108 protein-coding genes, 2 tRNA genes and 1 riboswitch (2 of these 111 running past the window's edge) are annotated in these 112,149 nt (G+C 67.6%); of the genes, 48 read left to right on the top strand and 62 right to left on the bottom strand.

The genetic code is table 11. The features are described from left to right. The 12 genes from BM013_RS16375 to BM013_RS16320 all read right to left on the bottom strand — a co-directional run. Window positions 1-80: the 5' end (the start) of an alpha/beta fold hydrolase gene (locus tag BM013_RS16375; RefSeq protein ID WP_093128667.1), read on the bottom strand. Its footprint begins 718 nt before the window's first position; the window shows 80 of its 798 coding nt (coding positions 1-80); it begins with the start codon at window positions 78-80; its stop codon lies beyond the left edge, outside the window. Between the two features lie 394 nt (window positions 81-474). Then, window positions 475-732 carry a hypothetical protein gene (locus BM013_RS16370; RefSeq protein ID WP_093128666.1) on the bottom strand — a complete coding sequence of 86 codons (258 nt, stop codon included), beginning with the start codon at window positions 730-732 and terminating at the stop codon, window positions 475-477. Window positions 733-1,345: 613 nt separating this feature from the next. Continuing rightward, a tRNA-Pro gene (locus BM013_RS16365) sits at window positions 1,346-1,422 on the bottom strand. A 26-nt stretch (window positions 1,423-1,448) separates the two neighbouring features. Beyond that, window positions 1,449-1,925 (bottom strand): MerR family transcriptional regulator, encoded by a 477-nt coding sequence (locus BM013_RS16360; protein WP_093128665.1) that lies wholly within the window; start codon window positions 1,923-1,925, stop codon window positions 1,449-1,451. A 64-nt stretch (window positions 1,926-1,989) separates the two neighbouring features. Further along, window positions 1,990-2,361 (bottom strand): integration host factor subunit alpha, encoded by a 372-nt coding sequence (locus tag BM013_RS16355; protein ID WP_093128664.1) that lies wholly within the window; start codon window positions 2,359-2,361, stop codon window positions 1,990-1,992. A gap of 5 nt (window positions 2,362-2,366) precedes the next feature. Then, window positions 2,367-4,808 (bottom strand): phenylalanine--tRNA ligase subunit beta, encoded by a 2,442-nt coding sequence (gene pheT / locus BM013_RS16350; protein WP_093128663.1) that lies wholly within the window; start codon window positions 4,806-4,808, stop codon window positions 2,367-2,369. A gap of 38 nt (window positions 4,809-4,846) precedes the next feature. After that, window positions 4,847-5,923, bottom strand: coding sequence for a phenylalanine--tRNA ligase subunit alpha (gene pheS, locus BM013_RS16345; RefSeq protein WP_093128662.1), 1,077 nt, complete (start codon window positions 5,921-5,923; stop codon window positions 4,847-4,849). 112 nt (window positions 5,924-6,035) lie between these two features. Next, window positions 6,036-6,395 (bottom strand): 50S ribosomal protein L20, encoded by a 360-nt coding sequence (gene rplT / locus BM013_RS16340; protein ID WP_007832499.1) that lies wholly within the window; start codon window positions 6,393-6,395, stop codon window positions 6,036-6,038. 24 nt (window positions 6,396-6,419) lie between these two features. After that, window positions 6,420-6,623: a 50S ribosomal protein L35 gene (rpmI, locus tag BM013_RS16335; RefSeq protein WP_007832497.1), complete on the bottom strand. Its 204-nt coding sequence runs from the start codon at window positions 6,621-6,623 to the stop codon at window positions 6,420-6,422. Window positions 6,624-6,786: 163 nt separating this feature from the next. Continuing rightward, window positions 6,787-7,407 carry a translation initiation factor IF-3 gene (gene infC / locus BM013_RS16330; protein WP_093128661.1) on the bottom strand — a complete coding sequence of 207 codons (621 nt, stop codon included), beginning with the start codon at window positions 7,405-7,407 and terminating at the stop codon, window positions 6,787-6,789. 101 nt (window positions 7,408-7,508) lie between these two features. Continuing rightward, window positions 7,509-9,416: a threonine--tRNA ligase gene (gene thrS, locus BM013_RS16325; protein ID WP_093128660.1), complete on the bottom strand. Its 1,908-nt coding sequence runs from the start codon at window positions 9,414-9,416 to the stop codon at window positions 7,509-7,511. Between the two features lie 216 nt (window positions 9,417-9,632). Then, window positions 9,633-9,944 carry a putative quinol monooxygenase gene (locus tag BM013_RS16320; protein ID WP_093128739.1) on the bottom strand — a complete coding sequence of 104 codons (312 nt, stop codon included), beginning with the start codon at window positions 9,942-9,944 and terminating at the stop codon, window positions 9,633-9,635. Window positions 9,945-10,058: 114 nt separating this feature from the next. Here BM013_RS16320 and BM013_RS16315 point away from each other — a divergent pair, with 114 nt between their 5' ends. Continuing rightward, a complete protein-coding gene (locus tag BM013_RS16315) occupies window positions 10,059-11,021 on the top strand; it encodes a GlxA family transcriptional regulator (protein ID WP_093128738.1) in 963 nt (320 codons plus the stop codon). A 98-nt stretch (window positions 11,022-11,119) separates the two neighbouring features. On the opposite strand, the gene aceA is transcribed toward BM013_RS16315, so the two are convergent. Together aceA and BM013_RS16305 are read right to left on the bottom strand one after the other, a co-directional pair. Further along, a complete protein-coding gene (gene aceA, locus BM013_RS16310) occupies window positions 11,120-12,451 on the bottom strand; it encodes an isocitrate lyase (RefSeq protein WP_093128659.1) in 1,332 nt (443 codons plus the stop codon). Window positions 12,452-12,657: 206 nt separating this feature from the next. Continuing rightward, on the bottom strand, window positions 12,658-13,077 hold the full coding sequence (locus BM013_RS16305; protein ID WP_093128658.1) for a gamma-glutamylcyclotransferase family protein: 420 nt from the start codon (window positions 13,075-13,077) through the stop codon (window positions 12,658-12,660). A 40-nt stretch (window positions 13,078-13,117) separates the two neighbouring features. Here BM013_RS16305 and BM013_RS16300 point away from each other — a divergent pair, with 40 nt between their 5' ends. Then, on the top strand, window positions 13,118-14,053 hold the full coding sequence (locus BM013_RS16300; protein ID WP_093128657.1) for a DMT family transporter: 936 nt from the start codon (window positions 13,118-13,120) through the stop codon (window positions 14,051-14,053). 155 nt (window positions 14,054-14,208) lie between these two features. Next, window positions 14,209-14,673, top strand: a complete 465-nt coding sequence (locus BM013_RS16295; protein ID WP_093128656.1) for an SWIB/MDM2 domain-containing protein — start codon at window positions 14,209-14,211, stop codon at window positions 14,671-14,673. Between the two features lie 40 nt (window positions 14,674-14,713). On the opposite strand, the gene BM013_RS16290 is transcribed toward BM013_RS16295, so the two are convergent. Continuing rightward, window positions 14,714-15,505 carry an AraC family transcriptional regulator gene (locus tag BM013_RS16290; RefSeq protein ID WP_093128655.1) on the bottom strand — a complete coding sequence of 264 codons (792 nt, stop codon included), beginning with the start codon at window positions 15,503-15,505 and terminating at the stop codon, window positions 14,714-14,716. 103 nt (window positions 15,506-15,608) lie between these two features. Between BM013_RS16290 and BM013_RS16285 the strand changes: the two genes are divergently transcribed. Continuing rightward, on the top strand, window positions 15,609-15,935 hold the full coding sequence (locus BM013_RS16285) for a hypothetical protein (protein WP_093128654.1): 327 nt from the start codon (window positions 15,609-15,611) through the stop codon (window positions 15,933-15,935). Here BM013_RS16285 and BM013_RS16280 read toward each other — a convergent pair. Then, on the bottom strand, window positions 15,883-17,625 hold the full coding sequence (locus tag BM013_RS16280; protein ID WP_093128653.1) for a thiamine pyrophosphate-binding protein: 1,743 nt from the start codon (window positions 17,623-17,625) through the stop codon (window positions 15,883-15,885). The two genes, BM013_RS16285 and BM013_RS16280, sit on opposite strands and share 53 nt — an antisense overlap. 94 nt (window positions 17,626-17,719) lie before the next feature. On the opposite strand from BM013_RS16280, the gene BM013_RS16275 reads away from it, so the two are divergent. From BM013_RS16275 to arsC, 13 genes are all read left to right on the top strand, one after another. Next, on the top strand, window positions 17,720-18,382 hold the full coding sequence (locus BM013_RS16275) for a TetR/AcrR family transcriptional regulator (protein WP_093128652.1): 663 nt from the start codon (window positions 17,720-17,722) through the stop codon (window positions 18,380-18,382). A gap of 228 nt (window positions 18,383-18,610) precedes the next feature. Further along, window positions 18,611-19,567, top strand: coding sequence for a tripartite tricarboxylate transporter substrate binding protein (locus tag BM013_RS16270; protein ID WP_256221533.1), 957 nt, complete (start codon window positions 18,611-18,613; stop codon window positions 19,565-19,567). Window positions 19,568-19,603: 36 nt separating this feature from the next. After that, window positions 19,604-20,377: an ABC transporter permease gene (locus BM013_RS16265; RefSeq protein WP_093128650.1), complete on the top strand. Its 774-nt coding sequence runs from the start codon at window positions 19,604-19,606 to the stop codon at window positions 20,375-20,377. A gap of 54 nt (window positions 20,378-20,431) precedes the next feature. Further along, window positions 20,432-21,442 (top strand): ABC transporter substrate-binding protein, encoded by a 1,011-nt coding sequence (locus tag BM013_RS16260; RefSeq protein ID WP_093128649.1) that lies wholly within the window; start codon window positions 20,432-20,434, stop codon window positions 21,440-21,442. Window positions 21,443-21,499: 57 nt separating this feature from the next. Further along, complete coding sequence (locus tag BM013_RS16255; RefSeq protein WP_093128648.1) at window positions 21,500-22,279, top strand: ABC transporter ATP-binding protein; 780 nt, start codon at window positions 21,500-21,502, stop codon at window positions 22,277-22,279. Window positions 22,280-22,290: 11 nt separating this feature from the next. Further along, window positions 22,291-23,721, top strand: coding sequence for an enolase C-terminal domain-like protein (locus BM013_RS16250; protein WP_093128647.1), 1,431 nt, complete (start codon window positions 22,291-22,293; stop codon window positions 23,719-23,721). A 50-nt stretch (window positions 23,722-23,771) separates the two neighbouring features. Next, window positions 23,772-24,935, top strand: coding sequence for a Gfo/Idh/MocA family protein (locus BM013_RS16245; RefSeq protein ID WP_093128646.1), 1,164 nt, complete (start codon window positions 23,772-23,774; stop codon window positions 24,933-24,935). Window positions 24,936-24,945: 10 nt separating this feature from the next. Continuing rightward, window positions 24,946-26,133 carry a dihydrodipicolinate synthase family protein gene (locus BM013_RS16240; protein ID WP_093128645.1) on the top strand — a complete coding sequence of 396 codons (1,188 nt, stop codon included), beginning with the start codon at window positions 24,946-24,948 and terminating at the stop codon, window positions 26,131-26,133. Between the two features lie 8 nt (window positions 26,134-26,141). Continuing rightward, window positions 26,142-27,020: a sugar phosphate isomerase/epimerase family protein gene (locus BM013_RS16235; RefSeq protein ID WP_093128644.1), complete on the top strand. Its 879-nt coding sequence runs from the start codon at window positions 26,142-26,144 to the stop codon at window positions 27,018-27,020. Between the two features lie 111 nt (window positions 27,021-27,131). Beyond that, window positions 27,132-28,223, top strand: a complete 1,092-nt coding sequence (locus BM013_RS16230; RefSeq protein WP_093128643.1) for a DNA glycosylase AlkZ-like family protein — start codon at window positions 27,132-27,134, stop codon at window positions 28,221-28,223. A gap of 130 nt (window positions 28,224-28,353) precedes the next feature. Then, a riboswitch (FMN riboswitch) is annotated at window positions 28,354-28,512 on the top strand. A gap of 103 nt (window positions 28,513-28,615) precedes the next feature. Next, window positions 28,616-29,140, top strand: a complete 525-nt coding sequence (locus tag BM013_RS16225; protein ID WP_093128642.1) for a 6,7-dimethyl-8-ribityllumazine synthase — start codon at window positions 28,616-28,618, stop codon at window positions 29,138-29,140. 32 nt (window positions 29,141-29,172) lie between these two features. Further along, window positions 29,173-29,874 (top strand): glutathione S-transferase family protein, encoded by a 702-nt coding sequence (locus tag BM013_RS16220; protein ID WP_093128641.1) that lies wholly within the window; start codon window positions 29,173-29,175, stop codon window positions 29,872-29,874. Between the two features lie 30 nt (window positions 29,875-29,904). Further along, window positions 29,905-30,285, top strand: coding sequence for an arsenate reductase (glutaredoxin) (arsC, locus tag BM013_RS16215; protein WP_093128640.1), 381 nt, complete (start codon window positions 29,905-29,907; stop codon window positions 30,283-30,285). 15 nt (window positions 30,286-30,300) lie between these two features. Here arsC and queG read toward each other — a convergent pair whose 3' ends face one another. After that, complete coding sequence (gene queG, locus BM013_RS16210) at window positions 30,301-31,374, bottom strand: tRNA epoxyqueuosine(34) reductase QueG (RefSeq protein ID WP_177225483.1); 1,074 nt, start codon at window positions 31,372-31,374, stop codon at window positions 30,301-30,303. On the opposite strand from queG, the gene tsaE reads away from it, so the two are divergent. The 3 genes from tsaE (at window position 31,360) to BM013_RS16195 (ending at window position 33,805) form a co-directional block, all read left to right on the top strand. Further along, entirely contained in the window at window positions 31,360-31,866 is a 507-nt protein-coding gene (tsaE, locus tag BM013_RS16205) for a tRNA (adenosine(37)-N6)-threonylcarbamoyltransferase complex ATPase subunit type 1 TsaE (RefSeq protein WP_093128639.1), read from the top strand. The genes queG and tsaE overlap by 15 nt on opposite strands. Next, complete coding sequence (locus tag BM013_RS16200) at window positions 31,863-33,344, top strand: N-acetylmuramoyl-L-alanine amidase (RefSeq protein ID WP_093128638.1); 1,482 nt, start codon at window positions 31,863-31,865, stop codon at window positions 33,342-33,344. Before tsaE ends, BM013_RS16200 begins: the two co-directional genes overlap by 4 nt. 176 nt (window positions 33,345-33,520) lie before the next feature. Then, window positions 33,521-33,805: a glycine zipper domain-containing protein gene (locus tag BM013_RS16195; RefSeq protein WP_093128736.1), complete on the top strand. Its 285-nt coding sequence runs from the start codon at window positions 33,521-33,523 to the stop codon at window positions 33,803-33,805. A gap of 85 nt (window positions 33,806-33,890) precedes the next feature. On the opposite strand, the gene BM013_RS16190 is transcribed toward BM013_RS16195, so the two are convergent. Next, on the bottom strand, window positions 33,891-34,550 hold the full coding sequence (locus tag BM013_RS16190) for a DedA family protein (RefSeq protein ID WP_093128637.1): 660 nt from the start codon (window positions 34,548-34,550) through the stop codon (window positions 33,891-33,893). A 47-nt stretch (window positions 34,551-34,597) separates the two neighbouring features. Between BM013_RS16190 and BM013_RS16185 the strand changes: the two genes are divergently transcribed. The 3 genes from BM013_RS16185 to BM013_RS16175 all read left to right on the top strand — a co-directional run bounded on the left by BM013_RS16185 (window position 34,598) and on the right by BM013_RS16175 (window position 38,265). Further along, window positions 34,598-35,092, top strand: a complete 495-nt coding sequence (locus BM013_RS16185) for a GNAT family N-acetyltransferase (RefSeq protein WP_093128636.1) — start codon at window positions 34,598-34,600, stop codon at window positions 35,090-35,092. Between the two features lie 61 nt (window positions 35,093-35,153). After that, window positions 35,154-37,055, top strand: a complete 1,902-nt coding sequence (gene mutL / locus BM013_RS16180; RefSeq protein WP_093128635.1) for a DNA mismatch repair endonuclease MutL — start codon at window positions 35,154-35,156, stop codon at window positions 37,053-37,055. A gap of 232 nt (window positions 37,056-37,287) precedes the next feature. After that, window positions 37,288-38,265 carry an alpha/beta hydrolase gene (locus tag BM013_RS16175; RefSeq protein ID WP_093128634.1) on the top strand — a complete coding sequence of 326 codons (978 nt, stop codon included), beginning with the start codon at window positions 37,288-37,290 and terminating at the stop codon, window positions 38,263-38,265. A gap of 37 nt (window positions 38,266-38,302) precedes the next feature. On the opposite strand, the gene BM013_RS16170 is transcribed toward BM013_RS16175, so the two are convergent. From BM013_RS16170 to BM013_RS16160, 3 genes are read right to left on the bottom strand one after another with little or no spacing between them, the layout of a single operon-like run. After that, window positions 38,303-39,529: an MFS transporter gene (locus tag BM013_RS16170; RefSeq protein ID WP_093128633.1), complete on the bottom strand. Its 1,227-nt coding sequence runs from the start codon at window positions 39,527-39,529 to the stop codon at window positions 38,303-38,305. After that, window positions 39,526-40,629: a class I SAM-dependent methyltransferase gene (locus tag BM013_RS16165; RefSeq protein WP_093128735.1), complete on the bottom strand. Its 1,104-nt coding sequence runs from the start codon at window positions 40,627-40,629 to the stop codon at window positions 39,526-39,528. Before BM013_RS16165 ends, BM013_RS16170 begins: the two co-directional genes overlap by 4 nt. Window positions 40,630-40,679: 50 nt before the next feature. Further along, a complete protein-coding gene (locus BM013_RS16160) occupies window positions 40,680-42,725 on the bottom strand; it encodes a TonB-dependent receptor (protein WP_093128632.1) in 2,046 nt (681 codons plus the stop codon). 237 nt (window positions 42,726-42,962) lie between these two features. On the opposite strand from BM013_RS16160, the gene BM013_RS16155 reads away from it, so the two are divergent. From BM013_RS16155 to BM013_RS16145, 3 genes are read left to right on the top strand one after another with little or no spacing between them, the layout of a single operon-like run. Then, complete coding sequence (locus BM013_RS16155; RefSeq protein ID WP_256221525.1) at window positions 42,963-43,853, top strand: AraC family transcriptional regulator; 891 nt, start codon at window positions 42,963-42,965, stop codon at window positions 43,851-43,853. Between the two features lie 41 nt (window positions 43,854-43,894). Then, on the top strand, window positions 43,895-44,941 hold the full coding sequence (gene miaA, locus BM013_RS16150; protein WP_093128630.1) for a tRNA (adenosine(37)-N6)-dimethylallyltransferase MiaA: 1,047 nt from the start codon (window positions 43,895-43,897) through the stop codon (window positions 44,939-44,941). Beyond that, entirely contained in the window at window positions 44,938-45,588 is a 651-nt protein-coding gene (locus BM013_RS16145; RefSeq protein WP_093128629.1) for an ABC transporter ATP-binding protein, read from the top strand. Before miaA ends, BM013_RS16145 begins: the two co-directional genes overlap by 4 nt. A 27-nt stretch (window positions 45,589-45,615) precedes the next feature. Here BM013_RS16145 and BM013_RS16140 read toward each other — a convergent pair whose 3' ends face one another. Beyond that, window positions 45,616-46,578, bottom strand: a complete 963-nt coding sequence (locus BM013_RS16140; RefSeq protein ID WP_093128628.1) for a threo-3-hydroxy-L-aspartate ammonia-lyase — start codon at window positions 46,576-46,578, stop codon at window positions 45,616-45,618. Between the two features lie 115 nt (window positions 46,579-46,693). Here BM013_RS16140 and BM013_RS16135 point away from each other — a divergent pair, with 115 nt between their 5' ends. The 5 genes from BM013_RS16135 to BM013_RS16115 all read left to right on the top strand — a co-directional run bounded on the left by BM013_RS16135 (window position 46,694) and on the right by BM013_RS16115 (window position 51,497). Then, window positions 46,694-47,422 carry a GntR family transcriptional regulator gene (locus BM013_RS16135; RefSeq protein WP_093128627.1) on the top strand — a complete coding sequence of 243 codons (729 nt, stop codon included), beginning with the start codon at window positions 46,694-46,696 and terminating at the stop codon, window positions 47,420-47,422. Further along, complete coding sequence (locus tag BM013_RS16130; RefSeq protein ID WP_093128626.1) at window positions 47,419-48,294, top strand: phytanoyl-CoA dioxygenase family protein; 876 nt, start codon at window positions 47,419-47,421, stop codon at window positions 48,292-48,294. The genes BM013_RS16135 and BM013_RS16130 overlap by 4 nt, the downstream gene beginning before the upstream one ends. 5 nt (window positions 48,295-48,299) lie before the next feature. Beyond that, complete coding sequence (locus tag BM013_RS16125; RefSeq protein ID WP_093128625.1) at window positions 48,300-49,661, top strand: NAD(P)H-dependent oxidoreductase; 1,362 nt, start codon at window positions 48,300-48,302, stop codon at window positions 49,659-49,661. A gap of 169 nt (window positions 49,662-49,830) precedes the next feature. Next, window positions 49,831-50,199: a YciI family protein gene (locus BM013_RS16120; RefSeq protein WP_093128624.1), complete on the top strand. Its 369-nt coding sequence runs from the start codon at window positions 49,831-49,833 to the stop codon at window positions 50,197-50,199. Between the two features lie 125 nt (window positions 50,200-50,324). Then, window positions 50,325-51,497 carry an RNA polymerase sigma factor gene (locus tag BM013_RS16115; protein ID WP_093128734.1) on the top strand — a complete coding sequence of 391 codons (1,173 nt, stop codon included), beginning with the start codon at window positions 50,325-50,327 and terminating at the stop codon, window positions 51,495-51,497. 35 nt (window positions 51,498-51,532) lie between these two features. Here the strand turns inward: BM013_RS16115 and BM013_RS16110 are convergent, their stop codons facing one another. Further along, a complete protein-coding gene (locus tag BM013_RS16110; protein ID WP_093128623.1) occupies window positions 51,533-52,255 on the bottom strand; it encodes an NUDIX hydrolase in 723 nt (240 codons plus the stop codon). 108 nt (window positions 52,256-52,363) lie between these two features. Between BM013_RS16110 and BM013_RS16105 the strand changes: the two genes are divergently transcribed. From BM013_RS16105 to BM013_RS16095, 3 genes are read left to right on the top strand one after another with little or no spacing between them, the layout of a single operon-like run. Then, window positions 52,364-52,990 (top strand): DUF4291 domain-containing protein, encoded by a 627-nt coding sequence (locus BM013_RS16105; RefSeq protein WP_093128622.1) that lies wholly within the window; start codon window positions 52,364-52,366, stop codon window positions 52,988-52,990. A 26-nt stretch (window positions 52,991-53,016) separates the two neighbouring features. Next, entirely contained in the window at window positions 53,017-53,598 is a 582-nt protein-coding gene (locus BM013_RS16100) for an NADAR family protein (RefSeq protein ID WP_093128621.1), read from the top strand. Beyond that, window positions 53,595-54,494, top strand: coding sequence for an ADP-ribosylglycohydrolase family protein (locus tag BM013_RS16095; protein WP_093128620.1), 900 nt, complete (start codon window positions 53,595-53,597; stop codon window positions 54,492-54,494). Before BM013_RS16100 ends, BM013_RS16095 begins: the two co-directional genes overlap by 4 nt. A 10-nt stretch (window positions 54,495-54,504) precedes the next feature. On the opposite strand, the gene BM013_RS16090 is transcribed toward BM013_RS16095, so the two are convergent. Next, on the bottom strand, window positions 54,505-55,965 hold the full coding sequence (locus BM013_RS16090; RefSeq protein ID WP_093128619.1) for a serine hydrolase domain-containing protein: 1,461 nt from the start codon (window positions 55,963-55,965) through the stop codon (window positions 54,505-54,507). Between the two features lie 96 nt (window positions 55,966-56,061). On the opposite strand from BM013_RS16090, the gene BM013_RS16085 reads away from it, so the two are divergent. From BM013_RS16085 to BM013_RS16070, 4 genes are all read left to right on the top strand, one after another. Beyond that, complete coding sequence (locus BM013_RS16085) at window positions 56,062-58,665, top strand: FtsX-like permease family protein (RefSeq protein ID WP_093128618.1); 2,604 nt, start codon at window positions 56,062-56,064, stop codon at window positions 58,663-58,665. 353 nt (window positions 58,666-59,018) lie between these two features. Then, entirely contained in the window at window positions 59,019-60,104 is a 1,086-nt protein-coding gene (locus BM013_RS16080) for a PLP-dependent cysteine synthase family protein (RefSeq protein WP_093128616.1), read from the top strand. Further along, the gene (locus tag BM013_RS16075) at window positions 60,104-61,171 is read left to right on the top strand and encodes a lipocalin-like domain-containing protein (RefSeq protein WP_093128615.1); all 1,068 of its coding nucleotides are present in this window, start codon (window positions 60,104-60,106) and stop codon (window positions 61,169-61,171) included. The genes BM013_RS16080 and BM013_RS16075 overlap by 1 nt, the downstream gene beginning before the upstream one ends. 124 nt (window positions 61,172-61,295) lie before the next feature. Next, complete coding sequence (locus tag BM013_RS16070) at window positions 61,296-61,799, top strand: YXWGXW repeat-containing protein (RefSeq protein WP_093128613.1); 504 nt, start codon at window positions 61,296-61,298, stop codon at window positions 61,797-61,799. Between the two features lie 84 nt (window positions 61,800-61,883). Here the strand turns inward: BM013_RS16070 and BM013_RS16065 are convergent, their stop codons facing one another. The 6 genes from BM013_RS16065 to BM013_RS16040 form a co-directional block, all read right to left on the bottom strand. Beyond that, window positions 61,884-62,870: a branched-chain amino acid ABC transporter permease gene (locus tag BM013_RS16065; protein ID WP_093128612.1), complete on the bottom strand. Its 987-nt coding sequence runs from the start codon at window positions 62,868-62,870 to the stop codon at window positions 61,884-61,886. Between the two features lie 10 nt (window positions 62,871-62,880). Then, entirely contained in the window at window positions 62,881-63,756 is an 876-nt protein-coding gene (locus tag BM013_RS16060) for a branched-chain amino acid ABC transporter permease (RefSeq protein ID WP_093128610.1), read from the bottom strand. 45 nt (window positions 63,757-63,801) lie between these two features. After that, window positions 63,802-65,007, bottom strand: a complete 1,206-nt coding sequence (locus BM013_RS16055) for an ABC transporter substrate-binding protein (protein WP_093128609.1) — start codon at window positions 65,005-65,007, stop codon at window positions 63,802-63,804. 54 nt (window positions 65,008-65,061) lie between these two features. Then, the gene (locus BM013_RS16050) at window positions 65,062-66,258 is read right to left on the bottom strand and encodes an ABC transporter substrate-binding protein (protein ID WP_093128607.1); all 1,197 of its coding nucleotides are present in this window, start codon (window positions 66,256-66,258) and stop codon (window positions 65,062-65,064) included. A gap of 64 nt (window positions 66,259-66,322) precedes the next feature. Continuing rightward, window positions 66,323-67,030 (bottom strand): ABC transporter ATP-binding protein, encoded by a 708-nt coding sequence (locus BM013_RS16045; RefSeq protein ID WP_093128605.1) that lies wholly within the window; start codon window positions 67,028-67,030, stop codon window positions 66,323-66,325. A gap of 87 nt (window positions 67,031-67,117) precedes the next feature. Then, window positions 67,118-67,888: an ABC transporter ATP-binding protein gene (locus BM013_RS16040; protein WP_093128604.1), complete on the bottom strand. Its 771-nt coding sequence runs from the start codon at window positions 67,886-67,888 to the stop codon at window positions 67,118-67,120. Between the two features lie 257 nt (window positions 67,889-68,145). Here BM013_RS16040 and BM013_RS16035 point away from each other — a divergent pair, with 257 nt between their 5' ends. After that, the gene (locus BM013_RS16035) at window positions 68,146-69,135 is read left to right on the top strand and encodes a LacI family DNA-binding transcriptional regulator (RefSeq protein WP_093128603.1); all 990 of its coding nucleotides are present in this window, start codon (window positions 68,146-68,148) and stop codon (window positions 69,133-69,135) included. A gap of 141 nt (window positions 69,136-69,276) precedes the next feature. Next, entirely contained in the window at window positions 69,277-70,476 is a 1,200-nt protein-coding gene (locus tag BM013_RS16030; RefSeq protein ID WP_093128601.1) for an AGE family epimerase/isomerase, read from the top strand. A 77-nt stretch (window positions 70,477-70,553) separates the two neighbouring features. On the opposite strand, the gene BM013_RS16025 is transcribed toward BM013_RS16030, so the two are convergent. The 4 genes from BM013_RS16025 to BM013_RS16010 are packed head-to-tail and all read right to left on the bottom strand — an operon-like array spanning window position 70,554 to window position 75,546. Continuing rightward, entirely contained in the window at window positions 70,554-72,116 is a 1,563-nt protein-coding gene (locus BM013_RS16025) for a DHA2 family efflux MFS transporter permease subunit (RefSeq protein WP_093128600.1), read from the bottom strand. Window positions 72,117-72,157: 41 nt separating this feature from the next. Next, on the bottom strand, window positions 72,158-73,480 hold the full coding sequence (locus BM013_RS16020) for an HlyD/EmrA/EmrK family protein (RefSeq protein ID WP_093128598.1): 1,323 nt from the start codon (window positions 73,478-73,480) through the stop codon (window positions 72,158-72,160). Between the two features lie 43 nt (window positions 73,481-73,523). Continuing rightward, entirely contained in the window at window positions 73,524-75,014 is a 1,491-nt protein-coding gene (locus tag BM013_RS16015; protein WP_093128597.1) for an efflux transporter outer membrane subunit, read from the bottom strand. Further along, entirely contained in the window at window positions 75,007-75,546 is a 540-nt protein-coding gene (locus BM013_RS16010) for a MarR family winged helix-turn-helix transcriptional regulator (protein ID WP_093128595.1), read from the bottom strand. The genes BM013_RS16015 and BM013_RS16010 overlap by 8 nt, the downstream gene beginning before the upstream one ends. Before the next feature lie 76 nt (window positions 75,547-75,622). Between BM013_RS16010 and BM013_RS16005 the strand changes: the two genes are divergently transcribed. Further along, the gene (locus BM013_RS16005) at window positions 75,623-77,407 is read left to right on the top strand and encodes an ABC transporter transmembrane domain-containing protein (protein WP_093128594.1); all 1,785 of its coding nucleotides are present in this window, start codon (window positions 75,623-75,625) and stop codon (window positions 77,405-77,407) included. Window positions 77,408-77,459: 52 nt separating this feature from the next. Here the strand turns inward: BM013_RS16005 and BM013_RS16000 are convergent, their stop codons facing one another. From BM013_RS16000 to BM013_RS15875, 26 genes are all read right to left on the bottom strand, one after another. Beyond that, the gene (locus BM013_RS16000) at window positions 77,460-77,933 is read right to left on the bottom strand and encodes a DUF1178 family protein (protein ID WP_093128593.1); all 474 of its coding nucleotides are present in this window, start codon (window positions 77,931-77,933) and stop codon (window positions 77,460-77,462) included. Window positions 77,934-77,940: 7 nt separating this feature from the next. Then, complete coding sequence (locus tag BM013_RS15995; protein WP_093128592.1) at window positions 77,941-78,546, bottom strand: NUDIX domain-containing protein; 606 nt, start codon at window positions 78,544-78,546, stop codon at window positions 77,941-77,943. 4 nt (window positions 78,547-78,550) lie between these two features. Continuing rightward, the gene (locus BM013_RS15990; protein WP_093128591.1) at window positions 78,551-78,856 is read right to left on the bottom strand and encodes a DUF2818 family protein; all 306 of its coding nucleotides are present in this window, start codon (window positions 78,854-78,856) and stop codon (window positions 78,551-78,553) included. Window positions 78,857-78,890: 34 nt separating this feature from the next. Further along, window positions 78,891-80,378, bottom strand: coding sequence for an NADH-quinone oxidoreductase subunit NuoN (nuoN, locus tag BM013_RS15985; protein WP_093128589.1), 1,488 nt, complete (start codon window positions 80,376-80,378; stop codon window positions 78,891-78,893). A 24-nt stretch (window positions 80,379-80,402) separates the two neighbouring features. After that, entirely contained in the window at window positions 80,403-81,881 is a 1,479-nt protein-coding gene (locus tag BM013_RS15980; RefSeq protein WP_093128588.1) for an NADH-quinone oxidoreductase subunit M, read from the bottom strand. Window positions 81,882-81,906: 25 nt separating this feature from the next. Beyond that, window positions 81,907-83,952: an NADH-quinone oxidoreductase subunit L gene (nuoL, locus tag BM013_RS15975; protein WP_093128586.1), complete on the bottom strand. Its 2,046-nt coding sequence runs from the start codon at window positions 83,950-83,952 to the stop codon at window positions 81,907-81,909. Window positions 83,953-83,959: 7 nt separating this feature from the next. Beyond that, window positions 83,960-84,268, bottom strand: coding sequence for an NADH-quinone oxidoreductase subunit NuoK (gene nuoK / locus BM013_RS15970; RefSeq protein ID WP_019653383.1), 309 nt, complete (start codon window positions 84,266-84,268; stop codon window positions 83,960-83,962). Then, entirely contained in the window at window positions 84,265-84,924 is a 660-nt protein-coding gene (locus BM013_RS15965) for an NADH-quinone oxidoreductase subunit J (protein ID WP_093128585.1), read from the bottom strand. The genes nuoK and BM013_RS15965 overlap by 4 nt, the downstream gene beginning before the upstream one ends. Window positions 84,925-84,962: 38 nt before the next feature. Beyond that, a complete protein-coding gene (gene nuoI / locus BM013_RS15960) occupies window positions 84,963-85,484 on the bottom strand; it encodes an NADH-quinone oxidoreductase subunit NuoI (protein WP_093128583.1) in 522 nt (173 codons plus the stop codon). A 17-nt stretch (window positions 85,485-85,501) separates the two neighbouring features. Next, the gene (nuoH, locus tag BM013_RS15955; RefSeq protein ID WP_093128582.1) at window positions 85,502-86,578 is read right to left on the bottom strand and encodes an NADH-quinone oxidoreductase subunit NuoH; all 1,077 of its coding nucleotides are present in this window, start codon (window positions 86,576-86,578) and stop codon (window positions 85,502-85,504) included. After that, window positions 86,575-88,746: an NADH-quinone oxidoreductase subunit NuoG gene (gene nuoG / locus BM013_RS15950; protein WP_093128581.1), complete on the bottom strand. Its 2,172-nt coding sequence runs from the start codon at window positions 88,744-88,746 to the stop codon at window positions 86,575-86,577. Before nuoG ends, nuoH begins: the two co-directional genes overlap by 4 nt. 17 nt (window positions 88,747-88,763) lie before the next feature. After that, window positions 88,764-90,104, bottom strand: coding sequence for an NADH-quinone oxidoreductase subunit NuoF (gene nuoF, locus BM013_RS15945; RefSeq protein ID WP_093128580.1), 1,341 nt, complete (start codon window positions 90,102-90,104; stop codon window positions 88,764-88,766). Continuing rightward, the gene (nuoE, locus tag BM013_RS15940) at window positions 90,104-90,658 is read right to left on the bottom strand and encodes an NADH-quinone oxidoreductase subunit NuoE family protein (protein ID WP_256221523.1); all 555 of its coding nucleotides are present in this window, start codon (window positions 90,656-90,658) and stop codon (window positions 90,104-90,106) included. Before nuoE ends, nuoF begins: the two co-directional genes overlap by 1 nt. Window positions 90,659-90,668: 10 nt before the next feature. Next, window positions 90,669-91,922: an NADH-quinone oxidoreductase subunit D gene (locus BM013_RS15935; RefSeq protein ID WP_093128578.1), complete on the bottom strand. Its 1,254-nt coding sequence runs from the start codon at window positions 91,920-91,922 to the stop codon at window positions 90,669-90,671. A gap of 1 nt (window position 91,923) precedes the next feature. Continuing rightward, on the bottom strand, window positions 91,924-92,535 hold the full coding sequence (locus BM013_RS15930; RefSeq protein ID WP_093128577.1) for an NADH-quinone oxidoreductase subunit C: 612 nt from the start codon (window positions 92,533-92,535) through the stop codon (window positions 91,924-91,926). Between the two features lie 13 nt (window positions 92,536-92,548). Next, complete coding sequence (locus BM013_RS15925) at window positions 92,549-93,028, bottom strand: NuoB/complex I 20 kDa subunit family protein (protein WP_007837763.1); 480 nt, start codon at window positions 93,026-93,028, stop codon at window positions 92,549-92,551. 15 nt (window positions 93,029-93,043) lie between these two features. Beyond that, window positions 93,044-93,403, bottom strand: coding sequence for an NADH-quinone oxidoreductase subunit A (locus BM013_RS15920; protein ID WP_012748607.1), 360 nt, complete (start codon window positions 93,401-93,403; stop codon window positions 93,044-93,046). Window positions 93,404-93,470: 67 nt separating this feature from the next. Beyond that, window positions 93,471-93,555, bottom strand: a tRNA-Leu gene (locus BM013_RS15915). 120 nt (window positions 93,556-93,675) lie between these two features. Further along, entirely contained in the window at window positions 93,676-94,080 is a 405-nt protein-coding gene (gene secG / locus BM013_RS15910; RefSeq protein WP_093128575.1) for a preprotein translocase subunit SecG, read from the bottom strand. 36 nt (window positions 94,081-94,116) lie between these two features. Further along, window positions 94,117-94,881 carry a triose-phosphate isomerase gene (gene tpiA, locus BM013_RS15905; RefSeq protein ID WP_093128574.1) on the bottom strand — a complete coding sequence of 255 codons (765 nt, stop codon included), beginning with the start codon at window positions 94,879-94,881 and terminating at the stop codon, window positions 94,117-94,119. A gap of 10 nt (window positions 94,882-94,891) precedes the next feature. Next, a complete protein-coding gene (locus tag BM013_RS15900) occupies window positions 94,892-95,902 on the bottom strand; it encodes an NAD(P)H-quinone oxidoreductase (RefSeq protein ID WP_093128572.1) in 1,011 nt (336 codons plus the stop codon). A gap of 89 nt (window positions 95,903-95,991) precedes the next feature. Beyond that, window positions 95,992-98,295, bottom strand: a complete 2,304-nt coding sequence (gene pnp, locus BM013_RS15895) for a polyribonucleotide nucleotidyltransferase (RefSeq protein WP_093128571.1) — start codon at window positions 98,293-98,295, stop codon at window positions 95,992-95,994. A gap of 205 nt (window positions 98,296-98,500) precedes the next feature. Next, on the bottom strand, window positions 98,501-98,767 hold the full coding sequence (gene rpsO / locus BM013_RS15890; protein ID WP_093128570.1) for a 30S ribosomal protein S15: 267 nt from the start codon (window positions 98,765-98,767) through the stop codon (window positions 98,501-98,503). Between the two features lie 105 nt (window positions 98,768-98,872). Next, the gene (locus tag BM013_RS15885) at window positions 98,873-99,790 is read right to left on the bottom strand and encodes a DMT family transporter (protein WP_093128569.1); all 918 of its coding nucleotides are present in this window, start codon (window positions 99,788-99,790) and stop codon (window positions 98,873-98,875) included. A 114-nt stretch (window positions 99,791-99,904) separates the two neighbouring features. Continuing rightward, window positions 99,905-101,077, bottom strand: coding sequence for a pyridoxal phosphate-dependent aminotransferase (locus BM013_RS15880; protein WP_093128568.1), 1,173 nt, complete (start codon window positions 101,075-101,077; stop codon window positions 99,905-99,907). A 24-nt stretch (window positions 101,078-101,101) separates the two neighbouring features. Continuing rightward, entirely contained in the window at window positions 101,102-102,412 is a 1,311-nt protein-coding gene (locus BM013_RS15875) for a branched-chain amino acid ABC transporter substrate-binding protein (RefSeq protein ID WP_093128566.1), read from the bottom strand. 124 nt (window positions 102,413-102,536) lie between these two features. Between BM013_RS15875 and BM013_RS15870 the strand changes: the two genes are divergently transcribed. Further along, window positions 102,537-102,908: an Hsp20/alpha crystallin family protein gene (locus BM013_RS15870; protein WP_093128565.1), complete on the top strand. Its 372-nt coding sequence runs from the start codon at window positions 102,537-102,539 to the stop codon at window positions 102,906-102,908. A 189-nt stretch (window positions 102,909-103,097) separates the two neighbouring features. Further along, on the top strand, window positions 103,098-103,835 hold the full coding sequence (locus BM013_RS15865) for an alpha/beta hydrolase-fold protein (RefSeq protein WP_093128563.1): 738 nt from the start codon (window positions 103,098-103,100) through the stop codon (window positions 103,833-103,835). On the opposite strand, the gene tsaD is transcribed toward BM013_RS15865, so the two are convergent. Beyond that, window positions 103,789-104,832 (bottom strand): tRNA (adenosine(37)-N6)-threonylcarbamoyltransferase complex transferase subunit TsaD, encoded by a 1,044-nt coding sequence (gene tsaD / locus BM013_RS15860; RefSeq protein ID WP_093128562.1) that lies wholly within the window; start codon window positions 104,830-104,832, stop codon window positions 103,789-103,791. The genes BM013_RS15865 and tsaD overlap by 47 nt on opposite strands. A 96-nt stretch (window positions 104,833-104,928) precedes the next feature. On the opposite strand from tsaD, the gene BM013_RS15855 reads away from it, so the two are divergent. The 4 genes from BM013_RS15855 to BM013_RS15840 all read left to right on the top strand — a co-directional run bounded on the left by BM013_RS15855 (window position 104,929) and on the right by BM013_RS15840 (window position 109,622). Continuing rightward, window positions 104,929-106,191, top strand: a complete 1,263-nt coding sequence (locus tag BM013_RS15855) for a nitrate regulatory protein (RefSeq protein WP_093128560.1) — start codon at window positions 104,929-104,931, stop codon at window positions 106,189-106,191. A gap of 372 nt (window positions 106,192-106,563) precedes the next feature. Further along, on the top strand, window positions 106,564-107,808 hold the full coding sequence (locus tag BM013_RS15850; protein WP_093128559.1) for a CmpA/NrtA family ABC transporter substrate-binding protein: 1,245 nt from the start codon (window positions 106,564-106,566) through the stop codon (window positions 107,806-107,808). Window positions 107,809-107,818: 10 nt separating this feature from the next. Then, window positions 107,819-108,757, top strand: a complete 939-nt coding sequence (gene ntrB / locus BM013_RS15845; protein WP_093128557.1) for a nitrate ABC transporter permease — start codon at window positions 107,819-107,821, stop codon at window positions 108,755-108,757. Window positions 108,758-108,812: 55 nt separating this feature from the next. Beyond that, on the top strand, window positions 108,813-109,622 hold the full coding sequence (locus BM013_RS15840) for an ABC transporter ATP-binding protein (protein ID WP_093128556.1): 810 nt from the start codon (window positions 108,813-108,815) through the stop codon (window positions 109,620-109,622). A gap of 62 nt (window positions 109,623-109,684) precedes the next feature. Here the strand turns inward: BM013_RS15840 and BM013_RS15835 are convergent, their stop codons facing one another. Next, window positions 109,685-110,983 carry an ANTAR domain-containing protein gene (locus BM013_RS15835; protein ID WP_256221522.1) on the bottom strand — a complete coding sequence of 433 codons (1,299 nt, stop codon included), beginning with the start codon at window positions 110,981-110,983 and terminating at the stop codon, window positions 109,685-109,687. A gap of 263 nt (window positions 110,984-111,246) precedes the next feature. Here BM013_RS15835 and BM013_RS15830 point away from each other — a divergent pair, with 263 nt between their 5' ends. Then, on the top strand, window positions 111,247-112,149 hold the 5' portion of the coding sequence (locus BM013_RS15830; protein ID WP_143098278.1) for an MFS transporter. Its footprint extends 378 nt past the window's final position; 903 of the gene's 1,281 nt are visible here — the first part of the coding sequence; the start codon lies at window positions 111,247-111,249; its stop codon lies beyond the right edge, outside the window.

Genomic DNA, 112,149 nt, shown 5'->3' with positions numbered 1-112,149 from the left:
GCCGTTGCGTTGAGGGCGGAGAACGACAGGCCGATGACGGCGGCAGCGGCTGCGAGCTTGAAGCGGTGGGTGGTTTTCATGAGGGCTTTCCTTGCGAAGTGACAGAGGTGGAGGGAGAACCCGTACTGTCCGCTTCGCGGGGGGAAGCCGCTATTGGATGAATGTCCGATGGGGGGGGTTGGGGCGGGCCGCTGCGCCTGTGAGGGATGCCTTGCGCCGCAACCGAGCCGTCGGCTCAGGTCCCTGCTTGTTGGCTGCGCTGGCTAGAAGTGCTGGACCACCAGCACCGCTGCGCCTGCAAGGGAAATGGCGCCGCCGATGATCTGCCTGACTGTCTTCATGATGTTCTCCGTGCTGCCCAGTGGATGAACATCGATGGTGCCGGAAGCCCCACTGTCCGGGGTTTGGCAATCTTCATGCGCGGGATAGGCAAATCGGAAAACGACCGCCCTCGCCGCTCCTCGCTCCTGCTTCTCAGCACTGCCGCATCAGCAATTGCGCCTCCTTGAGCGAGAGCCGCTCCCTTGCGAACTGGCTGGCCCGCAGCCGCACACGCGCCAGCGCCGCTTCGAGCGACGGCTGCTGCATGAACACCAGCGTGCCCCACTTCAGCCCGCGGAGACTCAGCTCCGCCACGCCCGCATAGCAGCCGTTGGTGGTCTGCTTGATATCGACACGGCTGGACCAGCCATCGGGCAGGTCGACGAGGAGTTGTTGTTGTGGTGTGCTCATGGTGCGATCGAGGATAGGCGTGGGTCGCTTGTCGCCCCAAGGAACTAATTCCTTGGTGTTAACGTTTATTTGCGATGGTTGGCTTTGTTGCCGACGCCGCCTTCTGCTGAGTCGGACAGTGGTGATGACGTAGCCGTGGGCCAAGCAGCCCGACGCGTTCGTCGACCTGGCTTGACGGCCGATCGCCCAGGTCATCCCTCGAACGGCAGCACAAGCCACTGCGGACCCAAGCGGCGCAGGCAGCGGTGGCGACCTTGGCGCCCGGCTCGCAAGCGTCGACGCGACGATGGCGAAGTCACTCAGCCTGGGCAGGCCATGCGGAGCGATGGTGATCCGGTTCGCCCCGCCGGAAGTGTCTGGTGGCCATGGACTGAGACCACCGGACGTGGCGCTCGAGGCCGCATCGCAGCCCGTGCCCTAAGCCGCGGCACGTCGGAACCTCGTAGCAGATCAACTGCCTGGCGCAGGCAGCAGTTGCACGGGGATCAAGTGGGCACCGCGCCCTCGTGGATTGCCGCCACGCAAGACAGGCCCGATGGGAAGGCAATTGTCAGGGCCAAAGAAAAACGGCCTACGCCTTGTGAGCGTAAGCCGTTGATCTAACTACTGTCTCTGGTCGGTGTGAAAGGATTCGAACCTTCGACCCCTTGCACCCCATGCAAGTGCGCTACCAGGCTGCGCCACACACCGAAGCTCTCGATTATAGCCGTTGAAATTCAGCGTCCGACGGTCAACAGCTCACGAATTTCAAAGAGTTCGCGGCGAAGGTGCAACAACTGCGACAAGTCGGGCGCCTGGGCGCCCTTTTCAGCACCCGCATGCGCCGGTTCCTGCGTGTCCTGCACGATGGCCGCGTCGAATTCTTCCTGGTCGATCTCGATGGCTTCCATGCCTTCGAGCGGCACCTCGCCAGCCTTGCGGCGGTCGCGCTCGCCCTGCACGAGTTCCTGCAGCTTGTTGCGCGCTCCGCTGATGGTGAAGCCCTGGTCGTAGAGCAGGTCGCGGATGCGGCGGATCATCAGCACCTCGTGGTGCTGGTAGTAGCGGCGGTTGCCGCGTCGCTTCATGGGGCGCAGCTGCGTGAACTCCTGCTCCCAATAGCGAAGCACGTGCGGCTTGACGCCACAGAGTTCGCCGACCTCACCGATGGTGAAGTAGCGTTTGACAGGAATCGGAGGGAGCGTTTTCTCCATTGAAATCAAGACTGTGCGCGGGAAACCTTAGAGATTACTCCACGCAGGCGCACAGCACCAAGCACTATTCGGCGCCCAGGCTCCACTCGACTTCCGTCGAAGCACCCTGCTCGGCGCTGCCCTGGATCTGTTCCTTGAGCTTGGCGCTCGCGTGGAAGGTGGCCACCCGGCGCTCGCCGATCGGAATGGCCTCGCCGGTGCGCGGGTTGCGGCCCGGGCGCGGCGCCTTCACGCGGATCTGGAAGTTGCCGAAGCCGGAGATCTTCACGTCGGTGCCTTCGATGAGGCTGCCGGCCACGAGCTCGAAGAACGCTTCGACCATGTCCTTGGACTCACGCTTGTTCAGGCCGATCTGCTCGAACAGCAGGTCGGCCAGATGCGCCTTGGTGAGCGCAGGCGTTTCGAGGGCCTCGAGCGTGAATTCGGCAGCGTTCATTCTCATCATCCCCTCAATCGGCCGCCGACCTTGGCGCCCAGTTGTTCGACAATCGCGCGCACGGCAGGTTCGACCTGCTCGTCCGTCAGGGTGGCGCTGTCGCTCTGGAAGCTCAGGCGCACCGCCATGCTCTTCTCGCCCTGTGCCAAGGCACCGGGCGCGGCCACGGCACCGTCGCGCAGCGGTTGCGGACGGTAGATGTCGAACAGCGTTGCATCACGCAGCAGGCCCTGCGCGGCGGTCGTGGCGCGAATGGCCTGCATGAGCGCGTCGTGCGTCACGGCCTCGGCCACGACGACGGCAATGTCGCGCTCCACGGCCTGGTGCTTGGGCACCGGCTGTGCCACCGGCACAGGCCGCGCGATGACGGCGTCGAGGTCGAGCTCGAACAGCACGGGCGCCTGGGCGAAGTCCCACTTCTGGCGCCAGCGTGGATGCAATTCGCCGACGAAACCGATGGCCTTGCCGTCGACCATCACGCGTGCCGAACGGCCCGGGTGCAGCGCGGGATGCTCGGCCGCCTCGAAGGTCGGCACCAGCGGCGCCAGCAGCGCCTCGACGTCGCCCTTGACGTCATAGAAGTCGATGCGCTGCGGCTTGCCGTCCCAGCGCGCTTCGTCGGCGTCGCCCCATGCCAGGCCCGCCACGCGCATCGGCTGGTTGACGCCGCGCACGGTGCTGTCGGTGGTGACGACGCTGTCGTCGCGCATGAACACGCGGCCCAGTTCGAACACGCGCACGCGCGGCGCCTTGCGGTCGAGATTGAACTTGAGCACCTGCAGCAGCGAGCCGAGCAGCGACGAACGCATCACGCCCATCTGGCTGGCAATGGGGTTCAGCAGCTTGACCGGGTTGGCGTTGCCCGCCAGGTCCTGCTCCCAATGCGCTTCGACGAAGCTGAAGTTGATCGTCTCCTGGTAGCCCAGTGCGGCAATGCCGCGGCGCACCGCGAAGCGGCTGCGTTGTGCCTCGGGCCGCACGCGGGCGGTGATGGGCGCGAGCGGCGCGGTGGTCGGCAGGTTGTTGAAGCCGATCAGGCGAGCGACTTCTTCGATCAGGTCTTCTTCGATCAGCAGGTCGAAGCGGTGCGGCGGCGGCGTGATGGTGAGCGTGCCTTCGCCTTCGATGATGGCGAAGCCGAGACGGCCGAGCGCGTCGGCGCATTGCGCCTGCGTGAGCGGCATGCCGATGACGCGCGAGGCGCGCGCCACGCGCAGCGTGACGGGCACGGCGGCGGGCACGTGCAGCGTCTGGTCGTCGATGGCGCCGGCCTGGCCGCCGCAGATCTCGACGATGAGCTGCGTGATGCGCTCGATGATCTGCACCGTGCGGCTCGGATCGACGCCGCGCTCGTAGCGGTGGCCTGCGTCGGTGGAGAAGTTGAAGCGGCGCGAACGGCCCTGCACGGCCTCGGGCCACCAGAACGCGGCTTCGACGTAGATGTTGCGCGTGTCGTCGGACACCGACGTGGCGTCGCCGCCCATGATGCCGGCGAGCGACTCGACCTCGCGGTCGTCGGCGATCACGCCGACCTTGTCGTCGACCGTGATGGTGGTGCCGTTGAGCAGCTTGAGCTGTTCGCCCGCCTTGCCCCAGCGCACCGTGAGGCCGCCATGGATCTTGTCGAGGTCGAAGATGTGGGTCGGCTGACCGTACTCGAACATCACGTAGTTCGAGATGTCGACCAGCGGCGTGACGCTGCGCTGGCCGCAGCGCGCGAGGCGCTCGACCATCCACGCCGGCGTGGCCACCTTGGTGTTCACGCCGCGCATGATGCGGCCCGAGAAGCGGCCGCAGAGCTCGGGCGCCTCGACCTTGACGGGCAGCACATCGGTGAAGGCAGTGGCCACCGGCGTGATGGCCGGCGTCTTCAGCGGCGTACCGGTGAGCGCCGAGAGTTCACGCGCCACGCCGTACACGCTCAGGCCGTGCGCCAGGTTGGGCGTGAGCTTGAGCGTGAGCAGCGCATCGTCGAGCTTGAGCACATCGCGCACGTCGGCACCGATGGGCGCGTCGGCGGCGAGCTCGAGCAGGCCGCCGTGGTCTTCGCTCAGGTGCAGTTCGCGTGCCGAGCAAAGCATGCCCTGGCTCTCGACGCCGCGCAGCTTGCCGAGCTTGATGAGGAAAGGCTTGCCGTCTTCACCCGGCGGCAGTTCGGCGCCGACGAGTGCGCACGGCACCTTGATGCCGACGCGCGCGTTGGGCGCGCCGCACACGATGTTGAGCAAGGCGCCCTGCCCCGCATCGACCTGGCACACGCGCAGGCGATCGGCGTTGGGGTGCTGCACGGCTTCCTTGATTTCGCCGACCACGATGCGCGTGAAAGGCGGCGCCACCGGTCGGCGCTCTTCGACCTCGAAGCCGCCCATGGTGAGCGTTTCGGCCAGTGCGGCGCTGTCGAGGGGCGGGTTGCAGAACTCGCGCAGCCAGGATTCCGGGAATTGCATCTCTTCGATCTCGATCTGGTTTTTCTATGGATGGGGACTTACTGGAACTGCGAGAGAAAACGCAGGTCGCCGTCGAAGAAGAGGCGCAGGTCGTTCACGCCATAGCGCAGCATGGTGAGCCGGTCGGGGCCCATGCCGAAGGCGAAGCCGATGTAGCGCTCGGGGTCGAGACCCATGTTGCGCACGACGTTCGGATGCACCTGGCCGGCGCCCGACACTTCGAGCCAGCGGCCGGCCAGCGGGCCGCTCTGGAACTGGATGTCGATCTCGGCGCTCGGCTCGGTGAACGGGAAGAAGCTCGGGCGGAAGCGCAGCACGAGGTCGTCGCGCTCGAAGAAGGTGCGGCAGAAGTCGGTGAAGATGACCTTCAGGTCCTTGAAGCTCACGTTCTCGCCGAGCCACAGGCCTTCGCACTGGTGGAACATGGGCGAGTGGGTGGCGTCGCTGTCGACACGGTAGGTGCGGCCCGGCGCGATCACACGGATCTCGGGCGCCTTCACGGTGCCGGTCTTGTCGTCGGCAGCCGCAGCGAACTCGGGGGCGTACTTCTTGATGTGCTGATGCGCATAGCGCACCTGCATCGGGCTGGTGTGCGGACGCAGGTTGTAGGGGATGCCGTCGTCGCCGTTCAGGTCGACGTAGAAGGTGTCCTGCATCGAACGCGCCGGGTGGTTCGGCGGGTTGTTGAGCGAGGTGAAGCTGTGCCAGTCGCTCTCGACTTCGGGGCCGTCGGCCACATCGAAGCCCATGCTCGAGAAGATCTCCTCGATGCGTTCCAGGGTGCGGCTCACGGGGTGCAGGCCGCCGGGGATGCGGCGGCGCCCGGGCAGGCTCACGTCGAGCGCTTCGGCGCGCAGCTGCAGGGAGAGCTCTTCGTCGGCCAGTTGCTGGCGGCGCTCGGTCAGCGCGGCCTCGATGGCCTGCTTGCCGACGTTGATCGCGGCGCCGCGGGACTTCTTCTCTTCGACACTCAGCGCGGCCATGCCCTTCATCAGCTCGGTGATGCGGCCCGACTTGCCGAGGAACTGCGCCTTGGCGTTTTCGAGCTCGGCGGGCGTCTTCGCTTCGGCGAAAGCGGCGCGTGCGGTGTCGACCAGGGAGTCCAACTCGTTCATAGCAACAAAAATCTTCGAGGGGAAATAAAAAAGAGCTGGAGCCTTTTCAAGCGCCAGCCCTTGAGCCGTGGGCGCAGGAGACTGCCCGAAGGCAGCAGCCTGCTGTGCAGAATCAAGCAGCCAGCTTGGCCTTGACCTGCTCCACGATGCCGGCAAAAGCGGCCTTGTCGTGCACGGCGATGTCCGCAAGCATCTTGCGGTCGATCTCGATACCGGCCTTGCGGATGCCGTTGGCGAACTGGCTGTAGGTCAGGCCCAGTTCACGCGAGGCGGCGTTGATACGCGCGATCCACAGCTGACGGAACACGCGCTTCTTGGTACGGCGGTCACGGTAGGCGTATTGGCCTGCCTTCATCACCGCCTGTTTGGCGACGCGGAAGACATTGCCGCGGCGACCGCGGAAACCCTTGGCGAGTGCGAGAACTTTCTTGTGGCGGGCGCGAGCCGTTACACCACGTTTGACGCGAGGCATGTGTTTTCTCCTTGTTCGTCTGAATTAAATGCCACGGCCGGGCAGCATGGCGGCGACAGAAACCATGTTGGTTTCATGCACTGCGACTGCACCACGGAGGTGACGCTTGTTCTTGGTGGTCTTCTTCGTCAAGATGTGACGCTTGAAGGCTTGACCGCGCTTGACGGTGCCACCGGGACGAACGCGGAAACGTTTTTTCGCGCTGCTCTTGGTCTTCATTTTGGGCATAAAAATGCTCCTTTAGTTTGTGCTCGTGAGGCGCCATGGATGCTCCACGGACTTGTTGGCCCCGAGACACTTCTTTATCTCGCCCTTGCCCGCGTTTCTTGCGAAACGCCGGCAAGGGCGAAATCCCTTCAAAACCTCTCTACTGCTACCGCGACCCTGGCTCTCAAGCCGCTGCGGGCGACGCGGCCGGAGCCGCAGCGTCTGCTGCCGGCTTCGGTGCACCGCCGGCCTTCTTGCGGCCCGGCGCGATCATCATGATCATCTGCCGGCCTTCGAGCTTCGGGAACTGCTCGACCATGATCAGGTCGCCCAGTTCATCGCGAATGCGCTGCAACAGCGCCAGACCCAGCTCCTGGTGCGTGATCTCGCGGCCGCGAAAGCGCAGCGTGATCTTGCATTTGTCGCCGTCCTCAAGGAAGCGCTTGATGTTGCGCATCTTGATGTTGTAGTCGCCGTCGTCGGTACCGGGCCGGAACTTGATTTCCTTGACCTCGATGACCTTCTGCTTCGACTTCGCCTCGGCTGCCTTCTTCTGCTCGTGGTACTTGAACTTGCCGTACTCGATCAGGCGGCACACCGGCGGGTTGGCCGCCGCAACGACCTCCACCAGATCCACGTCGGCCTCGCCCGCAAGGCGCAGGGCCTCGGAAAGGCTCATGACACCCAATGGCTCGTTTTCCGGGCCGACCAGGCGGACTTCCGGGGCCATGATTTCCCGGTTCAGGCGGTGTTGGCGTTCCTCGCGGTGGCGGCGGTCGCGAAATGCAGTAGCGATGGTCAGAATCCTTCAAAAATTGCTACAAAATCTGTAGCGAACGCCGGTCAGTCCTCGCGAACAAGCGGCACGATTTGGCAGGGAAACATATGAGGTGTTTCAGAGACAAATCAACGCTTGTCAGCAACATCCTGGACGAGCCGTTGCACGAACGATTCGAGGGACATTGCACCGAGGTCTTGATTGCCCCGGGCGCGCACTGCGACGGCACCTGCTTCCTTTTCCTTGTCGCCCACGACGAGGATGTAAGGGAGCTTTTGCAACGAATGCTTCCGTATTTTATACGTAATCTTTTCGTTGTGCAGGTCAAGCTGAACCCTAAGCCCTTGATTTTGCAGCGCTTTCGCCACGTCCCGAGCGTAATCGGCCTGTCCTTCACTGATATTGAGCACCGCCACCTGCACCGGAGCGAGCCACGCGGGCAGTGCGCCCGAGTGGTGTTCGATCAGCATGCCGATGAAGCGCTCCAGGCTGCCGACGATCGCGCGGTGCAGCATCACGGGGTGCGCGCGGCCGCTCGATTCCGTCACGTACTCGCCGCCCAGGCGCTCTGCCGTGTTGAAGTCGACCTGCATCGTGCCGCACTGCCACTGGCGGCCGATGGCGTCGCGCAGCGTGTATTCGATCTTCGGGCCGTAGAAGGCACCGTCGCCGGGGGCAATCACGAAATCGACGCCCGAGCGGCGCAGCGACTCCATCACCGCATGCTCTGCCTTGTCCCACAGCTCGTCGGACCCCACGCGGTTCTCGGGCCGCGTGGCGACCTTGTAGAGGATGTCCGTGAAGCCGAAGTCGGCGTAGACCTTCTGCAGTTGGTCCGTGTACGCAATGCACTCGTCGAGGATCTGGTCTTCCGTGCAGAAGATGTGCCCGTCGTCCTGCGTGAAGCCGCGCACGCGCATGATGCCGTGCAGTGCGCCGCTGGGCTCGTTGCGGTGGCATTGGCCGAACTCGCCGTAGCGCAGCGGCAGGTCGCGGTAGCTGCGCAGGTCGCTCTTGAAAATCAGCACGTGACCCGGACAGTTCATCGGCTTCAGCGCGTATTCGCGCTTCTCCGACTCCGTCGTGAACATGTTGTCGCGGTAGTTCTGCCAGTGGCCCGTTTTCTCCCACAGGCTCTTGTCAAGAATCTGCGGACCCTTCACTTCCCAGTAGCCCGTGTCGCGGTAGATGCCGCGCATGTACTGCTCGACCTGCTGCCAGACCGCCCAGCCCTTCGGGTGCCAGAACACCAGGCCCGGCGCCGCTTCGTCGATGTGGAACAGGTCGAGTTCCTTGCCGAGGCGGCGGTGGTCGCGCTTCTCGGCTTCCTCGATGCGCTGAATGTACTGGTCGAGCTGCTTCTTGTCCGCCCATGCCGTGCCGTAGACGCGCTGCAGCTGCTCGTTCTTGGCGTCGCCGCGCCAGTAGGCGCCGGCCAGCTTCGTGAGCTTGAAGACCTTCAGGAAGCGCGTGTTCGGCACGTGCGGGCCGCGGCACATGTCGACGTATTCCTGGTGGTAGTACAGGCCCATGGCCTGCTCGTCGGGCATGTCCTCGACCAGGCGCAGCTTGTACTCCTCGCCGCGCGACTTGAAGACCTCGATGACTTCGGCGCGCGGCGTCACCTTCTTCACGACGTCGTAGTCCTGCGCGATCAGCTCGCGCATGCGGGCTTCGATCGCGGCCATGTCCTCGGGCGTGAACGGGCGCTCGTAGGAAATGTCGTAATAGAAGCCCTCGTCGATCACGGGCCCGATCACCATCTTGGCCGTCGGGTAGAGCTGCTTCACCGCGTGGCCGACCAGGTGGGCCGTCGAGTGGCGAATGATCTCCAGGCCCTCGTCGTCCTTGGGCGTGATGATCTGGAGCTTGGCGTCGTGGTCGATGATGTCGCTGGCATCGACGAGCTTGCCGTCGACCTTGCCGGCCACCGTCATCTTGGCGAGGCCGGGGCCGATGGACTGGGCCACCTGAGCCACCGAAACCGGGCCTGGGAACTCGCGGCGCGAGTTGTCGGGAAGCGTGATCTGGATCATGTGAAAACCTCGGGGAGAAAAACAAAAAAGCGCGGTGGATGCCGCGCTTTGCTTGGTTGTGAAGCTGGCAGAAACCAGCGAGCGCGGGGTTACCGGCCCTTTCCTTCGAAGAAGAAAAAGCCGCTGAGTCCTTGCGGAGTAGTTCGCGGTGTCATAACCAGGATGCCTTTCTCGCTCTTGTTGAGTGCGGAGTCCGCGATTCTAGCCGCTGCCCGCTCAGGCCGTGGGCGCGGTGTTCTTGAGCCCCAACACCTCGATGGGCTCGATCGACGGCGGCTTGGCGAACAGCTCGGGCGCCTTGGCCATCAGCGCCTGGGCAATCGGGCCGGCGAGGTGGGCCTGGCGCCCTGCCTCGTCCTCGAACGCGTCGAACACGCCGAAGGTGGTCGGCGACAGGCGCAACGCGAACCAGATCGGCGTGGTCTTCTCGTCGCGCGCCATCGCGAGACCCGCTTCCAGGAACTTCTCGACGTCGCCTTCCTTGCCCGGCTTGGCTTCGAGGCGTGCGAACAGTGCGTACTTGATCATGCTCATCTCCTGAGTTGAACGGCGCGCGACATTGCGCGGCGTTGCCATGGACTCTAGGCACGCCGCCCCTCTGGAGCTATTGGCATTTTTGACATCTTTGATATCGTTATGGCCATGAAGATCGACGTACTCGCGCTCGACGGCGTGTTCGACACCGGCCTGTCCACGGTGCTCGACGTGTTCACCACCGCCAACGAACTGGCGGCCATGCTGCAGCTCGACGTGGCGCCGTTCGACGTCTCGGTGACCGGCGTTCGCAAGCGCGTGCGCACCTCGCAGGGTTTCACCGTGCCCGTGGCGCGCTCGCTTGGCACCGGCGCCGCCGATTGGCTGATCGTTCCCGCGCTCGGCTGCAAGATGCCCGACACGCTGGAGCCCGCCCTGCAGCGCGCCGACGTGCGCGATGCCTGCGCCGCACTGAAGACGCGCTCGAACGAGCGAGCCAGCGTGGCGGCGGCATGCATCGGCACCTTCGTGCTCGCCGAAGCCGGCGTGCTCGACCACCACAAGGCAACCACGACCTGGTGGCTGGCCACGCTGTTCCGCCAGCGCTACCCGGCCGTGCAGCTGGAAGACTCGCGCATGCTCGTCAGCTCCGGCCACCTGGTCACGGCAGGCGCGGCGCTGAGCCATGTCGACATGGCGCTGTGGATCGTGCGCCAAGCCAGCCCCGAGCTCGCCACGCTGGTCGCGCGCTACCTCATCGTCGATTCGCGGCCATCGCAGTCGGCCTATGTCATCTCCGACCACCTGTCGCACTCCGACCCGCTCGTGGAGCGCTTCGAGCGCTGGGCCCGCGGGCGCCTGGCCGACGGCTTCTCGCTCGACGAAGCCGCGCAGGCCGCGGGCACCAGCAAGCGCACGCTGGCCCGGCGCATGCAGCAGGTGCTGGGCAAGAGCCCTCTCTCGTACGTGCAGGATCTGCGGGTCGAACGCGCGGTGCACCTGTTGAAGACCAGCGACAAGAGCCTCGAGCAGATCGCCGGCATGGTCGGCTACGCCGACGGCGTGACGCTGCGCACCCTGCTGCGCCAGCGCCTGGGCCGCGGCGTGCGCGAAGTGCGCCTCGAGGCCTGACCCGAACAACAGAACAGGCGCCCGCACAAAAAAGCCCGGCACATGGCCGGGCTTGAAAGCGGCAGCGAAGCCGCTACCGTGGAACCGATCCGCGAGGATCAGTGGAACTGTTCTTCTTCGGTCGAGCCCGACAGCGCCTTCACGCTGGACGAGCCGCCCTGGATCACGGTGGTCACGTCGTCGAAGTAACCCGCGCCGACTTCCTGCTGGTGCGACACGAAGGTGTAGCCCTTTTCGCGCGCGGCGAACTCGGGTTCCTGCACCATGTTCACGTAGTGCTTCATGCCTTCGCCGCGAGCGTAGGCGTGGGCGAACTGGAAGGTGTTGAACCAGTTGATGTGGATGCCGGCCAGCGTGATGAACTGGTACTTATAGCCGAGTGCGGCCAGGTCTTCCTGGAACGAGGCGATCTGCTTGTCGTCGAGGTTCTTCTTCCAGTTGAACGAAGGCGAGCAGTTGTACGAGAGCAGCTTGCCGGGGCAGGCAGCGTGCACGGCTTGCGCGAATTCACGGGCGAAGCCGATGTCCGGCACGCCGGTTTCGCACCACACCAGGTCGGCATAGGGTGCGTAAGCCACGCCGCGGCTGATGGCTTGCTCCAGGCCGTTCTTCACGCGATAGAAGCCTTCCTGCGTGCGCTCGCCCGTCAGGAAGGGCTTGTCGTTGGCGTCGTGGTCGGACGTGATCAGGTTCGCGGCTTCAGCGTCGGTGCGGGCCAGGACGATGGTCGACACGCCCAGCACGTCGGCGGCGAAGCGCGCGGCAATCAGCTTCTCGCAGGCTTCGTGCGTCGGCACGAGCACCTTGCCGCCCATGTGGCCGCACTTCTTCACCGCAGCCAGTTGGTCTTCGAAGTGCACGCCGGCGGCGCCCGAGGTGATCATGTTCTTCATGAGTTCGAAGGCGTTCAGCACGCCGCCGAAACCGGCTTCGGCGTCGGCCACGATCGGCAGGAAGTAGTCGATGAACTCCTTGTCGCCCGGGTTCACGCCACGGCCCCACTGGATTTCATCGGCGCGGCGGAAGGTGTTGTTGATGCGGCGAACCATTGTCGGCACCGAGTCGTACGCATACAGCGACTGGTCGGGGTACATGCTTTCCGAGGTGTTGCCGTCGGCGGCGACTTGCCAGCCCGACAGGTACACGGCTTCCAGGCCGGCCTTGGCCTGTTGCATGGCCTGGCCGGCGGAGATGGCGCCGAACGCGTTCACGTAGCCCTTCTTGGAGCCGCCGTTGATCTTGTCCCACAGCTTCTCGGCGCCGCGCTTGGCCAGCGTGTGCTCGATCGGGAAAGAGCCGCGCAGACGCACGACGTCGGCAGCGCTGTAGCCACGCTTGACGCCCTTCCAACGGGGGTCGGTGGCCCACTCTTTTTCGAGTGCGGCAATTTGCTGTTCGCGGCTCAGTTGTTCTGTGAGGGTCTGGGGCATGGTCACTCCGTGAGGTTGGTTGAAGGTTTGGCGTTGCGGCCGTGGAGTTACTTTAATCCGCACTCAGACTCTTATGTCTTATAGAAGACATATTTTTCACCAAACAAAATCAATAAGTTACGGAGATATTTCTCAATGCAAAATTATTTTTCTCATATTGAGAAAAAATATTGCGGCGCAGCAGCCGCAGATTTCGCAATGCGCAATCAACCTTTCGGTTGTGAAAACATCCCCTCGCCAGGACCACGCGCCGCATGCGCAATCCAATCGCCGCTACCGATCACGCGCCGCCCAGCAATGCGCGACGGATGGATCTCATAGACCAGGCAATCGAGCGGCTGCCCGTCGACCTCCACGCGCACACGCCGCTTGATGTATTCACCGGAATCGTCGTCCGCGACTTCCTCGAGCACATCGAGCGCAGCCTCGACCGAGGGCTCGACCGCATACACCTCGCCCGTCACCCGCCCTGCGCCGCCCAGCACGACACCCGGATACGCACCCAGGTCGTACAGCGTGCCGGCAACGCTCGCCTGGCCGACCCACACGGGCAGCGGCCTGTAGCGCGCGATGTCGTTGCGCCCGCCGCGGCGCAGCGTGCCGTAAACAAAAACGTGGGGCATCATCGAACCGCCTTCTCCGCAACAACAACAGAACTTCAGTCTATTGAACTCCGCCGCCCCCGCATCAGGCCGTCTCGTGGCCTACGGCTGCCTGGCCTTGAGCATGTCGCTCGTCGGCGCCTACGTCGCCCTCTCCAAGCCCCTCGTCGTTGCGTTTCCGGTGCTGCTGCTCGCGTGGCTGCGCTTCGGCATCGCCGCGCTGGCCATGCCGCACTGGCTCAAGCGCACGCCCGACGAGCCGCCGATGACACGGCGCACGCGCGGCCTCGTGTTCCTCGAATCGTTCCTCGGCAACTTCCTGTTCTCGATCTGCATGCTCTACGGCGTGAGCCTGACGAGCGCGGTGTCGGCCGGCGTGATCATGGCGTCGATCCCGGCCTGCGTGGCTGTTGCGAGCTGGCTCTTCCTGCGCGAACGCATCACCGCGCGCATCGCCATGGCCATTGCGTGCGCGGCGTTCGGCATCGGCCTGCTGGCGCTTTCACCGGCGCACGCGAGCGCGCATGCCACGGCATCGCCCTCCGCCATGCAGTCGTCGCTTCCCTGGCTCGGCAACCTGCTGGTGTTCTGCGCGGTGCTCTGCGAGACGGCCTACGCGGTGATCGGCAAGTCGCTCACGGGACGCCTGGGGCCCAAGCGCATCGCCTCGCTCATCAACCTGTGGGGCTTCGTGCTGTCGATGCCCTTCGGCATCTGGTTCGCGCTGCAGTTCGATTTCACCGCCGTGCGCCTGGGCACCTGGGCATTGCTGGTGGCCTATGCGTTGGCCGCGAGCATCTGGACGGTGTGGCTCTGGATGAACGGACTTCGCCACGTACCAGCGGCACAAGCGAGTGTCTTCACCGTGCTGCTGCCCGTCAGCGCGGCGCTCGTGGGCGTGCTCGTGCTGGGTGAAAACCTCTCCTCGCCACAGCTGCTTGCGTTCCTCATCGCACTCGTGGGCGTGGTGCTTGCGACCTGGCCCGCGCGCAGAACGTGAAAAAGGGAGCTTCTCTCCTCTGAAAAAACAACAGCCCCCAATGAAAAAAGCGCTTTTCCCCTTGGAAACGCGTTTTTTCTCCTTTAGCATCCGCAATGCCACTGGAGACGCAAGTTTTTCATTGGTGAACGTTCAACCAAAAAAGGAAATCAACCATGGCAACTGCAAAGAAAGCTCCGGCAAAGAAAGCCGCCGCTCCCGCGAAGAAGGCTGCTGCTCCGGCAAAGAAGGCCGCTGCTCCTGCGAAGAAGGCTGCGGCTCCGGCAAAGAAGGCCGCTGCTCCCGCGAAGAAGGCTGCGGCTCCGGCAAAGAAGGCTGCTGCTCCTGCGAAGAAGGCCGCTCCCGCAAAGAAGGCTGCTCCCGCCAAGAAGCGCACGCCCAACGCCGCGTTCATGAAGGCCCTGACCCCCAGCCCGGCACTCGCCGCTGTGGTCGGCTCGACGCCGCTGCCGCGTACCGCCGTCGTGAGCAAGCTGTGGGACTACATCAAGAAGAACAACCTTCAAGACAAGGCCAACAAGCGCAACATCAACGCCGACGCCAAGCTGAAGGAAATCTTCGGCAAGGCCCAAGTGTCGATGTTCGAACTGGCCGCGCTGATTGGCAAGCACGTCAAGTAAGCGTTCGGGAGCCTCGCGCTCCTGAATCAGGAAGCCCGCTTCATGCGGGCTTTTTTTTCGCCTGCAAGACGCTCTGCGGCGCCTCTCTTCCCTCTTCGAAGAAGCGTGCCGGCGTGCAGCCGAAGTGCTTGCGGAAGGCCTCGATGAAGGCGCTCACCGAGCTGTAGCCCACCGTCAATGCCACCGCGGTCACGCTCTCGCGCAGGCTCAGCAACTCCACCGCCTTGAGCAGGCGCGCCTGCTGGCGCCACTGCGCGAAGCTCAGGCCCGTCTCGGCCGCGAAGCGGCGCGTGAGCGTGCGGCGCGCCATGCCGATGCGATCGGCCCAGTCGTCGATGCCGTCCGCAAGCGCCGGTTCGTTCGCCAGCGCGGCAGCCATCGCGGCCAGGCGCTTGTCCTGCGGCATGGGCAAGTGCAGCGACTGCGGCCCGCTCGCCGCCAGCTCGTCGATCAGCACGCCCACCAGGCGCGCACGGCGGGGCTCCAGCAGGGCATCGGATGGGTCCAGCGAGATCAGCCGCTCCAGCAGCCCGCCGAGCAGCGGCGTGACGGCGAACACATGCGGCCCGTCAGGCAACACCCGCGCCGCCTGCGCGTCGATGTGCAGGCTCCAGCCCGCCGTGGCGCCGAAGCTCTGCGCCGCATGCGCGCAACGCGGCGCGATCCAGCCGATCCATCCCGGCGGCTGCACCCAGCGGCCCGACGGCGTCTCGATGACCTGCAGGCCCTCTCGCAACGCGAACAGCTGCCCGGTCTCGTGCGCGTGGTAGCCGGTAACGCGCGGCGCCTCGCACGTGGTGAGCCAGAGCTTCACGGGTGCCTCAGCCGCCATGGCTGGCCCGCCGGCGGCATCGATTGGCCCCGCGCCGCAAGCCGCCGAGTGCCCCGCTGCCTAGCATCGAGTCCATCTTCAACACGCCACTCAAGGAGCATCCATGAAAGCCCAGGACATCATTCCCGACGGACAGGACTTCACCATCATCGGCGGCCGCACCGTGCGCAAGGGCTCGGTCGGCGCCTTCCTCGCCAATGCGCGAATCCTCGACGACGCGAGCGCCTCGGCCGAAGACAAGCAGTCGGCCCGGCAGGACCTGCACGCGCTCGTGCCCACGCTCGACGCGCTCGGCCTGTTCGACGTGTTCGAGTTGCGCTCCACCACGCTGCGCGAGGAGCTGGAAGAGGCTCGGGCCCGCCACCATGGCGCCGCGCTCAGCCCTTCGCCTGCTGCTGCTGTTGTTGCTGCAGCTTCGCCGAGCGCGTGATCGTGCCCAGCGTGCCGCGCGTGCTGATCACCTCGGGGTCGAGCGGAATCTCGATCAGCGTGCCGGTGTCGGCCGCCAGCGCGCGCAGCAGCGCGGCTTCGAACTGCGCGGTTTCCGTCACGCGCTCGGCCGCATAGCCGTAGGCGCGCGCAAGGCCGCAGAAGTCGGGGTTGCGCAGCGCGGTGCCGCTCGTGCGTTCGGGGTATTCGCGCTCCTGGTGCATGCGGATGGTGCCGAACATGCCGTTGTTCAGCAGCACGACGATGCTCTTGCCGCCGTGCTGCGAGGCCGTCGCCAGTTCCTGCCCCGTCATCAGGAAATCGCCGTCGCCGGCAATCGTGAAGGCCACGCGCCCCGTCGCGAGGTTGGCCGCGATGCCCGCCGGCACGCCGTAGCCCATCGCGCCGCTGGTCGGCGCCAGCTGCGTCTTCGCGCCCTTGGTGAGGCCGTGGTATCGAAAGTAGCGGTGCACCCAGCTCGCGAAGTTGCCCGCGCCGTTGGTGATGGCCGCATCGGCTGGCAGGTGCTTCTGCAGCAGCGCAACCACCTCCGCCATGTCGACCGGCCCGCGCGGCGTCTCGGCCGGCATGCCGGCCAGCGCCTGCGGCACGAGGTTGGCCTCGTAGTCGGCATGCGCCTGCAGCGTCCACTCTTCCCACGGCAGCGTCGGCGGCGCGCTCAGCACCTCCAGGCTGCGCGCGGCGGCGCTCATGCCGGCGTTGATGGCCAGGTCGGCCTGGTAGACGCGGTTGAGTTCTTCCGCGCTCGCATGGATGTGCACCAGCGTCTGCTTCGCCTTGGGCGCTTCCAGCAGCGTGTAGCCGCCCGTCGTCATCTCGCCCAGGCGCGGGCCGATCGCCAGGATCAGGTCGGCGTCCTTCACGCGCTGCGCGAGCTTCGGGTTGATGGCGATGCCGACGTCGCCCGCGTACAGCGGGTGGTGGTTGTCGAAGGTGTCCTGGAAGCGGAAGGCGTTGGTCACCGGCAGGCGCCAGTTCTCGGCGAAGCGCTGCAGCGCCTGCGCGGCCTGCGTCGTCCAGCCGCCGCCGCCGGCAATCACCAGCGGGCGCTGCGACTTCAGCAGCAGCTCGCGCAAGGTGCGCAGCGCGCCGGGGTCGCTCCACGGCTCGACGGCCTCGACGCGCTTCAGGGGCCGCGCGGCCGTCTCGCTGCGCAGCATGTCTTCCGGCAGCACCAGCACCACCGGGCCGGGCCGGCCGTTCATCGCGGTGGCGAAGGCGCGCGCGATGTATTCGGGAATGCGGTTCGCGTCGTCGATGCGCTCCACGCGCTTGGCGAAACCCTTGGTGCTCGGCCCGAAGAAGCTGGCGTAGTCGACCTCCTGGAAGGCCTCGCGGTCGCGGAAGTCGCTGCCGACGTCGCCCACGAAGAGCACCATCGGCGTCGAGTCCTGGAAGGCGTTGTGCACGCCGATCGACGCATTGGTCGCGCCCGGCCCGCGCGTCACGAAGCACACGCCCGGCCTGCCGGTGAGCTTGCCGTGGGCCTCGGCCATGAAGGCCGCGCCGCCCTCCTGGCGGTTGACGATGAAGCGCGCGCGCTCGCGGTAGGCGTGGAAGCCGTCGAGCACCGCCAGGAAGCTTTCGCCTGGCACGCCGAACGCCATCTCCATGCCTTGTTCGATCAGGCACTCGACGATCAGGTGGCCCGCGGGTTGTGATGTACTCATGAGAAGTAGAACCTCAGCTGCAAATGTCTTCGGCAATTATGTGCGCCCCCTCTTCATGTCTTGCGTTAATTCACCAATTGGTTAAATTCGCGCCATGAAGGCCCCCAAGGACCCCACACCCCCCGCCGAAAGTCTCGAACCCCGCTCGCGAGACGCCGACCGTTCGCAGCTCGCCATCCTCGCGTCGGCGCGCGACGAGTTCTCCGCGCGCGGCCTCGCCGGCGCGCGCATGGACAGCATCGCCGAGCGCGCGGGCCTCAACAAGCGCCTCATCTACTACTACTTCGGCAGCAAGGACGACCTGTTCCTTGCCGTGCTGGAGCGCGTGTACGCCGACATCCGCGCGGCCGAGCAGCGCCTGCACCTCGACGAGATCGAGCCCGTCGAGGCCATCCGCCAGCTGGTGTCGTTCACCTGGCACTACTACCTGGAGCACCCCGAGTTCATCACGCTGCTCAACAGCGAGAACCTGCACGGCGCGGCGCACCTGAAGCGCTCCGAGCGCATCCAGGAGATGAACTCGCCGCTGGTGCAGCTGCTGGACACCGTGCTGGAGCGCGGCAAGAGAGACAACCTCTTTCGCGCCGGCGTCGACCCGGTGCAGCTGTACATCTCCATCGCGTCGCTCTGCTACTTCTACCTCTCGAACAACCACACGCTGTCGGCCATCTTCGGGCGCGACCTGCGGGCGCCCAAGGCGATGGCGCAACGCCTCTCGCACATGACCGACCTCGTGCTGGGCTACGTCCTGCACTGACCGGCACGCGCCCCGCTCAGGGGCGCGCTCTCACTTCCCTTCTCTCGTTCGCTCTCCGGGTATTCACTAGGCAGCCGCCGTTGACGCTGCGGCGCAGCCGTTCCTAAAATCGGTAATTCACTCATTGGTGAATTGATCGATCAAGAAAGCGGCCCGACCGCGCGGAGACAAGACTTGAAGCCCTTTGCAAAAACCGCCAGCACAGGACGCACCGCCGTCCTTGCCTCGCTGACCTGCATCGCCGCCGTGCTCTCGGCCCTGCCGGGCCTCGCCGCCGCGCAGTCCGGCTACCCGACCAAGCCGATCCGCGTGATCGTTCCGTTCGCTGCCGGCAGCACCACCGACATCATTGCCCGCGCCATCACCGACAAGATGAGCGTCAGCATGGGGCAGACGCTGGTCATCGACAACCGCGGCGGCGCCAGCGGCACCATCGGCCAGCAGGCGGTGGCCACCGCCGCGGCCGACGGCTACACGGTGATGATCCATTCGTCGTCGCACACGGTGAGCCCTTCCACCTTCGCCAAGCTGCCCTTCGACACGGTGCACGACTTCGCGGGCGTCACGCCCATCTCGTCGCTGCCCAACGCGCTGGTGATCTCGCCCGGCAAGAACATCAAGACCCTGCCACAGCTGCTGGCCGCCGCGCGCGCCAAGCCCGGCAGCATGAACTTCGCCTCCGCCGGCCAGGGCAGCGCCACGCACCTGAACGCCGAGAAGTTCAAGATGGCGGCGAAGATCGATGCGACCAACATTCCCTTCAAGGGATCGGGCGAGGCCGTCACCGAGGTGCTCTCGGGCCGCGTCGACTACTACTTCTCGCCCATTGCGCCGGTCATCGGCCAGATCAAGGAAGGCCAGCTGCTGGCGCTGGCGGTGGGTTCGCCCAAGCGCGCCGCCGCCCTGCCCGACGTGCCCACCACCACCGAGGCCGGCGTGCCCGGCTCGGAGTTCAACTTCTGGATCGGGATGATGGCGCCCGCCAAGACGCCGCGCGACATCGTCGACCGCCTGAACGCCGAAGTGGCGAAGGCGCTGGCCACGCCCGAGGTCAAGGAGCGCTTCGCCAAGCTCGGCGCCGACCCCTGGACGCTCAAGCCCGCGCAGTTCGACGCCTACATCAAGGAAGAGATCGCGAGCAACGCCGAACTCGTGAAGGCCGCCGGCCTCTCCGTCCCGCAGTAAGCACGCAGCCCCAAGAAGAAAGCCCCGGTCCCCGCCATGCTCCGCAAGCTCCTGCTCTCCCCGGCCCTGCGCCCGTTCATCCTCATCTTGCTGCTGCTGGTGCTGTGGGACCTGGCGATCCGCCTCTTCAGGATCCCGGCCTACCTCGTTCCCCCGCCGTGGGAGGTGGTCAAGCAGCTCGTGGCCGAATGGCCGCGCCTGCTCTCCGAAAGCTGGAAGACCACACTCGCCACGCTGGGCGGCTTCGGCCTGACGATCCTGATCGGCATTCCGATGGCGATGGTCATCGCCTACTCGCGCGTGGTCGAGTCGTACGTGTACCCGTTGCTGGTGTTCTCGCAGAGCATTCCCAAGGTGGCGATCGCGCCGCTGTTCGTGGTGTGGTTCGGCTTCGGCATCTTCCCGAAGGTCATCAGCGCCTTCCTGCTGGGCTTCTTCCCGGTGGTGGTGTCCACGGTGATGGGCTTCAAGTCGGTCGAGCCCGACATGCTCGACCTCTCGCGCTCCATGGGCGCGAGCCGGCTGCAGACCTTCTTCAAGATCAGCCTGCCGCAGGCCCTGCCGCAGATCTTCAGCGGCCTGAAGGTGTCGGTCACGCTGGCCGTGGTGGGCGCGGTGGTCGGTGAATTCGTCGGCTCCAACTCGGGCATCGGCTACGTGCTGCAGGTGGCCAACGGCAACTTCGACCTGCCCCTGATGTTCGCCGCGCTGGTCGTGCTGTCGAGCATCGGCGTGATCCTGTTCGTGGCCGTCGACCTGGTCGAGCGCGTGATGATTCCCTGGCACGCCTCGCAGCGCCACGCCCACTGAGTTCCTCCCCGTTTCAAGTTCCTTCGCAAAGCCAACAACTCCTGGAGACAAACCATGAAGAAACTGCTTCCGTCGCTGCTCGCCGTCGCGGCCCTGGCCACACTCGCCACCTTCGCCGTCGCACCTGCCCACGCCCAGGCTGAAAAGCCCAAGGACAAGGTCACGCTGATGCTCAACTGGTACCTGTACAGCGAGCACGCGCCCTTCTTCCTGGGCAAGGAAAAGGGCTTCTACGCAGAGGAAGGCATCGACCTCGACATCCAGGAAGGCCGCGGCTCCGCCGTCACCGCGCAGGCGGTGGCCGCCAAGTCGGCGACCTTCGGCTACATCGACGTCACCACCATGATCAAGGCCGCCGCCAAGGGCGCGCCGCTGAAGTCGACCGGCGTGCTGTTCCAGGTGAGCCCGATGTCGGTCATGGGTTTCTCCGAGAAGAACATCAAGACGCCCAAGGACATCGTCGGCAAGACCGTGGCCGTGACACCGGGCGACTCCATGTCGCAGATGTGGCCGCTGTTCCTGAAGGTCAACAACATCACCGCCGACCAGGTGAAGATCGTCTCGGGCGACGGCCAGACCAAGCTCAATGCCGTGACCAACGGCCAGGCCGACCTGCTGCTGGGCTACGTGATGGACCAGGCCATCAAGCTGCAGGACGCCACGGGCAAGCCGGTGACGCCCATCCGCTTCGCCGACTCGGGCGTGAACCAGATCAGCTCCGGGATCATCACCAACAAGAACCTGCTGACCGAGAACCCCGACCTGGTGAAGCGCTTCATGCGCGCGTCCACCAAGGCCGCCGAAGCCGCCGAGAAAAGCCCCGAAGCCGCGGTCGACGCCATGCTGAAGGCCAACGCCAAGGCCGGTGTGCGCGACACGCTGATCGTGGGCATGAAGCAGAGCGTGGCGCTCTATCACACGAAGGAAACGGCCAACCAGCGCCCGTACCGCGTGAGCATGAAGAACGTGAGCGACTCGCTCGACCTGCTGGTGCAGTACGGCGGCATGGACGCATCGACGCGCGGCAAGCCCGAAGACTACGTGACGCTCGACTTTCTTCCCTGATCGCCTGCCGCCATCCTGAACCCGCGCGCTCCCTGCCTGTCACCTCTCACGCATTCCATGTCCCAAGTCAACCTGATCGAAGCGCGCGGCGTCTCGAAGATCTACCCCAGCAAGGACGGCCCGGTCGAGTCGCTCAAGCCGCTCGACTTCGCCATCGCGCAAGGCGAGTTCGTCTCCGTCGTCGGCCCTTCGGGCTGCGGCAAGAGCACGCTGCTGAAGATGGTGGCGGGGCTGCTGCCCATCAGCGGCGGCAGCCTCACGCTGGCGAGCAAGCCGATCGTCGGTCCGCAGAAGGACGTGGGCATCGTGTTCCAGAGCGCGGTGCTGCTGCCCTGGCGCAGCGTGGAAGACAACATCCTGCTGCAGGCCGAAATGCGCCACCTGCCCAAGGAAGCGTCGCGCAACCGCGCGCGCGAGCTGATGGCCATGGCCGGCCTGAAGGGCTTCGAGGGCAAGTACCCCTGGCAGCTGTCGGGCGGCATGCAGCAACGCGCGTCGATCTGCCGCGCGCTGCTGCACGACCCGTCGGTGCTGCTGATGGACGAGCCCTTCGGCGCGCTCGACGCCATGACGCGCGAGAAGATGAACCTGGAGCTGCAGCGCATCTGGATGGCGTCGAAGAAGACGGTGATGCTCATCACCCACAGCATTCCGGAAGCCATCTTCCTGTCGGACCGCGTGATCGTGATGAGCGAGCGGCCCGGCTCCATCGCGGCGGTGTACGACATCGACCTGCCGCGCGCCCGCACGCTCGACATGATGGCCTCGCCGGAGTTCGGCGCGTACACGAAGCTGGTGCGCGCGCATTTCTTCTCCCAAGGCATCCTGGACCACTGAGGGCACCGGCCATGGACGCGACCCGCTTTCACGTCGAGGAGATCCGCTTTGCCGAGCGCAACGTGGCGCTGCGGCTGCCGTTTCGCTTCGGCGCCGCTACCGTCACGGCCTGCCCGCAGGTCTTTGTGAAGGCGCGCATCCGCCTGGCCGACGGCCGCACGGCCGAGGGCTGCGCCGCCGAGATGATGATTCCCAAGTGGTTCGACAAGAACCCCGAGCTCACCAACGAACAGAACTTCGAGCAACTGCGCTTCGCCCTGCGCGATGCGCGCGAGGCCTACACCGCCGAGCCCGACGCGCAGACCGCGTGGACGCACTTCGCCTCCAACTACGCCGCGCTGCAGTCGCGCGCCAAGGCCAAGGGGCTGCAACCGCTGGTGGCCAGCTACGGCCCCGCGCTGATCGACCGCGCCCTGCTCGACGCGCTGTGCCTGCACAAGGGCGTGGGCTTTGCGGCGGCGATGAGCAGCAACCTGAGCGGCATCGACATCGCGGGCAGCGGCCTGGCCGACGACCTCGCCGGCTTCGACATGCCCGCCTTCCTGGCGAAGCAGTCGCCGCGCACGCGCATTGCCGCGCGCCACACGGTGGGGCTGGCCGATGCCATCGACGACGGCGATGCGCTGCCGGACGCGCCCATGGACGGACTGCCCACCACGCTCGCCGCCGCCGTGCGCCGCTACGGCCTCACGCATTTCAAGCTCAAGCTGTGCGGCAACACCGCGCAGGACATCGACCGGCTGCAGCGCATTGCCCGCGTCATCGACGGCCATGCCCAACTCGTGACGCTCGACGGCAACGAGCAGTACGCCGACGCCGATGACTTCGCCACCTTCCTCGACCGCATGCTGTCCACGCCCGTGCTCTGGAAGCTCGCGCAGAAGACGGTGTTCGTCGAGCAGCCCATCCGCCGCGATGCGGCGCTGCAGCGCGACGTGTCCGCGCTGGGCAAGCGCATTCCGCTGCTCATCGACGAGTCCGACGCCACGCTCGACGCCTTCGTGCAGGCCCGCGCACTGGGCTACACAGGCGTGTCGAGCAAGAGCTGCAAGGGCTTCTACAAGTCGGTGATCAATGCCGCGCGTTGCGCGCAGTGGAACGCAGGCAGCGAAGCGCCGCGCTACTTCCTCTCCGGCGAAGACCTCACCATGCAGGCCGGCATCGGCGTGCAGCAAGACCTGGCGCTGGTCGCCTGGCTCGGGCTGTCGCACGTGGAGCGCAACGGCCACCATTACGTCAACGGCATGGCCGCGGCGCCAGAGGCCGAGCAGCAGGCCCTGCTGAAGGCCCACCCGGGCCTGTACGAACCGAGCGACGGCGCCGTGCGCCTCGCCATCCGCGAAGGGCAGCTCGACCTGTCCTCGCTCGCCGATGCACCTGGCTTCGCCACCGGCAAGCCGGGCGCCGGCATCTCGTGGGACGCCATGCGTTCCGTCTACTGAAGCACAGCTTCTCCCCGCCTTATCTCTCTCGCATCTCAAGGAAGAAAACGATGGCCACCCAACGTCTCGGAATCATCATGCACGGCGTCACCGGCCGCATGGGCATGAACCAGCACCTGATCCGCTCCATCTGCGCCATTCGCGCGCAAGGCGGCGTGACGCTGTCGAACGGCGACAAGGTCATGCCCGACCCGATCCTCATCGGCCGCAACGCCGAGAAGATGGAGGCGCTGGCCAAGGCGCACAACATCGCGCGCTGGGGCACCGACCTCGACAACGCGCTGGAGAACAAGGACGACACCATCTTCTTCGACGCCGGCACCACGCAGATGCGCCCCACCCTGCTGGCCAAGGCCATCCGCGCCGGCAAGCACGTGTACTGCGAGAAGCCGATTGCCACCAACCTGAACGAAGCCGTGGAAATCGCGCGCCTGGCCGAAGGCTCGGGCCTGAAGCACGGCGCCGTGCAGGACAAGCTCTTCCTGCCCGGCCTGCGCAAGCTCGACATGCTGCGCCGCGCCGGCTTCTTCGGCCGCATGCTCAGCGTGCGCCTGGAGTTCGGCTACTGGGTGTTCGAGGGCGACCTGCAGCCCATCCAGCGCCCGAGCTGGAACTACCGCAAGGAAGACGGCGGCGGCATGATCCTGGACATGATGTGCCACTGGCGCTACGTGCTGGACAACCTGTTCGGCGAGGTGAAGTCGGTGTCGTGCATCGGCGCCACGCACATTCCCAAGCGCTGGGATGAAGAAGGCAAGCCCTATGAGGCGACGGCCGACGACGCTGCCTACTCCACCTGCGAACTCACGGGCCACAACGGCGAGCCGGTCATCGCGCAGATCAACATGAGCTGGGCCACGCGCGTGCGCCGCGACGACCTCGTGACCTTCCACGTCGACGGCACCGACGGCTCGGCCGTGGCGGGCCTGTCGAGCTGCCGCGCCCAGTCGCGCGTGGCCACGCCGCGCCCGGTGTGGAACCCCGACGAGAAGCAGACCATGAACTTCCTCGACCAGTGGCAGGAAATTCCGGACTCGCAGGTCTACGACAACGGCTTCAAGATCCAGTGGGAGCACTTCATTCGCCACGTGGTCGAGAACGCCCCCTACCGCTGGACGCTGCCCGAAGGCGCCAAGGGCGTGCAGCTGGTCGAGGCCGCGCTCGAGTCGTGGCAGGACCGCCGCTGGGTCGACGTGCCCGCGCTGAAGGTCTGAGGCACACGCCATGGCTCTTTCGCTGACCCTCCCCACCGCCGCCGGCACGCTCGCGCCGTACACGCTGCGCGGCACCACGCCCGCCAAGCCCGATGCGGGCGTGACCTTCAACCGCATCGTCTACTCGGCCGCCCACGTCGTGGCCGACCCGCTCGCGGCCATCGACCCGTGGCTGCAGTGCGCGGTCGACTGGGACACCACCATCGCCTACCGCCGCCACCTGTTCTCGCTGGGCCTGGGCGTGGCCGAGGCCATGGACACCGCGCAGCGCGGCATGGGGCTGGACTGGCCCACCTCGCTCGAGCTGATCCGCCGTTCGCTCGACGCGGCGAAAGACGTGCCCGGCGCGCTGGTCGCTTCGGGCTGCGGCACCGACCACCTGAACATCGACGACGTGAAGAGCGTCGACGACGTGATTCGCGGCTACGAGGAGCAGATGGCCGCCATCGAGGCACTCGGCGGCAAGCTGATCGTCATGGCCAGCCGCGCGCTGGCCCGCGTGGCGAAGAGCCCGGCCGACTACGAACGCGTGTACGACCGCATCCTGAGCCAGGCGAAGCAGCCGGTGGTGCTGCACTGGCTGGGCGACATGTTCGACCCGGCGCTGGCGGGCTACTGGGGCACGAAGGATGTCGACGCGGCCATGGACACCGCGCTGGGCATCATCGCGGCGCATCCCGACAAGGTCGACGGCATCAAGATCTCGCTGCTCGACAAGGACAAGGAAATCGCGATGCGCCGACGCCTGCCCAAGAGCGTACGGATGTACACGGGCGACGATTTCAACTACGCAGAACTGATTGCGGGCGACGGCTTCGGCGACGAGCCGACGCACGGCAAGAGCGATGCGCTGCTGGGCATCTTCGACGCCATCGCTCCCGCGGCCAGCGTTGCATTGGGCGCACTGGCCCAGGGCAACACCGAGAAGTTCCACGCGATCCTCGGCCCCACGGTGCCGCTGTCGCGCCACATCTTCGCGGCGCCCACGCGCTTCTACAAGACCGGCGTGGTGTTCATGGCCTGGCTCAACGGCCACCAGAAGCACTTCACCATGGTCGGCGGCCAGCAGAGCACACGCTCGCTGCCCCACTTCGCCGAACTGTTCCGGCTGGCCGACGCGGCCAACCTGCTGGAGCAGCCCGAGCTGGCGGTGCAGCGCATGAAGACGCTGCTGGCTTTGCACGGCGTCGAAGGCTGAGGCAGGCCATGCGCGATTTCTCGCAGAACCACGACTGGCTGTCGATCAACACCGCCACGGTGCGCAAGCAGTCGGGCACCGAGTTGCCGCTCGACCGCATCATCGACCAGTGCGCCGAGCGCGGCATCCGCGCGATCAGCCCATGGCGCGACCAGGTGGCGGCCGTCGGCCTCGACAAGGTCGCGAAGCAGCTGAAGGCGCACGGCATGGGCCTCTCGGGCTACTGCCGCGGCGGCTTCTTCCCCGCGCCGGACGCCGCGGGCCTGAAGGCCGCGCTGGACGACAACCGCCGCGCCATCGACGAGGCGAAGACGCTCGATGCGCCCTGCCTCGTGCTGGTGGTCGGCGCACTGCCCGGTGCGCTCGAAGGCAAGGCCGCGTACACCGACATCGGCCGTGCGCGCTCAGAGGTGCGCGACGGCATCGCCGCCTCGCTCGAATACGCCCGCGAAGTCGGCATGCCGCTGGCCATCGAGCCCCTGCACCCGATGCAGGCGGCCGACCGCGCGTGCATCAACACGCTCGAACACGCGCTCGACATCTGCGACGAACTCGACGCGGGCAAGAGCGGCATGCTCGGCGTGGCGCTCGACATCTACCACGTGTGGTGGGACCCGAAGCTGCAACAGCAGATCGCGCGCGCCGGTCGTGAGCGGCTGTTGGCGTACCACGTGTGCGACTGGCTCACGCCCACGCGCGACCTGTTGAGCGACCGCGGGATGATGGGTGACGGCGTGGTCGAGCTGAAGAAGATCCGCGGCTGGGTGGAAGACGCAGGCTTCGCGGGGTTCAGCGAAGTCGAGATTTTTTCGAACCTCGATTGGTGGCAGCGGCCGGGGGCTGAAACGCTCGGCGTTTGTATCGAGCGGCACAAGAAAACCGTGTAGGCGGCTTGCTGTTCTTGTTGGGGCACGTTCGTTCGGGGGCATGCCCTGAACAATGCCGAGCACCGCCAAGCGCCAAAGCAAAGAACAATCAGCTGTGCTGCAATCCGCCCCATGGCTGACCCGACCCTCGACGACCTGCGCCGCTACGCCGTGGCGCGCACCCTCTTCAAGCCGACCACGCTGCCCGCCGCGATCCGCCAGCTCGGCTTCGTGCAGGCCGACCCGATCCGCGCCCCCGCTCGCGCACAAGACCTGACCTTGCGCCACCGCGTGAAGGACTACCGCGCGGGCGATCTCGAAAACCGCTACACGCGCCTCGCGGTGGAAGAAGACTGCCTGGTCAACTACGGCTTTCTGCCGCGCGAGCATCTCGCGCTGATGCACCCGCGCGAAGCCAGGCAGGCATGGGACGCCGACACGCGCCGCAAGGCCGCCGAGGTGCTGGCCTATGTGCAGGCGCACGGCCCGGTGCATCCGCGCCAGGTGGAACTGCACTTTGCGCACGGCCGCATCCAGAACTACTGGGGCGGCTCCATCAACGCGAGCACGCACCTGCTCGACGGCATGCACTACCGCGGCATGCTGCGCGTGGTGCGGCGCGACAGCGGCACGCGCGTGTACGAGGCGGTGACGCACGCGCCCGCCGACGACAGCCCTGCCGGCCGCGCCCAGCGCGCCGCGGCCCTGATCGCCCTGGTGGTGCGCAAGTACGCGCCGCTGCCGGCCGCGAGCCTCACGTACCTGGTGCGGCTGCTGGGCTATGGCGCGCCGCACCTGTCGCCGCAGACGCAGGCGGCGTTGCGCCTCGCGCGCGAAGAGCTTGCGAGCTGCCGCATCGACGGCACCACCTGGTATTGGCCCGCCGACGAGAACCCGGCCTCGCGCCGCCATGCGCCCGACGACGCGGTGCGCCTGCTGGCGCCTTTCGACCCGGTCGTGTGGGACCGCCGCCGCTTCGAGCTGCTCTGGGGCTGGACGTACAAGTTCGAGGCCTACACGCCCGCGCCGAAGCGGCAGTTCGGCTACTACGCGCTGCCGATGCTCGCGCACGACCGCGTGATCGGCTGGGCCAACGTGACCGCGCCGGCGGGCGGGCTGCAGCCGAGCTTCGGCTACGCGGGCAAGAAGCCGCGCGACGCGGCCTTTCGCGCGGCGCTCGACGACGAGCTGCACCTGATGACGCAATTCCTGGCCGGGCGCTGAGCACGGCCGCGGCCGCCACGTACCGCTTCTGAAGAAAATCCCCGCGCCGCCGAAGGTCTGGCGCGCGGGCGACAACCCTGTGCGCCGGCGGGCTTCTAGAATCGCGCGGTTGTCCGCATCGTCGGACGGCAAGCGTTCTCAGGGCGGGGTGAAACTCCCCACCGGCGGTGATGGCGGCGAAAGCTGCACAAGCCCGCGAGCGCCTGGAGCCCGCCATGGGTTCCGGGGTCAGCAGATTTCGGTGCGATTCCGAAGCCGACGGTCACAGTCCGGATGAAAGAGAGCGCGAAATGCGGGCTGGCCCGCGCGCTTTGCCTTTGTCGGCAAGCGCGCGAGCGGGCCTGTGGTTTCGTGCGCCCTGATTCAGGAAACCTGCTTTCTAGAGGCACACCATGAGTCAGATCAACGACCTTCCCCTTTCCGCCATTCCCGGCTCGGGCTCCGCGTCCGGTTCGCCGCGCGGCACGCGCATCGCATTCGTCGAGGCGCAATGGCATTCCGACATCGTCCACCAGGCCCGCGACGCCTTTCTCGAGGAGATGGCGCGCCAGGGCGTGGCGCGCGAGCTCATCGACATCTTCGACGTGCCCGGCGCCTTCGAGATTCCGCTGCACGCCAAGCGTCTCGCCAACTCGGGCAAGTACGCGGCCATCGTCGGCTGCGCGCTGGTGGTCGACGGTGGCATCTACCGCCACGAGTTCGTCGCGAACACGGTGGTCAACACGCTGATGTCGCTGCAGCTGGAAACCGACGTGCCGATCTTCTCGGCCGTGCTCACGCCGCACCACTTCCACGAGCATGTGGAGCACCGCAAGTACTTCCACCGCCACTTCGCGGTGAAGGGCACCGAAGTGGCCGAGGCGTGCGTGAAGACGCTCGAAGGACTGAGGCAGGTCGACGCGCTGCTGGCCGCGTGACAAGGGCCGCACGGCTGCAGTAATCTGGGCGGATGCCTGCCGCATCCGAATCCGAGTCCGCGTCTGCCGCTGAAGACCGCTACGTTCTGTACGGTGCGCCCGGTTCGGGCGCCACGCCGGTCCACGCCGCGCTGACGCTGATCGGCGCGCAGGTCGAGACCGTCGACATCGCCACCTGGGAAAGCGAGGCAGAGCGCGAACGCGTGTCGGGCGTGAACCCGATGCGCCAGGTGCCCGCGCTGTTGCTGCCTTCGGGCGAGCTCATGACCGAGAGCGCGGCCATCCTGTTGTGGCTCGGCGACCGCTATCCGCAAGCCGGCCTCGGCCCCGCGCCCGACAGCCCGCTGCGTGCGCGCTACCTGCGCTGGATGGTCTATCTGCCAGCCGCGATCTACTCGCTCTTCTGGGTGCGCGACGAGCCTTCGCGCCTCGTGCCCGATGCCGCGGCGCAAGCGACGATGCTCGAGCGCAGCGCCGAGCGCATCGCGCACTGCTGGCACCTGATGGACACGCAGATCGGCGAGCCGGCACCCTACCTGCTCGGCGAGCACTTGAGCATGCTCGACCTGTACGTGACCGTGATGTCGCGCTGGACGCCGACCCGCGCGCGCTTCGACCGCGAGGCGCCGCGCATGGCCCGGGCGGTGAAGCGCGTCGATGCCGATCCGCGGCTCGCCGCGTTCTGGGCGGCGCGCTTTCCGTTCGTGCCGGGGTGGGAACAGGGCAACGGCTGAGGTGGCCACTTCTTTTCGATAATCCACGCCATGACCGCACGCACCCCCACCACCGCCTACCCGATGACGATCTACCACAAGCCCAACTGCAGCACGTCGCGCAACGTGCTGTCGCTGATCCGCGAAAGTGGCGTGGAGCCCGAGATCGTGCTGTACCTGGAAACGCCGCCGTCGCAGAAGAAGCTGCGCGAACTGGCCAAGGCCATGGGCCTGGGCGCGCGCGACCTGCTGCGCGCCAAGGAAGCGCCCTACGAGGAACTGAAGCTGGCCGACGAGAAATTGACGGACGACCAGCTGTTCGACGCCATCGCCGCGCACCCGATCCTGCTGCAGCGCCCGATCGTGGTGTCGCCGCGCGGCACGCTGATGTGCCGGCCATGGGAACGCGTGCGCGAGATCCTGCCGGCCTGACACCGGCTCCGAGGTTCAGCCTGCGGGCTGCTGCGCCAGGCCCCACGCCACGTGTTCGCGCACGAGCTCGCTCGAATGCGCGGCGCGCGTGGTCAGCGCCTCGTGCGCACCGCCCTCGCCCGCCCGCGCCGCATTGCCCAGCGCCACCGCGATGTTGCGCAGCCAGCGCTCGTGGCCGATGCGGCGAATGGGGCTGCCTTCGGTGCGGCGCAGGAAATCTTCTTCGGTCCACGCGAACAGCTCGGCCAGCGTGCGCCCGGTGAGGCCTTCGCGCGCGTCGAAGTCGGGCAGCGTGCTCTTCTTCGCGAACTTGTTCCAGGGGCAGATCAGCTGGCAGTCGTCGCAGCCGTAGATGCGGTTGGCCATCAGCGGGCGCAGCTCGTCGGGAATCGGCCCGCTGTGCTCGATGGTGAGGTACGAGATGCAGCGCCGCGCGTCCAGCCGCCGCGGCGCCACGATGGCCTGCGTCGGGCAGATGTCGATGCAGGCGCTGCAATTGCCGCAGTGCGCGCTGACGGGGTCGCTGGGCGGCAGCGCCATGTCGACGTAGATCTCGCCCAGGAAGAACATCGAGCCCGCGTTGCGGTCGAGCACCAGCGTGTGCTTGCCGCGCCAGCCCTGCCCGCTGCGCGAGGCCAGCTCGGCCTCGAGCACGGGGGCCGAGTCGGTGAAGGCGCGGTGGCCGAACGGGCCGACCTCTTCGGCGATGCGCTCGGCCAGCCTCGCGAGCCGGTTGCGCAGCACCTTGTGATAGTCGCGGCCCCGCGCATAGACCGACACGATGGCCTCGCCGGGCCGCGCGAGGCGATCGAATTCCACGGCCTGCCACTCGGGCGAGGTGTCGCGCGGCAGGTAGTCCATGCGCGCGGTGATCACGCTCACCGTGCCCGGCACCAGCTCGGCCGGACGGGCGCGGCGGGTGCCGTGTGTTGCCATGTATTGCATCTCGCCATGGAACCCATGGGCCAGCCATTGCATCAGACCGTCCTCGGCGCTCGATAAATCGACGCCCGCGATTCCGATTTGGGAGAATCCGAGTTCCCGGGCCAAGGCCTGAATACGCACAACGAGTGGATGGCTGACGATCACTTGCCGATTGTAGAAACGACAAAGACCGCCCGTACGCTGTGCTGGCGCAGCGAGGACGACACCGACGCCTTCGCGCGCGCGCTCGCGGCCTCGCCCGCGGTGCGCGACGCATTCATCGCGCTGCATGGCGACCTTGGCGCGGGCAAGACGACTTTCGTTCGCCACCTGCTGCGCGCGCTCGGCATCGCCGGACGTATCAAGAGCCCCACCTACGCGGTGGTCGAACCCCACGAGGCACCCGACGGCCTGCAGATCTTCCATTTCGACTTCTATCGCTTCAGCGATCCGCGCGAATGGGACGACGCCGGTTTCCGCGACATCTTCGCGGGCCCCGGGCTCAAGCTGGCCGAGTGGCCGGACAACGCCGCGGGCCGTACACCACCGGCTGACCTCGCTATTAAAATAGAAGCAATGACCGACGACACACGCAGCGTGAGCCTTCTCGCGAACACCCCTCGCGGCAGCGATCTGCTGGCGCGCATCACCGCATGAAGGCGGGCGGCCTGAAACGGCGCGTGCTGCTGCAGGGCGGCAGCATCGCGCTGATGCTCGGCGTGCACCAGATCGCGCGCGGCGCCAGCATCCTCGCCGTGCGCGTGTGGCCCGCCGCCGACTACACGCGCGTGACCATCGAGTCCGACACGCGCCTGAGCTCGCAGCAGCTCGTGGTGGGCAGCCCGCCGCGGCTGGCGGTGGACATCGAAGGCATCGACCTCAACCCCGAGCTGCGCGAGCTGGTCGGCAAGATCAAGCCGGGCGACCCGTACATCAACGGCCTGCGCGTCGGGCAGAACGCACCGAAGGTGGTGCGCATCGTGTTCGACCTGAAGCAGGCCGTGGTGCCGCAGGTGTTCTCGCTCGCGCCGGTGGCCGCATACAAGCACCGGCTGGTGCTCGACCTGTACCCGGAGCAGGCCATCGACCCGATGGAGGCGCTGATTGCCGAGCGCCTGCGCGATGCGCCGCGCGCCGGCAGCAGCAGCGGCTCCGCCGTGGCCGGCATCGCCCCTTCGCCCGCGCCCTCATCCGCCCCCGCGGTCGACCCGCTGGGCGAGCTGATGGCGCAGCAATCGATGCGCCCCGGCCCGCCCGCGCCACCGCCGCCCGTGACATCCGGCCCCGACCGGCCGCCCGTGCTCGTGGTGCCCGCGCCCCCGCCGCCGGTGGTGGGCACCGCGCCCGTCAGGCCCGTGCCGCCACCGCCCCCCGCCGCACGCGGCGGCACCGCCACCGCGAGCCGCACCGACCGCATCATCATCGTGGCGCTCGACCCCGGCCACGGCGGCGAAGACCCCGGCGCCACCGGCCCGAGCGGCACGCGCGAGAAAGACATCGTGCTGCAGGTGGCGTTTCGCCTGCGCGACCGCATCAACGCGGGCAGCGTCAGCGGCAACCCGATGCGCGCCTTCCTCACGCGCGACGCCGACTTCTTCGTGCCGCTGGGCGTGCGCGTGCAGAAGGCCCGCCGCGTGCAGGCCGACCTGTTCGTGAGCATCCATGCCGACGCCTTCACCACGCCCGCCGCGCGCGGCGCCAGCGTGTTCGCGCTGAGCCAAAGCGGCGCCTCGAGCAGCGCGGCGCGCTGGATGGCCAACAAGGAAAACGACGCCGACAAGGTGGGCGGCGTGAACGTCGGCGGCCACGAGGCGCAGGTGCAGCGCGCGCTGCTCGACATGAGCACCACCGCGCAGATCAACGACAGCCTGAAGCTCGGCGGCGCGATGCTCGGCGAGATCAAGGGCATCGGAGCCCGGCTGCACAAGGGCCAGGTCGAGCAGGCCGGCTTCGCGGTGCTGAAGGCGCCCGACATTCCCAGCGTGCTGGTGGAGACGGCCTTCATCAGCAACCCCGAAGAAGAAGCGAACCTGCGCCGCGCCGATTACCAGGAGAACCTGGCCGATGCGCTGATGCGCGGCATCCAGCGCTACTTCGCGCAGAACCCGCCGCTGGCGCGCAGCCGGCAACTCTGACGGCACTGGCACTGTCGGGCACTGTTGTCGGGGCACGCTTTGCAAAGCCGAAGCGTGCCCTGCTGTCCCACGAAGGGCCGCCCGTGAGACCGCACAGGCAGGCGCGGCAGGCTCCTACAAGGCGTGCGCGGGCCTTCTGGACATGATGACCCATCACTCTTCGAAAGGTGGACATCATGAACACACGTCTCTGGATCGCTGCAGCCGCAGCCACTTCGGTCATGACGATTGCAGGCTGCGCAAGCGGCCCCAACCAGAACCTCGGTACTGGTGTCGGTGCAGTAGGCGGTGCGCTGGTGGGCAATGCCATCGGCGGCAACACCGCAGCCACCGTGGGTGGCGCGGCCATCGGCGGCATCATCGGCAACCAGGTCGGCCGCAATGCAGACGAGCGCAACTACAACCGCCAGCGCTACCCGCAAGGCAGCGGCTACTACCCGGGCAACGGGCCCAACTATTGAGCCTGACGAGTCAACTGAGTCATCAAGCCCCCAACGAAAAAGCGCGCCCTCCGGCGCGCTTTTTTCATGGGTGAATGAGCGACGTTCAGGCCTGCGCTTCGCGCGCCTTCTCCGCCTTCGAGGCGCGCCATGCGCCGAAGATGGCCAAGAGGCCCGGCACGAAGATCAGCGCCCAGATGATCTTGTCCAGGTGCTGGCGCACGAACGGCAGGTTGCCGAAGAAGTAGCCGGCGGTGGCAATGCCCAGCACCCAGATCAGCCCGCCCACCACATTGAACATGGTGAACTTCGCGCGGCTCATTTCGGCCACGCCGGCCACGAAGGGCGCGAAGGTGCGAATGAATGGCATGAAGCGCGCCAGGATGATCGTGATGCCGCCGTAGCGCTCGTAGAAACCGTGGGCCTGGTCGAAGGCCTTGCGGTTGAACAAGCGCGAGTTCTCCCACTGGAACACCTTCGGCCCGAAGTAGCGCCCGATCGAGTAGTTGCACTGGTCGCCCAGGATGGCCGCGGCAATCAGGATGCCGCAGGCCAGCGGGAAGTTCATGAGCCCCGCGCCGCACAGTGCGCCGACGATGAAGAGCAGCGAGTCCCCGGGCAGGAACGGCATGACCACCGCGCCGGTCTCCACGAAGACGATGAGGAACAGCAGCGCGTAGACCCAGGGGCCGTAGGCAATGACGAAGGCCTCGAGATGTTTGTCGACGTGCAGGATGAAGTCGACGAGAAAGCTGATGATTTCCATGGGCGCGGATTATCCTTGCTGAACCCGAACGCTCTCTGAATCACCCCATGCTGCACATACGCGCCGCCACCGATGCGGACTGGCCGGCCCTCTGGTCCCTGCTCGAGCCCACCTTCCGCCGCGGCGACACCTACACCTTCGCCACCGACGTCACCGAGGCCGAGGTCCGCCACGCATGGATGACCCTGCCCGCCGGCACCTTCGTCGCCTGCGACGAGCAGGGCGCGGTGCTCGGCACCTATGTCATCAAGGCCAACCAGCCCGGCCACGGCGCGCACGTGAGCAACTGCGGCTATGTGGTGTCCGAAGCGGCGCGCGGCCTGGGCGTGGCCTCCGCGCTGTGCGAACACTCGCAGCAGGAGGCGCTGCGCATGGGCTTTCGCGCGATGCAGTTCAACTTCGTGGTGTCGACCAACGAGGGCGCGGTGCGCCTCTGGCGCAAGCTGGGCTTCGCCATCGTGGGCACGCTGCCCGGCGCGTTCAGGCATCCGCAGCACGGGTTCGTCGATGCGTATGTGATGTTCAAGCAGTTGCAGGCCTGAGCATCCCGCGTCGAACGCCCTGGCAGAGCGCCGGGGAACACAGCGCTTTTAGAATGCCCCGGTGAGCGCCCTCCCCACTTCCATCGCCCCTATCCAACGCCGTCCGATCCGCGAGCTTCCCGATGAGCTGATCAGCCAGATCGCCGCCGGCGAAGTGGTCGAGCGGCCCGCCTCGGTGGTGCGCGAGCTGCTGGACAACGCGCTCGACGCGGGTGCCAGCCACATCACGGTGCGGCTGGCTTCGGGCGGCGTGCGGTTGATCTCCGTGGAAGACGACGGCCTGGGGATTCCGCGCGAAGAGCTCACGGTGGCCCTGCGCCGCCATGCCACCAGCAAGATCGCGAGCCTGAACGACCTCGAGACGGTCGGCACGATGGGCTTTCGCGGCGAGGCGCTCGCGGCCATCAATGCGATCGCCGAACTCAGCATTCTTTCGCGCTTCACCGGCGCGGACACGGCCTACGCGCTCGACGGGCGCACCGGCGAACTGCGGCCGGTGGCGCGCGCCACGGGCACCACGGTGGAGGTGCGCGAGCTGTTCTTCGCGACGCCGGCGCGCCGCAAGTTCCTGAAGACCGACGCCACCGAACTGGCCCACTGCATCGAGGCGGTGCGCCGCCATGCGCTGGCGCGGCCCGAAGTGGGTTTCTCTGTCTGGCACGACGGCAAGCTGGTCGAGCAGTGGCGCGCCGCCACGGTGCGCGAACAGCGCCTGGCCGACGCGCTGAGCGACGACTTCGTGTCGCAGAGCGTGGCCGTCGACCGCACGGGCGGCGCGGTGCGCGTGGTCGGCCGCGCCGGCATTCCCGACGCGGCACGCTCGCGCGGCGACCAGCAGTTCTTCTACGTCAACGGCCGCTTCGTGCGCGACAAGGTGCTGTCGCACGCCGTGCGCAGCGCCTACGAGGACGTGCTGCACGGCCAGCGCCAGCCCATTTACGTGCTGTACCTCGAGATCGACCCCTCGCGGGTCGACGTGAACGTGCACCCGACCAAGATCGAGGTGCGCTTTCGCGACGGGCGCGAGGTGCACCAGGCGGTGCGCCACGCCATCGAGGACGCGCTGGCCGCCCCGCGCGCCAGCGACGCCGTGGTGCCGGCCGCGCCGCAGCAGTCGTTCTTCAAGGCGAATCCACTGCCACCGAACGCCAGCTGGGCGCAACCCGCTATCAATTTCGTAGCTCGTGAACGCGGCGAAGGCGATTTCGAGGCGATGTGGCCGCAACGCACCGAGCCGCGCGCGCCCGACCATGCGGCGGAGTCGACGCCCGCCGCATGGCCGCAAGCGGACAGAGCCAATGGAGCGAATGGCGCCAATGGCGCCGATATGGCCGCCACCGAATTCCGCCCGCCCGCCCCCCTGGCCACGCAAGGCGACGCCTGGCCGCTGGGCCGCGCGCTGGCGCAGCTGCAGGGCATCTACATCCTGGCCGAGAACAGCCAGGGCCTGGTGATCGTCGACATGCACGCGGCGCACGAGCGCATCGTCTACGAGCGGCTGAAGACGCAACTCGACGGTGCTTCCATCAGCAGCCAGCCGCTGCTGATTCCGGCCACTTTCGCCGCCACGCCGCAGGAAGTGGCCACGGCCGAGGCCTGCGCGGCGGTGCTGCCGACGCTGGGGCTGGAAATCACGCCCTTCTCGCCGCGCACGCTCGCGGTGCGCGCCGTGCCCGGAACGCTGGCCGACGGCGATCCGGTGGAGCTGGCGCGCAGCGTGCTGGCCGAACTGGGCCAGCACGACGCCAGCACCGTGGTGCAGCGCGCGCAGAACGAACTGCTGTCCACCATGGCCTGCCACGGGGCGGTACGGGCCAACCGCAAGCTCACGATCGACGAGATGAACGCACTGTTACGCCAGATGGAAGCAACAGAACGTTCGGACCAGTGCAACCACGGTCGGCCGACCTGGCGGCAGCTGTCGATCCGCGAGCTCGATTCGCTGTTCATGCGCGGTCGATAGCTCGATTACGCACGTTTTGGGTGATTTTCAAGGGCCTGACGGGCCCTTTTCGCCGTTTTTCTAGGGTTTTCCGCAGGCCGGCGTACGTCATCGGGATGGCGGGCACGCACGTTGCATAGGTTCTGCAAAGCGCCAATGAGCGTTGTGTCGGGGGGTTACCAAGGTGCAATGTCGGCGCATCGCGGTGAGAGCAGGTGAAACTTTTAGGCCGACTTCGCTGTCCCTCAACCCCATGATGAAACGCTGGACCCTCCTCGCGTCTGTCCTCTCGCTCTGCGCCCTGCTGGCAGCCGGTTGCTCGACGCTCGACGCCCAGCAGCGCGAATGGATCTTCCAGCCCAGCGACCGCAGCTGGGGTAACACCGCCTCCATGGCCCAGGGCATGGAGGACGTGTGGATCGACTTCCAGTCCTCCCTCACCGGCGAGCCGGCCCGCCTGCACGGCCTGTGGCTGGGCGGCGCGCCCGAGACCACCGACACGCCCGTGCTGCTGTACCTGCACGGCGCCCGCTACAACGTGGCCGGCTCGGCGCCGCGCATCCAGCGCATGCACGAGCTGGGCTTCTCGGTGCTGGCCATCGACTACCGCGGCTTCGGCAAGAGCTCCAAGGGCCTGCCCTCGGAGGAATCGGCCCGCGAGGACGCCCGCGCCGCCTGGACCTGGCTGGCCGCGCGCCACCCCAAGCAGCACCGCTACATCTTCGGCCACTCGCTGGGCGGTGCCATCGGCATCGACCTGGCGGCACATGTGAACGACGAGAGCGGCACCATCGTGGAGAGCACCTTCACCTCGATCGCCGACGTGGTCAGCAGCTTCAAGTGGGGCTGGCTGCCGTTCAGCCCGCTCATCACGCAGCGCTTCGAGGCGATCAACAAGGTCAAGGACATCGGCTCGCCGCTGCTCGTGGTGCACGGCACCGCCGACAGCCTGATCAACCCCACGCTGGGCCGCAAGCTCTACGACGCGGCCACCGTGCCCAAGCTGTTCGTGCTGGTCGAGGGCGGCTCGCACCACAACACCAACTCGGTCGGCGAAACGCAGTACCGCGCGGCGCTCACGCAGCTGTTCCGCATGAAGCCGGAAAGCATGGTCGCCAGCAACGGCGGCGCGCCGCGGCCGACACCGCGCCTTGCCCCGCCGGCAACCGGCGCGCTCACGCCGCAGGATGTGAGCGGCAAGGTGCAGACGCCGGTGCCGGCCGCGATCTGACCGGATCCGACAGGCCTTGGCAGGCCCTGCCTGACCCTCACCCGGGCGCCGCTGTGCGCCCGATCGCGCCGCTGCCGCGCAGCGCGAAGACGAACACCCCGCCCATCGCCAACGCAAGCCCGCACAGCATGCCCGCGTAGCCCGTGCGGTCGAGCAGGAAGCCCGCGCCCACCGGCACCGCCAGGCGGCTCAGCGCGAACAGGCTGGCCTGCAGGCCGTAGTCGGCCGCTTGGTGGCCGTCACGTGCGAAGAACATCATCAGCCCGAAGGCCAGCGAGGCCGCCGCGCCCATCGCCAGCGCGACCAGCAGCGCCGCGGCGCCCAGCCATGCCGCCGGCGCGCGCAACGCCACCACGGCCGCGAGCACGGCGATGCACAGGAAGCCCAGCAGCGTGACGCCCGGCACCGCGCGCGCCACGCCGACGCGCCGGACGACGCCGGCAGCCACCACGCTGGCCACCGCCGCGACCAGCCCGCCGCCTACGCCCACCAGCCACGCGACCTGCGGCACGGCAAAGCCGCGGTCGAGCAGCAGCGGTTTCAGGAAGAACCACGCCGCGCCGATGAACGGGAAGCACGACAGCAGCAGCACGGTCCACGCGCGGGCGCCCGGCTGCGCGAAGTAGCCCTGCGCACGGCCGCTCGACACGCCGCGCGAAGCGAGCGGTGCCTGCGCAGCGATCGGCGCCGCGCCTTCGTCGATGCACAGCAGCGCGAGCGCGCCGATTACCAGCAGGCCCGCCATGAACCAGAACGGCGCGGCCCACCCCCACTTCGCCTGCACCAGCAGCATCAGCCCGCCGCCGACGATGGCCCCCAGCGACAGCGCCGCCGAGCGCAGGCCGCCCGCACGCAGGCGCGCCGACGCGGGCAGCAGGCGAATGGCGAGCGCGTTGACGGGAATGTCGGCCCACGTCGCCATCAACGCGGAGGCGACGGCCAGCACGCAGAGCGTGACGCGGTCCGACAGCAGTTCGCGTTGCCCCAGCAGCGCGAGCACCGCCGCGAAGCCCAGGCACAGCAGCACCGCCCATCCGCGGTACTGCCCGCCCCTGAAGCGATACCGCTCCACCGGCACGGCCAGCAGGAACTTGAAGACCGCCGGCAACCCCGCGAGCTGGAAGAGGCCGATCTCCCACCCGCTCCAGCCGTGCTGCCGCATCAGCACCGGCAGCCCCAGCCAGAGGTACACGCTGGGCGCGGTCGTCGCCAGGTTCAGCCCCGCGAAGAGCGCCTGGTGCAGGTTCTCGCGCAGGCGGCTCATGCGTTGGGCCTGCGCGCCACCAGCACCTGCAGCGGCGCCATCGGGAACTCCGGCGACGCGAAGCGCCGCAGGCATTGGAAGCCCGCGCGCTCCAGCGCGGCCTCGCCCGAGCCGGCCGCGCCCACGTGGCGCCCGAGCACCATCATCGGCAGGTAGAACGGCAGCACCGCCGCGGCCTGCTCGCGCGAGGCGCCCACCTCGGCATGCGCGCAGACAAGGAGGCCACCGGGGCGCAGCGCCGCCAGCACCCTGCGCAGCATCGCGTCGACGTCGGGCACGAAGTGCAGCACCGACGAGCACCAGACGAGGTCGTAGCCTTCGCCGATGCTGTCGCGCGTCCTGTCGCCCCCGGCGTCACCACCTGCACCATCACCTGTACGGCCACCTGCATCGCCGCCGATGTCGCCGCCCACGGCGCGCACCCGGTGCGACAGCTGCTCGCGCGCGATGTTCTCCCCGGCAACCGCGGCCGTCGCCGGGCCGTCGAACACCACGCCTTGCGAATCGGGCCAGAGCTTGGCCAGTGCAATGCCGATCCATCCCGGTCCGCCACCCAGGTCGAGCCAGCGCCGCGTCTGCGCGGCCTCGGGCACGCGCGCCATCACGTGCAGCGCGGCATCGACGCTCACCGCGCGCTGTTCCTGGCCGATCTGCACGCGCGCGGCCTGCGCCCAGTCGAGGTCGGAGCCGGTGGGGGCGCGCGGCACGTCTTGCCCTTGCTCCGGGCGAAGCTGCCCGCCCAGCCGTCCGCCCGCCCCACGCAGGCTGCGCAGGCGAAACAGCAAGGCGTCGGCGCAGAACGCCGCCGCGTCGGCCAGCAGGTAGCGGCGCGCGCCTTCGCTCACGCGGTAGCGGTGCGGCATGTCGCCGTCGGCTTCGGTGCGATCGAGCACGTCGATGCTCCACAGCAGGTCGAGCAGCGGCGCGGTGGCCGCGGGCTGCAGACCGAGCCGCCGGGCGGTGTCGTGCGCGGTGGCGTAGTCGCGCAGCGCGTCGGGCACGCCGAGCTCCAGCGCGGCGGCCAGCGCGTCGGCCTGCACGGCGGCCGAGGCGATGTCCCAGTAGCGTTGCAAGGGATGGGGGTGGTAGCTGAAAGGCATGGCTGTCGGATTCACCAAGGCAGTGTTGAAAGAGAAAAACGGCGCGCGCATCACATCCGCCAGTTCAGCCGCACACCGACTTCGCGCGGCGGGCTGTAGACGGAGACGATGCCGTTCTGGTAGCCCACGGCGTCGTAGCGCCGGTTGGCCAGGTTGCGCACGTAGGCCGTGAGTTCCCACGGGCCCTGCGTGTAGCCGGCCGACATGTCGAGCCGGCCGTGGCCGTTGCGGCTGTAGCGGTTGGCCGCGTCGAGGTAGACCTTGCCCGTGCCCGACAGCGTGGCCTGCACGTGCCAGCCCTTGGGCGCGTCGTAGCGCAGGCCGACGTGGCCGTCGATGTCGGGCGCGAACGGGTTGCGGTGGCCGTCGTACACGGCGATGCCGTCGCGAAAGCGATCGAAGCGCGTGCGGTTCAGCGCCAGGCCGGCGCGCAGCTGCCAGCCCTGGCCGAAGAGGTAGTCGAGCTCGAACTCGGCACCGGTCGCATGCGCCGATGCGGCGTTGGTCACGTACACCGTGCCCGGCACCGGCATCTGCTGCACCTGCATGTCGTTCACGCGCATGGCATACACCGAGGCCGCGTAGCGCAGCCGTTGCCCGGCGACGGTGCCCTTGGCGCCGAACTCCAGCGAGCGCACCTTCTCCGGCTGGTAGGCCGCATAGCGCGCGGCCGGCACGAAGACGTTGAAGCCGCCCGCGCGAAAGCCGTCGGACAGGCTCGCATACAGCTGGTGCGTGGGCGCGAGCTGGTACTGCAGCGCGAACTTGGGCGAGACATGCGTCCAGCCGGCCTTCCGCGCCGCGCTGCCTGCATTGCCCGCACCGCCCGCATTGCCCGCACCGTCGCCAGCCGTGAAGCGCACCGCGTTGCGCTCGACGCGCGCCCCCGCAGACACCGACCACGCTCCGCCCAGCGGCACGCTCCAGTGCGTGAACAGCGCCGACGAATGGCCGTCGAGCGTGGCCGGCGTGAGGCTGCTCACGAGCGGCAGCTTCTGCTCGTTCAGCAGGTCATGGTCGTCGCGGTCGAGGTACACGCCCGCGAGCCACTGCGCGCCGCCGAGCCGGCCTTCGAGCCGCAGCTCCTGCGACAGCGTGCGAAAGCGGTGGTTGCGGCCGATGTGGAGCAGGTCGGCGCTCTGGAAGTCGGTGTCCTGCTGCACGCGGTCGTCGACGTTGTTCTGCGCGGTGATGGAACGCAGGCGCAGCTCATTGCCGAAGGTGTGCGTCACGTCCAGCGACAGGCTGCGCCCGCGCGATCGGTTGAAGCTCGGCGTGCCTGAACGCACCGTGGCACGCTCGGCGCCTGGCGAGCCCCACAGGGCCGCGCCGTCGTCGTAGTCCTGGCTGGCGAAGCGCAGCGTGGCGTCGGTGCGCACGCTGGGCGTCCAGCGCAGCGCCAGGCGCAGCGCGCGGCGTTCGCGGTCGTCCTCGGTGCGGCCGGTGAGGGTGTTGCGGATGAAGCCGTCCTGGCGCGAGCTCTCGGCCGCGATGCTCGCGTAGAGCGCGTCTTCCACCAGCGGCCGGCTCAGCGAGAAGCGCAGCGCGCGGCGGTCGCGGCTGCCCGCCTCCACGCCCACGGTGGTGCGCGCTTCGTTGCCGGGGCGGCGCGTGTGGATGCCGATGACGCCCGCTTCCGCATTGCGCCCGTACAGCGTCGACTGCGGGCCGCGCAGCACCTCGACGCGGTCGACGTCGAGCAGCGCGTCGTCGAAGCCCTGCGCCATCAGCGTGGGCACGCCGTCGAGCAGCAGCAGCGTGGACGACGAGAAGCTGAAGAAGTTGGCGCTGATCCCGCGCATCACCGGCGACAGCACGCCGGCCTGGCCGAAGGGCTGGAAGCTCAGGCCGGGCGTGAGCTGCTCCAGCGTCTGCAGGCCGGTTGCGCCCTGCGCCTCGAGCGTGTCGCCGTCGAGCACCGACACGCTGGCCGGCACCGCGTCCAGCGGCTGCGCCTGCTTGGTGGCGGTGACGGAGATCGCGGGCAACGCGGGGGCGCTGTCCTGATGCTGCGCGGCGGCCGTGCCGCACAGCGCGCACAACAGCGGGCAAGCCCAGGCCGCGCGCGCCCCGGGAGAGAAAAGCAGTGAAGCCATGTGTGGAAATCGCAAGGAGAAAAAGAGGGTCGAGGCCGTGACGGGAAGCTCGAACAAGCGTATTTCCAAACGAGAATGACTATCATCTGATTCGATTGCATTCCGGGCTGTTTCGTATGCATTCGCTTTCGGCCACCGCGCCATCCCGTTTCGCCACCCGTTTCACCGAGCCTCGCCATCGCCTTTCGCATCGCCGCCACCGAAGTCCGCACCGCCCCTTCCGCCGCGCCGGGCTGGGTGCGCCAGCAACTGCCCGACGCGGTGGGCGACTGCCACGCGGAGCGCCTGCAGATCGACCGCGGCCTGGCCGTGGTGCGCTCGCGCTACCTGCCGCTGCGCGACCTCGCCGAGCACAGCGCGCAGCAGGACGGCACGCGCCGGTTGATCCTCACCTTCGCGCTGCAGGGCGACTCGGGCTACGAGGCCCACGGCGGCGAGCGGCTGGCCTTCAGCGCGGGATTCACCACCATCTCGGCCGCGCGCGACAGCGTGGGCGAGCGGCGCTACCGTGCCGGCGAAGCGGTCACGCAACTGCGCCTGCTGGTCGACGAAGACACGGTGCTGCGCTACTTCGGCGAGGAAGGCCGCCGCAGGCTGCTGCCCGACACCGGCCTGCGCGAGCTGGCCTTCGGGCGCACCTGCGCCGCGAGCGCCGTGCATGCAGCGGCACTCGGCCGGCGCACCGCGCGGGAGGCACCGAGCCCGCTCGACCTGCACATCCACGCGCTGACCCTGCTGGCCAACGAGATGCGCGCGCTGCAAGCCCCAGCCCCAACACCGGCGCCGGCAAGCACCGCCTTCAGCCCGGAGGACATCCGCAAGCTCGAGCAGGCGCGCGACCTCATGCAGGCGCAGATGCAATCGCCGCTGACCGTGGCCTACCTCTGCGCCAGCGTCGGCCTCGGCGAATCGAAGCTGCAGCGCGGCTGCCAGGAACTGTTCGGCGCCAGCCCCTACCGCCTGCTGCTCGAACTGCGCATGCGCCGCGCGCTTGCGCTGCTGGAGGCCGGCAGCCAGGTCGCGCAGGCCGCATGGCAGGTGGGCTACGCGCACCCGGCGAATTTCAGCGCGGCCTTCACCCGGTTCCATGGCCGCACGCCAAAAACGGTGCGGGGCCGCAAGACCTGAAGCACGGGCGGGCTCGCGCCATTTGCTACCCTCGGCGCACCATGTCTCCCAGCTTCGTTCCGGTGGCCGAGGCCGCCACCCCGGCATCGCCAGGCGCCGCCCCCTCTCCCGCTCCTCTTCGTTACCTTGCACTGGCCGGCCCCACGGCCTCCGGCAAGACCGCCGCCGCGCTCGCGCTGGCCCGCCTGCAGCCGGTGGAGATCATTTCGGTCGACTCGGCCCTGGTCTATCGCGGCATGGACATCGGCACCGCCAAGCCCACCGCCGCCGAGCAGGCCGCCGTGCCGCACCACCTGATCGACATCCTCGATGCGCGCGAGAGCTACAGCGCCGCCGCCTTCGTGGCCGACGCCACGCGGCTCGTCGGCGAGATCCGCGCGCGCGGCGCGCTGCCGCTGCTGGTGGGCGGCACCATGCTGTACTTCAAGGCGCTGTTCGACGGCATCGACGCCATGCCCCCGGCCGACGCGGCCGTGCGCGCGCACATCGACGCCGACGCCGCCGCGCACGGCTGGCCCGCCATGCACGCGCGGCTCGCGCAGGTCGACCCGGTAACGGCCGCGCGGCTCGCGCCGCAGGACAGCCAGCGCATCCAGCGCGCGCTCGAGGTGTGGGCCACCAGCGGCAAGCCGCTGTCGAGCTTTCATGCGAGCGACAACAAGACGGCCCGGCCGCTCGAAGGCGGCATGCTGTTCTCGCTGGAGCCGGGCGACCGCGCCTGGCTGCACGGCCGCATTGCCGAGCGCTTCGACGCGATGCTGGCGGCCGGCTTCCTCGACGAGGTGCGCGCGCTGCGTGCGCGCGGCGACCTGTCGACCGACCTGCCCTCGATGCGCTGCGTCGGCTACCGGCAGGCCTGGGAAACGCTGGACGCCTGCGGCGATGCGGCGCCCGGCGCCAAGGCCATGGCCGACCTGCGCGAACGCGGCATCGCGGCCACGCGCCAGCTCGCCAAGCGGCAGGTCACGTGGCTGCGCAGCATGCCGCAGCGCACCGTGATCGCCTGCGACGCGCCCGACGCCGTGCAGACCGCCGTTCGACTCATGGCCCAGGCCACTCAAGCAACTCAAGCACCCCACGCCGGATGACGCTGCGCATAACCAACCTCGGCAAGCACTACGGCGAAGCGCCTGTCTTCGAGAACGTGACGCTCGGCGTCGAGCCCGGCGAGTTCGTCGCCATCGTGGGGGAATCGGGCGTCGGCAAGTCGACCCTGCTCAACTGCATGGCCGGCCTCGACAGCTGGGACCAGGGCACGGTGACGCACGACGGCACCGACATCGGCGCGCTCGGCGGCGAAGCCTGCGCGCTCTGGCGGCGCCGCCATGTGGGCTTCGTGTTCCAGGCCTTCCATGTGCTGCCGCACCTGGACGTGGCGCAGAACGTGGCGCTGCCGCTGATGCTGCTGGGCCGGCAGAACGAACAAGGCCGCGTGGCGAAGATGCTCGACGCGGTCGGCCTGCCCGGCATGGGCGCGCGGCTGCCGCAGACGCTGTCGGGCGGCCAGCTGCAGCGCGTGGCGATTGCGCGTGCGCTGGTGCACCGCCCCGCCCTGCTGCTGGCCGACGAGCCCACGGGCAACCTCGACCCCTCGACCGCCGCGAAGGTGATGGACCTGCTGATCGGCCAGACCCGCGAGCACGGGGCGTCGCTGGTGCTGGTCACGCACTCCGAGAGCGCGGCGGCCCGCGCGGACCGCCTGCTGCACCTGACGGCCAGCGGCATCCGCGCCTGAGCGCGGCTCCGTCGAGTCAGTGCCGGGTTACTGCGGCGCGATCAGCGCGGCGAAGCGCGACAGGTCGACGTTGCCGCCGCTGATCACGATGCCCACGCGCTGGCCTTCGATGGCCTTGGCCGCCGCGATGGCGCCCGCGAACGCGAGGCAGCCGGTGGGCTCCACCACCATCTTCATGCGCTCGGCGAAGAAGCGCATGGCTTCCACGAGCTGCTCGTCGGTCACCGTGAAGATGTCGTCCACGTCACGGTGGATGATGCCGAAGGTGTACTCGCCCAGGTGCTGCGTCTGCGCGCCGTCGGCGATGGTCTTCGGCGTTTCGATGTGCACGATCTTCCCGGTCCGGAACGACTGCTGGCCGTCGTTGCCCGCCTCGGGTTCCACGCCGTAGACCTTGCATTCGGGCGCCAGCGCGCGCGCCGACAGCGCCGAGCCCGACAGCAGACCGCCGCCGCCGAGGCACACGAACAGGTGGTCGAGCGGGCCGGTTTCCTCGATCAGTTCCTTCACCGCCGTGCCCTGGCCCGTGAGCACGTCGGGATGGTCGTACGGCGGAATCATCGTCATGCCGCGCTCCTGCGCGAGCCGCCTGGTCAGGGCCTCGCGGTCCTCGGTGAAGCGGTCGTACATCACCACTTCGGCGCCGTAGCCCTTGGTGGCGGCCACCTTGGCCGCCGGCGCGTCCTTGGGCATGACGATCACGGCCGGCATCGACAGCAGGCGCGCCGACAGCGCGATGGCCTGCGCATGGTTGCCCGACGAGAACGCGATCACGCCGCCCTTGCGCTGCGTGGCGTCGAACTTAGACAGCGCATTGAACGCACCGCGGAACTTGAACGCGCCCATGCGCTGGAAGTTCTCGCACTTGAAGAAGAACTCCGCGCCCCAGCGCGCGTTGGCGGTGCTGGAGCGCAGCACCGGCGTGCGGTGGGCATGGCCCTCGAGCCGCGCGGCCGCGGCGATGACGTCGTCGTAGGTAGGTAGTTGCATGCGCCGAGCTTAGCGGCGGCTTGCATTTTTTTGCAGTCCCGATGGGTAAAAACCCGGGATACGCGCCGGCCGCAAAGTTCGTACTCTGTATACAGAGTTCAAAGAGAGACCCGCCATGCCCGCCCAGCTCCTCAGCATCGAAGTCGCCCCCGACCTCGTCGACCAGGTCTACCGCGCCCTGCTCGGCGCCATCAGCAGCGGCACGCTCGCGCCGGGCGAGCGCATCACGCAGGAAGACATCGCGCAGCGCCTCTCGGTCTCGCGCCAGCCCGTGCTGCAGGCACTGCGGCTGCTGAAGAAGGACGGCTTCGTGCTCGACGCGCCCGGCCGCGGCGTGCTGGTGGCGCCGCTGGAGGCCGAGGCGATGCGCAAGGTCTACCAGGTGCGCGGCGCGCTCGACGTGCTGGCCGCGCGGCTGGCGGCGCAGCAGCGCTTTCGCATCGACCCCAAGCTCATCGAACGGGGCCGGCGCGCGGCGCGCGGGCGCAATGTGGAAGCCATGCTCGACGCCGACGTGGCCTTTCACCAGGCCATCTACGAGGCCTCGGGGAACCCGCTCATCGGCCAGAGCGCCGCGCCCCACTGGCGCCACCTGCGCCGCGCGATGGGCGCGGTGCTGCAGGCCGAGCCGCAGCGCGAATCGCTGTGGGACGAGCACGAAGCCATTGCCCAGGCCATTGCCGCCGGCCACGTGGAGCGCGCCGCGCGCCTGAGCGAGGAGCACGTCTCGCAGGCCAGCGAGGCACTGGGCGAGCGGCTCGCGCAGCAACTGGCGCGCGCCGCCACCCCTTCCCCCGGACCCACCCCGCAGACCACCCAGCGAAAAAAAGGAGACAAGGCATGAAGCTGACCCCCGAGCAACGCGCGCAGTTCGAGCGCGACGGATACCTGTTCTTTCCCGGCCATTTCTCGCCCGAGGAAACCAGGGCACTGACCGACGCGGTGCCCGAGCTGTACAGCAAGCGCGAGGCCTTCAACGTGCGCGAGAAAGGCTCCGACGCCGTGCGCACCAACTTCGCCGCGCACCTCATCAGCGAGCCTTTCGCTCGGCTGGCGCGGCACCCGCGCATGGTGGGCCCGGTGAGCGATCTCTTCGAGGAAGAGGTCTACATGCACCAGTTCAAGATCAACGGCAAGATGGCCTTCGAAGGCGAGGTGTGGCAGTGGCACCAGGACTACGGCACCTGGCTCAACGACGACCTGATGCCCACCGAGCGCGCGATGAACGTCGCGATCTTCCTGGACGACGTGACCGAGCACAACGGCCCGCTGATGTTCATTCCGGGCAGCCACCGCAAGGGCGTGGTCGATGCGAAGCACGACCTCACCACCACCAGCTACCCGCTGTGGACGGTCGACAACGACCTGATCCGCCAGTTGGTGGAGCGCGCCGGCGGCAAGCAGGGCGGCATCGTCTCGCCCAAGGGCCCGGCCGGTTCGATGATCCTGTTCCACAGCTGCCTGGTGCATGCCTCGGGCAGCAACCTGTCGCCGTTCAACCGCGTGGCGGTGTACCTGAGCCTGTGCGCGGTCAGCAACCACATCCGCCGGCACAAGCGGCCCGAGTACATCGCGCACCGTGACTTCACGCCCATCGAGATGCTGCCCGACGACTGCCTGCTCAAGCCCTACCCGGTCGACGTGCCGTGGAAGAGCGGCCTGCCCGAGAGCGCGCTGCGCACCTCGCTCGCGCTGATCGAACCCGTGGAGGCCTGAACACCATGAGCCTCTATACCCGCCTGCAGCAACGCGCCGCCGAAGGCCGCCCCATCCGCATCGGCCTGATCGGCGCCGGCAAGTTCGGCGCCATGTACCTCGCGCAGATTCCGCGCACGCCCGGCGTGCAGCTGGTGGCCATTGCCGACCTGTCGCCCGACGCGGCCCGCGTCAACCTGGAGCGCGTGGGCTGGCAGCCCGGACGCGCCGCCGCCGGCTCGGTGCAGGAGGCGCTGAAGCACGGCACCACCTGGATCACCGACGACTGGCAGGCCGTGACGCGCGAGCCCTCCATCGACATCGTGGTCGAGTGCACCGGCAACCCCATCGCCGCGGTCGACCATTGCCTGGATGCGTTCGCGCACGGCAAGCACGTGGTCAACGTGACGGTGGAAGCCGACGCCTTCTGCGGCCCGCTGCTCGCGCACAAGGCGCGGCAGGCCGGCGTGGTGTATTCGCTGGCCTTCGGCGACCAGCCCGCGCTGATCTGCGACCTGGTCGACTGGGCGCGCACCTGCGGCTTTCCGGTGGTGGCGGCCGGGCGCGGCCACAAGTGGCTGCCGCACTTCACCGAGTCGACGCCCGAGACGGTGTGGGGCAACTACGGCCTCACGCCCGAGCAGGCGAAGCGCGGCGGCCTCAACCCGAAGATGTTCAACAGCTTCCTCGACGGCTCCAAGCCGTCCATCGAAAGCTCGGCGGTGGCCAACGCCACCGGCCTCGGCGTGCCGTCGGACGGCCTGCTCTACCCGCCCGCGAGCGTGGAAGACATTCCCTTCGTCACGCGCCCGAAGAGCGAAGGCGGCGTGCTCGAGCGCAAGGGCATGGTCGAGGTGGTGTCCTCGCTGGAAGCCGACGGCCGCAAGATTCCGTACGACATCCGCATGGGCGTGTGGGTCACGGTGGAGGCCGAGACCGACTACATCAAGAACTGCTTCGAGGAATACAACGCCCACACCGACCCGAGCGGGCGCTACTTCACGCTGTACAAGCGCTGGCACCTGATCGGGCTGGAGGTCGGCATGTCGGTGGCCAGCGTGGCGCTGCGCGGCGAGGCCACCGGCGTGGCCAGCTGCTGGAACGCCGACGTGGTGGCCACCGCCAAGCGCGACCTGGCGGCCGGTGAAATGCTCGACGGCGAAGGCGGCTACACCGTATGGGGCAAGCTGCTGCCGGCCGAGCGCTCGCTGCGCCTGGGCGGCCTGCCGCTGGGGCTGGCGCACAACGTCAAGCTGGTGCGCCCGGTGAAGAAGGGGCAGAGCCTGAGCTGGGCGGACGTGGCGATCGACACCGCCACCGGCGCCTACAGGCTGCGCCAGGAGATGGAGGCCATGTTCACGCCCGCGGTGCAGGCCCGGGCGGCCTGAGCCGACAGGCCCGTGAACCGGGGCGGCAGGGAAACGGGGCATTGCGCCCGGCCGCCATAAGCGAAAAAATATTCTGCTCGACGCGGCCACCCCGTGTCGAAATGGCCGCCGGCGGGCCGTCATTGTGGTGAGCGATCCTGCTCAGCTTCTTCCCTACCGGAGAGACACCATGCAGTACATGTTGATGTTCTACCAGCCCGCGGCCGAATTCGAGCAACGCGAAGACGCCGCCTCCCAGGCCTACCGCGCCAGCTGGATGGCCTACGCCGACGCCGTGCGCCAGGCGGGCATTTCGCTCGGCGGCCACGGCCTGCTGCCGCCCATGACCGGCACCACGCTGCGCGTGCGCGGCGACAAGCGCCAGGTGCAGGACGGCCCCTTCGCCGACACCAAGGAGCAGCTCGGCGGCTACTTCGTGATCGACGTGGCCGACCTGGACGCGGCGCTCGAATGGGCGGCACGCGCGCCCTGCGCCACCAGCGGCGGGGTCGAGGTGCGCCCCGTGTTCACCGCCACCGCGATGGCATCGGCGGCGTGACTGCCCCGGCGGCGCCTTCCACGGCTGCGGCGGCTGCTGCTGCAGCGGCCGGCGCAGCTTCAGCAGCCGCTGCGCCGGCTTCGTTCAACGCCGCCGAGCGCGCGGCGCGCGAATCCTACGGACGGCTGCTGGCCATCCTGTCCGCGCGCACGCACGACATCGCTGCCTCGGAAGACGCGCTGGCCGACGCCTTCGCGCGCGCGCTCGACCGCTGGCCCGCCGACGGTGTGCCGCAGCAACCCGATGCCTGGCTGCTGAGCGTGGCGCGCCATCGCAAGCTCGACGCCTGGCGCCACACCCGCGTGCAGGACAAGGCCACGCAAAGCCTGATGCTGCTGGCCGGCGAGGTCGACGAGGGCACCACCGACGGCGCCGCCGTGCCCGACGAGCGGCTGCGCCTGCTCTTCGTGTGCGCGCACCCGGCCATCGACGCGCCGGCGCGCGCGCCGCTCATGCTGCAGACCGTGCTCGGGCTGGACGCCGCGCGCATGGCCGGCGCCTTCCTGACCTCGCCCTCCACCCTCGGCCAGCGGCTGGTGCGCGCCAAGGCCCGCATCCGCGCGGCCGGCATTCCCTTCGAGTACCCGCAGGCGCGCGACCTGCCGCACCGGCTGCAGGACGTGCTCGATGGCATCTACGCGGCCTACGGCACCGGCTGGGACGACGTGGACGGCGCCGACGCCCTGCCTCGCGGGCTGACCGCGGAGGCCATCGACCTGTGCCGCATCCTGTGCCGGCTGATGCCGCAGGAGCCCGAGCCGCTCGGCCTGCTGGCGCTCATGCTGTTCTGCGATGCGCGTATGGCGGCGCGCCGCAGCGACACCGGCGCCTACGTGCCGCTCGACCAGCAGGACATCACGCGCTGGAACCACCAGTTGCTGGCCGAGGCCGAGCACCACCTGCGGCACGCGTCCACGCTGCAGTCGCTGGGCGCGTACCAGCTGGAAGCCGCCATCCAGTCGGCGCACTGCGAACGCCGCGCGGGCGCGCCGGTGCCGCCCGAGACCATGGTGTCGCTGTACGAAGGCCTGCTGGCGCTGCGCCCGAGCATCGGCGCGCAGGTCAGCCGTGCCTGCGCGCTGGCCAACGCCAGGGGACCGGAGGTCGGACTGCAGGCGCTCGACGCGATTCCCGCCGGCGAGGTGACCAGCTACCAGCCCTTCTGGGCGGCGCGGGCGCACCTGCTCGCGAACGGCGGCGCGCGCGTGGCGGCGCGCCAGGCCTATGCGCGTGCGATCGGGCTCAGCAGCAGCGCGGTGGTGCGGGCGTACCTGCATGCGATGTCGGACCGCCTGTGACTGGCCCTGACCGGCCTTGAACGACCCTGTGCAGACTATTTCGTGTTGAAGGTGCGCGGAAAGAGCGCCGCCTGCGAGCGGTCGCGCAGCCGGTAGCTCATGGCCGGGCGGCCCAGGCTGCCGGTGACCATGCCGGCTTCTTCCATGAACTCGCCGTCGAGCATGCGCTTGCGGAAAGCGCTCTTGTCGATGTCGCGGCCCAGCACCACTTCGTAGGTGTGCTGCAGCGCGGGCAGCGTGAACGGCTCCTCGAGCAGGAAGGCCGGCAGCGACGTGTATTCGACCTTGCTGCGCAGCCGGGCGATGGCCGCGTCGAGCAGCTCGCCATGGTCGAAGGCCAGCCGCTTGCGCGATGCCGCATCGACCTCGAACCACGCCACTTCGGCCGCGTTGGCGCCGCTGCGCAACTGCATCGCCTGCACCGGAATCAGCGCATAGAAGCAGTGCGTGGTCGACCAGCCGCGCGGGTCGCGCTGCGCCCCGCCCCAACTGCCGAGCTGCTCGAGGTAGGGCGTGACCACGCCGGTCTTCTCACGCAGCTTGCGCTGCGCGCAGGCCAGCAGCGTGGCGTCTTCGTCGATGTTCACGAAGCCGCCCGGCAGCGCCCACTTGCCGGGAAACGGCTCGTCGGTGTCGGCGGGCCGCTTCACCAGCAGCACCTGCAGCGCGTCTTCGCGCACGGTGAACATCACCACGTCGACCGTGACCAGCGGGCGCGGAAAGGTCAGGGGCGGGAACCTGGGCGAGGGCGTGTTCACAGGATGGCTTGACTCCGGATTTATTAGTTGTACTATACAACCCTTGATTAGTTGTACAGGGCAACTTTCATGGAAATCACAAGAACTACAACGAAGGAACAAGAACAAATGAACGACGCTGTCACACCCCTGCCCACCGAACGGCACATCGCGCAGCGCGCGCGCTGGCCGAAAAGCGGGCAACACATCCTGGCCCACCACGACGCGCATTCCATCGTCGTGTACCAGGCCTATCGCCCCGAGATCGGCGAGTACGCCATTCGCCACGGCCGGCTCGACGGCCCGGCCTTCAGCCTTTCGCGCATGAGCTGGATCAAGCCGAACTTCCTGTGGATGATGTACCGCAGCGGCTGGGGCACCAAGGAAGGCCAGGAGGTCACGCTGGGCCTGCGGCTGCGCCGCGCGTTCTTCGAGCGCGTGGTGCGCGAGGCGGTGCCTTCGACGTTCAACGCGAGCCAGGCCGGCTACCCGAGCCGAGAGGCATGGCAGGAAGCCGTCGGCCGCTCCGAGGTGCGCCTGCAATGGGACCCCGACCACTCGCCGCGCGGCGGCAAGCTGGAGCGCCGCGCGATCCAGCTCGGCCTGCGCGGACGTACCCTCGCAGCCTTCGCGCACGAAGAACTGCTGGAGGTCATCGACATGCGCGCCTTCGTGGACACGCAGCGCCCGCTCGCGCAAGACGATGACCCCGCGCTGCAACTGCCGGTGGAGCATGTGCTCGACATCGGCACCTGAGACTGAACAACAAGGAGAGAGAAAAAATGACGACCGACACACCGAACCAGGCAGCCGCGCCGCGAAGCACCCGCGACCTGCCCGCCTATTTCGCACAAGGCCACCGCCCCGAGTACCTGCTGTTCTGGGGTCACCAGGCGCCGAGGACCGGCGTGAACAAGAGCTGCTTCAGCCAGTGGTTCGAGGCCGGGTTCAAGGCCGATGGCATCAGGTACCGCACGGCCGAACACTTCATGATGGCCGGCAAGGCGCGCCTGTTCGGCGACGAGGCAACCTGCGAGCGCATCCTCGCGGCCCGCACGCCCGGCGAGGCCAAGAAGCTGGGCCGCGAGATCCGCGGCTTCGAAGAGACGGCCTGGGTGGCCGCGCGCCTGGACATCGTGACGCGGGGCAACGTCGAGAAGTTCGCGCAGAACCCGGCGCTCGGCGCGTTCCTGCTCGGCACCGGCCACCAGGTGCTGGTGGAGGCCAGCCCGGTCGACGCGATCTGGGGCATCGGCCTGGCCGCCACCGACCCCGCCGCGCAAGACCCGCGCGAATGGAAAGGCCTGAACCTGCTGGGCTTTGCACTCATGGCCGCGCGCGACGCGCTGAGGCAGCCGCGATGACCGGCGCCGATCGCTACCGCGGCTGCCTGCTGGGCCTGGCCTGCGGCGACGCCGTGGGCACCACGGTCGAGTTCCGCCCGCGCGGCAGCTTCGCGCCCGTGACCGGCATGCAGGGCGGCGGCCCCTTCGGGTTGATCGCGGGCGAATGGACCGACGACACCTCGATGGCGTTGTGCCTCGCGGCCAGCCTGCTGCACTGCAAGGGCTTCGACGCGGTCGACCAGATGAACCGCTACTGCAACTGGCGCAGCGTGGGCTACATGAGCAGCACAGGGAACTGTTTCGACATCGGCCTGACGGTGTCGGGCGCCCTCACCCGCTACCTCGCGTCGGGCGATCCGTTCGCGGGCGACCCCGACCCGCGCACCGCCGGCAACGGCGCGCTGATGCGGCTCGCGCCCGTGCCGATGTTCTACGCGGCCAGCGCGCAAGCCACCTGGCAGCAGGCCGGCGAGAGCACGCGCACGACGCACGGCGCGCTCGAAGCCATCGGGTGCTCGCAGCTCTTTGCGCTGCAGTTGCGCGCGGCATTGCATGGTGAAGGCAAGGCGGCGATTCTTTCGACGGCGCCGCTGGCCCCGTTGAGCGACAAGGTCGCCGCGCTGGCGCGTGGCGACTACGCCGCGAAACCGGTCGCGCAGATCAAGGGCTCGGGCTACTGCGTCGAGTCGCTCGAAGCGGCGCTCTGGTGCTTCGCGCACACCGGTTCGTTCGAAGAAGCCGTGCTGGCCGCCACCAACCTGGGCGACGACGCCGACACCACCGCGGCCATCTGCGGACAGCTCGCGGGCGCCTTCTACGGCGCGGACGCCATTCCGCGGGACTGGCGCGACAAGCTGGTGATGCGCGGCGACATCGAGCAGATGGCCGACCAGCTGCTGGCGCTCGCAGGCTGAGCCCGGGCCTCTACTCCTGCTGCACGGACGTGGCTTCGCCCGTGCGCCGCGCCTCGAGCTGGCTGCCGCCCTGCGCCAGCGTGACGCCGACCACCGCATTGCGCTCGTCGCGCCGGAACACCAGCTGCGCGCCGATGGCCGTCACGGCGAAGCGGTCGGTGCCCGTGGGCGTGAGCGCGTTGTAGCCGCGCCCCGTCTCGCGCACCAGCAGCTTGCCGCTGCGCACCGTGAACACCAGCACCTTGGTCCTGCTCACGCGGAACTCGCCCTTGTAGTCGTCCAGCCGCGCGGGATCGATCGGCACCTCGACGCTCGACACCGGGTAGCGGCTCTTGCCGATGGCCAGCATCACCGGCTGCATCGGCGCGCGCGCGTTGCTGCTGAGCACGACCAGCGCCTCGCCGGTGTCGGGCGCCAGCAGCCACAGCGTGCGGTAGCCCTCGGTGAGGCCCGCGTGCCAGTAGGTGCGGCGCCCGCCCTCGGGCCCGCGCACCATCACCGCGTAGCCGATCTCGGCGCCCTCGTAGCGCGCCAGCGGTGTGAGCATGCGCGCCGCCGCCGGGCCCAGCGGGCCGCCGGCGCCCGCGAGAATGGCGCGGCTGAAGGTCATCATGTCGGCGGCCGTGGAGCGCAGCGCGCTGGCCGGCGCGTAGGCCTGCATGTCGAACAGCGGCTGGCGGCGGTCGCCGGCAAAGGCCGGGGCCATGCGCGAGGCCTTGTCGCCGAGCGGGATCACGGTGTCGTTCATGCCCAGCGGCTCGGTGATGCGCGCGCGCACCAGTTCGCCCCACGAGGTCTTGTAGTGCTCCGCCAGCAACTGCCCGAGCAGCGCCATGCCGAAGTTGCTGTATGCCGCCTCGCACGGCGGCGCGGCGGCCGTGAGCCTGATGCGCGCCAGCGCCGCCCAGAACATCGGCCTGTCGAAGCTGCGGAACTGCTCGGCCAGCGGCGCGCCACCCGTGACGCCGTCGGCCATCACGGGCATGCAGCCGGTGTGCGTGACCAGCTGGCGCAGCGTGACCGAAGCCACGGCCGGCGCGAGCCCTTCCACCTTGCCGTCGGCCTTGCCCTCGAGCAGCTTGCCGACCGTGTCGTCGAGCTTCAGGTCGCCGCGCTCCACCGCCTGCGCGAGCAGCAGGCCGGTGAACACCTTGGTGACCGAGCCGATCTCGAACATCGGCTGCTCGGCGCTGTTGGCCGCGATCGGGCGCGGCGTGGACGGCGGCTCGGGGTTGTAGGCCGCACCGTAGGCCGCCTGCCCGTTGCGCAGCGTGCCGACCACCAGCGTGCCGCGCTCGGCGCCGAGCGCGGCCTTGGCCAGCACCGCGGGTTCGCTGGCCAGAGACAGTGCGGACGGCACGGACAACGGCGGGGCAGATTGAAGCTGCGCCGCCGCATGGCCGGCCAGCAACGGCGCGAGCAGCCAGGCCGCGAAGCAGCGGCGGTACAGGTCGGAGGGCAACAGCCGCATCGTCGGATTCCTCTGGCGTCGTCGAAGATCGGGGATCGAAAGAGGCGCCATGGTGCCACGCCCGTGTAACCTTTCTTGCGCCGCCACAATCGGGTGATGCGCGCATTGCTCACCACCTTCTCCTGGCAGGAACTCCGCCACCACCCCTGGCGCAACGCGGCCGCCGTGCTGGCCGTGATGCTGGGCGTGGCGCTGGCGTTCTCGGTGCAGCTGATCAACGCCTCCGCGCTCGACGAGTTCTCCAGCGCCGTGCGCTCGGTGAACGGACAGCCCGACCTGGAAGTGCGCGCCGTGCAGGGCGGCTTCGACGAGGCCGTGTTCGCCCGGCTCGCGCGGCACCCGCAGGTGACGCTCGCCAGTCCCGTGGTCGAGTTCCAGGGCCTGGCGCTGGCCGGCGAGCAGCAGGTGCCGATGCGCGTGATCGGCATCGACGCGCTCGTGCTGCCGACCATCGCGCCCGCGCTGATGCCGCAGCCGGCGGCCGGCGCCGACCGCTTCGCGCTGTTCGCGCCGGGCCAGGTGTTCCTCAACGCCGCCGCGCGCAGCGCGCTCGGCCTGCCCGCGCAAGCACCCGCCGGCACACGCGAGACGGTGCAGCTGCGCAGCGGCGACGCATGGCAGAAGCTCACCGTGGCCGGCCACGTCGCCGCCAGCGGCACGGCCCTCGCGGTGATGGACATCGCCGCCGCGCAAGACCTCTTCGGCCAGGGCGGACGCCTGAGCCGCATCGACCTGCGGCTCGCGCCCGGCACCGACCGCGCCACCTTCATGGCCGCGCTGCAGAAGTCGCCCGACTGGCCCGCCGGCGTGCAGTTCGCCGAACCGGGCGACGCCGCCGAGCGCGTGAGCAACCTCTCGCGCGCCTACCGCGTCAACCTCACGGTGCTGGCGCTGGTGGCGTTGTTCACGGGCGCGTTCTTGGTGTTCTCGGTGCTCGCGCTCAGCGTGGCCAAGCGCGCTCAGCAGTTCGCGCTGCTCGGCGTGCTCGGCCTCACGCCGCGCGAGCGGCTGAAGCTGGTGCTGGCCGAATCGCTGGTGCTCGGTCTCATCGGCAGCCTCGCCGGCCTCGCGCTGGGCACCGCGCTCGCGGCCTTCGCGCTGAAGGTGCTCGGCGGCGACCTGGGCGGCGGCTACTTCGAAGGCGTTGCGCCCACATTGCACTGGAGCGCCGGCGCCGCGCTGCTCTACGGCGGCCTGGGCGTGGCCGCCGCGCTGGTCGGCGGCTGGTGGCCCGCGCGCGCGGCGCAGGCGCTGCCCGAAGCGCAGACGCTTAAGGGCCTGGGCGCTGCGCCCACGCACGGCAACAGCCACTGGCTCGCGCTCGGCCTCATCACGCTGGGCGCCGTGCTGGCCAACGTGCCTGCCATCGGCGGCATTCCGGTGGCGGCGTACCTGTCGGTGGCCTGCCTGCTGGTGGGCGGCATCACCGCCCTGCCCTGGCTCATCGCGCTGCTGTACGACCGCATCGCGCCGCTGTTCGCGCAGCGCGTGCTGCCCATGCTGGCCGTGGAGCGCGCGCGGCGCATGCGCGGCACCGCGGCAGTGGCGGTCAGCGGCGTGGTCGCCAGCCTGAGCCTGGCCGTCGCGCTCACCGTGATGGTCGCGAGCTTCCGCGACTCGGTCACGCAATGGCTCGACGTGGTGCTGCCCGCCGACCTGTACGTGCGCGCCACCTCGGGCGGGCGCGGCAGCAACACCGGCAACAGCAGCAGCACCGACACCGCCACCTTCGCGCCGGCCTTCGTGCAGTCGCTGGCGCAGTTGCCCGGCGTGGCGCGCACCGGCACGCTGCGCACCCAGTCGCTGCAACTCGACGCCACGCGGCCCGCCGTGGCCCTCATTGCGCGCAGCCTCGAGGGTGGCGCCACCCAGTCGCTGCCGCTGGTGGGCACGGCCGTGCCGGTGCCCGAGGGCCAGATCGGCATCTACGTGAGCGAGCCGATGGTCGAGCTGTACGGCGCCAAACCCGGCACCGTGTTCGCGCCGCTGTCGGACGCGATGGGCCTCGCGACCGCGTCGAAGACGCCGCAGACCTTCTTCGTGGCCGGCGTGTGGCGCGACTATGCGCGGCAGTTCGGTGCCATCACGATGGACGCGCGCGACTACGAGCGCATCACCGGCGAGCGCAACGTGAGCGACGTCGCGCTGTGGCTCGCGCCCGGCGCCGCCGAAGGCGAGGTGCAGGCCGCCGTGCGCGCGCTGGCGGCGCGGCAGGGCGGCGGCTCCGCGGAGTCGGTGGAGATCGCGTCCGTCGGCCAGATCCGCGTGACCTCGCTGCGCATCTTCGACCGCAGCTTCGCCGTGACCTACTGGCTGCAGGCCGTGGCCATCGCCATCGGCCTGTTCGGCATTGCCGCGAGCTTCAGCGCGCAGGTGCTGGCAAGGCGCAAGGAGTTCGGTCTGCTCGTGCACCTGGGCTTCACGCGCCGGCAGGTGCTCGCGGTGGTCGCGGGCGAAGGCGCGGCATGGACCGCCATCGGCGCTGTCGCCGGGTTGGGACTCGGGCTGGCTGTGTCCGTGGTGCTGGTGAAAGTGGTGAACCCGCAGAGCTTCCACTGGAGCATGGACTTGCTGGTGCCGTGGGAGCGGTTGCTGGGGTTGTGTGCGGCGGTGGTTGCGGCGGGAACAGTGACCGCATGGATGGCAGGCAGGGCTGCGGCAGGGAAAGATGCGGTGCTGGCGGTAAAGGAAGACTGGTAGGCCCACAAGGCAGCCGGGCACTGAAAGCGCAAAGCGCTGCCAGTGCCCACTGGCCGAGCGAAGCAAAGGCCCGACCGGTCCCCAAGCCCTTCTGGCTGCGCCGAGGAGCGGAGCGTTTCGCGGATCAGGGCTCGCAGCTGTTAACGAAGCGAGTTTGGGTGGGGCCCCGCGAAACGTGAACACCGCAGCTTTCCCGCAGCGAAGCGGAGGGACGCAGACAGCAGGGTCGCCTTTCTTTCGCCTACTTTTCTTTGGCGAAGCAAAGAAAAGCAGGTCGCCTGCCGGGCGAGACCCGGCCCCGGAAACCAAACAAGGCCATGGCTCCCACAACACACGACTTGTAGACTTCCCCCATGCAGCAGCCCTCACCGCACCTCAACTCGACCACCAGCGCCAACTGGCTCGACACCGCCATCCGCCGCATCGAGGCCGACTACCAGCGCAGCGCAGACACGCACCTGATCCCGCTGCCCCTGCCCTCGCTGGCAGCGCAGGGCATCGACCTGTACCTGAAAGACGAGTCCACCCACCCCACAGGCAGCCTCAAGCACCGCCTCGCGCGTTCGCTCTTTCTCTATGCGCTGTGCAACGGCTGGGTCCGCGAAGGCACCACCATCGTCGAGGCATCGAGCGGTTCCACGGCGGTGAGCGAGGCCTACTTCGCCCGCCTCCTGGGCCTCCCCTTCATCGCCGTGATGCCCCGCACCACCTCCCCCGAGAAGGTCGCCCAGATTGCCTTCTACGGCGCGAGCTGCCACTTCGTCGACCACGCCGCGCAGGTCTACGAAGAAGCCCGCGCCCTCGCCGAGCGCACCGGCGGCCACTACATGGACCAGTTCACCTACGCCGAACGCGCGACCGACTGGCGTGGCAACAACAACATCGCCGAGAGCATGTTCCAGCAGATGGCGCGCGAGCGCCATCCGGTGCCGAAGTGGATCGTGGTGGGCGCCGGCACCGGCGGCACCAGCGCCACCATCGGGCGCTACCTGCGCTTTCGCTGCCACGACACGCAGGTGTGCGTGGCCGACCCCGAAGGCTCGGTGTTCTCGGCCTACCACCGCACCGGCGACACCACGCTCACCGCCGCAGGCTCGCGCATCGAGGGCATCGGCCGCCCGCGCGTGGAACCGAGCTTCATCCGCACGCTGGTCGACCGGATGATCGAGGTGCCCAACCTCGATTCGGTGGCCGCCATGCATGCGCTGTCGGCGCTGCTGGGCCGCAAGGTCGGCCCGTCCACCGGGACCAACTTCGCCGGCATGCTGGCCATTGCGAACGAGATGCGCGCGGCCGGCCAGCAGGGCTCGATCCTGTCGCTGCTGTGCGACGCGGGCGAGCGCTACCTGCCGAGCTACCACGACGCCGCATGGGTGAAGAACGCGTTCGGCGACATCGCCCCCGTGCAGCAGCGCATCGACGCGCTGGTGGGCGCGTGATGTCTCGCCCCCCGCGGCTGTCGCGCCGCGACCTGCTGCTGGCGGCACTCGCGGCCGGGCCGTTGGCGGCCTGGGCCTTGCCCGAACGCCGGCTCGAGTTCCCGCGCGACTTCGGCAGCCACCCCGACCTGCACACCGAGTGGTGGTACATCACCGGCCACGCGAAGACGCCGGCGGGCCGCGAGTTCGGCTTCCAGGTGACCTTCTTCCGCTCGCGCGTCGAGGCCGCGCTGGGCATGCGCTCGGCTTTCGCCGCCAAGCACCTCGTGTTCGCGCACGCGGCCGTCACCGATCTCGAAGGCCGCGTGCTGCTGCACGACCAGCGCATCGCGCGCGCCGGCTTCGGCGTGGCGGAAGCGAGCGCGAGCGACACCGACGTGCGCATCCGCGACTGGTCGCTGGTGCGCGAGAACGGCATCTACGCCGCGCGCATTCCCACCGGCGAATTCACGCTCGACCTGCGCTTCACGCCGACGCAGCCCGTGCTGCTGCAGGGCAAGGCCGGCCTGTCGCGCAAAGGGCCAGAGGAATCGCAGGCGAGCTACTACTACAGCGAACCGCAGCTCAAGGCGCAGGGCAAGCTCACGCTCAAGGGCCAGGCCTTCGACGTCGGTGGCTCCGCCTGGCTCGACCACGAATGGAGCGAGGCGCTGATGCACCCGCAGGCCGTGGGCTGGGACTGGATCGGCATGAACCTCGACGACGGGAGCGCCCTCACCGCCTTCCACCTGCGGCGCAGCGACGGCAGCGCGCTGTGGGGCGGCGGCTCGTTCCGCCCGCGCGACGGCGCGGCGCGCATCTTCGCAAATGACGAGGTGCACTTCGACGCCGTCAAGTCCTGGGACAGCCCGCGCACCCAGGCGAAGTACCCGACGCAATGGCGCGTGCGCACGCCCTCGGGCAACTTCGAGGTGCGGGCGCTCCTCGACGACCAGGAGCTCGACAGCCGCGGATCGACCGGTGGCGTGTACTGGGAAGGCCTGAGCGACCTGCTCGACGCGCAGGGGCGCCGCGTGGGGCGCGGCTACCTGGAGATGACGGGCTATGCCGCGCCGCTGAAGCTGTAGTTGCGCGGTGGCTGCCAGCCGCTGGCTGCTGGCCGCCGTGACCCGTCCCCCGACAACCGATTCCGCGCCAAGGGCGTTGGAACCCATGTTCCCCAAAAAATCAATCGAAAAACCAAGGACCCCCATGAAGATTCGACTTGCCGTGCTGGCCGTGGCCGGCGCCCTTTCCATCCTCGCGAGCCCGCTGGCGGCCAACGCGCAGGTCTCGGTCAACATCAACGTGCCCGGCCTCGTGATGGCCGCGCCGCCGCCGCCGCGCTACGAACCGCTGCCGCCACCGCGCGGCGGCTTCGTCTGGGTGCCGGGCCGCTGGGCCTGGGACGGCCGCGCCTATGCATGGCACCAGGGCGGCTGGCAGCGCGAGCGCGCGGGCTATGTGTACGCGCCGGGCCGCTGGACCGAAGACCGCGGCGGCTGGCGCTGGGCGGAAGGCGACTGGCGCCAGCGCGAGGCCTACCGCGAAGCCCGCCACGAACGCGAGCGTGAACGCGAATGGAACGACCGCGACGACCATCGCCGGCACGACCGCGACCATGGGCGCGGCCATGACCACGGTGACCGCGGCGACCGCGGTGATCGCGGCCGCGATTTCTGCCCGCCGGGACAGGCGAAGAAAGGCAACTGCTGAACGGCTGAGCGACAAGGAAGAAAGGGAGCCTCGGCTCCCTTTCTTCATGCAGGCCCTGCGCCTTGCGTTGCGTTGCTCAGGGCGCTACTTCGCGCGCCGCCGGTCGATGAACGCAATGATCTCGCCCATGATCCCCTTGCGGAACGCAAGCACGCAGATCACGAAGATCAGGCCCGTCACCATGGTCACCGACTCGCCCAGCGTGTTGAACCAGTCGAGCGTGGTGATGCGCGCGAGCAGGTTGCCCAGTTCGCCGATCTTGTTCTCCAGCAGCACGACCACGGCGGAGCCCACCAGCGGACCCGACAGCGTGCCCAGGCCGCCGACCAGCGTCATCAGGATGACCTGGCCCGACGCGGTCCAGTGCACGTCGGACAGCGTGGCGAAGCCCAGCACCAGCGTCTTGAGCGAACCCGCGAGGCCCGAGAGCGCGGCGGAGATCACGAAGGCCAGCAGCTTGAAGCGGCTCACGTCGTAGCCCAGCGACAACGCGCGCGGCTCGTTCTCCTTGATGCCCTTCAGCACCTGCCCGAACGGCGAGTGGATGGTGCGCACGATCAGCAGGAAGGCCAGCACGACCACCACCAGCGCCACGTAGTACATGGTGAGGTCGTTCGACAGGTCGATGAGGCCGAAGAGCTTGCCGCGCGGCACGCCCTGCAGGCCGTCTTCGCCGCCCGTGAACTTGGCCTGCAGCGCGACGAAGAACATCATCTGCGCGAGCGCCAGCGTGATCATCGCGAAGTAGATGCCCTGACGGCGGATGGCCAGCACGCCGAAGAGCCAGCCGAGGAAGGCGCCGGTGAGCGTGCCCGCGACCAGGCCCAGCTCGGGCGTGAGGCCCCAGACCTTGATGGCATGCCCCGCAACGTACGCGGAGCCGCCCAGGAAGGCCGCATGCCCGAACGACAGCAGGCCCGTGAAGCCCAGCAGCAGGTTGAAGGCCGCAGCGAACAGTGCGAAGCACATGAGCTTCATCACGAACACCGGGTACGCACCGAAGAACGGCGCCGCCAGCAGCGCGGCCAGCAGCAGTGCGTAGACGACAAGGGAGATCTTTTTCGTGTTCATGCCGCTCGCCTTATTTCTCTTTGCCGAACAGGCCGGCGGGGCGGATGAGCAGCACGATGACCATGATCACGAACACAACCGTTGACGATGCCTCCGGGTAGAAGACCTTGGTGAAACCTTCGATCACGCCCAGGCCCAGCCCGGTGAGGATGGCGCCCATGATCGAGCCCATGCCGCCGATCACGACCACGGCGAACACCACGATGATGAGGTTCTGCCCCATCAGCGGCGACACCTGGATGACCGGCGCGGCCAGCACGCCGGCGAAGGCCGCGAGCGCGCAACCGAAGGCGTAGGTCAGCGTGATCATCAGCGGCACGTTGACGCCGAAGGCCTCCACCAGGCGCGGGTTCTCGGTGCCGGCGCGCAGGTAGGCGCCCAGGCGGGTCTTCTCGATCACGTACCAGGTGGCGAAGCACACCGCCAGCGAAGCCACGACGACCCAGGCGCGGTAGTTGGGCAGCACCATGAAGCCGAGGTCGGTGGCGCTCGACAGCGCGTCGGGCGCGTCGTAGGCCAGGCCCGAGACGCCGTAGACCGAGCGGAACACGCCTTCGATCAGCAGCGTGAGGCCCAGCGTGAGCAGCAGGCCGTAGAGGTGGTCGAGCTTGTAGATCCAGCGCAGCAGCAGGCGCTCGATCAGGATGCCGAAGATGCCGATGACGATGGGCGCCGCGATCAGCATCACCCAGTAGTTGATGCCGAGGTACTCCATGGCCATCCAGGTCAGGATGGCGCCCATCATGAACAGCGCGCCGTGCGCGAAGTTGATGACGTTGAGCAGGCCGAAGATCACCGCCAGCCCGAGGCTCAGGATGGCGTAGAAGGAGCCGTTGACCAGCCCCAGGAGGAGCTGGCTCAACAGGCCGGAAAGGGAAATGTTCATGGGCGTTTCAACGAACCCGGGCGCCGCGATGGCGCCCGCGGAGGGTCACTTCCAGAGGGCGCACCGGCTCTCGGCCTTCGTCGTGTAGACGTCTTCGCCCTTGAGCTTCTGGACCACCTTGTAGTAGTCCCACGGCTGCTTGGACTCGGCCGGCGACTTGACCTGCATCAGGTACATGTCGTGCACGAAGCGGCCGTCCTCGCGCACATAGCCCTTGGCGTAGAAGTCGTCGATCGGCGTCTTCTTGATCTGCGCCATCACCGTGTCGGCATCGGTGCTCTTGGCGGCCTGCACGGCCTTCAGGTAGGTCATGGTGGCCGAGTAGTCGGCGGCCTGGATGTCGGTGGGCATGCGCTTGGTCTTCTCGAAGAAGCGCTTGCCGAAGGCACGCGTCTTGTCGTCGAGGTTCCAGTCCCAGCTGGTGGTCAGCAGCAGGCCTTCGGTGTTCTTCAGGCCCAGGCTGTGCACGTCGGTCACGAACACCAGCAGGCCGACCATCTTCATGGTCTTGGAGATGCCGAATTCCTTCGCTGCCTTGATTGCATTCTGCGTGTCGCCGCCCGCATTCGCGAGCGCCAGCACCTGGGCCTTGGAGTTCTGCGCCTGCAGCAGGAACGACGAGAAGTCGGAGGTGTTCAGCGGATGCTTCACGCTGCCCACCACGGTGCCGCCCTTCTCCTTCACGACCTTGGATGCATCGGCTTCCAGGGCCTGTCCGAAGGCGTAGTCGGCCGTCAGGAAGTACCAGCTCTTGTCGCCGCGCGCGATGACCGCGCTGCCCGTGCCCTTGGCCAGCGCCACGGTGTCGTAGGCGTAGTGCACGGTGTAGGGGCTGCACTGCTCGTTGGTGAGCGCCGAGCTGCCGGCGCCGTTCACGACGAACACGCGCTTCTTCTCCTGCGCCACCTTGGCCATGGCCAGGCCGGTGCCCGAGCTGGTGCCGCCGAACAGCATGGTCAGGCCCTGCGTGTCGATCCATTCGCGCGCCTTGGAGGCGGCGATGTCGGCCTTGTTCTGGTGGTCGGCCTGCAGCAGCTCGATGGGCATGCCGTTGACCTTGCCGCCGAAGTCGTCGATGGCCATCTGGATCGCGAGGGCGCCGTTCTTGCCCTCCACGTCCGCGTAGAGGCTCGACATGTCGGTGATGAAACCGATCTTGACCTTCTCCTGGGCCTGCGCCGCGCCGGCGGCCATGAGGCCCGCGAGGCCGGTCGCGACGAGACAGGCGGAGGCGGTGAGCGTGCGTTTCATGGGATGGTTCTCCTCGTTGACTTCGGTGGTTGTGTCTGCGGCGGCTTCAGCCGTTCATTTCCAGGCGGCGCACTTGGTCTCGGCCTTGGTCGTGAAGACCTGGTCGCCCGGCAGCGTCTTGAGCACCTTCAGGTAGTCCCAGGGCTTCTTCGACTCGGCGGGCGACTTCACCTCGACCAGGTACATGTCGTGGATGAAGCTGCCGTCGGCGCGGATCTGGCCCTTGCCGTAGAAGTCGTCGATCTTCATGCTCTTGAGCTGCGCCATCACCTTGTCGGAGTCGGTGGTCTTGGCGGCGGCCACGGCCTTCAGGTAGGTCATGGTGGCCGAGTAGTCGGCGGCCTGCACGTCGGTGGGCATGCGCTTGGTCTTCTCGAAGAAGCGGTTGGCGAACTTGCGCGACTCGTCGTTCAGGTCCCAGTACCAGCTGGTGGTGTGCAGCAGGCCTTCGGTGTTCTTCAGGCCCAGGCTGTGGATGTCGCTCAGGAACACCAGCAGGCCGGCCGTCTTCATCGTCTTGTTGATGCCGAATTCCCTGGCCGCCTTGATCGCGTTGATGGTGTCGCCACCGGCGTTGGCCAGGCCCAGGATCTGCGCCTTCGAGTTCTGCGCCTGCAGCAGGAACGAGGAGAAGTCCGATGCGTTCAGCGGATGGCGCACGGCGCCCACCACGGTGCCGCCCTTTTCCTTCACCACCTTGGTGGTGTCGGCTTCGAGCGCATGGCCGAAGGCGTAGTCGGCGGTCAGGAAGAACCAGCTCTTGCCGCCGCGGTCGACCACCGCGGCGCCCGTGCCCTTGGCCAGCGCCACGGTGTCGTACGCGTAGTGGATGGTGTAGGGGCTGCACTGCTCGTTGGTGAGCACCGAGCTGCCCGCGCCGTTGTTGAAGTACACGCGCTTCTTCTCTTCGGCCACCTTGGCCGTGGCCAGCGCCACGCCCGAATTGGTGCCGCCGAAGACCATCGTCACGCCGGCGGTGTCGATCCATTCGCGGGCCTTGGAGGCGGCGATGTCGGCCTTGTTCTGGTGGTCGGCGGTGAGCAACTCGATGGGCTGGCCCAGCGCCTTGCCGCCGAAGTCGTCGATGGCCATCTGGATGGCCGTGGCGCCGCCCTTGCCTTCGAGGTCGGCGTACAGGCTCGACAGGTCGGTGACGAAGCCGATCTTCACTTTTTCCTGTGCCTGCGCGGCGCCTGCGCCCAGTGCGAGGATGCCGACGGCGGTGGCGATGAGGCCGAGTTTCTTGTTCATGCTGTTGTCTCCTGAAGGAATCTTTGTGGGATGGGAGGGAGGGTCTTGTGGACGTGCGCTTGTCTCAGACGCCCAGCAGCTCGGTGAGCACGGGCATCTTGGCTTCGAGCTCGGCGGCGCCGAACTTCAGCGCGATGCGGCCGTGCTCCATCACGTAGAAGCGGTCGGCCAGCGGCGCGGCGAAGCGGAAGTTCTGCTCCACCATCACGATGGTGTAGCCCTTGGCGCGCAGCGTGGTGATCATGCGGGCCAGCGCCTGCACGATGACCGGAGCGAGGCCTTCGGAAATCTCGTCGAGCAGCAGCAGCTTGGCGCCCGTGCGCAGGATGCGCGCCACGGCCAGCATCTGCTGCTCGCCGCCCGACAGGCGCGTGCCCTGGCTGTGGCGGCGCTCGGCCAGGTTGGGGAACATGGCGTAGATCTCGTCGACCGACATGCCCGGCCCGGCGCCCTTGAGCTCGGGCGGCAGCAGCAGGTTTTCCTCGCACGAGAGGCTGGCGAAGATGCCGCGCTCTTCGGGGCAATAGCCGATGCCCAGGTGCGCGATGCGGTGCGTCGGCATGCCAATGGTCTCTTTGCCGTTGACCTCGATGCTGCCCTTGCGCGCGCCCGTCAGGCCCATGATGGCGCGCAGCGTGGTGGTGCGGCCCGCGCCGTTGCGCCCCAGCAGCGTGACGACCTCGCCGGGCTGCACGACCATGTCGACGCCGTGCAGCACGTGCGACTCGCCGTACCAGGCTTGCAGGCCCTTGATTTCCAATGCGGCGGTCATCGGGCCTCCTGCCGGGCCGCCCCAAAGGAGGCCCGCGCCCCCTCGGGGGGCAGCGAATACACGAAGTGAGAAGCGTGGGGGCTCATGTCAGTGCGCCCCTTGCAGTTGGCCGTCGGTGGTGCCCATGTAGGCCTCCATGACCTGGGGGTTGCGCGAGACTTCGGCGTACGGGCCTTCGGCCAGCACGGCGCCGCGTTGCAGCACGGTGATGGTGTCGGCGATGGTCGAGACCACGCTCATGTTGTGTTCGACCATCAGGATGGTGCGTCCGGCCGACACGCGCTTGATGAGCTCGGCCACGCGATGCACGTCCTCATGGCCCATGCCCTGCGTGGGTTCGTCCAGCAGCATCAGCTCGGGCTCCATGGCCAGCGTGGTGGCGATTTCGAGTGCGCGCTTGCGCCCGTAGGGCAGGTTCACGGTCTGCTCGTCGGCAAGATCTTCCAGCCCCACTTCGGCCAGCAGTTCGCGCGCACGCGCGTCCAGCGGCTTGAGCGACTTCTCGCTCTTCCAGAAGTGGTACGAGGTGCCCAGCCGGCGCTGCAGGCCCAGGCGCACGTTCTCCAGCAGCGTGAGGTGCGGGAACACGGCCGAGATCTGGAACGAGCGGATGATGCCGCGCCGCGCGATCTGCGCGGGGCGCTCGCGCGTGATGTCCTGGCCGTTGAAGAGGATCGTGCCGGTGGTCGGCTCGAGGAACTTCGTCAGCAGGTTGAAGCAGGTCGTCTTGCCGGCGCCGTTGGGACCGATGAGTGCGTGGATCGAGCCGCGCACCACCGACAGGTTGACCTTGCTGACCGCGGTGAACCCTTTGAATTCCTTGGTGAGCTGGCGTGTTTCGAGAATGACGTCGCTCATCTCGCGAAGTCGCCCGGGTTCTGAAGAAGAATGTGAGTCATGCGGTCCATCTCGATACGCCACCAGCGGGCGCGGACTGATTGTTGGTGGGCGAGTTGCAATTGCATACTGGGGCAAATGCCTATGCTGCAGTGCAACCTTCACGGCCCCGCCGACGCACGCCGAAGCACGCGTTCGGGCGACTGTCGTCGCAACGACAATGCCGCCGCACACGGCCTGTTCTCGACGGGCGCCCGCCCCCGCGCGCAGCACGACCGATGCCCTCCACGCCCGTGACCATCCGCGACGTGGCCGATGCGGCCGGCGTGTCGATCAGCACCGTGTCGCGCGCGCTGAAGAACCAGCGTGGGCTGTCGGACGCCACGCGGCGCCACGTGCGCCAGGTGGCGCGGAAGATCGGCTACGACGCCGCGCGGCTGCGCAGCGCGAAGGCCGCCCGGCTGGTGTTCATGGTGCACCGCCAGCACAGCCACTTTGCGAGCAACCCGTTCTTCTCCGACGTGCTGCAGGGCGTGGAAGCCGCGTGCCGCGAAGCGGGCCTCGTGCCCACGCTGCTGAGCTGCGGGCCGACCGACCCGATCCGCGAGCAGTTGCGGCTGCACGAGCCCGACATGATCCTGGCCGCGGGCTTCTTCGAGACCGAGGTGCTCGACCTGGTGACGGCGCTGGAGCTGCCGGTGGCACTGGTCGACTTCTCGCTGCGCGACCTGCCCGCGGTGAACCCCGACAACGAGACCGGCGGCTTCCTCGCGACGCGGCACCTTATGGACATCGGCCGGCGCCGCATTGCATACATCGCGGGGCCGCTGGCGCACACCAGCATCCGCGAGCGCGCGCACGGCTACCGGCGCGCGCTGTTCGAAGCCGGCATGCTGGCCGACCCCGAACTCGAAGCGATGGCCACGCCGGGCCTGCCGCACGACGTGGGTGCGGCGCAGGCCATGCAGCAACTGCTGCGGCTGCGCGAGCCGCCCGATGCCGTGTTCGCCTGCAACGACGCGGCGGCGCTCGCGGCCATCGGCGCCTGCCACGCGGCCGGACTGCAGGTGCCGCGCGACGTCGCCGTGGTGGGTTTCGACGACATCCAGATGGCTGCAGCCACCCGGCCTTCGTTGACGACGCTGCGCGTCGACCGGCAGGCGCTGGGGCGCATGGGTGTCGAGCTGCTGTTGCATGGAGCCTCGATGCCGCGGCTCAACACGCTGCCGGTGGAGTTGGTGGTGCGGCAAAGCACGGGCGGCCGCTAGACCGCCTGCCGCGCGCGGCCTGCCTGTTGCACGCCGCTTGTTGCGCGGCCGACGCCGTGTTCCCTCGGGGAAACCACAAGTCCGCGCGGGTGGGGTGCCTGCCTACACTGGCCTGGCGACCCACGCCCCACCCTGCTTGCCATGCCGAACTTTCGCTCGACCGATTTCCTGACCGACCACATCCTGCACACGCTCGCGTTCTACGAGCCGCGCTGCATCGACGCCTCGGGCGGCTTCTTTCATTTCTTCAAGGACGACGGCACGGTGTACGACCGGCGCACGCGCCACCTGGTGAGCAGCACGCGCTTCGTGTTCAACCACGCCATGGCGCACCGCCGATTCGGCAACCCGGAACACCTGGCGGCCGTGCGGCACGGGCTGGCCTTTCTTCACCGCGCCCACGCGCAGCCCGAAGGCGGCTACGCCTGGCAGATCGACTGGCACCAGCAGCGCGCCACCGTGCAGGACGGCACCCGCCATTGCTATGGCCTGGCCTTCGTGCTGCTGGCGCACGCGCATGCGCTGATGGCCGGCGTCGAGGAGGCCTATGCGGGCCTCACGCACACCTGGCAGTTGATGGAGCAGCATTTCTGGGAGCCGCTGCACCAGCTGTATGCCGACGAAGCCACGGCCGGCTGGCAGCTCGGCCCGTACCGCGGGCAGAACGCCAACATGCACGCCTGCGAGGCGATGCTGGCGGCCTTCGAGGCCACGCAGGAAGTGCGCTACCTCGACCGCGCGCTGGCGCTGGCCCAGTCGGTCACCGGCAAGCTGGCCGCGCAGGCCGACGGGCTGGTGTGGGAGCACTACGGCGAAGACTGGTCGGTCGACTGGGCCTACAACCGCGGCGACAAGACCAACATCTTCCGGCCGTGGGGATTCCAGACCGGCCACCTGACCGAGTGGGCCAAGCTGCTGCTGCAACTGGAGCGCCAGCTGGCAACCGCCGACCGCACGGCCGACTGGGCCTTGCCGCGCGCGCGCCATTTCTTCGACACCGCCATGTTCCGCGGCTGGGACGCCGACAACGGCGGGCTGGTGTACGGCTTTGCGCCCGACGGCAGCGTGTGCGACGGCGACAAGTACTTCTGGGTGCAGGCCGAGAGCTTCGCGGCGGCCGCGCTGCTCGCGGTGCGCACCGGCGAGGCCAGCTACTGGGACTGGTACGACAGCATCTGGACCTACAGCTGGGCGCACTTCGTCGATCACCGGCACGGCGCGTGGTACCGCATCCTCTCGCCGACGAACGAAAAGCTCAGCGACGAGAAGAGCCCGGCCGGCAAGACCGACTACCACACGATGGGCGCGTGCTACGACGTGCTGCGCGCGCTGGAATCGTGACGCTCCGAATGTGAAAACCCCCGGGTCTTCTCGAAGAAGCCCGGGGGTTCGTGGGTCGATTGCTCGGCTTTGGCCGCTCAGTGCGCGCCCGCCGCGGCATCGCCGCCAGCGCCGCCCTTCTGCGGCCTGGCGAACCACACCAGCGGAATCAGCAGCAGGAACAGGATCGCCGACGCATAGAAGATGTCGTTCGTGGCCAGCATGAAGGCCTGCTGGTCGACGATGCGGTTGATCTGCCCCATCACCTGCTCGGTGCTGAAGCCGCTGCCCGTGAGGCCAGAGATCGCGCTGGTGGCCGCGCTGTTGCCCTGGGTCACGCTCTCGGCCAGCTGCGAGTGGTGCAGCGCCGCGCGGTTCTCCCACAGCGTGGTGGTGATCGACGTGCCCATGGCGCCCGCGGTGATCCGCAGGAAGTTCGACAACCCCGAGGCGGCCGGAATGCGGTCGGGCGTGAGGCCCGACAGCGTGATGGTCACCAGCGGAATGAAGAAGAACGCCATTGCCACGCCCTGGATGATCGTCGGGATGATGATCGTCACGAAGTCGGCCTGCGTGTTGAAGTTCGAGCGCATCCACAGCACCAGCGCGAACACCAGGAACGAGAAGGTCGCATAGCGGCGCGGATCGATCTTGGACACCGTCAGCCCCACCACCGGCGAGAAGAAGATCGCCAGCAGCCCCACGGGCGCCATGATCATCCCCGCCTGCGTGGCGGTGTAGCCCATCCACTGCTGCAGCCACAGCGGCAGCAGCACCACGTTGCCGAAGAACAGGCCGTAGGCCACGGCCGTTGCCACGGCGCCCGACCAGAAGTTGCGGCGCTTGAACAGCGACAGGTCGACCACCGGGTGCTTGTCGGTCAGCTCCCAGACCAGGAAGAACGCGAAGCCGACCACCGCCACCACCGCCATCAGGACGATCTGCGGCGAGTGGAACCAGTCGAGCTCCTTGCCCTTGTCGAGCATGAGCTGCATCGAGCCGACCCACAGCACCAGCAGCGCCAGGCCGATGGCGTCGATGGGCACCTTGTGGGTGTTGCTCTCGCGCTTGCGGTACAGCGTCCAGGTGATGGCCGCGGCCACGATGCCCACGGGGATGTTGATGTAGAAGATCCACGGCCACGAGATGTTGTCGGTGATCCAGCCGCCGAGCAGCGGCCCCATCACCGGCGCGACCAGCGTGGTCATCGACCACATCGCCATGGCCAGGCCCGCCTTGGCGCGCGGATAGCTCGACAGCAGCAGCGTCTGCGACAGCGGGATCATCGGCCCCGCGACGAAGCCCTGCAGCGCGCGAAAGGCGATCAGGGTGGTCATGTTCGGCGCCAGGCCGCACAGCAGCGAGCTGATCATGAACAGGATCACGCTGGCCATGAACAGGCGCACCTGTCCGAAGCGCTGGGTCATGAACCCCGTGAGCGGCACCGCGATGGCGTTGGCCACCGCGAAGCTGGTGATGACCCAGGTGCCTTGCGTGGTGCTCACGCCCAGGTCACCCGAGATGGCGGGCAGCGACACGTTCGCGATCGACGAATCGAGCACGTTCATGAACGTTGCCGCAGACAGCGCAATCGTGCCCCAGACGCGGGCTGCGCCCTCGAGCGGGGGATGCGCGACGTAAGCAGGAGCGGCGGTGGCCATTGAGCTCGCGCGAACTGTTCAGTGAAAGGGTGCGCGGGCGATCAGCCCGGCTGGCCCTGCACGGCAACCGAGGCGCCGCCGGCCGGGGCCGGGGCCTTCGACGGCGCGTTGGCCGTGGCCGGTGCGCTGCGCCCGAGGTTGGCCGCGACGATGCGGTCCACTTCGGCGTCGGCGCCGCGGTCGAGCTGGCTGTACACGGCGGTCTGCGTCAAGGCGGCGGCGCGCGGCGCGTCGGCCAGCATCTTGCCGCTCTTGGACGAGATGTCGATCTCGGCGTCCATCGACAGGCCGATGCGCAGCGGGTTGGCCTTGAGCTGCTCGGGGTCGAGCGCGATGCGCACGGGCACGCGCTGCACCACCTTGATCCAGTTGCCGGTGGCGTTCTGCGCGGGCAGCAGCGCAAAGGCGCTGCCGGTGCCCACGCCCAGGCCCGCGACCTTGCCGCTGTACTCGACCTTCTTGCCGTACACGTCGGCGGTGAGCTTCACGGGCTGGTCGATGCGGATGTTGCGCAGCTGCACTTCCTTGAAGTTGGCGTCGACCCACAGCTGGTTGAGCGGCACGATCGACATCATCGGCGTGCCGGCCGCGACGCGCTGGCCGAGCTGCACGGTGCGCTTGGCAACGTAGCCGTCGACCGGCGCGGGCATGGCGACGCGCTGCGTGGCCAGGTAGGCCTCGCGCACCTTGGCGGCGGCGGCCAGCACGCTCGGGTGCTGCGCCACGCTGGTGCCGTCGGTCAGCGACTGGTTGCTGGCCAGCGCTTCCTTGGCGGCGACCACGCCGGCCTGCGCGGCGGCGAGCTGGCTCTTGGCGGTGTCGAGCTGCGTCTCGGCGTGGTTGAGTTCTTCCTTCGACACGGCGCCGTTGCCCGACAGCGCACGGCGGCGCTGCAGGTCGTCCTGCGCCTTGGCGATGTCGCTCTGCGCCTTCACGATGTCCGACTGGCGCAGCGTGACCTGCGCGGCCAGCGAGCCGTTGTTGGCGTACAGGGTGCGCACCTGGCGCACGGCCTGCGCGAGCGCGGCCTCCGACTGCTCCAGCGACACCTTGGCGTCGGCCGGGTCGAGCTGCACCAGCGGCTGGCCGGCCTTCACGAAGTCGGTGTCGTCGGCGTTGATGGCCATCACGGTGCCGCCGATCTGCGGCGTGATCTGGATCACGTTGCCTTGCACGTAGGCGTTGTCGGTGTCCTCGTAGTGGCTGGCGACCAGCCATTCGTAGACGCCCCAGCCGCCACCGGCGACGATGACCACCGCGGCAAGCGCGGTGAGTGCGCGGCGGCGCTTGCCGTTGCCGGCGGGCGCCTCGGGGGCTGCGGAAGCTGTGGCTGCAGCGGGCGTCGGAGTGTTGTTGTCGCTCATGATGAAGTTCTTTCCGAAGACGAAATGGTCAGTTCAAGCCGGTTCAGTTCACTGCGCCCGGGGCAGCGCCCGACGCCGATGCCGAGGCCGTGTTGCTGGCCGGAGGCTGCCAGCCGCCGCCCAGTGCACGCGCCAGGCCCACCTGCGTGTCGAGCGCGCGCGCGGCGAGGTCGACCGCCAGTCGGCGTTGCGCCAGCACGGAGGTTTCCGCGGTCAGCACGTTGAGGTAGTTGCCCAGGCCCGCGCGGTAGCGCTGCACGGCGATGTCGTAGGCGCCTTCGGCCGCGGTCTGCGCGGCGCGCTGCTCGGCCTGCTGGCGGGCGATGGATTGCGCGCTGGAGAGCTGGTCGGCCGCGTCGCGCACGGCGTCGATCACGGTGGCGTTGTAGCTTTCGATGGCCACGTCGAGGTCGGCCGACTTGCCGCGCAGGTTGGCGCGCAGCTTGCCGCCTTCGAAGATCGGCAGCGTGACGGCCGGGCCCACGCCCCACTGCTCGCTGCCCGACTTCAGCAGCTTGCCGAAGCCCAGGCTCTGGAAGCCGGCGAAGGCCGTGAGGTTCACGTTGGGATAGAACAGCGTCTTGGCGTTCTTCACGTCGCTGGTGGCGGCCTCGACGCGCCAGCGCGCGGCGGCGATATCGGCGCGGCGGCCCAGCAGGTCGGCCGGAATGTTGGCCTGCAGCGCCATCGGCTTCACGTTGCCTAGCAGCGGCGGCTTGAGCGACTGCGACACGTTGGGCTGTCCCACGAGCGCGTCGAGTGCGTGCTGCTGCAGCGCGATCTGTTCGTTCAGCGCTTCGATCTGCTGGCGTGCCTCGGGCAGGCCGCCTTCGCTCTGGCGCAGTTCGAGGCGGGTGTCCAGGCCGGCGGAGACGCGGTCGCGCACCAGCTTGAGGGTTTCGTCGCGCTGGGCCAGCGTGCGCTGCGCCACGGTGAGCTGGTCGTTCAGGCGCGCCCACTGGAAGTAGCTGCGTGTCACGTTGCTGGCCAGCAGCACGCGGGCCGCGTCGGCATCGGCGGCCGCGGCGTTGGCCGTGCCGATGACGGTGTCGAGCGCGCTGCGGTTCTTGCCGAAGAAATCGAGCTCCCAGCTCGCGCTGAGCTGCAGCAGGCCGATGTTCTGCGTGGAGCCGCCCAGCGGCGCCGGGTAGATGTAGTTGCTGTTGAACTTCTGGCGGTTCAGGTTCAGGTCGCCCTTGACCTGCGGCAGCAGCGCGGCGCCCGCAATTTCGGCCGAGGCCTGCGCGCGCGCGAGGCGGGCCTGCGCGACCTGCAGGTTCGGGTTGCCGGCCACGGCCTGGCCGATCAGCGTGTCGAGTTGGGTGTCGCCGAACGCGGTCCACCATTGGCTGTCGAGCGTGGCGGCGGGTGCGGCGGCGCTGTCGGGCGCGATGCCCAGCGACGAGGCGTCGCGCAGCGTCGCCTGCGAGCCGATGCCGGCCATGTCGGCACAGCCGGCCAGCGCGACCACCAGCAGCGCGGCGGCCACGACGGGTGTGCGACGCAGCGTGCGCACGGCGAAGGAATCAGTCATTTTTATCTCCACGGACCGCAATGGCCTGGGCGTTGTCGAGGATGCGGCGCAAGTAGCCCTTGAGCTGCTCCCATTCCTCGTTGGAAAAACCTGCAAGATGTTCGTTCTGCACGCGGCTCAGCACGTACGGCACTTCCTTGGCGGCGGAGCGGCCTTCGTCGGTGAGCTCGATGTTGACCACGCGGCGGTCTTCGAGCGAGCGCACCCGGCGGCACAGGCCCTTGGCCTCGAGGCGGTCGAGCAGACGCGTCATGGCGCCGGTGTCGAGCTCGCAGGCGCGGGCCAGTTCGGCCACCGTGGTGGCGGCGCCAACGTGCAATTTGTAGAGGGGCACCCACTGCGGATAGGTCGGGCTGCCAGGCTCGCAGATGCGGCTTTCGATCGACTGGCCCACGGCCGTCACGATGCGGCGCATCAGGTAGCCGATGCTCTCCTCGGCCTGGTAGGTTTCCGGCCGGTAGAAGGCGGCAGGCGCGCGACGCTCGGCGTCGGCTTGCGCAGACGTGGCTTTGGTGGAATTTGCATCGCTCATGGGTCAAATATTAGTTGCCGCGGCAGTTATTGTCAAGGCTGCCTTTGTAGGGGCAAGGGATCGTTAGAATCGCCGGATGGCTTCTAACCCTCCGTCTTCCATGGCCAAGGGCTCGCCCCGGTCGCTGTCGGGCCTGAGCCCTTTTCTACGCCCCTACCGGGTCCAGATCGTCCTGGCGGCCGTCTTTCTGGTGATGGCGGCGATCACTACGCTGGCTTTCCCTATCGCCTTGCGCAGCCTGATTGACGGAGGCTTGATCAACCCCGACAAGGGCGCGCAGACCATGGCGCTGCGCGAGCACTTCGGCGCCCTCTTCGCGGTGGCGGTGGCGCTGGGCCTTTTCTCGGCGGCGCGCTTCTATACGGTGAGCTGGCTGGGCGAGCGCGTGACGGCCGACATCCGCAATGCGGTCTACGGCCACGTTCTGACGCAGAGCCCCGCGTTCTTCGAGACGACCCAGACCGGCGAGGTGCTGTCGCGCCTCACGGCCGACACCACGCTCGTGCAGACCGTCGTCGGCTCGTCCCTGAGCATGGGCCTGCGCAACGCGGTGATGGGCGTGGGCGCGCTGGCGGTGCTGGTGTGGACCAACCCTTACGTGATGGTGCAGGTGCTGGGCATCCTGGTGCTGGTGGTGCTGCCGAGCATGTGGTTCGGCCGCCGCGTGCGCAAGCTGTCGCGCGCCAGCCAGGACCGCGTGGCCGATTCGAGCGCCATCGCCGCCGAAGTGCTGAACGCCATTCCGGTGGTGCAGAGCTACACGGCCGAAGGCCGCGAGGCGACGCGCTTCAACGGCTCGACCGAGAACGCCTTCCGCACCGCCGTGCGGCGCACCAAGGCGCGCTCGGTGCTGGTGGCGTTCATCATCATCGCGACCTCGGCGGCGCTGCTCTGGGGCCTGTACCAGGGCACGCAGGCGGTGCTGCGCGGCGACATCACGGCCGGTCACCTGGGCCAGACCGTGGTCTACGTGGCGATCCTGGCGAGCGCGACCGCCGTGCTCGGCGAGGTCTACGGCGACCTGCTGCGCGCCGCCGGCGCAACCGAGCGCCTGATGGAGCTGCTGCACGCGCCCGCGGCCATCGTGTCGCCGGCAAGACCGGCTGTCACGCCCGTCCCCGTGGCGGGCAGCGCCATCCAGTTCGACGCGGTGACCTTCCACTACCCGTCGCGGCCCGGCACGCCGGCGCTGCGCGATTTCAGCCTGGCCGTCGCGCCCGGCGAGACGGTGGCGCTGGTCGGCTCGAGCGGCGCGGGCAAGAGCACGGTGTTCCAGCTCCTGCTGCGCTACTACGACCCGCAATCGGGCCGCCTCACGCTCGACGGCACGCCGCTCGCCTCGCTCGCCCTGCCCGACCTGCGCACCCGCATCGGCCTGGTGCCGCAGGACGCGGTGATCTTCTCGGCCAGCGCGTTCGAGAACATCCGCTACGGCCGCCCGGAGGCCACGGCCGACGAAGTGCACGCCGCCGCGCGCGCTGCCTTCGCGCACGACTTCCTGCAGGCGCTGCCCGAGGGCTACGACACCTTCCTGGGCGAGCGCGGCACGCGCCTGTCGGGCGGGCAGCGCCAGCGCATCGCGATCGCGCGCGCGATCCTCAAGAACCCGCCGCTGCTGCTGCTCGACGAAGCCACGAGCGCACTCGACGCGGAAAGCGAGCGCATGGTGCAGGCAGCATTGGAATCGGCGATGGAAAACCGCACGACGGTCGTGATCGCCCACCGCCTGGCGACCGTGCAGAAGGCCGACCGCATCGTGGTGCTGGACCACGGCGGCATCGTCGAACAGGGAACGCACGCGACGCTGGTCGCGCAAGGCGGGGTCTACGCGCGCCTGGCGGCGCTGCAGTTCGCAGCCTGAGCGGCTGCGCCGTGCAAGCCGATGGCCGCTGGCCGCTGGCCGATCGCGACGCTTACTGCAGGGTTTCCTTGAGCGCCGCCGGAATCGGCAGCGCCATCACCGCAATGCCTTCGTCGAGCAGCGCCTCCGTCTGCTCGGGCGTGGCCTGGCCGCGGATGCCGCGCTCCTGGGCTTCGCCGTAGTGCATCTTGCGGGCCTCGTCGGCAAAGCGCTCGCCGACGTCCTCGGTCTTCGCCAGCACCTCGCGCACGGCGCGCATCCAGCGGGCTTCGGGCGAGAGTTCGGCGGGAACGTTGGAGGAAGACGGTGAGGACGAAGAAGACGAACCGGACGCAGCCGATTCCTTCGGCGCCTTGGCATTGCCCAGGTTGATGCGCGGCGCGCTCAGCAGCTTGACGATGGCGGTGTCGCCGCAGACCGGGCATTCGACCAGCCCGCCGGCCAACTGGGTGTCGAAGGCCTCGTTGGACGCGAACCAGCCTTCGAAGCCATGGCCGTGCGCGCAGCGGAGATCGAGAACCTTCATGCGCGGATTATCCCGCGCTGCCTTCTGCCGGCACGGGCTGCCAGTCCAGAGCCCATGCGCCCGAAAGGACGTTCTGCAGCCACAGCGTGCAGGTCAGCGTCTTGGCGTCGGTCACGGTGCCGTCGCGGCACCAGCCGGCCAGCTCTTCGGGCGTGGCCGTGAACACGTCGAGAAACTCGCCGTGGTCGAGCTGGCGCTCGCCCAGCGAGAGGCCGCGTGCAAAGTAGATGTGGATGATTTCGGTGGAGTACGCCACCGCCAGGTGCATCGCACCCGCATGCGCCCATTCGCGCGCGGTGTAGCCCGTTTCCTCGAGCAGTTCGCGGCGGCCGCACACGAAAGGGTCTTCGCCCGCATCGAGCTTGCCCGCCGGGAACTCGGTCATCACGTGGCCGATCGGGTAGCGGAACTGGCGCTCCAGCACCACGCGGCCGTCGTCCAGCAGCGGAATGACCACCACGGCACCGGGATGCACCACGTACTCGCGCGTGGCGGTATGGCCGTCGGGCAGGCGAATGGTGTCGCGCTTGGCTTTCAGGAAGTTGCCCTTGACGAGCTCTTCGCTGCTGATCAGCTCTTCGCGCAGATGGGAATCGGTGGTCGAGGAAGTCATGTCGTCAGTGCCTGTGTTTCATCAGGTAGCGCCAGGTGAACCCGGGAAAGGCCAGCACGATGAACAGCGCGCCGGTCACCGCATAGAACTCCCAGCCCTGCGAAGCGATCTGCCCCGCCCTGCGCTCGAACAGCAGCCCGACCGCGCCCGACAGAAAGTACAAGACCACCAGCTCGGCGAGCCGCACCGCGAGCGACTTGGGCTTTGTCGCCAGCGGCACGACGCCGAACAGGCGGTCGTTGAAGAAAGGCAGGTTGGCGGCCACCAGGGCCACCAGCAGCACGACCCAGACCGACGCGGTTTGCGACACCGTGAATGACGGAACGGAACGGGCCGGGGCCGCGTCAGTGGGCCAGGGTCGCCACGATCGCGTCGTAGCAAAGGGTCATCAGGCCGCCGGGCAGGATGCCCAGGATCAGGATCAGCGCGCCGTTGATCGTGAGCACGGTGCGCACGTCGCGCGGTGCCGACACGGTGGTGGCCGTGACGGGCGCGTCGAAGTACATGACCTTGACCACGCGCAGGTAGTAGAAGGCGCCGATCAGCGACATGATCACCGCGAACACGGCCAGACCGATGTAGATGGCCTGGCCCGAGGCGATCAGCGCCTGCAGCACCGCCAGCTTGGCGTAGAAGCCCACCAGCGGCGGCAGGCCGGCCAGCGAGAACATCGCGATGGCCATCACGCCGGCGTACAGCGGGCTGCGCTGGTTCAAGCCTGCGAGGTCGGTGATCTCTTCGCTTTCGAAGCCTTCGCGCGCCAGCAGCAGGATGATGCCGAAGCTCGCGAGCGTCGTCAGCACGTAGGTCACGATGTAGAACATCGAGGCGCTGTAGGCGTACTGGGCGTTGTAGGTGCCCTGCTGGTCCGAACCCGCCACCAGGCCCAGGAGCATGAAGCCCATCTGCGAAATGGTCGAGTACGCCAGCATCCGCTTCAGGTTGCTCTGCGCAATGGCGGCCAGGTTGCCCACCAGCAGCGAGGCGATGGCCATCACGGCCAGCATCTGCTGCCAGTCGATGGCCAGCGGCTGCAGCGCGTCGACCAGCAGGCGGATGATGATGGCGAAGGCAGCCAGTTCAGGCGCGGCGCCGATCAGCAGCGTGACCGCGGTCGGTGCGCCCTGGTAGACGTCGGGCACCCACATGTGGAACGGCGCAGCGCCCACCTTGAATGCCAGGCCGGCCACGATGAACACCAGGCCGAACACCAGCACTTGGTGGTTCACCTTGCCGCTGGCGATGGTCTTGAACACTTCGTTGACGTCCAGCGAACCGGTCGCGCCGTACATCATCGACAGGCCGTACAGCAGGAAGCCGCTGGCCATGGCGCCGAGCACGAAGTACTTCATGGCGGCTTCGCTGGCCACGGCGTTGTCGCGGCGCAGCGCCACCAGCGCGTAGCTCGACAGCGTGAGCAGTTCCAGGCCCAGGTAGATCAGCAGGAAATTGCTGCCCGAGATCATCACGAACATGCCCAGCAGCGCGAACATGCTGATGGTGAACATCTCGCCGCCGCGCAGCATCTCGCGGTCGGCCGCATAGGGTCGGCCGTAGACCAGCGTGACCATCAGGGCGACGGTGGCGAAGCATTTGAGCCAGTTGCCCATCGGGTCGCTGACGACCATGCCGCCGAAACCGTAGATCGTCTTGGCATCGAGGGCCTGCAGGCCCGACAGCACGGCCACCACGGCGAGCGTGAGCAGCGTGAGCACGTAGGTGCGCGTGCGGCGCGGGCTCGTGGTGGACAGGTCGACCAGCGCAATGATGCAGGTCATGACCAGCAGCACGATTTCCGGGTAGATCGTGACCCAGCTGAGTTTGTCAATCATCTCGTTCTCTTCTTCAGCGTGGCATCAGGAGGGCAGCTTCGACACTGCCACATGGCGCAGGAGCTCGGTCACCGAGGCGTCCATGGCATCGGTGAAGGGCTTCGGATACAGGCCCATCCACAGCACGGCGATGGCCAGCAGCGCCAGCATCAGGAATTCGCGGGCGTTGATGTCCTTGAGTTCCTTGACGTGGTCGTTGCCGACCGGGCCCAGGTACACGCGCTTGTACATCCACAGGGTGTAGGCCGCGCCGAAGATCAGCGCGGTGGCGGCGCCCAGGCCCACCCAGAAGTTGGCCTTCACGGCGCCCAGGATCACCATCCACTCGCCCACGAAACCGGCGGTGCCCGGCAGGCCGCAATTGGCCATGGCGAACAGCAGCGCGAACGCGGCGAACTTGGGCATGGTGTTGACCACGCCGCCGTAGTCGGCGATCTGGCGCGAGTGCACGCGGTCGTACAGCACGCCGATGCCCAGGAACATGGCGCCCGACACGAAGCCGTGGGCAATCATCTGCACGATGCCGCCGGACACGCCGAGCTCGTTGAAGATGAAGAAGCCCAGCGTCACGAAGCCCATGTGGGCGACCGACGAGTAAGCCACCAGCTTCTTCATGTCCTGCTGCACCAGCGCGACCAGGCCCACGTAGATCACGGCGATCAGCGACAGCGCGATCATGAGCCAGGCCCATTCGTGCGAAGCGTCGGGCGCGATCGGCATCGAGAAGCGCAGGAAGCCGTAGGCACCCAGCTTCAGCATGATGGCCGCCAGCACGGCGGAGCCGCCGGTGGGCGCTTCCACGTGCACGTCGGGCAGCCAGGTGTGCACCGGCCACATCGGCACCTTCACCGCGAAGGCCGCGAAGAAGGCGAAGAACAGGAAGGTCTGCGCGGTCGACCCCAGCGGCAGCTTGTGCCAGGCCAGGATGTCGAAGCTGCCGCCCGACTTGTTGTACAGGAAGATCAGCGCCACCAGCATCAGCAGCGAGCCGAGCAAGGTGTACAGGAAGAACTTGAACGCCGCGTAGATCTTGTTCGGGCCGCCCCAGATACCGATGATCAGGTACATCGGGATCAGCGTGGCTTCGAAGAACACGTAGAACAGGATGCCGTCGAGCGCGGAGAACACGCCGATCATGAAACCCGACAGGATCAGGAACGCGCCCATGTACTGGTTCACGCGTTCGGTGATCACTTCCCAGGCCGAGATCACGACGATCACCGTGATGAACGACGTCAGCAGCACCAGCCAGAGCGACATGCCGTCGATTCCGAGGTGGTAGTTGACGTTGAAGCGCGAGATCCAGCTCGTCTTCTCGACGAACTGCATGGCGGCGGTACCGTTCTGGAATCGCGTGAACAGCGGCACCGTGACCAGGAAGCTCACGATGGCACCGACGAGCGCGACCCAGCGTACGCCTCTGGCGTGCTCGTCACGGCCAAACGCCAGCAGCGCGACGCCGAATGCAATCGGCACCCAGATGGCAAGGCTCAACAAACCCATTTTTCTTTTTCTCCAGCGCTTAGGCTCAGCGTTTGAACCAGACGAAATACGTCATGAGGACGAAGATGCCGAGCAGCATCGCGAAGGCGTAGTGATAGATGTAGCCCGACTGCATCCAGCGCACCACACCCGAAATCCGGCCGACCAGTTTCCACGAACCATTCACGATGGCACCGTCGATCACGGCCTGGTCGCCACCCTTCCACAGACCGGTACCGAGCGCACGCGTACCGCGGGCGATGATGTTCTCGTTGATCCAGTCCATGTAGTACTTGTTTTCCAGCAGGCGGTAGATCGGACCGCACGCACGCTTGATCGCCGCCGGCAGCGCCGGGTTGATCATGTACATGTAGTACGACAGCACCACGCCTGCCAGTGCCAGCCAGAACGGCGCGGCCGTCAGGCCGTGGATGGCCATGGCCACCGGGCCGTGGAAGGCTTCTTCCAGTTCCTTCATGGCGTGGTGCTTGGCACCGTCCACGAAGATCGCGTTCTTGAAGAACTCGCCGAACAGCATCGGCTCGATCGTCATGAAGCCGATCACCACCGAGGGAATGGCCAGCAGCACCAGCGGCAGCCAGACCACCATGGGCGACTCGTGCGGCTTGTGGGCGTCGTGACCATGCCCGTGATCGTCATGGCCATGGGCGTCGTGCGCATGGTCGTCGTGGTGGGCGTCGGGGTTCTGGTCGTAGCGTTCCTTGCCGTGGAAGACCAGGAAGTACATGCGGAACGAGTAGAACGCCGTGATGAACACGCCGGCCAGCACCGCGTAGTACGCGAAGTTCGCGCCCCACAGGTGGCTTTCGTGCACCGCTTCGATGATGCTGTCCTTCGAGTAGAAGCCGGCGAAGAACGGCGTGCCGATCAGCGCGAGCGAACCCAGCAGCGAAGTGATCCAGGTGATCGGCATGTACTTGCGCACGCCGCCCATCCAGCGGATGTCCTGGTTGTGGTGCATGCCGATGATGACCGAGCCGGCACCGAGGAACAGCAGCGCCTTGAAGAACGCGTGCGTCATCAGGTGGAACACCGCGACCGAATAGGCCGAGGCACCGAGCGCCACCGTCATGTAGCCGAGCTGCGAGAGCGTCGAATACGCGACCACGCGCTTGATGTCGTTCTGGATGATGCCCAGGAAGCCCATGAACAGCGCGGTGATGGCGCCGATCACGAGGATGAAACTCAGGGCCGTGTCGCTCAGCTCGAACAGCGGCGACATGCGCGCCACCATGAAGATGCCGGCCGTGACCATGGTCGCGGCGTGGATCAGCGCGGAGATGGGCGTCGGGCCTTCCATCGAGTCTGGCAGCCACACGTGCAGCGGGAACTGCGCGCTCTTGCCCATGGCGCCGATGAACAGGCAGATGCAGATCACCGTGATGAGCATCCACTCGGTGCCCGGGAAGGTGATGCCGGCCAGGGTGTTGGCCTTGGCGAAGGCTTCGGTGTAGTTCAGCGTGCCGGCGTAGGCGGCGATCAGGCCGATACCGAGGATGAAGCCGAAGTCGCCCACGCGGTTGACCAGGAAGGCCTTCATGTTCGCGAAGATCGCGGTCGGCTTGTTGAACCAGAAGCCGATCAACAGGTACGACACCAGGCCCACCGCCTCCCAGCCGAAGAACAGCTGGAGCATGTTGTTGCTCATGACGAGCATCAGCATCGAGAACGTGAACAGCGAGATGTACGCGAAGAAACGGTTGTAGCCGTCGTCTTCTTCCATGTAGCCGATGGTGTAGATGTGGACCATCAGCGACACGAAGGTCACGACGCACATCATCATGGCGGTGAGGCCGTCGACCATGAAGCCGACTTCCATCTTCAGGCCGCCGACCACCATCCACTCGTAGAGGGTGGCGTTGAAGCGGGCACCGTCGGCCACCACGCTCTTGAGCGTCATGGCCGAGATGATGAAGGCCACCAGCACGCCCAGGATGGTCAGCGAATGCGTGACCTTGCGCCCGATGTGATTGCCGCCGAATTTGGTGCCGAACAGGCCTGCGACGGCGGCGCCGACCAGGGGTGCCAGCGGCACGGCCAGCAGTGTGGATGCGGAAAGGGTTGCGCTCATGTTGCTGTCAACCCTTGAGCGAGTTGAGTTCGTCCACGTTGATGTTCGACTTGTTGCGGAACAGCAGAACCAGCAGTGCCAGCCCGATGGCCGACTCGGCCGCCGCCACCGTCAGGATGAAGAACACGAAGATCTGTCCGTGCATGTCGCCCAGGAAGTGGGAGAACGCCACGAAGTTCATGTTGACCGCCAGCAGCATCAGCTCGATGGCCATCAGCAGAACGATCAGGTTCTTGCGGTTCAGGAAAATGCCGATCACGGACAGCGCGAAGAGCATCGCGCCGAGCGAAAGAAAGTGTCCGAGCGTGAGCGTCATGCCTTGTTTTCCTTTGCAGCGTCCGCAGCTGCTGGTTCAGCCGCCACGGGTTCGGCCGCACGCGTCACCGGCATCTGCACGATGCGCACGCGGTCACGCGCCTTCACGCGGACCTGGTCGCCCGGGTTGACGTACTTGCTGTCCTTGCGGGTGCGCAGCGTCAACGCGATGGCGGCCACGATGGCCACGAGCAGGATGACCGCGGCGATTTCCAGCGGGTAGAGATATTCGGAGTACAGCAACTTGCCCAGTTCGAGCGTGTTGGATGCATTGGCCGCCATGGCACCCGTGGCGCGCGGTGCTTCGCCGAGGCGGAAGCCGCCCATGAGCACGGCCGCCATTTCGAGCGCAATGAGCGCACCCACGCCGGCAGCCAGCGGGAAGTGCTTCCAGAAGCCCTCCCGCAAGCCGTCGACGTTGATGTCCAGCATCATCACGACGAACAGGAACAGCACCATCACGGCGCCGACATACACCAGCACCAGCGAGATCGCGAGGAACTCGGCGCGCAGCAGCAACCAGATGGCCGATGCCTGGAAGAAGGCCAGCACCAGGTACAGCGCGGCGTACACGGGGTTGCGGGCGGTGATGACGCGGAACGCTGCGAACAGCAGCACCACGGCAAACAGATAGAACAGACCGGTCTTGACGTCCATTGGAATTCGAATTGGTACGGGGTTCGGGCTGGTCGGAATCAGCGGTACTTGGCGTCAGCCGCCTTGTTCGCTGCAATTTCGTTTTCGTAGCGATCGCCCACGGCAAGGAGCATGTCCTTGGTGAAGTACAGGTCGCCACGCTTCTCGCCGTGGTATTCGAAGATGTGCGTTTCCACGATCGAGTCGACCGGGCAGCTCTCTTCGCAAAAGCCGCAGAAGATGCACTTGGTCAGGTCGATGTCGTAGCGCGTGGTGCGGCGCGAGCCGTCGTCACGCACATCCGATTCGATGGTGATGGCCAGCGCCGGACAGACGGCTTCGCAGAGCTTGCAGGCAATGCAGCGCTCTTCGCCATTTTCGTAGCGGCGCAGGGCATGCAGGCCCCGAAAACGCGGCGACAGCGGCGTCTTCTCTTCGGGGAACTGCACCGTGATCTTGCGGGCGAAGGCGTACTTGCCGGTGATGGCCAGGCCCTTGAACAGCTCGAACAGCATGAAGCTGCTCAGGAAGTCCTTGAGCGAGAACGGCGCGGACGGTGTTGCGGTGTGCGCAGCAGACATGGTGTTGGCGCTTCCTGTTATTTCCAGATGTTGAACGGCGTCTGCATCCAGCCACCGACCACGACCAGCCACACGAGGGTGACGGGAATGAAGATCTTCCAGCCCAGACGCATGATCTGGTCATAGCGAAAGCGCGGGAATGTCGAGCGGACCCACAGGAACATGGTGACCACGCAGAAGGTCTTGGCACCCAGCCAGATCCAGCCCGGAATGAAGCTCAGGAAGTCGAACGGCGGCAGCCATCCACCCAGGAACAGCACGACGGTCAGGATCGAGACGAGCCACATGTTGGCGTACTCGGCCAGGAAGAACATCGCGAAGCTCATGCCCGAGTACTCGATCATGTGGCCGGCCACGATTTCCGACTCGCCTTCCACCACGTCGAACGGGTGGCGGTTGGTTTCGGCGAGGCCGGAGATGAAGTACACGACGAAGATCGGCAGCAGCGGCAGCCAGTTCCACGACAGGAAGCCGACGCCCAGGTTGGCGAACATGCCCTTGCCCTGAACGTTCACGATTTCGGTCATGTTCAGGCTGCCGGTGACCATCAGCACCACGACGAAGCAGAAGCCCATCGCGATTTCGTAGCTCACCATCTGTGCCGAGGCGCGCAGCGCGCCCAGGAAGGCGTACTTCGAGTTCGAGGCCCAGCCGGCGATGATCACGCCGTACACCTCGAGCGAGGTGATGGCCATCACGAACAGCAGGCCGGCGTTGATGTTGGCCAGCGCCACGTCGGGACCGAAGGGAATCACGGCCCATGCGGCCAGCGCCGGCATGATGGTCATGACTGGGCCGAGCAGGAACAGGCCCTTGTTGGCGACCGTCGGAAGAATGATTTCCTTGGTCATCAGCTTGAGCGCGTCGGCGATCGGCTGCAACAGGCCCAGCGGGCCGGTGCGGTTCGGGCCGATGCGGATCTGCGTGAAGCCGATGGCCTTGCGCTCCCACAGCGTGAGGTAGGCCACGGCCCCCATCAACGGAAGCACGACCACGATGATCTTGATCAGCGTCCAGATCACAGGCCAGACCACGGCGGTCCACCAGCCTGCGGCGACCAGCCCCTGGCCGAAGCCATGAATTGCGTCGATCATGCCAGTGCCTCCTCGGCCCGAGCCGGTGCGGCCGGTGCGCTCGATGCATTGCGTGCATCGGCGGTCAGTTGCAGCGACGGTGCGCGGCGCACGATCGAGTCCAGCTGGTAGATGCTGGCGACCACGGGCGCTGCGACAGCACCGTCGGCAGCCACGGCAGCGGCGGAGGTGGCGTTGCTCAGCGCATTCGCCGGCACCGCGCCCTTGTCACCGATGGTGGCCAGAACGTCGGCGGTCGATTCGAACGCGAAGCCCGGCAGGCCCAGCAGGTTGGCGAGCACGCGCAGCACCTTCCACGCCGGACGCGTTTCGCCTTGCGGCTTCACGACGGCATGGAAACCTTGCAGGCGGCCTTCGGCATTGACGAAGGTGCCCGGCGTTTCGGTGAACGGAGCGATCGGGAGCAGCACGTCGCTGAACGCGAGGTTGGCCTTGAAGGGGCTGAGCGTGACGACCATTTGCGCATTGCCGATGACATCGGCAGCGGCGGCGCCGGCGGCCGAGTCGAACACCGGCTCGGTGTTCAGCAGCATCACGGCCTTCAGGCCGGAGCCCGCGGCGAGCATGCGGCCGGCATCGAGGCCGCCGTTCTTGGGGAACGCGCCGACGATCTGCGCGCCCACGGTGTTGGCGGCTTCGGTCAGGTAGCCGACGGTGGCGCCGGTTTGCGCGCCGATCCAGTTCGCCAGGGCCAGCAGGCTGCCGGCCTGGGCGTGGTGGGCGGCGGCATTGCCGAGCAGCACGGCCTTGCGCTCGCCGCTCAGCAGCGAGGCAGCAATGGCCTTGGCGGCATCGCCGGGTGCGCTCTTCGGTGCCAGCGGTGCGGCTGCGCCGTTGGTTTCACCGATGGCGGCGGCCACGGCGGCCAGGGCCTCGACCCACTGGTCGGCTTCGACGATGGACGACTGCGCCACATCGATGGCCCAGGCGTCGCGCTCGGCCATCAGGCCGGCCGAGGTGATCACCGACAGCGCGGCGCCCTTGCGCACGGCCTGGCGGATGCGCTGTGCGAACAGCGGATGTTCCTTGCGCAGGTTCGAGCCCACGACCAGCGCGCGCTGCACTTGCGTGAGCGAAGCGATCGAGGTGCCGAGCCAGCGCACGCCTTCGAACGCCGTGAATTCAGCGTTGCGCAGGCGGTAGTCGATGTTGTCGCTGCCGAGTTCACGCGTGAGCATGGCGGCGAGCTGCAGCTCTTCGAGCGTGCTGTGCGGGCTGACCAGCGTGCCGATGCTCTGGGCACCGTGGTCGGCCTTGATCTGGCGCAGGCCGTTGGCGACGTACTCGAGCGCCGTCTGCCAGTCGACCTGCTGCCATTGGCCGCCCTGCTTGAGCATGGGCTGCGTCAGGCGTTCCGGGCCGTTGAGCGCTTCGTACGAGAAGCGGTCGCGGTCGGCGATCCAGCATTCGTTGACGTCTTCGTTCTCCAGCGGCACCACGCGCATCACGCGGTTGTTCTTGACCTGGACGATCAGGTTGGCACCGGTGGAGTCATGCGGGCTCACCGACTTGCGGCGCGACAGTTCCCAGGTGCGGGCGCTGTAGCGGAACGGCTTGCTCGTGAGCGCGCCGACCGGGCAGATGTCGATCATGTTGCCCGACAGCTCGGAGTCGACCGAGTCGCCGAGGAAGGTCTCGATTTCGGAGTGCTCGCCGCGCTGGGTCATGCCGAGCTCCATCACGCCGGCCACTTCCTGGCCGAAGCGGACGCAGCGCGTGCAATGGATGCAGCGGCTCATCTCTTCCATGCTGATCAGCGGGCCCACGTCCTTGTGGAACACGACGCGCTTTTCTTCTTCGTAGCGCGAAGAGGAGCCGCCGTAGCCCACGGCCAGGTCCTGCAGCTGGCATTCGCCGCCCTGGTCGCAGATCGGGCAATCCAGCGGGTGGTTGATCAGGAGGAACTCCATGACCGACTGCTGCGCCTTGATGGCCTTCTCGCTCTTGGTGCGAACGATCATGCCTTGCGTGACGGGCGTGGCGCAGGCCGGCATCGGCTTGGGCGCTTTTTCCACGTCCACGAGGCACATGCGGCAGTTGGCCGCGATGCTGAGTTTCTTGTGATAGCAGAAGTGCGGAATGTACGTGCCCGCCTTGTCGGCCGCATGCATGATCATGCTGCCTTCGGTCACGTCGACCTTCTTGCCGTCGAGTTCGATTTCAACCATATGTGTTTTTCTCGCGCTCAGGCCTGGACCGGCGCTTTGGGAACGTAGCCCGGAATCAGGGCTTCGAACTCATGACGGAAGTGCTTGATCATGGCGCGCACCGGCATGGCCGCTGCGTCGCCGAGCGCGCAGATCGTGCGGCCCTGGATGTTGTCTGCCACGGAGTTCAGCAGGTCCATGTCGTTCGCCCTGCCCTGCCCGTTGTGGATGCGCTCCACCACGCGGTAAAGCCAGCCCGTGCCTTCGCGGCACGGCGTGCACTGGCCGCAGGACTCGTGCATGTAGAAGTACGACAGGCGCTTGAGCGACTCGACCATCGAACGGCTGTCGTCCATGACGATCACCGCGCCCGAACCGAGCATCGAGCCGGCCTTGGCGATGGAGTCGTAGTCCATGGTGCAGGCCATCATGATGTCGGCCGGCAGCACCGGCGACGACGATCCGCCAGGGATCACGGCCTTCAGGGTGCGACCCTTGCGCACGCCACCGCACAGCTCCAGCAGCTTGGAGAACGGCGTGCCCATGGGCACTTCGTAGTTGCCGGGCAACTCGACGTCGCCGCTCACCGAGTAGATCTTGGTGCCGCCGTTGTTCGGCTTGCCGCATTCGAGGTAGGCCGGACCGCCGTTGCGGATGATCCAGGGCACCGCCGCGAAGGTCTCGGTGTTGTTGATGGTGGTCGGCTTGCCGTACAGGCCGAAGCTGGCCGGGAACGGCGGCTTGAAGCGCGGCTGGCCCTTCTTGCCTTCGAGCGACTCGAGCAGCGCGGTTTCTTCGCCGCAGATGTAGGCGCCGAAGCCGTGGGCGGCGTGCAACTGGAAGTTGTACGTGCTGCCCATGATCTTGTCGCCGAGGTAGCCGGCGGCGCGCGCTTCTTCGAGGGCTTCCTCGAAACGGTCGTAGCTCTGGAAGATCTCGCCGTGGATGTAGTTGTAGCCGACGCTGATGCCCATCGCATACGCGGCGATGGCCATGCCTTCGATCACGATGTGCGGGTTGAACTGCAGGATGTCGCGGTCCTTGCACGTGCCGGGTTCGCCTTCGTCCGAATTGCAGACGAGGTACTTCTGGCCCGGGAACTGGCGGGGCATGAAGCTCCACTTCAGGCCGGTCGGGAAACCCGCGCCGCCACGGCCGCGCAGGCCCGAGGCCTTCACTTCGGCAATCACCTGGTCGGGCGTGAGGCCCTCCGTCAGGATCTTGCGCAGCGCCTGGTAGCCGCCGCGCGCTTCGTAGTCGGCCAGGCGCCAGTTGGTGCCGTCGAGGCCCGCATAGATCTGCGGCTCGATGTGGCGGTCATGGAAACAGGTCTGGACGCCCGTTGCCTGGAACTGCTGGAGAACTTGTTCGGGTGACATCACGAAGCCTCCCCCTTGGTGGCGGGCGTGGAACCACGCAGGCCGTCGATGAGCTGGTCGAGCTTTTCGTTGCTCATGAAGCTGCACATGGTGCGGTCGTTGACCAGCATCACGGGCGAATCGGCGCACGCGCCCAGGCATTCGCTCTGCTGCAGCGTGAACACGCCGTCGGCCGTGGTCTCGCCCATCTTGATGCCGAGCTTCTTCTCCAGGTGCACGAGGGCGGTGACGCCGTCACGCAGCTGGCAAGGCAGGTTGGTGCACACGTTGAGCTTGAACTTGCCCACCGGATGCTGGTTGTACATGTTGTAGAAGGTCGTCACTTCGTGCACGGCGATGGGCGCCATGCCGAGGTACTCGGCAATCTCGCGCTCGCGCTGCAGGCTGACGTAGCCCTCGTCCTGCTGGACGACGGCCAGGCAAGCCATCACGGCGGATTGCTTGCCTGCTTCGGGGTACTTGGCGACCTCGCGCGCAAAGCGCTCGAGGATCGCGGGCTCAAGAGGTGCGCAAGGCGCCGAAGGCGCCGTGTCATGGTGGGTCGAGGAAGTCATTCGCTCTTTCTCACCTGTCGATCTCGCCGAACACGATGTCCATCGTGCCGATCACCGCGACAGCGTCGGCGATCATGTGACCGCGCGACATTTCGTCGAGGGCGGCGAGGTGCGGGAAACCAGGGGCGCGGATCTTCAGGCGGTACGGCTTGTTGGCGCCGTCGCTCACGAGATAGATGCCGAACTCGCCCTTCGGATGCTCGACGGCGGCATACGCTTCGCCTTCGGGCACATGGAAGCCTTCGGTGAAGAGCTTGAAATGGTGGATCAGCTCCTCCATGTTCGCCTTCATCGATTCGCGCGCAGGCGCGGCGACCTTGTGGTTGCTGGTGATGACCGGGCCGGGGTTGGCACGCAGCCAGGCCGAGCACTGCTGGATGATCTTGTTGGCCTGGCGCATTTCTTCCACGCGCACCAGGTAACGGTCGTAGCAGTCGCCGGTCTTGCCCACGGGCACGTCGAAGTGCATCTGGTCGTAGACGTCGTAGGGCTGCTTCTTGCGCAGGTCCCATTCGATGCCCGAGCCACGCAGCATCGGGCCGGTGAAGCCGAGGTTCAGCGCGCGCTCCGGCGTGACCACGCCGATGCCCACGGTGCGCTGCTTCCAGATGCGGTTGTCGGTGAGCAGCGTTTCGTACTCGTCGACCATCTTCGGGAAACGCTTGCAGAAGGCGTCGATGAAGTCGAGCAGCGAGCCTTGGCGGTCTTCGTTCAGGCGCTCGATGGCCTTCGCGTTCTTGATCTTGCTGACCTTGTACTGCGGCATGGCATCCGGCAGGTCGCGGTAGACGCCGCCCGGACGGAAGTACGCCGCGTGCATGCGCGCGCCGGACACGGCCTCGTACATGTCGAACAGGTCTTCACGTTCGCGGAAGCAGTAGATGAGCATGTTCATCGCACCGCAGTCCAGACCGTGCGCGCCGAGCCACAGCAGATGGTTCAGCAGGCGGGTGATCTCGGCGAACATCACGCGGATGTACTGCGCGCGGATCGGCACGTCCAGGCCCATCATCCGTTCGATGGCCAGGCAGTACGCGTGTTCGTTGCTCATCATCGACACGTAGTCGAGACGGTCCATGTACGGCAGCGACTGGATGAAGGTGCGCGATTCGGCAAGCTTCTCGGTCGCGCGGTGCAGCAGGCCGATGTGGGGGTCGGCGCGCTGGATCACTTCGCCGTCCAGCTCGAGCACCAGGCGCAGCACGCCGTGTGCCGCAGGATGCTGGGGACCGAAGTTGAGTGTGTAGTTCTTGATTTCGGCCATATCAGTGCAAACCGCCGCCGTAGTTGTCTTCGCGGATCACGCGCGGGGTGATTTCGCGCGGCTCGATCGATACCGGCTGGTAGACCACGCGCTTTTGTTCTTCGTCGTAACGCATCTCGACGTGACCCGACACCGGGAAGTCCTTGCGGAACGGGTGGCCGATGAAGCCGTAGTCGGTCAGGATGCGGCGCAGGTCGTCGTGACCGTCGAACACGATGCCGTACAGGTCGAACGCCTCGCGCTCGAACCAGGTGGCGGCATTCCAGACGGGCTGCAGCGAGTCGACCACGGGCAGGTCTTCGCTCGGCGCGAACACCTTCAGGCGCACGCGCTGGTTGAGGCTCACCGACAGCAGGTGGGTGACGACGCAGTAGCGCTCGCCCTGCCACTCGCCTTCGCGGTAGTCGGAGTAGTCCATGCCGCAGAGGTCGATCAGCTGCTCGAAGCGGCAGCCGGGCGCATCGCGCAGCAGCAAGGCGGCTTCGATGTAGTCGGCAGCGCCGACCACCACGGTCACTTCCCCAAGGGCGAGCGTCACGCTCCTGGCCTTGGCGCCGAGCGTCTCGGCGATCGTGGCGCGCAGCACCTCCGGAGAGATTGCAAAGTCAGTCATCGTGGGCAATCTCTCAGGCGCGGGCGATGGTGTTGGTGCGGCGAATCTTCTGCTGCAGCTGGATCACGCCGTAGAGCAACGCCTCGGCGGTGGGCGGGCAGCCCGGCACGTAGACGTCGACCGGCACGATGCGATCGCAGCCGCGCACCACCGAATAGCTGTAGTGGTAGTAGCCACCGCCGTTCGCGCACGAGCCCATCGAGAGCACCCAGCGCGGCTCGGGCATCTGGTCATAGACCTTGCGCAGAGCGGGCGCCATCTTGTTGCACAGCGTGCCGGCCACGATCATCAGATCGGACTGGCGCGGGCTGGGACGAAACAGCATGCCGAAACGGTCGATGTCGTAGCGGGCGGCGCCCGCGTGCATCATTTCCACCGCACAACATGCGAGGCCGAACGTCATCGGCCAGAGAGATCCGGTCTTCGCCCAGTTCACGACCGAGTCGTACGTCGTGGTGACGAAACCTTCTTTGAGAACGCCTTCAATGGCCATCGTGTGCTTTCTTTGTCATTCCCAGTCGAGCGCGCCTTTTTTCCACTCGTAGGCGAAGCCCACGACGAGGATGGCGAGGAAGATCATCATGGCCCAGAAGCCGACAGCACCGATCTCCTTGAGCGCAATGGCCCACGGAAAGAGAAAGGCAATTTCGAGATCGAACAGGATGAAGAGAATGGCGACGAGGTAGTAGCGCACATCGAACTTCATGCGCGCATCCTCGAAGGCTTCAAAGCCACACTCGTAGGGAGCGTTCTTTGCGGCGTCGGGCCGGTTGGGGCCGAGAATGTATCCGATGACCTGAGGGGCGACGCCTACGCCGACTCCGACCAAAATGAACAAAAGGACGGGGAGGTAGGAGTCGAGATTCATCGAGAGTTTTTCACCGCTTGCCACCGGCAAGAAGAACCCCTGGATGAGGTTTTCTGCCGATGAGATTTGGTGCGGTCGGCGAGACTCGAACTCGCACAGCTTTCGCCACTACCCCCTCAAGATAGCGTGTCTACCAATTTCACCACGACCGCGGTTTTTACTGTTCAGATGGCATGAGGTACCTGGAAACAGGCATTTGGCTTTCTGAACAGATTTAGAGTTTACCCTGAAATGAAGCTATTTTTCACAGGGGACTCATGAAAACGAGTTGATTACTTGCTCGGGATCTGACCGGCACCCGAAACAGGTGCGGCAGGAGCCGAAGCACCCGCGCTCGGAGCCGCTGCGCCGGGGATTTCGTTCGATGCGCCAGGGGCCGCAGGCGCAGCAGGCGCGCCCACTGCGGCGCGTTCGAGCAGACTGCCGCCGCCCGCAGGACGTGCATGGCTGAAGTAAGCCAGCAGCAGCGTGCATGCAAAGAACACGGCGGCGAGCACTGCGGTGGTGCGCGACAGAAAGTTCGCACTGCCGCTTGCACCGAACAGGCTGCCCGCGCTGCCGCTGCCGAAGGCCGCGCCCATGTCGGCACCCTTGCCGTGCTGGATCAGGATCAGGCCGATCATGGCGAGGGCTGCCAGCATCTGCACGCCGACCAATAGATTGAGGACCAGGTTCATTCGTTCTTACTCCTAAGTGATACAGCCGTTGCGCGTTCAGCGCGCAGCGGCGGAAATGATCTGCAGAAAGTCAGGCGCCTTGAGCGACGCGCCGCCGATGAGGCCGCCGTCGATGTCGGCCTGCGACAGCAGCTCCGCGGCGTTGGCCGCATTCATGCTGCCGCCGTAAAGGATCTTGATGCCCGCGGCATGCTCGCTCGCCGCGTGATGCAGCTGCGCACGCAACACGGCATGCACCGCCTGCGCCTGCTCCGGCGTGGCCGTCTTGCCCGTGCCGATGGCCCAGACAGGCTCGTAGGCCACCACGATCTCGCTGATGCAATGGCCGTTCACGTGAATGACCGCGGCCAGCTGGCGCTTGACGACCTCTTCGGTCTGCCCTGCTTCTCGCTGTGCCAGCGTCTCGCCCACGCAGACGATCGGCGTGATGCCGTTCGCCAGCGCCGCAGCGGTCTTCGCAGCCACCGCGTCGTCGGTCTCGCCGTGGTACTGGCGACGCTCGGAGTGCCCGACGATCGCATAGCGCACGCCGAAGTCCTTCAGCATCGCGGCCGATTGCTCGCCCGTGAACGCACCCTGCGGATGCGCCGAGATGTCCTGCGCGCCAATCGCCAGCGCCGGCGAACCCGCCAGCAGCGACTGCAGTTGCGCAAAGTACGGCGCGGGCGCGCACAGCGCCACATCGCAAGCCGCCGGGCTTGTGGCCAGGCCTTGCTGCAGGGCCTTCACCAGCGCCTCGTTGGCAGCCAGGCCGCCATTCATCTTCCAGTTGCCGGCGATCAGTTTCTTGTGGGTTGTCATCGCGTTGTCTTCACCATGTCAGCACGATCTTGCCGATGTGCTGGTTCGATTCCATCAGCGTGTGAGCCTGGGCTGCGCCGCTGGGCTCACCCGTTGATTCACCCGCCGCCGCGAAGGTGCTGTGGATCACGGGCTTGATCGCGCCGTTCTCCAGCAGCGGCCAGACCTTCTCGCGCAGCGCCTTGGCAATGGCCGCCTTGAACGCCACCGGCCGCGGACGCAGCGTCGAGCCGGTGACGGTGAGACGCTTGCGCAGCACGAGGCCCGCATTGATCTCGCTCTTCACCCCGCCCTGCACCGCGATGATCACGAGCCGGCCGTCTTCGGCCAGGCAATCGATCTCGCGCGCCACGTAGTCGCCCGCCACCATGTCGAGCACCACGTCCACGCCCTTGCCGCCCGTGAGCTTCTTCGCCTCTTCGGCGAAGTCGCTCGTGCGGTAGTTGATGGCATGGTCGGCGCCGAGCTTCTTGCAGGCTTCGCACTTCTCGTCGCTGCCGGCCGTGACGATCACGGTGGCACCGAGCGCCTTGGCGATCTGGATCGCCGTGACGCCGATGCCGCTCGAGCCGCCCTGGATGAGCAGCGTCTCGCCCTTTTGCAGGCGGCCGCGCTCGAACACGTTGCTCCACACGGTGAAGAAGGTCTCGGGCAGCGCAGCCGCGTCGACATCGCTCCAGCCCTTGGGCACCGGCAGGCACTGCGCGACAGGCGCCACGCAGAGTTCGGCATAGCCGCCGCCCGCGATGAGCGCGCACACGCGGTCGCCGACCTTGAAGCCGGCCTCGGCCAACGCCGCGGCGTCGCCCGACACGATCTCGCCGGCCACTTCGAGGCCCGGCAGGTCGGACGCACCCGGGGGCACCGGGTAGTTGCCCTTGCGCTGCAGCACGTCGGGGCGATTGACGCCACTTGCCGCGACGCGGATCAGCAGTTCGCCCGCGCCCGCGACCGGGTCGGGACGCTCCGCCACGCGCAGCACCTCAGGGGCGCCGTACGAAGTGATTTCAATGGCTTTCATGGTCTTTCGGCCTCCAACGCCCGCAGATGGGGCGAAGCTTGCTGTTCAAAAGATAGCAACGGCGGCGCATGGCCGCCGTTGCGCCCTTCTTACTCCTGAGGCTCGCGCGGGGCTTGCTGCTGTTCGCCGGCCGGAGCCTGCGGCTGCTCGTTGCGCGGCTGCTGTTGCTGCTCGTTGTTGAAGCGCGGTGCGCGCTCGCCACGGTCGCCGCGATCACCACCGCGGTCGCCACGGTCACGGCGCTCGCCGCGATCGCCGCGGTCTTCACGGGGCGGGCGCTCGCTGTATTCCATGCCGGCCGGACGCTCGGTCAGGGCCTTCATGGACAGCTTGACGCGGCCCTTTTCGTCGGTTTCCAGAACCTTGACCTTCACGATCTGGCCTTCGCTCAGATAGTCGGTCACCTTCTCGACGCGTTCGTGCGCGATCTGGCTGATGTGCAGCAGGCCGTCCTTGCCAGGCAGCAGGTTGATGAGCGCGCCGAAGTCCAGGATCTTGGTGACCGGGCCTTCGTAGACCTTGCCGATTTCGACTTCAGCCGTGATCTGCTCGATGCGGCGCTTGGCGAACTCCGCCTTTTCCGGATCGGTCGAGGCGATGGTGATGGTGCCGTCTTCGTCGATGTTGATCGTCGTGCCGGTTTCTTCCTGCAGGCCACGGATGACCGAGCCGCCCTTGCCGATCACGTCGCGGATCTTCTCGGGGTTGATCTTCAGCGTGGTCAGGCGCGGAGCGAAGCTGGAGACTTCGGCCTTGGCCTCGCCCATGGCTTCCTGCATCTTGCCCAGGATGTGCATGCGCGCTTCCTTGGCTTGCGCCAGTGCGACCTGCATGATTTCCTTGGTGATGCCCTGGATCTTGATGTCCATCTGCAGCGCGGTGATGCCGTTGGTGGTGCCCGCAACCTTGAAGTCCATGTCGCCCAGGTGATCTTCGTCGCCCAGGATGTCGGTCAGCACCGCGAAGCGGTTGTCTTCCTTGATCAGGCCCATGGCGATACCGGCCACGTGCGCCTTCATGGGCACGCCGGCGTCCATCATCGACAGGCAGCCGCCGCAGACAGAAGCCATCGACGAGGAGCCGTTCGATTCGGTGATTTCCGACACCACGCGAACCGTGTACGGGAACTCTTCCTTGTTCGGCAGCACGGCGACGAGCGCGCGCTTGGCCAGGCGGCCGTGGCCGATTTCGCGGCGCTTGGTCGAGCCCATGCGGCCCACTTCGCCGGTGGCGAAGGGAGGCATGTTGTAGTGGAACAGGAAGCGGTCTTCGTACTCGCCGGCCAGCGCGTCGATGCGCTGTGCGTCGCGTTCGGTGCCCAGCGTGGTGATGACCAGCGCCTGCGTTTCACCGCGCGTGAACAGGGCCGAACCGTGGGTGCGGGGCAGCACCGAGTTGCGGATCTCGATGGGGCGCACGGTGCGCGTGTCGCGGCCGTCGATGCGGGGCTCGCCCGACAGGATCTGGCTGCGCACGATCTTCGATTCGATCGAGAACAGCAGGTCGTTGACCTTGCCGGCGTCGAAGGGCTCGCCGCTTTCCTTGAGCGAGGCCATCACGCTGGCGTTGGCTTCGCGCAGGGCTTGCGTGCGGGCTTGCTTGCTGCGGATCTGGTACACGGCGCGCAGCTTTTCTTCGGCCAGGCCCTTGACCTTGGCGACGAAGGCTTCGTCTTCGGCGGGCGCTTGCCAGTCCCACACCGGCTTGCCGGCGTCGCGCACGAGTTCGTGGATCGCGTTGATGGCGATGCCGGCTTGTTCATGGCCGAACACCACGCCGCCGAGCATGATTTCTTCGCTCAGCTGCTGGGCTTCGGACTCGACCATCAGCACGGCGGCTTGCGTGCCGGCGACGACGAGGTCCATCTGCGAATCCTTGCGGGCCGTCTGGCCCGGATTCAGCACGTACTGGCCGTTGATGTAGCCCACGCGGGCGGCACCGATGGGGCCGCTGAACGGGATGCCGGAGATCGACAGGGCGGCGCTCACGCCGATCATGGCGGCGATGTCGGCGTCGACTTCGGGGTTGAGCGACACGGTGTGGATGACCACGTGCACTTCGTTCAGGAAGCCTTCGGGGAACAGCGGACGGATCGGACGGTCGATCAGGCGGCTGGTCAGCGTTTCGTGTTCGCTGGGCTTGGCTTCGCGCTTGAAGAAGCTGCCGGGGATCTTGCCCGCGGCGTAGGTCTTCTCGATGTAGTCGACGGTCAGCGGGAAGAAGTCCTGGCCGGGCTTGGCCGACTTGGAGGCGACCACGGTCGCCAGGATCACGGTGCCGTCGATGTCGACCAGCACAGCGCCGTTGGCCTGGCGGGCGACTTCGCCCGTTTCCATGACGACGGTCTTGTCGCCCCATTGGAACGACTTGGTGACTTTGTTGAAGAGGCTCATTTTTGCTCCTGTTTTGATAGCAGACCACACAGGATCTGCAAGGGCCGGAGGCTTCTCAGAACACGATGCCATTCCAGTGAAGATCGCCCGAACTTCATTGGAATGACACAGCTTCGCTCTGTTTGGGCACTCCGAAAAGTGGATCGCGAAGTAAAAAACGCCTGAGCTAGCGGACTAACCCAGGCGTTTTTTCATGCGATTCGAATTACTTGCGCAGACCCAGCTTGGCGATCAGCGCGGTGTAACGTTCAGCGTTCTTGGACTTGAGGTAGTCCAGGAGCTTGCGGCGGCGGCTCACCATGCGCAGCAGACCGCGACGGCCGTGGTGGTCCTTGGCGTGGGTCTTGAAGTGGGGGGTGAGCTCGTTGATGCGGGCGGTCAGCAGTGCGACTTGCACTTCTGGGCTGCCAGTGTCGTTGGCGGCGCGGGCGTTGTCCTTGACGACTTCGGCCTTGATGGAGGCTGCGATCATGATGATTTCCTTGTTCCGGGATGTTTGACTTGCGAAAAGAGCTGGAACTGCCCTCTCCGTGCGCCTTGCGGCATGCAAAGCCTCGGGATTATAGCCCGGGCACTTTCACCGGGCTTTCAAGCCGCCCGGAACCCTGCCGTCGAGCGACGCCAACCCCACCGCGCCGAGCACGCAGGCGGCCCCGGCAAGCTGCGCCAGGCTGATGCTTTCGCCCAGCCAGAGCGCCGCCAGCACCAGCGCCGAGACCGGCAGCACCGCCGTGAAAAGCGCCGCCTCGGCCCCGCGCAGCCGCGACGACCCGGCAAACCACAGCACGAAGCCGAGCACCGTCGGCACCAGCGCGTAGTACGCCACCCCGGCCAGCGCCGCCGCCGGCACCGGCTGCTCCCAGGCCCGCTCGAACAGCGCCGGAACCAGCGACAGCAGCAGCCCGAATGCGGTCATGAGCGCCGACAGCGCCAAGGGACGCACCGGCACCCGCAGGCGCTTGTTGAGCAGGATGAACCCCGCCTCGCAGACCACCGCGGCCAGCACCAGCAGGTTGCCCAGCATCGCCGCAGGGGATTTTGAGTCCCCTGCTGCTGCTGCGCCCGTGCCGGGCCAGCTGATGGCCAGCACCCCGGCCGTCGCCAGCACGATGCTTCCGACCAGGAAGCGGCCTGGCCGCTCGCGCAGCGCGATCACCGCCACCAGCGCTGCGACCGCCGGCAAGGTGCCCGCCACCACGCCCGCGCTGGCGGCCGGCGCCCAGCGCACGCCCAGGATCAGCAGCACCGTGTAGCCCACGCTCCCCAGCCCCGCCTGGCACGCCAGCAGCGCCAGGTCGCGCCGATCGGGCCGCGGCCACGGCGTGCGGGTCAGCCGCAGCAGCAAAAGGAAAACCGGCAGCGCCATCGCAAAGCGCAGCGCCGTCGCCGTGAACGGCGGCAGGCCGCCCGCGATGACCTTGCTGGCCACCACCGTGCTGCCCACCGTGACCATCGCCAGCGCGCACAGCGCCATGCCCTTCAACCGTTCCGACATGCCAGACCTTTCGCTTTCAAGGAAAGGCCGAGCTTCGCGGCCCGGTCGCGCCGCGTATTGAACGAAATTGCAGCCGGGTTCGGGCCCGGGTTCGGCCCGGGTTCAGGCCCGGCTTCAGCCCTTGGGCTGCGGCTGCTCCGCCAGCCAGCCGCGCAGGCGCTCCACGCCCTTCACCAGCCGCTGCGGGTCCTTCGACGCGAAGCACCAGCGCAGCCAGCCCTGCGCCTCGGGCGCGAAGGCGTTGCCCGGCGCCAGGCCCAGGCCCGCTTCGGCCACCAGCCGCTTGGCCACTTCGAACGAATCGTCGAAGCCCTCGAGCCGGAAGAAGGCATACATGCCGCCCTTGGCCGGCGCCACCTGCACGCCCGGCAATGCGGCCAGCAGCGGCACCAGCGTGTCGCGGCACAGCTTCAGGTGCGCCACCACGCGCGGCGTGATTTCGCCCGTGTGCGCGATGGCGGTGATGGCCGCGCGCTGCGTGAACACGCTGGCGCACGAGGTGTTGAACTCGATCAGCTTGCCGATGCCCTCCACCATCGACGGCGGCAGCACCAGCCAGCCGAGGCGCCAGCCCGTCATGAGGAAGCTCTTCGAGAAACTGTGCGTCACCACGAGCCGGTCGTCGGGCTTCGAGATGTCGAGAAAGCTCGGCGCGCACGCGTTGGGCGTCGGCTCGAAGTACAGGCGCTCGTACACCTCGTCGGCCAGGATCCATGTGCCGGTCTGGCGGCAATGGTCGAGCACGGCCTGCTGCTCGTCGCGCGTCATGGTCCAGCCCGTGGGGTTGTTGGGCGCGTTGACGATCAGCAGCCTGGTCTTCGACGTGACCGCCGCGCGCAGCGCGCCCAGGTCGAGCGTCCACTGCCCGTTCACCGGCACCAGCGGCAGCGTGCGCACCCGCGCGCCCATGATGGCGGGCTGCGCCGTGAGGTTGGGCCACACCGGCGTCACCGCGACCACTTCGTCGCCCGCGTCGACCAGCGCCTGCACCGCGAGCATCAGCGCGCTCACGCCGCCCGAGGTGACCGCAATGCGTGCCGCGTCGACCGCCGGATGCAACGCGCTGGTGTAGCGCGCGATGGCTTCGCGCAGCTCGGGCAGGCCGAGGTTGTGCGCGTAGAAAGTCTCGCCGCGCTGCAGCGATTCGATGGCCGCCTGGCGGATCACCTCGGGCGTCACTTCGTCGCTCTCGCCGAACCAGAAGGCCAGCACGTCGTCGCGGCCCATGCCGGCATTGGCGACTTCGCGGATCTTCGACGCTTCGAGGTTGTGGATGGCTTCACGCATGGCTGGGGGTCCTGTTGTTCATCTTCAAGGTCTTTTCATCTTGCACGAAGTGGGCAGCTCGGCGCGCTCCGGGGCAATGGTCTTCACCACGCGAAAACCGTAGCCCGAACCTTCGACGTCGAACTGCACGCCCGGCCTGCCCTTGCGGTCCATCACGCCCACCACCAGCTGCTGCTGGAACTGGTGGTCCGTCGCGCGCATGCGTCCGCGCTGGCCGTACAGGCTCACGTCGGCCTGCTCGAGCGCACGCGCAACCGGCACCGCATCGGCATTGCCCGCGCGTTCGATCGCCTGCACGAGCGCCTCGATCATCAATTGCAGGCGCATGTGCACGTAGTCGTCGGCCGGCTTCGGAAAGCGCGCGCGAAAGGCGCGGTAGAACGCTTCCGACTGCGCCGTCTGCACGTTGGGCAGCCAGTCGGCCACCGCGATCACGCGGCCGATGCCCGCGTCTCCGATGGCCGCCGGCGCGCCCAGCGCATTGCCGTAGAAGGTATAGAAGGTGCCGTTGAAACCCGCTTCGCGCGCGGCCTTCACCAGCAGCGTGAGGTCGTTGCCCCAGTTGCCCGTGACCACCGCCTGCGCGCCGCTCGCGATGATCTTGGTGGCGTAGGGCGCGAAGTCCTTCACCTTGCCCATCGGATGCAACTCGTCGCCCACGATCTGCACGTCGGGCCGCTGCGCGCCGAGCTGCCGGCGCGACTCGCGCAGCACCGCCTGGCCGAAGCTGTAGTCCTGCCCGATGAGGTACACGCGCTTGAGCGAAGCGTCGTCCTTCACCGCGTCCATCAACGCGGCCACGCGCATGTCGGCATGCGCGTCGAAGCGGAAGTGCCAGAAGCTGCAGCGCTCGTTGGTCAGCGCCGGGTCGACCGCCGCATAGTTGAGAAAGATCACGCGGCGCGACGGGTCGCGTTCGTTGTTCTTGTCGATGGCATCGACCAGCGCCGCGGCGGTGGCCGACGAGTTGCCCTGCAGCACGATGCGCGCGCCGTCGTCCATCGCGGCGCGCAATGCGGAGAGCGCCTCTTCGTTCTGGCCCTTGCTGTCGTAGCGGTCGAGTTGCAGCGGCCTGGCACCACCCGGCACACCCGGCAGCTTCACGCCGCCGCGCGCATTCACGCGCTCCACCGCCCACAGCAGGTTGCGAAAGACCGCCTCGCCGGTGTTCGCAAAGGGGTCGCTCAAGCTTTCGATGAGCGCCAGCCGGATGGGCGCGGAAGGCGCTGCAGGTACCGAAGAAGTGGCTTGCGCCAGCGCGGCGAAGGGGCGCGCGCATAGCGCCAGCGCCGCGAATTTCAAGGCCTCGCGACGCCAAATAAAGGGGGGATTCATTGTCTTGAAACGCGTGCCGGCGCGCCTAGATGAGGTCTCAAGCGGCACTCACGATTGAACGGCCGCGCAGTGTAAGGGACACACATTCCTTGTCCCCATTGTGTTGATTCAGGAGTTCTTCATCATGTTTTTCGCCCCCAACGTTCGCACCACCCGCTTCGCCCCCCGCGCCTATGACCGCGCCTTCGAACGCTTCGCCAGCGAAGCCTTCGCCGGTGCCCACCGTTCGCCGCTCGTGGAGCAGGACGACAAGAGCTGGACCCTCTCGCTCGACGTGCCGGGTTTCGCGCGTGAAGACCTCGCCATCGGCATCGAAGGCGCCGTGGTGCGCATCGACAGCAAGGCCGAAGCCAAGCGCCAGTTCAAGGCCGCGTACGAGCTGCCGCTGGACATCGATGTGACCACCAGCGAAGCCAAGCTCGAGAACGGCGTGCTCACGCTGAAGCTCGGAAAGCGGGTGCCGGTGAGCCAGGCTGCGCAGTTGCAGATCAACTAGCCAGCCCTAAGCCCACAAGAAGAAAGTGTCAGCAAAGGTTCTTTTTGACTTTGATCGTGCTCCCTATTCACAATAGGGCCGCATAACGTCACATGATGTGACGTTTTCTTAGAACTTTCTTCTTCGTGGGCGTCTCGTAAACGCATCGAGTTCCATGACGGTGCGGGTCGGGTGCCCTCTCACGGCACCATGCAAACACACCTTCAGCCCGCCAACCCCGACGAGCAATCCGACGCCCTGCTGATCTTTCTGCCGGGTGCCTACCTCAAGCCCGACGAGTTCGAGCGAGAGGGCTTCATCAGCGCGGTGCGAGAGCGCCACCTGGCAGCCGACGCGCTGCTGGTGGACGCGGATGTCTCCTACTACTACGAGCAGACGCTCAGCGAGCGCCTGCACACCGACGTCATCGAGCCGCAGCGCGCCAAGGGCTACAAGTCGATCTGGCTGGTGGGCATTTCGATCGGCGGCTTCGGCGCGCTGATTCACGAACTGGCGCGCCCGGGCTCGGTCGACGGCATCGTGGCCCTCGCCCCCTACCTCGGGCGGCGCGTGCTAGGCGCGGAGATCAAGAAGGCCGGCGGCCTGCGCATGTGGCAGGCGCCCACGGGCCCGCAGCCCGACGAGGAACCCGACCGCAAGCTCTGGCCCTTCTTCCAGCAGTACCTGAAGGACCAGACCTCGAAGAACCTGCCGCCGCTGTACCTGGGCTTCGGCCTCGAGGACCGCTTCGTCAGCAACCACAAGCTGCTGGCCGACGCGCTGCCGTCGGGCCAGGTGTTCACCACCGAGGGCGGCCACGACTGGCCGCAATGGCGCCAGCTCTGGCGCAACATGCTCGACGTGCTGCCGCTGCCTGCGCTCGGCCGCGCACGCCAGGCCGCTAAGCAGCCTCAGCCGACAGCGACGCCATGGGCCATCGCGGCTTGACGTCGAAGGCGTAGCGCTCGCTCGCCTGCGACAGGCCCGACTGCAGCCGCATGGCCGCGGCCATCGCGATCATGGCGCCGTTGTCGGTGCACAGGTGCAGCTCGGGGTAGTGCACGCGCACCTTGCGCTTGGCGCATGCCGCATTCAACTGCTCGCGCAGGTTCTTGTTGGCCCCTACCCCGCCCGCCACCACCAGGCGCTTGAGCCCGGTCTGCTCGAGCGCGGCCAGCGACTTCTTCAGCAGCACCTCGACGATGGCCGCCTGCGTCGACGCGGCCAGGTCGGCCTTGTTGGCTTCGAGCTGGTCGCCGAGCTTCTTGGCCTGCGTGAGCACGGCCGTCTTCAGGCCGGCGAACGAAAAGTCGAGGTCGCCGCTGTGCAGCAGCGGGCGCGGCAGCTTGAAGGCCGTGGCATTGCCGTCTTCGGCCAGCTTCGCGAGCCACGGGCCGCCGGGGTACGGCAGGCCCATGAGCTTGGCGCTCTTGTCGAAGGCCTCGCCGGCGGCGTCGTCGATGGTTTCGCCGAGCAGCTCGTAGCGGCCCACGCCGTCGACCCGCATCAGCTGCGTATGGCCGCCCGACACCAGCAGCGCGACGAACGGAAACTCCGGCGGATCGGCGCTCAGGAACGGCGACAGCAGGTGCCCTTCGAGGTGATGCACTCCCAGCACCGGCTTGCCCAGCGCCACGCCCAGCGCGCAGGCCACGCCCGCGCCCACCAGCAGCGCGCCGGCCAGGCCGGGGCCGCGCGTGTAGGCCACCACGTCGATCTCCGCCAGCGAACGGCCGGCCTCGGCCATCACGGTTTCGGTGAGCGGCAGCACGCGGCGGATGTGGTCGCGGCTGGCCAGTTCGGGCACCACGCCGCCGTAGGCCTGGTGCATGGCGATCTGGCTGTGCAGCGCGTGCGAACGCAGCAGCGGCAGCGCGTCGCCGTGCGACTCGACCAGCGCCACGCCGGTTTCATCGCAGGATGATTCGATTCCCAACAAGAGCATGCCGCCGAGTGTAGGTGCCGCCTGCCGCGGTTGCCCGCGAAGGGACAAGCGGCACGGATGTTGCAGCGACCGGTTCGTCTCCCCTCGCCCCCACGCATGAAAACCGGACTGAGCTTCCTGATCGCCGCCCGCCGCTGCGAAATCGACGAGCTGGACCAGCTCGCCCGCACCAGCGAGCTGGTGAGCGTGATCGGCCGCCTGGTCCACGCGCTGCAGCGCGAGCGCGGCATGTCGAACATCTTCCTGGCCACGCGCGGCAGCCGCTTCGCCGGGCAGCGCGCCCCGCAGATCGCCGAATGCCTGGCGCTCGAGCAGGAGGTGCGCGCCGGCTTCGACCAGCTGGAGGCCGAGAGCCAGCGCGGCGCCGGCACCGGCAACGGCGCGCGGCTCTTCAGCCGCATCGCCTGGGTGCTGCCCGGGCTGGACGCCCTGCCCGCCTTGCGCAAGCGCGTCGACACGCTGGCGCTGAAGCCGGCGCAGGCCGTCGCGGCCTTCGCCAAGCTCGTGGCCGGGCTGCTGTCGGTGGTGTTCGAGGCGGCCGACGGCGCCGCCGACCCCGAAATTTCGCGGCTGCTGGTGGCCATGTTCAATTTCATGCAGGGCAAGGAATTCGCCGGCCAGGAGCGTGCCTTCGGCGCCGCGGCACTGGCGCTGGGCCGCAGCGACGAGGCGCAGCGCCTGCAGTGGCTGCACCTCATCGAGTCGCAGGAGCGCTGTTTCCAGGTCTTCACCGATTTCTCGGGCGACACCGTGCTCGCGCTGTGGCGCGACAGCCAGCCCGACGCCATGCTGGCCGAGCTCGAACGCATGCGCCGGCGCGGCGCCACCACCGCGCCGGCCGACGGCGCGCTGAGCCAGGACTGGTTCGACTGCTGCACCCGCCGCATCGACGCCATGAAGACCGTCGAGGACCGCCTGGCCGCCGACCTGCGCGCGCTGTGCGACCGCAAGACCGCCCAGGCGCGCAGCGAGCTGCAGGAATACCGGCAACTGCTCGACACGCTGGCGCCGCAGGCCGGCGCCACGTTCTTCGACGACGCCGACGCCCAGTCGGCGGCGCCCGCGCAGTTCGGGCGCCACCTCGAGCGCTCGGTGCTCGACATGGTCCAGGAGCAGTCGCACCGGCTGCAGGCCATGAGCGACGAGCTCGAGACCGTGCGTGCCTCGCTCAACGAACGCAAAGTGGTCGAGCGCGCCAAGGGCCTGCTGATGGCGCACCGCCGCCTCAGCGAGGACGAGGCGCACAAGATGCTGCGCCAGACCGCCATGAACCAGAACCGGCGGCTGATCGACGTGGCCGAGTCGATGCTGGCCATGGCCGACTACCTGCCCATGCTCGACCGCGCGCCGCCGCGCTGAGCACCCCCGCGTCCAAACACGTTCCAAGGCGTTCAAGGGCGTTCAAGTTGGTGCAGTGCACAACAACCGTGCCTGCCCCCGGACCCGGAGGCCTTTGATCCCCTTCCCCGCGCCGGCAGGCCGCACCGCGCTACCCCATTGATAGCAGGCAAGCCGCCGCAAGAGCTGGCACACCGCTTGCAAGTAGCCAGCCCACAGGCCCCTCACCGGGCCTTCAGGCAGGCGGCACCCAACGGCGGGTGCTTCCCACCCACCGGACAAAGGCGTCCCCACCCCGCAAGGGCTCGTTTTCGAGCAGCCCCTGCGCGGTGCGGACGCCTTTTTTGTTTTTGTCTTTCCCGTCTTGTTCGTTTTCAACCGGAGCCCCGCCCCATGACCGATCTGCTCAAAACCCGCCTCAGCCGACGCCGCGTACTGCAAGCCGCCGCCATCGGCGCCGTGGGCATCGACCCCGCCCTGCGCGCGGCCGTCTGGGCCCAGGGCTCCGACAAGCCCGAGAAGCAGGAAGTGAAGATCGGCTTCATTCCGCTGACCGACTGCGCCAGCGTGGTCATGGCCTCGGTGCTGGGCTTCGACAAGAAGTACGGCGTGAAGATCGTGCCTAGCAAGGAGGCCAGCTGGGCCGGCGTGCGCGACAAGCTGGTCAACGGCGAACTCGACATGTCCCACGTGCTCTACGGCCTGGTCTACGGGGTGCACGTCGGCGTCGGCGGCCCCAAGAAGGACATGGCGGTGCTCATGGGCCTGAACCGCAACGGCCAGGCCATCACGCTGTCCAAGGCGCTGGCCGACAAGGGCGCGGTCGACGCGCCCTCGCTGGCGAAGCTCATGGCCAAGGAGAAGCGCGAATACACCTTCGCCGGCACCTTCCCCACCAGCACCCACACCATGTGGCTGAACTACTGGCTGGCCTCCGCCGGCATCAGCCCGGTGGCAGACGCCAAGGTGATCGTGGTGCCGCCGCCGCAGATGGTGGCCAACATGCGCGTGGGCAACATGGACGGCTTCTGCGTGGGCGAGCCCTGGGGCCAGCGCGCCATCATCGACAAGATCGGCGTCACCGCCATCACCACCCAGGACATCTGGAAGGACCACCCCGAGAAGGTGCTGGGCACGCGCGCCGAGTTCGTCAAGCAGAACCCCAACACCTGCCGCGCCGTGATGATGGCCGTGATGGAGGCCAGCAAGTGGATCGACGCCAACCTCCAGAACAAGGCCAAGATGGCCGACACGGTGGCCGAGAAGAGCTACATCAACACCAGCGCCGACGCCATCAACCAGCGCATCCTGGGCCGCTACGACAACGGCATGGGCAAGACCTGGGACGACCCCAACCACATGAAGTTCTTCGACGACGGCGCGGTCAACTTCCCGTACCTGTCCGACGGCATGTGGTTCCTCACGCAGCACAAGCGCTGGGGCATCCTGAAGGAGCACCCCGACTACGTGGCGGTCGCCAGGCAGATCAACCAGATCGACCTGTACAAGGACGTCGCCGGCGCCATGAAGGTCAGCGTGCCCAAGGACCTGATGCGCACCAGCAAGCTGATGGACGGCACCGTCTGGGACGGCAAGGACCCGAAGAAGTACGCCGATTCGTTCAAGGTCCACGCCTGAGGAGCACACCATGGTCAGCGCCGTCTTTCATTCGCCGCTCGATGCGGCCACCGCACACGCCACGCCCGCCGTGGCGGCCAAGCCCCCGGTGACCGCCGTGGCCGCCACCCCAGCCCCAGCCCCAGCTCTGGCCCCGGCGCCCACGCCCCGCGTTCGCACCCCCCTCGACCTGCGCGCCTTCTGGATGCGCGTGCTCCCACCGCTGGCGGGCTTCGGCCTGCTGCTGCTGGTGTGGGAGCTGGTCGCCATGAGCAGCACCACCGGCTTTCCCACGCCGCTGGCCACCTGGCAACAGGCCGTGACCGTATTCAGCGATCCGTTCTACAGCAAGGGCCCGAACGACCAGGGCGTGGGCTGGAACGTGCTTTCGTCGCTGCAGCGCGTGGCGCTGGGCTTCGGCCTGGCGGCGCTGGTGGGCATTCCGGCGGGCTTTGCCATCGGCCGCTTCGAGTTCCTCTCGCGCATGTTCAACCCGCTGATCAGCCTGCTGCGTCCGGTGTCGCCGCTCGCGTGGCTGCCCATCGGCCTGCTGGTGTTCAAGGGCGCCAACCCGGCCGCCATCTGGACCATCTTCATCTGCTCGATCTGGCCGATGATCATCAACACCGCCGTGGGCGTGCAGCGCGTGCCCACCGACTACATGAACGTGGCCAAGGTGCTGAACCTCAGCGAGTGGAAGATCCTCACGAAGATCCTGTTCCCCGCCGTGCTGCCCTACATGCTGACCGGCGTGCGGCTGGCCGTGGGCACCGCGTGGCTGGTGATCGTGGCGGCCGAGATGCTCACGGGCGGCGTCGGCATCGGCTTCTGGGTGTGGGACGAGTGGAACAACCTCAACGTCGCCAACATCATCATCGCGATCTTCGTGATCGGCATCGTCGGCCTGGTGCTGGAGTTCGCGCTCATCAAGCTCGCCACGGCGTTCACGTTCGAAGAGGTGAAGTCATGAGCCGCACGGCCGCTCCGAAGGCGAATACCGCAGCGCTGCTGCGCGGAGGTTTCCAATGAACGACGACAGCAAGTACATCGAGATCCACGGCGTGGAGCAGGCGTTCAAGACGCCCAAGGGCCGCTTCGTCGCGCTGCGCGACGTGAACCTGAACGTGGCCAAGGGCGAGTTCATCACGCTCATCGGCCACTCGGGCTGCGGCAAGTCGACGCTGCTGAACCTGATCGCCGGGCTCACCGTGCCCACGCAGGGTTCGCTGCTGTGCGCCAACAAGGAAATCACCGGCCCCGGCCCCGAGCGCGCCGTGGTGTTCCAGAACCACTCGCTGCTGCCCTGGCTCACCTGCTTCGAGAACGTGTACCTCGCGGTGGAGCGCGTGTTCGCGGCCACGGAGAACAAGGCGCAGCTGCGCGCGCGCACCGACGCGGCGCTGGCGCTGGTGGGCCTCACGCCCGCCGCGCAGAAGCGGCCCGGCGAGATCTCCGGCGGCATGAAGCAGCGCGTGGGCATTGCGCGCGCGCTGTCGATGGAACCCAAGGTGCTGCTGATGGACGAGCCCTTCGGCGCGCTCGACGCACTCACCCGCGCCAAGCTGCAGGACGAGCTGCTCGCCATCGTGCAGAAGACGCACAGCACCGTCGTCATGGTCACGCACGACGTCGACGAGGCCGTGCTGCTGAGCGACCGCATCGTGATGCTCACCAACGGCCCGGCCGCCACCATCGGCGACGTGCTCCCGGTGAACATTCCGCGCCCGCGCAACCGCGTCGAGCTGGCGGAAGACCCGGCCTACGTGCACGCGCGCAAGGCGGTGATCGACTTTCTCTACACGCGCCAGGCGCACGTGGAGAAGGCCGCGGCCTGAAGCGCTGCACCGCCTGGCATCACCAACTAGCGCCTGCCCACCCACCGGCCCACCCACCGGCGTCAGGACATGATCACTTGCAGGCTGTGTTCATACGAGGCGGTGAGGCGCTCGAAGGTGTCGACCAGCGCGTCGCTCGAACGCACCAGCGCGGCACGGCCGTCGGCGCTGTCGAGCGTGCGCACGCCGCCCACCAGCCGCAGCCATTCGTCACGCGCGCTCGCCAGTGACGCGCGAATTTCCGAGGTGCTGAGCGGCGCGCGCTCCAGCTCCAGCAGCGCGGCCTCGAACTCGTCCATGGTCGGCACCAGCCGCGCGTGGGCGGTGCCTTCCTTGAGCACGGACGCCAGCAGCGCGTCTTTGGCAAGGCGCTGCGCGCGCATGCGCTGCCGCCCGCAGATGTTGACGATGCGCAGCGCGCGCCGCGCACCGGAAGCCTCCAGCGTCTTCGTCAGCGTTTCGGCGGCCGCGAGCAGCATCTCGGCGCGCTGGTCGATGTCGGTCAGGCCCGCGGCGCTCGGGCGCGCCGCCAGCGCGGTCGACAACCCCGTCCAGGCGCCCTGCGCCTCGGCCAGCGCCTGCGCGCCCGTGGCCGCCAGCCCGAGGGCCGCGAGATGATCGAGGTTGTGCTGCACCCGCTCGGCCGACTGCGTGCGCAGCACACGCGCGCGCTGCGCGTCGATGCCGGCGAGCTGCTGCGCGGCCAGGCGCACCAGGCGCTGCGAGAGCATGCGCAGCTGCCCCGCGCGGTTGATCGCGTCGGCCCACTGCGCGGCCTCGATGACCGAGCGCGACACCTCGCCCAGCCGCAGGTTGGCGTGCATCGCGGCACCGCGCAGCAGGCCGAAGGCCTCGTCCTCGCCGATGCCGCGCGCGGACATCAGCAGGCCCTTGGCACGGTCGACCCACTTGCGCTCGTCCATGCGGGTGCGCAGGTTCTCCAGTTCGGTGCGCAAGGCGCTCTCGCGCTGCCAGCGGGCCTGCGCGCGGGCCGCCAGCGCGGCGAGCGAGGCGGCATCGACCGCCTCCACCGCATCGATGTGCAACCAGGCGTGCACGCCCAGCGCCACCAGTTCGTCGTGCTGCGCGGCGCTCAATGGCGCGCTGGCCAGGCTCAGCGCGCACGGCGGCACGCCCGCCCATGCGCGCAAGGCCTCGAACAGTGCAGGTGTGGTCACGGGTGTGGGGGAAGGCAACCAGATCAAGGCCTGCCGGGGCGCGAGGGCCTCGACCTGCCGCGCGAAACTCGCACTGCCGGCAACGCCGAGCACCTCGAGCCCGGCCTCGGACAGTGCGTTCGCAAGCGCCACGGGCAGCACCGGGCCGGCGGGTTCATCGGGCAAGACAACGAGAAGGGACATCGTGGGGAAGCGGTATGGGAACGCACCGCAAGCATAGGCCACGCCCGCGCGAAATCGCGGGCACGTCTCTTGCATGAAACGGGGCACGGTGTAACGAAGCACCGCTTTGGTGAGGCTGCAGGCTCCTGCATCCAGCGCGGCAACGCACATGCCGCGAACACCCCCACGCCGACAGCATTCGCTGGCGGCACTCCGACCCCAACCCCCTCCGTCGACACGACCGCCTCCCGGTCGGGCCGCGGCTTTTTGCATCGTTGAACGCCATGTCCAGTTTCAAGAACTTCTTGCAGTCCGGCCACAGTCCGACGCTGTTCGCTGCCTTCCTGTACTTCTCGTTCTCCTGCTGCATCTGGGTGCTGAACGGCGCCATGGCGCCCTTCATCGGCGAAACCTTCAACCTCTCGCCGGCGCAGAAGGGCCTGATGCTGTCGGTGCCGATCATCGCGGGCGCGCTCATGCGCTTTCCGCTGGGCATCCTGTCGCAGTACATCGGCCGCAAGAAGGCCACGCTGGTCGAGATGGGCCTGATCGCCGTGGCCATGCTGTTCGGCTTCTTCTACGTGAAGAGCTTCAACGACCTGCTGGCCATGGGCGTGCTGCTGGGCATTGCCGGCGCGAGCTTCGGCGTGGCGCTGTCGCTGGGCTCGGGCTGGTTCCCGCCGCAGCACAAGGGCCTGGCCATGGGCCTGGTGGGCGCGGGCAACGTGGGCACGGCGGTGTCGGTGCTGGTGGCGCCGCCGCTGGCCAACTGGCTGGGCTGGCAGGCCGTGTACGGCGTGGCCGCCGTCGCCATCCTGATCCCGATGGCGGTGATGGTGGTGTTCGCCAAGGAGCCGCCGGACGTCAACGCCCATTCGAACCTGCGCGAGCACATCGCCTGCCTGTTCGAAAAAGACGGCTGGGTGTTCAGCCTGATCTACGGCGTGACCTTCGGCGGCTTCATCGGTCTCACCACCTTCCTGCCTTCCTACTACTACGACCAGTTCGGCGTGAGCAAGGTGCAGGCCGGCCAGCTGACCATGCTCGCGGCCTTCATGGGCGCGGCGGTGCGCGTGGTGGGCGGCTGGATCTCCGACCGCTGGGGCGGCGTGAACACGCTCACGGTGGTGCTGCTGGTGGTGGCCGTGAGCCTGGTGCTGGTGGGCGCGTCTTCGGGCTCGCTGGCC

The sequence above is a fragment of the Variovorax sp. OK605 genome, assembly GCF_900115445.1.
In the GTDB taxonomy this organism is placed as follows: Bacteria; Pseudomonadota; Gammaproteobacteria; order Burkholderiales; family Burkholderiaceae_C; genus Variovorax.
The sequence above is the reverse complement of the archived record's forward strand: the minus strand, read 5'-3'. Positions and strand labels throughout refer to the sequence as shown.

Coding starts and splice junctions, on each gene's coding strand:
- BM013_RS16370 (WP_093128666.1), bottom strand. CDS start 732: ATGAGCACACCACAACAACAACTCCTCGTCGACCTGCCCGATGGCTGG.
- ntrB (WP_093128557.1), top strand. CDS start 107,819: ATGGTCAGCGCCGTCTTTCATTCGCCGCTCGATGCGGCCACCGCACAC.
- BM013_RS16120 (WP_093128624.1), top strand. CDS start 49,831: ATGCAGTACATGTTGATGTTCTACCAGCCCGCGGCCGAATTCGAGCAA.
- nuoF (WP_093128580.1), bottom strand. CDS start 90,104: ATGTCACCCGAACAAGTTCTCCAGCAGTTCCAGGCAACGGGCGTCCAG.
- BM013_RS16165 (WP_093128735.1), bottom strand. CDS start 40,629: ATGCCTTTCAGCTACCACCCCCATCCCTTGCAACGCTACTGGGACATC.
- BM013_RS15875 (WP_093128566.1), bottom strand. CDS start 102,412: ATGAATCCCCCCTTTATTTGGCGTCGCGAGGCCTTGAAATTCGCGGCG.
- BM013_RS16050 (WP_093128607.1), bottom strand. CDS start 66,258: ATGAACAAGAAACTCGGCCTCATCGCCACCGCCGTCGGCATCCTCGCA.
- BM013_RS16100 (WP_093128621.1), top strand. CDS start 53,017: ATGACGACCGACACACCGAACCAGGCAGCCGCGCCGCGAAGCACCCGC.
- BM013_RS16080 (WP_093128616.1), top strand. CDS start 59,019: ATGCAGCAGCCCTCACCGCACCTCAACTCGACCACCAGCGCCAACTGG.
- nuoH (WP_093128582.1), bottom strand. CDS start 86,578: ATGATCGACGCAATTCATGGCTTCGGCCAGGGGCTGGTCGCCGCAGGC.
- BM013_RS15980 (WP_093128588.1), bottom strand. CDS start 81,881: ATGGGTTTGTTGAGCCTTGCCATCTGGGTGCCGATTGCATTCGGCGTC.
- aceA (WP_093128659.1), bottom strand. CDS start 12,451: ATGCCCCAGACCCTCACAGAACAACTGAGCCGCGAACAGCAAATTGCC.
- BM013_RS16275 (WP_093128652.1), top strand. CDS start 17,720: ATGAAGGCCCCCAAGGACCCCACACCCCCCGCCGAAAGTCTCGAACCC.
- secG (WP_093128575.1), bottom strand. CDS start 94,080: ATGAACCTGGTCCTCAATCTATTGGTCGGCGTGCAGATGCTGGCAGCC.
- miaA (WP_093128630.1), top strand. CDS start 43,895: ATGTCTCCCAGCTTCGTTCCGGTGGCCGAGGCCGCCACCCCGGCATCG.
- BM013_RS16315 (WP_093128738.1), top strand. CDS start 10,059: ATGAAGATCGACGTACTCGCGCTCGACGGCGTGTTCGACACCGGCCTG.
- BM013_RS16010 (WP_093128595.1), bottom strand. CDS start 75,546: ATGAGCGATGCAAATTCCACCAAAGCCACGTCTGCGCAAGCCGACGCC.
- BM013_RS16170 (WP_093128633.1), bottom strand. CDS start 39,529: ATGAGCCGCCTGCGCGAGAACCTGCACCAGGCGCTCTTCGCGGGGCTG.
- BM013_RS16000 (WP_093128593.1), bottom strand. CDS start 77,933: ATGAAGGTTCTCGATCTCCGCTGCGCGCACGGCCATGGCTTCGAAGGC.
- BM013_RS15965 (WP_093128585.1), bottom strand. CDS start 84,924: ATGGACGTCAAGACCGGTCTGTTCTATCTGTTTGCCGTGGTGCTGCTG.
- BM013_RS16105 (WP_093128622.1), top strand. CDS start 52,364: ATGAACGACGCTGTCACACCCCTGCCCACCGAACGGCACATCGCGCAG.
- rpmI (WP_007832497.1), bottom strand. CDS start 6,623: ATGCCCAAAATGAAGACCAAGAGCAGCGCGAAAAAACGTTTCCGCGTT.
- BM013_RS16130 (WP_093128626.1), top strand. CDS start 47,419: ATGAAGCTGACCCCCGAGCAACGCGCGCAGTTCGAGCGCGACGGATAC.
- BM013_RS16360 (WP_093128665.1), bottom strand. CDS start 1,925: ATGGAGAAAACGCTCCCTCCGATTCCTGTCAAACGCTACTTCACCATC.
- BM013_RS16040 (WP_093128604.1), bottom strand. CDS start 67,888: ATGAGCGACGTCATTCTCGAAACACGCCAGCTCACCAAGGAATTCAAA.
- pnp (WP_093128571.1), bottom strand. CDS start 98,295: ATGAGCCTCTTCAACAAAGTCACCAAGTCGTTCCAATGGGGCGACAAG.
- BM013_RS15840 (WP_093128556.1), top strand. CDS start 108,813: ATGAACGACGACAGCAAGTACATCGAGATCCACGGCGTGGAGCAGGCG.
- BM013_RS16015 (WP_093128597.1), bottom strand. CDS start 75,014: ATGACTGATTCCTTCGCCGTGCGCACGCTGCGTCGCACACCCGTCGTG.
- BM013_RS16140 (WP_093128628.1), bottom strand. CDS start 46,578: ATGCAACTACCTACCTACGACGACGTCATCGCCGCGGCCGCGCGGCTC.
- BM013_RS15885 (WP_093128569.1), bottom strand. CDS start 99,790: ATGTCGGAACGGTTGAAGGGCATGGCGCTGTGCGCGCTGGCGATGGTC.
- nuoN (WP_093128589.1), bottom strand. CDS start 80,378: ATGATTGACAAACTCAGCTGGGTCACGATCTACCCGGAAATCGTGCTG.
- BM013_RS16060 (WP_093128610.1), bottom strand. CDS start 63,756: ATGAACATTTCCCTTTCCGGCCTGTTGAGCCAGCTCCTCCTGGGGCTG.
- BM013_RS16355 (WP_093128664.1), bottom strand. CDS start 2,361: ATGAACGCTGCCGAATTCACGCTCGAGGCCCTCGAAACGCCTGCGCTC.
- BM013_RS16260 (WP_093128649.1), top strand. CDS start 20,432: ATGAAGAAACTGCTTCCGTCGCTGCTCGCCGTCGCGGCCCTGGCCACA.
- BM013_RS15850 (WP_093128559.1), top strand. CDS start 106,564: ATGACCGATCTGCTCAAAACCCGCCTCAGCCGACGCCGCGTACTGCAA.
- BM013_RS16200 (WP_093128638.1), top strand. CDS start 31,863: ATGAAGGCGGGCGGCCTGAAACGGCGCGTGCTGCTGCAGGGCGGCAGC.
- pheS (WP_093128662.1), bottom strand. CDS start 5,923: ATGAACGAGTTGGACTCCCTGGTCGACACCGCACGCGCCGCTTTCGCC.
- BM013_RS16075 (WP_093128615.1), top strand. CDS start 60,104: ATGTCTCGCCCCCCGCGGCTGTCGCGCCGCGACCTGCTGCTGGCGGCA.
- BM013_RS16045 (WP_093128605.1), bottom strand. CDS start 67,030: ATGACCGCCGCATTGGAAATCAAGGGCCTGCAAGCCTGGTACGGCGAG.
- BM013_RS16225 (WP_093128642.1), top strand. CDS start 28,616: ATGAGTCAGATCAACGACCTTCCCCTTTCCGCCATTCCCGGCTCGGGC.
- BM013_RS15880 (WP_093128568.1), bottom strand. CDS start 101,077: ATGCGTGAAGCCATCCACAACCTCGAAGCGTCGAAGATCCGCGAAGTC.
- nuoE (WP_256221523.1), bottom strand. CDS start 90,658: ATGACTTCCTCGACCCACCATGACACGGCGCCTTCGGCGCCTTGCGCA.
- BM013_RS16240 (WP_093128645.1), top strand. CDS start 24,946: ATGGCTCTTTCGCTGACCCTCCCCACCGCCGCCGGCACGCTCGCGCCG.
- BM013_RS15935 (WP_093128578.1), bottom strand. CDS start 91,922: ATGGCCGAAATCAAGAACTACACACTCAACTTCGGTCCCCAGCATCCT.
- BM013_RS16160 (WP_093128632.1), bottom strand. CDS start 42,725: ATGGCTTCACTGCTTTTCTCTCCCGGGGCGCGCGCGGCCTGGGCTTGC.
- BM013_RS16175 (WP_093128634.1), top strand. CDS start 37,288: ATGATGAAACGCTGGACCCTCCTCGCGTCTGTCCTCTCGCTCTGCGCC.
- BM013_RS16145 (WP_093128629.1), top strand. CDS start 44,938: ATGACGCTGCGCATAACCAACCTCGGCAAGCACTACGGCGAAGCGCCT.
- BM013_RS16020 (WP_093128598.1), bottom strand. CDS start 73,480: ATGAGCGACAACAACACTCCGACGCCCGCTGCAGCCACAGCTTCCGCA.
- BM013_RS16055 (WP_093128609.1), bottom strand. CDS start 65,007: ATGAAACGCACGCTCACCGCCTCCGCCTGTCTCGTCGCGACCGGCCTC.
- BM013_RS15855 (WP_093128560.1), top strand. CDS start 104,929: ATGAAAACCGGACTGAGCTTCCTGATCGCCGCCCGCCGCTGCGAAATC.
- BM013_RS16320 (WP_093128739.1), bottom strand. CDS start 9,944: ATGATCAAGTACGCACTGTTCGCACGCCTCGAAGCCAAGCCGGGCAAG.
- BM013_RS15920 (WP_012748607.1), bottom strand. CDS start 93,403: ATGAATCTCGACTCCTACCTCCCCGTCCTTTTGTTCATTTTGGTCGGA.
- BM013_RS15865 (WP_093128563.1), top strand. CDS start 103,098: ATGCAAACACACCTTCAGCCCGCCAACCCCGACGAGCAATCCGACGCC.
- nuoI (WP_093128583.1), bottom strand. CDS start 85,484: ATGTCTGCTGCGCACACCGCAACACCGTCCGCGCCGTTCTCGCTCAAG.
- BM013_RS16305 (WP_093128658.1), bottom strand. CDS start 13,077: ATGATGCCCCACGTTTTTGTTTACGGCACGCTGCGCCGCGGCGGGCGC.
- BM013_RS15900 (WP_093128572.1), bottom strand. CDS start 95,902: ATGAAAGCCATTGAAATCACTTCGTACGGCGCCCCTGAGGTGCTGCGC.
- BM013_RS16235 (WP_093128644.1), top strand. CDS start 26,142: ATGCGCGATTTCTCGCAGAACCACGACTGGCTGTCGATCAACACCGCC.
- BM013_RS16065 (WP_093128612.1), bottom strand. CDS start 62,870: ATGAACACGAAAAAGATCTCCCTTGTCGTCTACGCACTGCTGCTGGCC.
- BM013_RS16295 (WP_093128656.1), top strand. CDS start 14,209: ATGGCAACTGCAAAGAAAGCTCCGGCAAAGAAAGCCGCCGCTCCCGCG.
- BM013_RS16070 (WP_093128613.1), top strand. CDS start 61,296: ATGAAGATTCGACTTGCCGTGCTGGCCGTGGCCGGCGCCCTTTCCATC.
- rpsO (WP_093128570.1), bottom strand. CDS start 98,767: ATGATCGCAGCCTCCATCAAGGCCGAAGTCGTCAAGGACAACGCCCGC.
- BM013_RS16090 (WP_093128619.1), bottom strand. CDS start 55,965: ATGCGGCTGTTGCCCTCCGACCTGTACCGCCGCTGCTTCGCGGCCTGG.
- BM013_RS16190 (WP_093128637.1), bottom strand. CDS start 34,550: ATGGAAATCATCAGCTTTCTCGTCGACTTCATCCTGCACGTCGACAAA.
- BM013_RS15930 (WP_093128577.1), bottom strand. CDS start 92,535: ATGACTGACTTTGCAATCTCTCCGGAGGTGCTGCGCGCCACGATCGCC.
- tsaE (WP_093128639.1), top strand. CDS start 31,360: ATGGCTGACGATCACTTGCCGATTGTAGAAACGACAAAGACCGCCCGT.
- BM013_RS16025 (WP_093128600.1), bottom strand. CDS start 72,116: ATGGCCACCGCCGCTCCTGCTTACGTCGCGCATCCCCCGCTCGAGGGC.
- BM013_RS16250 (WP_093128647.1), top strand. CDS start 22,291: ATGGACGCGACCCGCTTTCACGTCGAGGAGATCCGCTTTGCCGAGCGC.
- BM013_RS16230 (WP_093128643.1), top strand. CDS start 27,132: ATGGCTGACCCGACCCTCGACGACCTGCGCCGCTACGCCGTGGCGCGC.
- tpiA (WP_093128574.1), bottom strand. CDS start 94,881: ATGACAACCCACAAGAAACTGATCGCCGGCAACTGGAAGATGAATGGC.
- thrS (WP_093128660.1), bottom strand. CDS start 9,416: ATGATCCAGATCACGCTTCCCGACAACTCGCGCCGCGAGTTCCCAGGC.
- BM013_RS16290 (WP_093128655.1), bottom strand. CDS start 15,505: ATGGCGGCTGAGGCACCCGTGAAGCTCTGGCTCACCACGTGCGAGGCG.
- nuoG (WP_093128581.1), bottom strand. CDS start 88,746: ATGGTTGAAATCGAACTCGACGGCAAGAAGGTCGACGTGACCGAAGGC.
- BM013_RS16245 (WP_093128646.1), top strand. CDS start 23,772: ATGGCCACCCAACGTCTCGGAATCATCATGCACGGCGTCACCGGCCGC.
- arsC (WP_093128640.1), top strand. CDS start 29,905: ATGACCGCACGCACCCCCACCACCGCCTACCCGATGACGATCTACCAC.
- BM013_RS16265 (WP_093128650.1), top strand. CDS start 19,604: ATGCTCCGCAAGCTCCTGCTCTCCCCGGCCCTGCGCCCGTTCATCCTC.
- BM013_RS16285 (WP_093128654.1), top strand. CDS start 15,609: ATGAAAGCCCAGGACATCATTCCCGACGGACAGGACTTCACCATCATC.
- BM013_RS15870 (WP_093128565.1), top strand. CDS start 102,537: ATGTTTTTCGCCCCCAACGTTCGCACCACCCGCTTCGCCCCCCGCGCC.
- BM013_RS15835 (WP_256221522.1), bottom strand. CDS start 110,983: ATGTCCCTTCTCGTTGTCTTGCCCGATGAACCCGCCGGCCCGGTGCTG.
- BM013_RS16095 (WP_093128620.1), top strand. CDS start 53,595: ATGACCGGCGCCGATCGCTACCGCGGCTGCCTGCTGGGCCTGGCCTGC.
- nuoK (WP_019653383.1), bottom strand. CDS start 84,268: ATGACGCTCACGCTCGGACACTTTCTTTCGCTCGGCGCGATGCTCTTC.
- BM013_RS16255 (WP_093128648.1), top strand. CDS start 21,500: ATGTCCCAAGTCAACCTGATCGAAGCGCGCGGCGTCTCGAAGATCTAC.
- rplT (WP_007832499.1), bottom strand. CDS start 6,395: ATGCCTCGCGTCAAACGTGGTGTAACGGCTCGCGCCCGCCACAAGAAA.
- BM013_RS16195 (WP_093128736.1), top strand. CDS start 33,521: ATGAACACACGTCTCTGGATCGCTGCAGCCGCAGCCACTTCGGTCATG.
- tsaD (WP_093128562.1), bottom strand. CDS start 104,832: ATGCTCTTGTTGGGAATCGAATCATCCTGCGATGAAACCGGCGTGGCG.
- BM013_RS16035 (WP_093128603.1), top strand. CDS start 68,146: ATGCCCTCCACGCCCGTGACCATCCGCGACGTGGCCGATGCGGCCGGC.
- BM013_RS16030 (WP_093128601.1), top strand. CDS start 69,277: ATGCCGAACTTTCGCTCGACCGATTTCCTGACCGACCACATCCTGCAC.
- BM013_RS16280 (WP_093128653.1), bottom strand. CDS start 17,625: ATGAGTACATCACAACCCGCGGGCCACCTGATCGTCGAGTGCCTGATC.
- pheT (WP_093128663.1), bottom strand. CDS start 4,808: ATGCAATTCCCGGAATCCTGGCTGCGCGAGTTCTGCAACCCGCCCCTC.
- BM013_RS15995 (WP_093128592.1), bottom strand. CDS start 78,546: ATGACTTCCTCGACCACCGATTCCCATCTGCGCGAAGAGCTGATCAGC.
- nuoL (WP_093128586.1), bottom strand. CDS start 83,952: ATGAGCGCAACCCTTTCCGCATCCACACTGCTGGCCGTGCCGCTGGCA.
- BM013_RS16135 (WP_093128627.1), top strand. CDS start 46,694: ATGCCCGCCCAGCTCCTCAGCATCGAAGTCGCCCCCGACCTCGTCGAC.
- BM013_RS16220 (WP_093128641.1), top strand. CDS start 29,173: ATGCCTGCCGCATCCGAATCCGAGTCCGCGTCTGCCGCTGAAGACCGC.
- BM013_RS16125 (WP_093128625.1), top strand. CDS start 48,300: ATGAGCCTCTATACCCGCCTGCAGCAACGCGCCGCCGAAGGCCGCCCC.
- BM013_RS16085 (WP_093128618.1), top strand. CDS start 56,062: ATGCGCGCATTGCTCACCACCTTCTCCTGGCAGGAACTCCGCCACCAC.
- BM013_RS16005 (WP_093128594.1), top strand. CDS start 75,623: ATGGCTTCTAACCCTCCGTCTTCCATGGCCAAGGGCTCGCCCCGGTCG.
- BM013_RS15925 (WP_007837763.1), bottom strand. CDS start 93,028: ATGGCCATTGAAGGCGTTCTCAAAGAAGGTTTCGTCACCACGACGTAC.
- BM013_RS16185 (WP_093128636.1), top strand. CDS start 34,598: ATGCTGCACATACGCGCCGCCACCGATGCGGACTGGCCGGCCCTCTGG.